General features: G+C 43.9%; 110 protein-coding genes and 2 pseudogenes (1 of these 112 cut by a window edge). 26 read left to right on the top strand and 86 right to left on the bottom strand.

Annotated elements, in window-relative coordinates:
* Positions 1-3,308, bottom strand: partial view of a S8 family serine peptidase gene (locus ACFSVM_RS09115; RefSeq protein WP_379261603.1) — the 5' portion only. It extends 2,104 nt beyond the left edge of the window; 3,308 of the gene's 5,412 nt are visible here — the first part of the coding sequence; it begins with the start codon at positions 3,306-3,308; the stop codon falls past the left edge of the window.
* Positions 3,309-4,115: 807 nt separating this feature from the next.
* Positions 4,116-5,522: an MFS transporter gene (locus tag ACFSVM_RS09110; protein ID WP_379261601.1), complete on the bottom strand. Its 1,407-nt coding sequence runs from the start codon at positions 5,520-5,522 to the stop codon at positions 4,116-4,118.
* Positions 5,523-5,658: 136 nt separating this feature from the next.
* Between ACFSVM_RS09110 and ACFSVM_RS09105 the strand changes: the two genes are divergently transcribed.
* Positions 5,659-6,594: a LysR family transcriptional regulator gene (locus tag ACFSVM_RS09105; RefSeq protein ID WP_379261599.1), complete on the top strand. Its 936-nt coding sequence runs from the start codon at positions 5,659-5,661 to the stop codon at positions 6,592-6,594.
* 64 nt (positions 6,595-6,658) lie between these two features.
* Here the strand turns inward: ACFSVM_RS09105 and ACFSVM_RS09100 are convergent, their stop codons facing one another.
* The 11 genes from ACFSVM_RS09100 to ACFSVM_RS09050 all read right to left on the bottom strand — a co-directional run bounded on the left by ACFSVM_RS09100 (position 6,659) and on the right by ACFSVM_RS09050 (position 17,786).
* The gene (locus ACFSVM_RS09100; protein ID WP_379261597.1) at positions 6,659-7,711 is read right to left on the bottom strand and encodes a glycoside hydrolase family 53 protein; all 1,053 of its coding nucleotides are present in this window, start codon (positions 7,709-7,711) and stop codon (positions 6,659-6,661) included.
* A gap of 136 nt (positions 7,712-7,847) precedes the next feature.
* Positions 7,848-9,020, bottom strand: a complete 1,173-nt coding sequence (locus ACFSVM_RS09095) for an MFS transporter (protein WP_379261595.1) — start codon at positions 9,018-9,020, stop codon at positions 7,848-7,850.
* 79 nt (positions 9,021-9,099) lie between these two features.
* Entirely contained in the window at positions 9,100-9,672 is a 573-nt protein-coding gene (locus tag ACFSVM_RS09090) for a TetR/AcrR family transcriptional regulator (protein WP_379261593.1), read from the bottom strand.
* 171 nt (positions 9,673-9,843) lie between these two features.
* Complete coding sequence (locus ACFSVM_RS09085; protein WP_379261591.1) at positions 9,844-10,326, bottom strand: SRPBCC family protein; 483 nt, start codon at positions 10,324-10,326, stop codon at positions 9,844-9,846.
* Positions 10,327-10,453: 127 nt separating this feature from the next.
* Positions 10,454-11,266 (bottom strand): class I SAM-dependent methyltransferase, encoded by an 813-nt coding sequence (locus ACFSVM_RS09080; protein ID WP_379262951.1) that lies wholly within the window; start codon positions 11,264-11,266, stop codon positions 10,454-10,456.
* A gap of 452 nt (positions 11,267-11,718) precedes the next feature.
* The gene (locus ACFSVM_RS09075; protein ID WP_047911701.1) at positions 11,719-12,096 is read right to left on the bottom strand and encodes a PH domain-containing protein; all 378 of its coding nucleotides are present in this window, start codon (positions 12,094-12,096) and stop codon (positions 11,719-11,721) included.
* A 159-nt stretch (positions 12,097-12,255) separates the two neighbouring features.
* Positions 12,256-13,134, bottom strand: coding sequence for a carbohydrate ABC transporter permease (locus ACFSVM_RS09070; RefSeq protein WP_083655657.1), 879 nt, complete (start codon positions 13,132-13,134; stop codon positions 12,256-12,258).
* A 15-nt stretch (positions 13,135-13,149) separates the two neighbouring features.
* Positions 13,150-14,040, bottom strand: coding sequence for a carbohydrate ABC transporter permease (locus tag ACFSVM_RS09065; RefSeq protein ID WP_379261588.1), 891 nt, complete (start codon positions 14,038-14,040; stop codon positions 13,150-13,152).
* A 55-nt stretch (positions 14,041-14,095) separates the two neighbouring features.
* On the bottom strand, positions 14,096-15,397 hold the full coding sequence (locus ACFSVM_RS09060; RefSeq protein ID WP_379261584.1) for an ABC transporter substrate-binding protein: 1,302 nt from the start codon (positions 15,395-15,397) through the stop codon (positions 14,096-14,098).
* Positions 15,398-15,483: 86 nt separating this feature from the next.
* Positions 15,484-16,362, bottom strand: a complete 879-nt coding sequence (locus ACFSVM_RS09055) for an AraC family transcriptional regulator (RefSeq protein ID WP_090727109.1) — start codon at positions 16,360-16,362, stop codon at positions 15,484-15,486.
* 170 nt (positions 16,363-16,532) lie between these two features.
* On the bottom strand, positions 16,533-17,786 hold the full coding sequence (locus ACFSVM_RS09050; RefSeq protein WP_379261581.1) for a stalk domain-containing protein: 1,254 nt from the start codon (positions 17,784-17,786) through the stop codon (positions 16,533-16,535).
* 208 nt (positions 17,787-17,994) lie between these two features.
* Between ACFSVM_RS09050 and ACFSVM_RS09045 the strand changes: the two genes are divergently transcribed.
* Positions 17,995-18,447 (top strand): MarR family winged helix-turn-helix transcriptional regulator, encoded by a 453-nt coding sequence (locus ACFSVM_RS09045; RefSeq protein ID WP_090727112.1) that lies wholly within the window; start codon positions 17,995-17,997, stop codon positions 18,445-18,447.
* Between the two features lie 27 nt (positions 18,448-18,474).
* Positions 18,475-18,993, top strand: coding sequence for a GNAT family N-acetyltransferase (locus ACFSVM_RS09040; protein WP_379261578.1), 519 nt, complete (start codon positions 18,475-18,477; stop codon positions 18,991-18,993).
* 68 nt (positions 18,994-19,061) lie between these two features.
* On the opposite strand, the gene ACFSVM_RS09035 is transcribed toward ACFSVM_RS09040, so the two are convergent.
* From ACFSVM_RS09035 to ACFSVM_RS09015, 5 genes are all read right to left on the bottom strand, one after another.
* Positions 19,062-19,451 carry a hypothetical protein gene (locus ACFSVM_RS09035; RefSeq protein ID WP_379261576.1) on the bottom strand — a complete coding sequence of 130 codons (390 nt, stop codon included), beginning with the start codon at positions 19,449-19,451 and terminating at the stop codon, positions 19,062-19,064.
* Between the two features lie 106 nt (positions 19,452-19,557).
* A complete protein-coding gene (locus ACFSVM_RS09030; RefSeq protein WP_379261574.1) occupies positions 19,558-20,562 on the bottom strand; it encodes an LLM class flavin-dependent oxidoreductase in 1,005 nt (334 codons plus the stop codon).
* 201 nt (positions 20,563-20,763) lie between these two features.
* On the bottom strand, positions 20,764-20,976 hold the full coding sequence (locus tag ACFSVM_RS09025; RefSeq protein WP_379262949.1) for a glycine betaine ABC transporter substrate-binding protein: 213 nt from the start codon (positions 20,974-20,976) through the stop codon (positions 20,764-20,766).
* Between the two features lie 394 nt (positions 20,977-21,370).
* On the bottom strand, positions 21,371-22,312 hold the full coding sequence (locus tag ACFSVM_RS09020) for a tyrosine-type recombinase/integrase (protein WP_379261572.1): 942 nt from the start codon (positions 22,310-22,312) through the stop codon (positions 21,371-21,373).
* A 231-nt stretch (positions 22,313-22,543) separates the two neighbouring features.
* Entirely contained in the window at positions 22,544-23,113 is a 570-nt protein-coding gene (locus tag ACFSVM_RS09015) for a LysE family transporter (protein ID WP_341180728.1), read from the bottom strand.
* 129 nt (positions 23,114-23,242) lie between these two features.
* Between ACFSVM_RS09015 and ACFSVM_RS09010 the strand changes: the two genes are divergently transcribed.
* A complete protein-coding gene (locus tag ACFSVM_RS09010) occupies positions 23,243-23,797 on the top strand; it encodes a helix-turn-helix domain-containing protein (RefSeq protein ID WP_090727118.1) in 555 nt (184 codons plus the stop codon).
* Between the two features lie 132 nt (positions 23,798-23,929).
* On the opposite strand, the gene ACFSVM_RS09005 is transcribed toward ACFSVM_RS09010, so the two are convergent.
* From ACFSVM_RS09005 to ACFSVM_RS08995, 3 genes are read right to left on the bottom strand one after another with little or no spacing between them, the layout of a single operon-like run.
* Positions 23,930-24,448, bottom strand: a complete 519-nt coding sequence (locus tag ACFSVM_RS09005) for a nucleoside kinase (RefSeq protein WP_379261570.1) — start codon at positions 24,446-24,448, stop codon at positions 23,930-23,932.
* A gap of 31 nt (positions 24,449-24,479) precedes the next feature.
* Complete coding sequence (locus ACFSVM_RS09000) at positions 24,480-24,920, bottom strand: hypothetical protein (RefSeq protein ID WP_090727119.1); 441 nt, start codon at positions 24,918-24,920, stop codon at positions 24,480-24,482.
* Entirely contained in the window at positions 24,920-25,126 is a 207-nt protein-coding gene (locus ACFSVM_RS08995; protein WP_076310740.1) for a helix-turn-helix transcriptional regulator, read from the bottom strand. Before ACFSVM_RS08995 ends, ACFSVM_RS09000 begins: the two co-directional genes overlap by 1 nt.
* Before the next feature lie 192 nt (positions 25,127-25,318).
* Here ACFSVM_RS08995 and ACFSVM_RS08990 point away from each other — a divergent pair, with 192 nt between their 5' ends.
* On the top strand, positions 25,319-26,176 hold the full coding sequence (locus tag ACFSVM_RS08990) for an AAA family ATPase (protein WP_379261567.1): 858 nt from the start codon (positions 25,319-25,321) through the stop codon (positions 26,174-26,176).
* Between the two features lie 69 nt (positions 26,177-26,245).
* Positions 26,246-26,770 carry a hypothetical protein gene (locus ACFSVM_RS08985; RefSeq protein ID WP_379261565.1) on the top strand — a complete coding sequence of 175 codons (525 nt, stop codon included), beginning with the start codon at positions 26,246-26,248 and terminating at the stop codon, positions 26,768-26,770.
* Between the two features lie 143 nt (positions 26,771-26,913).
* On the opposite strand, the gene ACFSVM_RS08980 is transcribed toward ACFSVM_RS08985, so the two are convergent.
* From ACFSVM_RS08980 to ACFSVM_RS08940, 9 genes are all read right to left on the bottom strand, one after another.
* Positions 26,914-27,555, bottom strand: a complete 642-nt coding sequence (locus ACFSVM_RS08980) for a nitroreductase family protein (RefSeq protein WP_090727124.1) — start codon at positions 27,553-27,555, stop codon at positions 26,914-26,916.
* A gap of 200 nt (positions 27,556-27,755) precedes the next feature.
* A complete protein-coding gene (locus tag ACFSVM_RS08975; protein ID WP_090727126.1) occupies positions 27,756-28,646 on the bottom strand; it encodes a TIGR01777 family oxidoreductase in 891 nt (296 codons plus the stop codon).
* Positions 28,647-28,726: 80 nt separating this feature from the next.
* Positions 28,727-29,173, bottom strand: coding sequence for a hypothetical protein (locus ACFSVM_RS08970; RefSeq protein WP_379261562.1), 447 nt, complete (start codon positions 29,171-29,173; stop codon positions 28,727-28,729).
* Positions 29,174-29,355: 182 nt separating this feature from the next.
* On the bottom strand, positions 29,356-30,813 hold the full coding sequence (locus ACFSVM_RS08965) for an extracellular solute-binding protein (RefSeq protein ID WP_379262946.1): 1,458 nt from the start codon (positions 30,811-30,813) through the stop codon (positions 29,356-29,358).
* A 106-nt stretch (positions 30,814-30,919) separates the two neighbouring features.
* The gene (locus tag ACFSVM_RS08960) at positions 30,920-31,795 is read right to left on the bottom strand and encodes a carbohydrate ABC transporter permease (protein WP_379261560.1); all 876 of its coding nucleotides are present in this window, start codon (positions 31,793-31,795) and stop codon (positions 30,920-30,922) included.
* A gap of 22 nt (positions 31,796-31,817) precedes the next feature.
* Positions 31,818-32,744, bottom strand: coding sequence for an ABC transporter permease (locus ACFSVM_RS08955; protein WP_076310750.1), 927 nt, complete (start codon positions 32,742-32,744; stop codon positions 31,818-31,820).
* A gap of 233 nt (positions 32,745-32,977) precedes the next feature.
* Entirely contained in the window at positions 32,978-35,350 is a 2,373-nt protein-coding gene (locus tag ACFSVM_RS08950; RefSeq protein WP_379261558.1) for an AraC family transcriptional regulator, read from the bottom strand.
* A 205-nt stretch (positions 35,351-35,555) separates the two neighbouring features.
* Entirely contained in the window at positions 35,556-36,962 is a 1,407-nt protein-coding gene (locus tag ACFSVM_RS08945; RefSeq protein WP_379261556.1) for an outer membrane protein assembly factor BamB family protein, read from the bottom strand.
* A gap of 49 nt (positions 36,963-37,011) precedes the next feature.
* Positions 37,012-37,725 carry a hypothetical protein gene (locus ACFSVM_RS08940; RefSeq protein ID WP_379261554.1) on the bottom strand — a complete coding sequence of 238 codons (714 nt, stop codon included), beginning with the start codon at positions 37,723-37,725 and terminating at the stop codon, positions 37,012-37,014.
* A 270-nt stretch (positions 37,726-37,995) separates the two neighbouring features.
* Between ACFSVM_RS08940 and ACFSVM_RS08935 the strand changes: the two genes are divergently transcribed.
* The gene (locus ACFSVM_RS08935) at positions 37,996-39,486 is read left to right on the top strand and encodes a glycoside hydrolase family 43 protein (protein ID WP_379261552.1); all 1,491 of its coding nucleotides are present in this window, start codon (positions 37,996-37,998) and stop codon (positions 39,484-39,486) included.
* Between the two features lie 217 nt (positions 39,487-39,703).
* Here ACFSVM_RS08935 and ACFSVM_RS08930 read toward each other — a convergent pair whose 3' ends face one another.
* Genes ACFSVM_RS08930 through ACFSVM_RS08920 form a run of 3 tightly spaced genes read right to left on the bottom strand, consistent with a single transcriptional unit; the run spans position 39,704 to position 41,628 of the window.
* Positions 39,704-40,381 carry a hypothetical protein gene (locus ACFSVM_RS08930; protein WP_379261550.1) on the bottom strand — a complete coding sequence of 226 codons (678 nt, stop codon included), beginning with the start codon at positions 40,379-40,381 and terminating at the stop codon, positions 39,704-39,706.
* Position 40,382: 1 nt separating this feature from the next.
* Positions 40,383-41,252, bottom strand: a complete 870-nt coding sequence (locus ACFSVM_RS08925; RefSeq protein ID WP_379261548.1) for an ATP-binding cassette domain-containing protein — start codon at positions 41,250-41,252, stop codon at positions 40,383-40,385.
* Positions 41,253-41,259: 7 nt separating this feature from the next.
* Entirely contained in the window at positions 41,260-41,628 is a 369-nt protein-coding gene (locus ACFSVM_RS08920; RefSeq protein ID WP_379261546.1) for a GntR family transcriptional regulator, read from the bottom strand.
* Between the two features lie 248 nt (positions 41,629-41,876).
* Between ACFSVM_RS08920 and ACFSVM_RS08915 the strand changes: the two genes are divergently transcribed.
* Complete coding sequence (locus tag ACFSVM_RS08915; RefSeq protein ID WP_379261544.1) at positions 41,877-42,581, top strand: ABC transporter ATP-binding protein; 705 nt, start codon at positions 41,877-41,879, stop codon at positions 42,579-42,581.
* Positions 42,581-44,905: an ABC transporter permease gene (locus tag ACFSVM_RS08910; protein ID WP_379262944.1), complete on the top strand. Its 2,325-nt coding sequence runs from the start codon at positions 42,581-42,583 to the stop codon at positions 44,903-44,905. Before ACFSVM_RS08915 ends, ACFSVM_RS08910 begins: the two co-directional genes overlap by 1 nt.
* A gap of 577 nt (positions 44,906-45,482) precedes the next feature.
* Here the strand turns inward: ACFSVM_RS08910 and ACFSVM_RS08905 are convergent.
* The 5 genes from ACFSVM_RS08905 to ACFSVM_RS08885 form a co-directional block, all read right to left on the bottom strand.
* Entirely contained in the window at positions 45,483-46,199 is a 717-nt protein-coding gene (locus tag ACFSVM_RS08905; RefSeq protein ID WP_076310756.1) for a hypothetical protein, read from the bottom strand.
* Positions 46,196-47,071 (bottom strand): ATP-binding cassette domain-containing protein, encoded by an 876-nt coding sequence (locus ACFSVM_RS08900; RefSeq protein ID WP_379261541.1) that lies wholly within the window; start codon positions 47,069-47,071, stop codon positions 46,196-46,198. The genes ACFSVM_RS08905 and ACFSVM_RS08900 overlap by 4 nt, the downstream gene beginning before the upstream one ends.
* Positions 47,068-47,433 (bottom strand): GntR family transcriptional regulator, encoded by a 366-nt coding sequence (locus tag ACFSVM_RS08895; RefSeq protein ID WP_379261539.1) that lies wholly within the window; start codon positions 47,431-47,433, stop codon positions 47,068-47,070. Before ACFSVM_RS08895 ends, ACFSVM_RS08900 begins: the two co-directional genes overlap by 4 nt.
* 189 nt (positions 47,434-47,622) lie before the next feature.
* Positions 47,623-48,912 (bottom strand): UDP-glucose dehydrogenase family protein, encoded by a 1,290-nt coding sequence (locus tag ACFSVM_RS08890; RefSeq protein ID WP_379261537.1) that lies wholly within the window; start codon positions 48,910-48,912, stop codon positions 47,623-47,625.
* Positions 48,909-49,898, bottom strand: a complete 990-nt coding sequence (locus tag ACFSVM_RS08885; RefSeq protein WP_379261535.1) for a sugar phosphate nucleotidyltransferase — start codon at positions 49,896-49,898, stop codon at positions 48,909-48,911. Before ACFSVM_RS08885 ends, ACFSVM_RS08890 begins: the two co-directional genes overlap by 4 nt.
* A gap of 195 nt (positions 49,899-50,093) precedes the next feature.
* Here ACFSVM_RS08885 and ACFSVM_RS08880 point away from each other — a divergent pair, with 195 nt between their 5' ends.
* Both ACFSVM_RS08880 and ACFSVM_RS08875 read left to right on the top strand, forming a co-directional pair.
* Positions 50,094-51,098: a glycosyltransferase family 4 protein gene (locus tag ACFSVM_RS08880; RefSeq protein WP_379261533.1), complete on the top strand. Its 1,005-nt coding sequence runs from the start codon at positions 50,094-50,096 to the stop codon at positions 51,096-51,098.
* 15 nt (positions 51,099-51,113) lie between these two features.
* Complete coding sequence (locus ACFSVM_RS08875) at positions 51,114-51,866, top strand: glycosyltransferase (RefSeq protein WP_379261531.1); 753 nt, start codon at positions 51,114-51,116, stop codon at positions 51,864-51,866.
* Between the two features lie 104 nt (positions 51,867-51,970).
* Here ACFSVM_RS08875 and ACFSVM_RS08870 read toward each other — a convergent pair whose 3' ends face one another.
* From ACFSVM_RS08870 to ACFSVM_RS08860, 3 genes are all read right to left on the bottom strand, one after another.
* On the bottom strand, positions 51,971-52,471 hold the full coding sequence (locus tag ACFSVM_RS08870) for a PIG-L family deacetylase (protein WP_379261529.1): 501 nt from the start codon (positions 52,469-52,471) through the stop codon (positions 51,971-51,973).
* A gap of 17 nt (positions 52,472-52,488) precedes the next feature.
* A complete protein-coding gene (locus tag ACFSVM_RS08865; protein WP_379261527.1) occupies positions 52,489-53,565 on the bottom strand; it encodes a glycosyltransferase in 1,077 nt (358 codons plus the stop codon).
* Positions 53,566-53,723: 158 nt separating this feature from the next.
* Positions 53,724-54,245 (bottom strand): hypothetical protein, encoded by a 522-nt coding sequence (locus ACFSVM_RS08860; protein ID WP_379261525.1) that lies wholly within the window; start codon positions 54,243-54,245, stop codon positions 53,724-53,726.
* Positions 54,246-54,424: 179 nt separating this feature from the next.
* Between ACFSVM_RS08860 and ACFSVM_RS08855 the strand changes: the two genes are divergently transcribed.
* From ACFSVM_RS08855 to ACFSVM_RS08840, 4 genes are all read left to right on the top strand, one after another.
* Positions 54,425-55,081, top strand: a complete 657-nt coding sequence (locus tag ACFSVM_RS08855; protein WP_379261523.1) for a hypothetical protein — start codon at positions 54,425-54,427, stop codon at positions 55,079-55,081.
* Positions 55,082-55,166: 85 nt separating this feature from the next.
* Entirely contained in the window at positions 55,167-55,478 is a 312-nt protein-coding gene (locus ACFSVM_RS08850) for a hypothetical protein (protein ID WP_379261521.1), read from the top strand.
* An 11-nt stretch (positions 55,479-55,489) separates the two neighbouring features.
* On the top strand, positions 55,490-55,771 hold the full coding sequence (locus ACFSVM_RS08845; RefSeq protein ID WP_379261519.1) for a hypothetical protein: 282 nt from the start codon (positions 55,490-55,492) through the stop codon (positions 55,769-55,771).
* Positions 55,772-55,782: 11 nt separating this feature from the next.
* Positions 55,783-59,445 (top strand): multicopper oxidase domain-containing protein, encoded by a 3,663-nt coding sequence (locus ACFSVM_RS08840; protein WP_379261517.1) that lies wholly within the window; start codon positions 55,783-55,785, stop codon positions 59,443-59,445.
* Between the two features lie 54 nt (positions 59,446-59,499).
* Here the strand turns inward: ACFSVM_RS08840 and ACFSVM_RS08835 are convergent, their stop codons facing one another.
* Positions 59,500-60,141, bottom strand: coding sequence for a hypothetical protein (locus ACFSVM_RS08835; RefSeq protein WP_379261515.1), 642 nt, complete (start codon positions 60,139-60,141; stop codon positions 59,500-59,502).
* A gap of 82 nt (positions 60,142-60,223) precedes the next feature.
* On the opposite strand from ACFSVM_RS08835, the gene ACFSVM_RS08830 reads away from it, so the two are divergent.
* Positions 60,224-60,640, top strand: a complete 417-nt coding sequence (locus ACFSVM_RS08830) for a hypothetical protein (protein ID WP_379261513.1) — start codon at positions 60,224-60,226, stop codon at positions 60,638-60,640.
* A 279-nt stretch (positions 60,641-60,919) separates the two neighbouring features.
* Positions 60,920-61,060 carry a hypothetical protein gene (locus ACFSVM_RS08825; protein WP_379261511.1) on the top strand — a complete coding sequence of 47 codons (141 nt, stop codon included), beginning with the start codon at positions 60,920-60,922 and terminating at the stop codon, positions 61,058-61,060.
* A gap of 202 nt (positions 61,061-61,262) precedes the next feature.
* On the opposite strand, the gene nspC is transcribed toward ACFSVM_RS08825, so the two are convergent.
* The 5 genes from nspC to ACFSVM_RS08800 form a co-directional block, all read right to left on the bottom strand.
* The gene (nspC, locus tag ACFSVM_RS08820) at positions 61,263-62,390 is read right to left on the bottom strand and encodes a carboxynorspermidine decarboxylase (protein WP_379261510.1); all 1,128 of its coding nucleotides are present in this window, start codon (positions 62,388-62,390) and stop codon (positions 61,263-61,265) included.
* Between the two features lies 1 nt (position 62,391).
* A complete protein-coding gene (locus ACFSVM_RS08815) occupies positions 62,392-63,630 on the bottom strand; it encodes a saccharopine dehydrogenase family protein (RefSeq protein ID WP_379261508.1) in 1,239 nt (412 codons plus the stop codon).
* A gap of 638 nt (positions 63,631-64,268) precedes the next feature.
* On the bottom strand, positions 64,269-65,222 hold the full coding sequence (locus ACFSVM_RS08810) for a phage baseplate protein (protein WP_379262942.1): 954 nt from the start codon (positions 65,220-65,222) through the stop codon (positions 64,269-64,271).
* Between the two features lie 233 nt (positions 65,223-65,455).
* Positions 65,456-65,662 (bottom strand): zinc ribbon domain-containing protein, encoded by a 207-nt coding sequence (locus tag ACFSVM_RS08805; RefSeq protein ID WP_379261506.1) that lies wholly within the window; start codon positions 65,660-65,662, stop codon positions 65,456-65,458.
* Positions 65,663-65,704: 42 nt separating this feature from the next.
* On the bottom strand, positions 65,705-66,361 hold the full coding sequence (locus tag ACFSVM_RS08800; protein ID WP_379261504.1) for an SGNH/GDSL hydrolase family protein: 657 nt from the start codon (positions 66,359-66,361) through the stop codon (positions 65,705-65,707).
* 210 nt (positions 66,362-66,571) lie between these two features.
* Between ACFSVM_RS08800 and ACFSVM_RS08795 the strand changes: the two genes are divergently transcribed.
* Positions 66,572-67,153, top strand: coding sequence for a DUF421 domain-containing protein (locus ACFSVM_RS08795; RefSeq protein ID WP_379261502.1), 582 nt, complete (start codon positions 66,572-66,574; stop codon positions 67,151-67,153).
* A gap of 120 nt (positions 67,154-67,273) precedes the next feature.
* Positions 67,274-67,903, top strand: a complete 630-nt coding sequence (locus tag ACFSVM_RS08790) for a YfbR-like 5'-deoxynucleotidase (RefSeq protein ID WP_379261500.1) — start codon at positions 67,274-67,276, stop codon at positions 67,901-67,903.
* 130 nt (positions 67,904-68,033) lie between these two features.
* Here ACFSVM_RS08790 and ACFSVM_RS08785 read toward each other — a convergent pair whose 3' ends face one another.
* From ACFSVM_RS08785 to ACFSVM_RS08745, 9 genes are all read right to left on the bottom strand, one after another.
* Positions 68,034-68,777 (bottom strand): class I SAM-dependent methyltransferase, encoded by a 744-nt coding sequence (locus ACFSVM_RS08785; RefSeq protein ID WP_379261498.1) that lies wholly within the window; start codon positions 68,775-68,777, stop codon positions 68,034-68,036.
* A gap of 202 nt (positions 68,778-68,979) precedes the next feature.
* Entirely contained in the window at positions 68,980-69,381 is a 402-nt protein-coding gene (locus tag ACFSVM_RS08780) for an Rrf2 family transcriptional regulator (protein ID WP_379261496.1), read from the bottom strand.
* A gap of 73 nt (positions 69,382-69,454) precedes the next feature.
* Positions 69,455-70,363, bottom strand: a complete 909-nt coding sequence (locus tag ACFSVM_RS08775; protein WP_379261494.1) for an NAD(P)/FAD-dependent oxidoreductase — start codon at positions 70,361-70,363, stop codon at positions 69,455-69,457.
* 353 nt (positions 70,364-70,716) lie between these two features.
* Entirely contained in the window at positions 70,717-72,366 is a 1,650-nt protein-coding gene (locus ACFSVM_RS08770; protein WP_379261492.1) for a catalase, read from the bottom strand.
* A gap of 201 nt (positions 72,367-72,567) precedes the next feature.
* A complete protein-coding gene (locus ACFSVM_RS08765; RefSeq protein WP_379261490.1) occupies positions 72,568-72,942 on the bottom strand; it encodes an alpha/beta hydrolase in 375 nt (124 codons plus the stop codon).
* A 30-nt stretch (positions 72,943-72,972) separates the two neighbouring features.
* Positions 72,973-74,034 carry an RNA-guided endonuclease InsQ/TnpB family protein gene (locus tag ACFSVM_RS08760; RefSeq protein WP_379261488.1) on the bottom strand — a complete coding sequence of 354 codons (1,062 nt, stop codon included), beginning with the start codon at positions 74,032-74,034 and terminating at the stop codon, positions 72,973-72,975.
* 5 nt (positions 74,035-74,039) lie between these two features.
* Positions 74,040-74,438 carry an IS200/IS605 family transposase gene (gene tnpA, locus ACFSVM_RS08755; RefSeq protein WP_379261486.1) on the bottom strand — a complete coding sequence of 133 codons (399 nt, stop codon included), beginning with the start codon at positions 74,436-74,438 and terminating at the stop codon, positions 74,040-74,042.
* A 170-nt stretch (positions 74,439-74,608) separates the two neighbouring features.
* Positions 74,609-75,145 carry a hypothetical protein gene (locus ACFSVM_RS08750; RefSeq protein WP_379261484.1) on the bottom strand — a complete coding sequence of 179 codons (537 nt, stop codon included), beginning with the start codon at positions 75,143-75,145 and terminating at the stop codon, positions 74,609-74,611.
* A 201-nt stretch (positions 75,146-75,346) separates the two neighbouring features.
* Positions 75,347-76,759: a family 4 glycosyl hydrolase gene (locus tag ACFSVM_RS08745; protein ID WP_379261482.1), complete on the bottom strand. Its 1,413-nt coding sequence runs from the start codon at positions 76,757-76,759 to the stop codon at positions 75,347-75,349.
* 148 nt (positions 76,760-76,907) lie between these two features.
* Between ACFSVM_RS08745 and ACFSVM_RS08740 the strand changes: the two genes are divergently transcribed.
* Entirely contained in the window at positions 76,908-77,741 is an 834-nt protein-coding gene (locus tag ACFSVM_RS08740) for a helix-turn-helix domain-containing protein (protein ID WP_379261481.1), read from the top strand.
* 51 nt (positions 77,742-77,792) lie between these two features.
* On the opposite strand, the gene ACFSVM_RS08735 is transcribed toward ACFSVM_RS08740, so the two are convergent.
* From ACFSVM_RS08735 to ACFSVM_RS08630, 22 genes and pseudogenes are all read right to left on the bottom strand, one after another.
* Positions 77,793-78,425, bottom strand: coding sequence for a spore coat protein (locus tag ACFSVM_RS08735; protein ID WP_090722480.1), 633 nt, complete (start codon positions 78,423-78,425; stop codon positions 77,793-77,795).
* Between the two features lie 411 nt (positions 78,426-78,836).
* Positions 78,837-79,346: a hypothetical protein gene (locus tag ACFSVM_RS08730; protein WP_379261480.1), complete on the bottom strand. Its 510-nt coding sequence runs from the start codon at positions 79,344-79,346 to the stop codon at positions 78,837-78,839.
* A gap of 69 nt (positions 79,347-79,415) precedes the next feature.
* Positions 79,416-79,718: pseudogene (locus ACFSVM_RS08725) on the bottom strand (topology modulation protein); the annotation flags it as partial.
* A gap of 100 nt (positions 79,719-79,818) precedes the next feature.
* Complete coding sequence (locus ACFSVM_RS08720) at positions 79,819-80,298, bottom strand: GNAT family N-acetyltransferase (RefSeq protein WP_379261478.1); 480 nt, start codon at positions 80,296-80,298, stop codon at positions 79,819-79,821.
* 228 nt (positions 80,299-80,526) lie between these two features.
* Positions 80,527-81,717: a staphylopine family metallophore export MFS transporter CntE gene (gene cntE / locus ACFSVM_RS08715; RefSeq protein ID WP_379261475.1), complete on the bottom strand. Its 1,191-nt coding sequence runs from the start codon at positions 81,715-81,717 to the stop codon at positions 80,527-80,529.
* Between the two features lie 49 nt (positions 81,718-81,766).
* Positions 81,767-82,507 carry an ABC transporter ATP-binding protein gene (locus ACFSVM_RS08710; RefSeq protein WP_379261473.1) on the bottom strand — a complete coding sequence of 247 codons (741 nt, stop codon included), beginning with the start codon at positions 82,505-82,507 and terminating at the stop codon, positions 81,767-81,769.
* On the bottom strand, positions 82,485-83,318 hold the full coding sequence (gene cntF, locus ACFSVM_RS08705; protein ID WP_379261471.1) for a staphylopine uptake ABC transporter ATP-binding protein CntF: 834 nt from the start codon (positions 83,316-83,318) through the stop codon (positions 82,485-82,487). Before cntF ends, ACFSVM_RS08710 begins: the two co-directional genes overlap by 23 nt.
* Positions 83,319-84,215, bottom strand: coding sequence for a staphylopine uptake ABC transporter permease subunit CntC (gene cntC, locus ACFSVM_RS08700; RefSeq protein WP_379261469.1), 897 nt, complete (start codon positions 84,213-84,215; stop codon positions 83,319-83,321).
* Positions 84,216-85,148: a nickel/cobalt ABC transporter permease gene (gene opp1B / locus ACFSVM_RS08695; RefSeq protein WP_379261467.1), complete on the bottom strand. Its 933-nt coding sequence runs from the start codon at positions 85,146-85,148 to the stop codon at positions 84,216-84,218.
* A 15-nt stretch (positions 85,149-85,163) separates the two neighbouring features.
* Positions 85,164-86,789: a staphylopine-dependent metal ABC transporter substrate-binding lipoprotein gene (gene cntA, locus ACFSVM_RS08690; protein WP_379261465.1), complete on the bottom strand. Its 1,626-nt coding sequence runs from the start codon at positions 86,787-86,789 to the stop codon at positions 85,164-85,166.
* Positions 86,790-87,016: 227 nt separating this feature from the next.
* On the bottom strand, positions 87,017-88,324 hold the full coding sequence (locus tag ACFSVM_RS08685; RefSeq protein WP_379261463.1) for an opine metallophore biosynthesis dehydrogenase: 1,308 nt from the start codon (positions 88,322-88,324) through the stop codon (positions 87,017-87,019).
* Between the two features lie 16 nt (positions 88,325-88,340).
* Positions 88,341-89,150: an SAM-dependent methyltransferase gene (locus ACFSVM_RS08680; RefSeq protein ID WP_076310786.1), complete on the bottom strand. Its 810-nt coding sequence runs from the start codon at positions 89,148-89,150 to the stop codon at positions 88,341-88,343.
* Positions 89,143-89,949 (bottom strand): diaminopimelate epimerase, encoded by an 807-nt coding sequence (locus ACFSVM_RS08675; protein ID WP_379261461.1) that lies wholly within the window; start codon positions 89,947-89,949, stop codon positions 89,143-89,145. Before ACFSVM_RS08675 ends, ACFSVM_RS08680 begins: the two co-directional genes overlap by 8 nt.
* Before the next feature lie 231 nt (positions 89,950-90,180).
* Entirely contained in the window at positions 90,181-91,068 is an 888-nt protein-coding gene (locus ACFSVM_RS08670) for a YwqG family protein (protein WP_379261459.1), read from the bottom strand.
* Between the two features lie 63 nt (positions 91,069-91,131).
* The gene (locus ACFSVM_RS08665) at positions 91,132-92,316 is read right to left on the bottom strand and encodes an alanyl-tRNA editing protein (protein ID WP_379261457.1); all 1,185 of its coding nucleotides are present in this window, start codon (positions 92,314-92,316) and stop codon (positions 91,132-91,134) included.
* 225 nt (positions 92,317-92,541) lie between these two features.
* Positions 92,542-93,270, bottom strand: coding sequence for an amino acid ABC transporter ATP-binding protein (locus ACFSVM_RS08660; RefSeq protein ID WP_379261455.1), 729 nt, complete (start codon positions 93,268-93,270; stop codon positions 92,542-92,544).
* Complete coding sequence (locus ACFSVM_RS08655; protein WP_379261453.1) at positions 93,263-94,714, bottom strand: amino acid ABC transporter substrate-binding protein/permease; 1,452 nt, start codon at positions 94,712-94,714, stop codon at positions 93,263-93,265. The genes ACFSVM_RS08660 and ACFSVM_RS08655 overlap by 8 nt, the downstream gene beginning before the upstream one ends.
* A gap of 319 nt (positions 94,715-95,033) precedes the next feature.
* Entirely contained in the window at positions 95,034-96,047 is a 1,014-nt protein-coding gene (locus ACFSVM_RS08650) for an NADP-dependent oxidoreductase (protein ID WP_379261451.1), read from the bottom strand.
* A gap of 83 nt (positions 96,048-96,130) precedes the next feature.
* Positions 96,131-96,424, bottom strand: coding sequence for an ArsR/SmtB family transcription factor (locus ACFSVM_RS08645; RefSeq protein ID WP_379261449.1), 294 nt, complete (start codon positions 96,422-96,424; stop codon positions 96,131-96,133).
* A gap of 142 nt (positions 96,425-96,566) precedes the next feature.
* Complete coding sequence (locus ACFSVM_RS08640; RefSeq protein ID WP_379261447.1) at positions 96,567-97,010, bottom strand: hypothetical protein; 444 nt, start codon at positions 97,008-97,010, stop codon at positions 96,567-96,569.
* Positions 97,011-97,182: 172 nt separating this feature from the next.
* Positions 97,183-99,987, bottom strand: a complete 2,805-nt coding sequence (locus tag ACFSVM_RS08635) for a sugar-binding domain-containing protein (RefSeq protein WP_379261445.1) — start codon at positions 99,985-99,987, stop codon at positions 97,183-97,185.
* Between the two features lie 108 nt (positions 99,988-100,095).
* Positions 100,096-100,794, bottom strand: a complete 699-nt coding sequence (locus ACFSVM_RS08630; RefSeq protein WP_379261443.1) for a CPBP family intramembrane glutamic endopeptidase — start codon at positions 100,792-100,794, stop codon at positions 100,096-100,098.
* 85 nt (positions 100,795-100,879) lie between these two features.
* On the opposite strand from ACFSVM_RS08630, the gene ACFSVM_RS08625 reads away from it, so the two are divergent.
* The 3 genes from ACFSVM_RS08625 (at position 100,880) to ACFSVM_RS08615 (ending at position 103,399) form a co-directional block, all read left to right on the top strand.
* A complete protein-coding gene (locus ACFSVM_RS08625; RefSeq protein ID WP_379261441.1) occupies positions 100,880-101,662 on the top strand; it encodes a MerR family transcriptional regulator in 783 nt (260 codons plus the stop codon).
* 215 nt (positions 101,663-101,877) lie between these two features.
* A complete protein-coding gene (locus ACFSVM_RS08620) occupies positions 101,878-102,777 on the top strand; it encodes a 3-hydroxyacyl-CoA dehydrogenase (protein ID WP_076310796.1) in 900 nt (299 codons plus the stop codon).
* A gap of 16 nt (positions 102,778-102,793) precedes the next feature.
* Positions 102,794-103,399 (top strand): TetR/AcrR family transcriptional regulator, encoded by a 606-nt coding sequence (locus ACFSVM_RS08615; RefSeq protein WP_090722496.1) that lies wholly within the window; start codon positions 102,794-102,796, stop codon positions 103,397-103,399.
* A gap of 59 nt (positions 103,400-103,458) precedes the next feature.
* On the opposite strand, the gene ACFSVM_RS08610 is transcribed toward ACFSVM_RS08615, so the two are convergent.
* Positions 103,459-103,980: a PadR family transcriptional regulator gene (locus tag ACFSVM_RS08610; protein ID WP_090722498.1), complete on the bottom strand. Its 522-nt coding sequence runs from the start codon at positions 103,978-103,980 to the stop codon at positions 103,459-103,461.
* A 206-nt stretch (positions 103,981-104,186) separates the two neighbouring features.
* On the opposite strand from ACFSVM_RS08610, the gene ACFSVM_RS08605 reads away from it, so the two are divergent.
* Complete coding sequence (locus ACFSVM_RS08605) at positions 104,187-105,419, top strand: cytochrome P450 (RefSeq protein WP_090722500.1); 1,233 nt, start codon at positions 104,187-104,189, stop codon at positions 105,417-105,419.
* Between the two features lie 126 nt (positions 105,420-105,545).
* Here ACFSVM_RS08605 and ACFSVM_RS08600 read toward each other — a convergent pair.
* Positions 105,546-106,462 (bottom strand): annotated as a pseudogene (locus tag ACFSVM_RS08600) (LysR family transcriptional regulator).
* 147 nt (positions 106,463-106,609) lie between these two features.
* Here ACFSVM_RS08600 and ACFSVM_RS08595 point away from each other — a divergent pair.
* The gene (locus ACFSVM_RS08595; RefSeq protein ID WP_090722502.1) at positions 106,610-107,647 is read left to right on the top strand and encodes an alpha/beta fold hydrolase; all 1,038 of its coding nucleotides are present in this window, start codon (positions 106,610-106,612) and stop codon (positions 107,645-107,647) included.
* Between the two features lie 80 nt (positions 107,648-107,727).
* Here ACFSVM_RS08595 and ACFSVM_RS08590 read toward each other — a convergent pair whose 3' ends face one another.
* The 5 genes from ACFSVM_RS08590 to ACFSVM_RS08570 form a co-directional block, all read right to left on the bottom strand.
* Positions 107,728-108,849 (bottom strand): NAD(P)/FAD-dependent oxidoreductase, encoded by a 1,122-nt coding sequence (locus ACFSVM_RS08590; protein ID WP_090722503.1) that lies wholly within the window; start codon positions 108,847-108,849, stop codon positions 107,728-107,730.
* Between the two features lie 162 nt (positions 108,850-109,011).
* The gene (locus tag ACFSVM_RS08585; protein ID WP_076310803.1) at positions 109,012-109,851 is read right to left on the bottom strand and encodes a formylglycine-generating enzyme family protein; all 840 of its coding nucleotides are present in this window, start codon (positions 109,849-109,851) and stop codon (positions 109,012-109,014) included.
* Positions 109,852-109,955: 104 nt separating this feature from the next.
* Complete coding sequence (locus ACFSVM_RS08580; protein ID WP_047913822.1) at positions 109,956-110,591, bottom strand: glycoside hydrolase family 11 protein; 636 nt, start codon at positions 110,589-110,591, stop codon at positions 109,956-109,958.
* 72 nt (positions 110,592-110,663) lie between these two features.
* Entirely contained in the window at positions 110,664-111,434 is a 771-nt protein-coding gene (locus ACFSVM_RS08575; RefSeq protein ID WP_090723753.1) for an alpha/beta hydrolase, read from the bottom strand.
* Between the two features lie 55 nt (positions 111,435-111,489).
* Complete coding sequence (locus ACFSVM_RS08570; RefSeq protein ID WP_090722505.1) at positions 111,490-112,773, bottom strand: SGNH/GDSL hydrolase family protein; 1,284 nt, start codon at positions 112,771-112,773, stop codon at positions 111,490-111,492.
* Positions 112,774-113,061: 288 nt separating this feature from the next.
* Here ACFSVM_RS08570 and ACFSVM_RS08565 point away from each other — a divergent pair, with 288 nt between their 5' ends.
* Entirely contained in the window at positions 113,062-114,204 is a 1,143-nt protein-coding gene (locus ACFSVM_RS08565; RefSeq protein WP_076310805.1) for a glycosyl hydrolase family 8, read from the top strand.
* Positions 114,205-114,481: 277 nt separating this feature from the next.
* Here ACFSVM_RS08565 and ACFSVM_RS08560 read toward each other — a convergent pair.
* Positions 114,482-115,343: serine hydrolase domain-containing protein (locus tag ACFSVM_RS08560; protein WP_379261435.1), on the bottom strand; the 862-nt coding region annotated here is incomplete at its 5' end.

The raw sequence follows: 115,343 nt of genomic DNA, 5'->3' as shown, positions 1-115,343 counted from the left end.
TGCTTGCTCACAAAGTCCGTCAATACAGGTGCCTTCTGTATTGCTTTGGCTTTATTAGATTCAGTCTTTGTATCACTAGCTGTTGATTCTGGTGCAGAAACAGCCAGCACCCGTACATCATCTAAGTACCATCCGGCTTTTTGTACACTGCTGTCCGTGGTTAATCTGAAGCGTACTTGAATTTCATTTCCTGCATAGCTTGACAGATCAATAAATACAGGTGACCACTGCTTACCTTCTGTTGCATGAGAGTAGTAGCCAATCTCTGTCCAGGTCGTACCGCCATCCGTGGTTACTTCCACGTAGGCATCATCATAGTTTCTTTCGATTTCGTACCAGTGATTGAAGGTCAGTGCAGCCGTATTCTGAGAAGTTAAGTCAATCACAGGCGATACCAGAGAGAAATTTGAGCTTGCCAGATAAGTTCCGTTCAGATCCGTGCCCCAAACATTCGGAGGACTGACCGCGGAAGCTGGACCCGGTGCAGCAGGAGCTCCCCGCTCCCATACATCATTCGTTCCCGCATGTGTCCATCCATTGTCATTATCACCATCAAACGAATCACTGAATAGGGTCTCCGGCACAGCAACATCCACAGCGACTTCATTGGAAGCGTCACTCTCGTTGCCGCTGTAATCTTTTGCTTTGACTACATAATAGAAGGTTGCTTCTCCTTCAATCGTAATACTGTCAACATAGGATGCTTCAGATGTCGTGCCAATCAGCTCATATCCCGTGTCGGATGCCACAGAACGATAAACATGATATTCCTTCAGATCTTCATCAGCAGGAGCACTCCACTCTAGCGATACGTCACCAAGTATTGAAGGTGTTCCTGTCAGATCAGACGGAGCTGCTGGAGCCACTTCATCCGGAAGCTGCAGCGAGAAGTCGTCAATGTACCATCCTTCTCCTTGAACTGATCCATCCGAACTGAGGACAAAGGCCACATATACTTTTTGACCCGCATACGCGGTTAAATCTATATACTGGTTTACCCAATCTTCACTGCTTCCCGTAACCGTAAGCAGCTGTTCAAACTCATAGTCATTCTCTTCTGTCGCTAAGTACACACTTCCGAAATCACTGCCGTCTTCAAGGTCAAACCATTGCTTGAAGGACAACAGAGCACCTTCAGGTGCGTCAGCTAAATTAATGGGCGGTGCAATGAGAGCGGTGTTAGAATTCGGTGCATACGTACCCGACAAATTTGTCGCCATTACATGCTCCCCGGAATAGGCACTTCCAGGTCCGCTTTCAGGAGCTCCCCATACCCAAGGATTGTCAAGATCAGGCAAGAATCCAACATAATCCTGTTCAAAATTTTGGGAATAACCTGGTTCGATTCCTTCCAGTACGTCTACGGAGTGCACTTCCGTCTCATAACCGTTATTGCCATAGTCATTCACACGGATGTAATATTCAAGGCCTGGCTCCTCGATAAGTGCTGCAGGAATAACAGCTCGGTACGTACCATCAAGCGCATCTCCGGAAGTGAGTTCCGCTGGTATGTATACATAGCGGCTCATACCTTCTGTTCTTGCATAAACACTGACTTCAGTAACGGATATATTATCACTGGCTTCAATGGAGAATCCGGCATCCAGTCCGGCATAAACCGATTCCAGAACAGTGTAATCCAGCTCAGGTGCAGTCAGGTCATCACCGTCAATAGTCACTCGACCCGTTACAGAACCAACTCCTTGAAGGACTGAGCCGACCGCATCAAGTGCATTGACGATGCCGTGTCCATATCCGTTGTTAGGTGATTCTGGATAGGTGCTATCCGTTCTTTCTGTGGCAGTTTCTGTCAGAATATCCTCCAGATCATCGACAGTGAGAGAGCTGTTCGCTTGCAATAGCATGGCCGCAATGGCAGTCGTATGGGGCCCTGCCATCGATGTTCCATTCCAGCCCCCTTCATAACTGCCGCCTGGTACCGAGGAGCGAATGTTCACACCCGGAGCAGAGACTTCAGGTTTAATCTCATCATACGGAGAAGGACCCAAGAGGGAGAAGTCAGCCAAATTTCCATTGATGTCCGTTGCACCTGTAGCAAAGGATTCCGGATAGTTCGCCGGGTTGGCAACAGAACCAGGGCCTCCTGGATTCGTCAATGTAGTGTTACCCGCAGAGAATTCGGGGAATATCTGCGCATCACGCCATGCTTGTACGATAGGTCTGAACCATTCATCGATACCTGCTCCTCCACCCCATGAGTTGTTCACTACATCTGGAGCAAGCTCAGGATGAAGATTACCCTCTTCATCTACCGGTGCCAGCAGCCACTGAGCACCATCCAGAATGATGGCATCCGTTGTGCTCGGATTAAAGATTCGGACCGCCATCCATTTCGCGCCGGGTGCTACACCGATCATATTCGTGCCGTCTTCTTCAGCACCTACCATCGTCCCCATCGTATGCGTACCATGACCGTCCGTATCGGCTGGAAGTGAGGCACCGCTATGAGGATCGTACCAGCTTAGCTCTGGATCAACGACATTGCCGCTCGGATCCAAACCACGCCATTTGCTGGCAAGGGCAGGGTGTGTATAATCAACACCTGAGTCCAGATTCGCGACGACAATTCCGGAGCCGTCGATTCCTTGCTCCCACACTTCGGGTGCGTTGACTTGAGCGATGTTCCATTCAATGTTTGCCGGGTCATAATCTGAAGTTTCTATATTCTTGCTCTGATCCGCTGCTGAGGCAGCAGAATCGCTGTCCAGATCACTTGCCTTCGGAGTCGAAGCCTTCTTATCCACCGTAACTTCCTGCAGGAATCGTTCTTCATTCGGAAGAATCTTGTCTATGCCCGGCTGAAGGGCCAGCTCCTCCATCACCTCTTTGGTACTTGTAACCGCCAGCGAATTGACGATGAAATAGCTCTTGTATTCTTTAACTCCGCCAGCTTCCTTCTGTTCATCCAAATATTTTTGGATCGGTATTTGTGTACGCGATGCCGTTTCACGAAGTGTACTAACCACTGAGGTACGAGCTGAGAGCTTTGCAGCTGCAGGGGTTGCTTTTTGAGTGGAAGCCAGATCCATTGCTTTCTGAGAAGCAAGCGCAGTATCCGCTTGTTCCGACATTTTGACCAGATAGGTGACATATTTGTCTTCGTCAAACAGCTTATTTAGCTTAGAGTCTACTTTTGCAGTGATCAGTTCGGGAGCCGCAGTACGCAAATCGATCTTGTCAGAAACTGAGGTCGTCGGTGCAGCCATAGCCGGACTTACAATGGACACTGCCAGGAGGAAAGCCATGCCTAATGAGATCGTTTTTTTCGTCTTTTTCGCTGTGACCAAGTCTAATACACTCCTTTGGGAATAGAGATAGAAACGTGTGAATTTCCTCCAAACAAATACACGACCAATCAAACAACGAGAAATTAGTAATCAGAATTTGATTGGGAGCACCACCTCCTTTAAGGGGTTAATAGAAGTGAATTCATAGACTTAAGCGTCTTCGATGGGAAAAAGAAGATTGATTTGAGTAGATTCAGGGGGCTAATCTATTTTGTATTACTGATAGAGTTTAAAAATTCTTGGAGATTGATGAGATTCTGAGAGTTTGATGAGATGAGAGTTAACATTTTAGAGGAATTGTTAAATGGAAAGCTATTGCTTGTGAAGAGAGTATAAATCATAAAAAAAGACGGTTACAAGCATTTATTTAACATAATTTTACATTTGGTTCTTAATACTTATTTTACATAGGTCAATTAAGTATTAAGACGGATACGTCATATGACATGCATGTCGCATTTTTCGATAAAATTCTCATAAAAGGATAAAGAACCGCATTTATAGCGGTTCTTGAAGGAAAATGCGAATTGGGGCGTTGATATTACTACTTGGATAGAATAATAATGTCAATTTTGTGATAGATGCAGGACCGATTATCCAGCATTTATTTTTCAGTTGTGATTTAGGTTGTTTGGTCTATGAAAAATACATTTTGACGCACAGATCAGCGTGAATCAAAAACAAAATAGTACCATCTATGCTCGTGCAGCATTTCTTTTGTCCTGTTCGCCTGAATTCTTTCTATTTTATTTGTTGTTTATTAACAACTTCATAGGAATAAAATACTAATTGTTTCATTTTGGCGAATTAGTGCGAATGCCTGTTTGCTGTTCGAACTTTCGGAACAGGGTTCCTGTACAAGTAGTGAAAAGCTGCGAGCAGGAGGATATGCATGACAGCGAACACAAAATACATATTGCTGAATACGGATGCTTCCAGGTTTCCATTTAGTCCATTCCACGCAGTCCCCGCTCCTTGATCAAGGAGTATACTGTAGAAGGAAGCGGCGATTGCGCCGGACATAAAATTAAGAGTCGAAACAAGCCCCATCCCTATTCCTATATATTCTGGAGCAAGTGAACGGGACACGCTGTTAATGAGCGAAATTTGAAGACTCATTTGGCTTACAGTACCCACAATGAGGATAGCTGCTATCCAATAATGATGAACCCCTGCCCAAATAGACATCGCCATAAATGTAATGAACAAAAGACATGCCGATATCGAATAGACAAAGTGATTCCCGCGGGCATCGACGACTTTTCCAATTCTTTTTCCAAGCAAGGCAGAACCGATCGCTGCAGGAACCAACATAAATCCGACGATTCCCGAGGAAAGATCATTGACCTGTTGCAGCAGCAGCGGGGTCAGAAATGGGAACGAGAACCCAATCCCCTGTACAAGAACCAGAATAACCAGCCCGATGGCATACCCTTTCGATCGAAACAATTGAAGGGGGATAAATGGGGCTGACGTCAGCCTTGAACGAACAAGAAATAATATAAACAGGACTGACGCTGCTGAAAAATACAGTATGTTCGCTTGAGTTATCGACATCATAAGAAATACAACAAATAAGGCTAGCAGGCTTCCCCCGAAGTAGTCGATCTTATCTTTCTTTAACTCGCCCTTCTCTAAATACTTTAGGTAAAACGGTAAAGTAACCAGTGTAAGGATCGGCACTGCAAACAGCCATCTCCATTCGGCAAAGCTGACAATTGCTGCTGAGATGACAGGTCCTATTGCATTTCCAACCGCAAGTCCTGTAAAGGTAATTCCAAGTGCATACCCTCTTCTCTCCGGACTGAAATATCTGACAGGTATGATGGTACTCATGGCCGGCACTACAGCAGCCCCTGCCGCCTGTACGATTCTGCCCAGTACAACCATAGAGTAAGACTGCGCTGTAAATCCAACCAGCGATCCCAGAGCAAACATGAACAATCCAATCACAACTAAATGCCGCAGATGAACCATGCTTACCAGCTTCCCGTATGTGAGCGTGCCCAGCGCGTAGACGACGAGATACGCGGTGGAGACCCAGCTTACCTGAGCTACGGTTAATGAAAATTCAATGCTGATGTCCGTCAGCGCGATGTTAAACATCGTTACACTCATGACCGACAGCACCATGGTAAATGCTAACACTCGAATTAGTCTATTTGCACGATCGGCTGCATCTTGTTGAGTCGGACTAACCACCTTGTCGTCCATTTCAATTTTTCCTCCCTTACTTCTCTTTTCTCCAGTTTATTCTTGAAGAAGATGGAAGAAAAATATATATTTAGCCATATTCTTATATACTGAAGTATATTAAGCTGTATATAATCGAGAAAAAGGAGTGAAAACGATGGAACTTCTGCAGCTTCACTATTTCCGTACTGTGGCGCAGCTTGAGCATATGACGAAGGCTGCTGAGCAGTTAAGAATTGCTCAGCCTGCGCTCAGCAAAACCATCGCTCGCCTTGAAGAGGATCTGGGTGTTCCTTTGTTTCGAAGGAACGGCAGGCAGATAAGGCTTAATGAATACGGGAGATCATTTCTTCAGCGTGTAGAACTCGTGCTGTCAACACTTGAAGAAGGCAGAAGAGAACTTGAGGACATGGCTGGACTGAACCAAGGAAGGATTGAGATTGCCATTCAAGACCCGGATCGTATAGGAGAGCCTTTGAAATTGTTCAGTAAGAAATATCCAAACGCCAAATTCGGGATCATTCAAGCCACACATCATGAGATGGAGTCTTTATTAAATGAAGATCGGATTGATTATTGCATGTCTTCCCTTCCGATCGCTGCATCGGATATCCAATCTGAATATCTCACGAAAGAAATTATTAATTTGGCACTCCCCCCAAACCATCCATTCTCTGATCGTGACAGGCTGCAGCTGTCTGAAGTGAAACAAGAGCACTTTGTTGGTTACAAGGAAACTCATGCTCTCTACCATATCCAGAATGAATTTTGCCGTAAATCCGGAATATCACCCAATTTTGTATGCCGGGTGGATGAACCCTCCATGCTGCTCAAAATGGTTGAAGCAGGGATCGGAGTCGCCTTCGTATCCTCCTGTATTCGTGACTGGTCTCCCCAAGTGCAGCTAGTCAGCATCGTGGATGAGCATTCCAAAGCATTGTTTCGTTTAACCTGGCATAAGAACCGCTATTTATCGAAAGCGGCTCTAGCTTTCAAGCAATTTTTAATAGACTACTATATGCAGGGTGTGAATTTAAACGAGAAGCTGGAAGATCGATGGCAGAACGAGGAAAAAATCTCTTCGTCAAGATAAATAAAAGAGCTGGACCGTATTAATGACGAATACGAGCCAGCTCTATAAGAACGAATACACACTATTAGTTAATAAATCCTTCCAGTGCAATGGTCGGTTTGCCGTCTGCGTTCCATGCGCCCTTGTTGTAACCCCCATTATAACCTGGGGTCGCTTGCGGTTCCCAATAGAATACACCGAGCCCCTTGCCTCCAGAAATATTACGCACATCATTTTTGATCTTGGTAATGAAGCTCTTGGCTGCCGAAGCCTGATTATAATCCATACCGATCTCGGATATGACAATCTCCTTCCCATACTTCGATATCAACTGATTCGCATTCGTTATGGTCTGATTCACCTTGGTGGTCCAATCAGAGGCCGATGGATATAGAGAAAGTCCGACCACATCAAAATTAGCTCCATTTTGAACAAGACCTCCGATATTCCAGTCGAGCACGGCCTGATCATGTCCGTTCGCCAGGTGCACGATGGTTTTCGTATTCGGACTGATCGACTTCACGGCATTATGCCCGGTGTTCACGAGCCAAGCGTAATTTTTCATGTTCACAGAAGCTTTACCGTCATTCCATAACATGCCGTCATTCGTTTCATTGCCAATTTGAACCCAATCCGGTGTAACCCCTTTGTTCTTCATTGTATTCATTACATAAATGGTATGGGACCATACGGCGTCCATCAGCTGCTGAAAAGTGTAGTTTCGCCATGCGTAAGGCTTATTCTGCTGTCCCGGATCTGCCCAAGAGTCACTGTAGTGCAAGGTCAGCATCACACTCATTCCCAGATTCTTCGCTCTAAGCGCGAGATCTGCTGCTTTCTCTGCATTCATATATCCGTTTGCATAATCACTCATGTTTGGATTCACCCATACACGCAAGCGTACGGAGTTCATCTGATAATCATTTTTCAAAATTTGCAGGATATCACGCTGCACCCCGTTCTTGTCCTTCCACTTGTATCCTGCTGCTTCCATCCCTGCTACCCAGCTGATATCCGCTCCTTTGGCAAAAGCAGGGGCTGCCTCCGCCTTACGATCTCCACCAGACGGGCCGAGCAGCATTAATAACATCGAGAGACTCAAGAATATCAATCCAAATCTGTTTCGGTGCTTTTTCATACAAGACCTCCTATATCCAGTTCACTCTCCTCGGAAAGTGTTATCTGTATTGTAAACGCTGTCATATGGACATCCTAGGATATTTTCCCAACATTTTGGATCTTATTCTAACCTGAGTCAACATTAGAGAGGCAGCTTATTTTGATAGCACTTTCGAATAATAATGATTAAATTTGACTGAATAAATTAAGACATAGATAATGATTAGCGCAGCAAACGAGTTTAGAATAATCAGGGAGTAATTCAAGCTAAAGAATTGATTTAAAATACCGACTCCGATTGGAGGGATAATGAATCCAGAGTAGGCGCACAAATAAAACGCTGAAATGACTCTCGGACGTTCTTCCGGCTTCGGTAATTGACCGGCAAACATTAATGCAACTTGGAACGACCAACCAGCGCCAACTCCTTGAATAAGCATTCCGAGCCAGAGCATTAATAAATTCTCTATCTGTCCAGATAAAACAATGATCCACGGACCGATCGCTAGGAACACAATACCTATGCGCATCCGTTTGACTGGATTTTGTAACCAAGGAAAAAATTGTATAAACGCAGCCACTCCTAAGAGCATAAACACCAGCAACCCTGCTATTGAAAGATCAGAGGAATGAATAACGTTTTTTACGAAAGATGGAATCATAGAGAATACTATTCCACCTAACATGAAGAAAGTAAATGCCGGAAGCGCAATGAACGAAATAAAGTGGGACCGAATACTATCCGGAACTCCCAGTGAAATCTTAGCATTTGTTGATTTTTGTGAATCTTCATGCTTCGGTAACGTTTCTATTAACACCAAGGAACTTAATAGCAATCCGAGCAAAACCCAAAATGGTAACCGAAGCGGCTGTACAAGCACATATTGCAAGATAAGACCGGAAATTGCAGGCCCCATCCCAAATCCAACATTTATGGCTACTCCAGAGAACTTAATTGCAGTACTTTGTTGATCATGAGAGGTTTGTTTTAATAAAAATGCTGTGGCTGTTCCTGTAAAAGCGCCATATGCAATACCTTCCAAAATCCTTGCCGCAAAGAGCATCCAGACGTTTTGGCTTCCTATAAAAAGCAAGGTTGATGCGATAGATAGCCATATACTTATGCGAAGTACCTTCTTTAATCCCCATGAGCTACCCTTAGCTCCCACGATTAGCAAGGTTGGCACCAAGATAACGGCATAAACGGCAAATAATAATGTTAACTCAAGGCTGCTCATATGATAATGGTCTCCATACAAAGGAAATAACGATGAAATATAGGTTGCTCCGCAAGACATCATAAGAATAATCCAAATCATTCTCTTCATAATCACTTCTCCTTTTGTTCGTTTAATATATAAAACTTAATTTGAGAACGTTCGGTCTCAAATGTGTAAAAAAAAATTTTTACTTCAAAATTGACATTGTCATTTCAACGATTTGTTCTAATTTATCTCTGTCGTCGGTTGTCTTGACCATAACTCGAAGACCAACTAATGCATTATTAAAATAATTGGAAAGCCATTCAGCATTCATCTCTTTATTGAGTTCTCCGGAACGTTGACCCGCCCTAATGAGTTCAACTATGAGTTGCTCCGTATCGGCAAATCGTTGGTTGACCCAACTTTTACACTCCAAATCGTGAAGAGCAAGCTCAACTGCGGTATTAACGATCAAACAGCCTTTAGGGTATTCACCTTCTCCACTGGTAATAACATTGTCAAATAACTGCCTTATGGCTCCCACGACAGAAGCGGGCTCTCTATCGAGTTTCTTATCCATCATTAGGCGGGTGTAACGGTTCAATGCCTTGATATATAAAGAATGCTTATCCCCGAAAGTATCGTACAAACTTCTCTTATGTACTCCCATATGGTTGACTAAGTCCACCATGGAAGTTTTCTCATATCCTTGTTCCCAAAATAAACGCATGGCTTTAAGCAATACTGCGTCCTCATCGAATTCCTTGGCTCTTGCCACAATAATATCCCTCCTTGTGTTGGTAATAATAACATATTGAGACCGATCGGTAAAGAATAATTATGTTCTTATAAAATAAAGCTCTTCGAACTCTGTTATTCCCCTGGAAGAACAGGAAAAAAGCCTGCCCTCAAGAAATCTCACGAGGGAAGGCTTTGTACGTTAAGCGAATTATCGAAAAGGCTTGAGTGCCTCCACATATTGCGGATACCAGTGATCCCACTCTTCTTTACTCTCTGTTAATGCTCTTCCATTTAACAAAGTCTCAATAGCATCAAGGCAGACATGCCAGCCTGCCAGATCCTTAGGGGTATGGTCTGTAAGAAAAGTGATCTTTTCTGAGAGTATAAGCGTCGAAGTTTCGTCACTGTCGTCTGCGTGGATTTCAAAACGCACCTTGTCTTCTCCCCACACAAATTCGAGTACCTTGCCCTCTACATAGTCCAATATCGGCATTTCCTCATAAGTCCCATCCTGCATATCAAACAGGATCATTCCCCCGGTTCCGAGTTCTTTCACCTCAAGCTCTGGAAACCACTCTTTCAATCGTTTGTTATCAATGAGCATTGCCCATACCTTATATGCAGGATGATTTAATTCGCGTTTGAATTCTGCGATGTAACCCGATTCATTTCTCTGAATATGAGCGATCATTTGAATGTCCCTCCTTCTTATATACACATCATTATACCGATAATATAAGGTCATTACGAATGATCAAAGCCGTCTATCCAGTCAACTTCCCATAATGAGCTATTGGTTTTGGACTCGATGGTCTAAGCTACCTTCTTCGTCCGATATAGAGTAAGTGTGAGGATATACCAAGCAGCGCCGGGTCTTCTGCAGTTGAGATCATCAGCTCCACATATTTTCGGTAAGCCTCGTCCCCTTGATTTCTCCAATAATCCACCTGTTCAGGTTGCAGCAATGCTCCGATACTGGTAGAGCCAATAAGACTAATCTTCTCAAATCCATGCTCCTGCATAAAAGGTTCGATGCCGGCTGTGTCGAAGTAGTACGCTCCCGTAAAACGCCCTTTATCCTCGTGATTAAATCTGCCGGTTGCCCAAAATTGATCGAGATTATCCATCGTATGATTGGGTTTCCAGTGCGCTGGATTCAGTAATGAGTTCAGCAGCATGCGGGTGCGTGTCTGAAAGGCAACAAACACGACTCCACCTGATCTGGTAACTCGGTACAGCTCCCTCGCGGCTTTGGCTCGATCCGCTTCTTCCTGCAAATGGTACAATGGACCAAGCATCAGGGATGCATCAAAGGCTTCATCTGAAAATAAATGGAGGTCCGCCGCATTCAGCACATGAAGTCCGTCAAATTGTGAATCCAGCTGTAAACGTGCTGCCTGTTCTTCTGCTATTCTCACAAGTCTGGGGGTCAGATCAGACAAGGTGACCCGATAGCCTTGCTTAGCCAGCTCCATGGCATATTTACCTGGACCTGCGCCATTGTCCAGTACATGACCCGACGGTGGAAGATATCGCGTTATATAATGCCAGTTCACTGTAAATTCCAGCGGTTCCCGATCCAGTCTTCCCCATTCATCAAAGGCTTCATAATAATCAATGATCTCTTTCATCATTACTTCCCCCTGCAATGGATATCTAGATAAACTGCCTGTTTGGCACCAAAAAAGCCCGTCGCCTCTAAAGAGGCGACAGGCCATCATTCCTTCGCGGTACCACTCTTCTTTATTCGAATGCGGGTCATGTGCACAAACGCATCCGAATCTTGAACAACCGTATATCGACGGTTAGCCGGTACAGCCTAAATGAAAACTCCAAGATCAGCAAGAGTTCAATTCAGCTATACTGCTCCAGGGTGAGGTGTGCCTCTGCTTGAATCCCTGCCTTGCACCAACCGGCAGCTCTCTAGATCATCAAATGCAGAAGCAGATCCCTTTCATCGCTTTTCGTGTTTTGAATTTCCACTATTATACATATAGAAAAGGTTATTGCCAAGCAAAGAATTTGCAAAAGCTCACGTAAGGTCTCTGATCATTTGTCCGATCTGCCCGCACCATGCTGTCTATTATTTCAAAATATAATGAGAAAGTACGCTCTGCACCTCGTAAATATTTGTGTTTTTATTAAATGTTTTTTGAAGCGGAACGGTAGAACTGGAAATGTAAATCTTAAGTTCAGCTTCCATGTCAAAGTGTCCTGCCGTTTCAATGGAATAATGCGATATGCTCTTATAAGGGATCGAATGGTATTCCACCTTCTTGCCCGTAATCCCTTGTTTATCAACTAGGATTAATCTTTTGTCTGTGAAAATAAACAAGTCTCTTACCAGCTTATACGCCCGCTCAATTTGCTCATTAGGTGCCAGCAGAGCAGCAAATTCCTTCTGAACTTCAGCCAAGTTCACTTGTGAAGCATTTCCTAATAATCCATCTAAAAATCCCATAATGATTCTCCTCCGTTACTATAATAACTCCATTATATTAGAAAGAGCACAAAAGTAGCAGTCAGAAATTAGGAAACGATCAAAAAGGCAACATTCATGCGAGTGCAGTAGAACTCACGTGAACCTTGCCTTTTCAGCTTCATATCAAATTGTCGCTCTCTAACCTTTTACTGCACCCAATGCAACGCTGCCGATGATCTGTTTGGAGAACACGGCGAACACGATAATGATAGGGACAATCGAGATGGCGACACCCAAGTACAGGAGTCCATAATCCATACCGTAATAGCCCTGAACCAGTGCAACGAGCACCGGCAGTGGATATTTATCCAGTGAGAAGAACAATACAAGCGGAGTAAGGAAATTGTTCCATGAGCCAATGAACGTAAATATGCCAAGCGCTGCTACCGCAGGACCAAGAATCGGCAGCACAATCTGGTTAAAGGTTCTGAACTCTCCGCTCCCATCAACCCGTGATGACTCGATAATCTCATCCGGAATGCTGCTCTCGATGAATTGCTTGATGAAAAATACGTTGAAGGCATTGGCTGCCGCCGGCAATATGATGGCTGCATAGCTGTCCAGCATGCCGAGTGTACTGAACAGTCGATACATCCCGATCAGCGCGAGCTGCCCGGGTACCATCATCGTTGCCAGCAGAAATAGGAACAGCCATGTGCGGCCTTTAAATTTATATTTTGCAAATCCAAAAGCCGTCAAGGCACCGATATACAGAGAGAGAATCGTGGAAGCTCCTGCGATAAAGATGCTGTTCCCGAAGCCCCGCCAAATGTTGATCTTGGAAGCCATATTGGCATAATTGTCGGGCAGGAACGAACCCGGAAGAAAGGTGAAGGTTGACGCGATCGTAGCATTGTTATGGGTAGAATAGATCAGCATGAGATAGAACGGGATAATACAAATAATGGCTAGCGCAATTAGAAAAAGATAGATCAATACTTTGCCGGGTGTCAGCCGATTTACCTTTGCTTTTCTCTCATAAGCCATGCTTTGCTCTAATGATTTGGCCGTTTGCATCCTCATTCCCCCCTCTTATGAGCTGCTCTTGCGTTTGGTCATCATGAACGAGGCAACCGACAACAAAATGATGATCACGAACAAGCAGAAGGCAATGGCTGCTCCATAACCAAAGCGCGTGCTCTGGAAAGCAACATTGTACAGATACATAATGCTTGTCATGGCTGCCCGGTCAGGTCCCCCCGTTCCGTTCGTCAGTGTAAAGGGCTGATCAAAGATTTGAATGCCGCCGATGATGGACGTAATGATCTGGAACAAAATAATCGGACGCAGCATAGGAACGATGATGTGAAGGAAGATATGCTTCTTCTCCGCGCCGTCAATTTGGGCCGCTTCCTGCAAGGAAGGGTCGATGCCCTGCAGGCCTGCAAGATAGATCACCATGGAGTAGCCAAAATATTGAAAGAACAAGATCGCCGATACGATCAGCCGCATGAACCAAGGATCGTTCTTCCAATTGATCGGATTCTCAATGAGACCCACCTGGACTAGAAAGTGATTGAGTCCCCCGGACTGCCAATCAAAGATCAAGCTCACCAGCAAACCTAAGGAAGCTGCAGTGACGATGTTCGGAAAGAAATATACGGCCCTAAAAAAATCTCTTCCCTTGAGAAGCTTGTCATTTAGGACAAAAGCCAATACCAGCGACACGGTCAGCTGAGGAACTACCGATATTCCCCATATGAATAACGTATTAAACAGTGTCTTCCAAAAGAGCGGATCCTGCACGACCGCCGCGTAATTGCCAAGGCCGACGAACTCCGGCGTCGTAATTCCGTCCCAGTTGGTGAAACTGATGTATAAGCTGTACAGAATCGGATAAAGTCCAAAGATGAGAAAAATGATGAAAAACGGAGCAATAAAATAATAACCATAGTGGTCTTTGCGTATGGACTTAGCAAACATTCATTGGTCCCCCCCGTCATCGGTTTCCTATTCAGGTTCTTTCGTATTCAGCATTTCACTCCAATCCTTCGAGCTCTGGAAATCTCAATTTGACGTCGCGTTTAATCCTCTTTACCGCTTCCTCCTTCGTTTGAATGTCGTTGTTCAGATACAGCTGAAGGACGTTTTTAAATATATCATTGTTGATCACCGTGTCATATTTCGTTCTTTCATAGACAGGTACGTCTTTTGCTGCTTCTGAGAAGAACTCAAAATGCTTCTGCCCGCCAAGATAATCCGACGTTACTGTCTCTGCCAGCTGATCATTCACGATCATGTTGCTCGTAAAGTAGTCTTGTTCCTGTGCCAGCTGAGACAGAAATTCGTGGTCAAAGTTATAAAACTCAATAAACTTCCAGGCCAGATCCTTCTTGTCACTATTGCTGTACATGGCAATATAGGTTCCACCCGAGCTGAATCCTGTTGGTCCTTTAGCGAGCCCCCACAGGCCAGAAGTGTCCGGAGCATTGGCCTTAAAGGTGTATTGGAGCCCCCAGGTGGCTGCTGGGTAAAACATAACGGTGCCCTTCTGCATGGAGGCAGCGGAGCCTGCACTTCCTTCTTCATATTCCGCAAGCACCTTACGTTCTCTCGCTTCTCTAACAAGGTCCAGAATTTCCAGATACGTATCATCCATGACAAACTTGCCGTCTTGTACCCAAGGTATTCCGTCATAAGAGTTCGAGATCGCGTTCCAGTTCGCCAAAGCATGGACTTGGTTGCCGCTCTCCTGCTGTACCCGTTCGCCAATCTCAAAGATTTTGTCCCATGTGTCAATTTGCTTGCTGACCTCTTCGGGATCATCTGTCCCCAAGTATTCCTTCGCCAGATCCCGCCGGTAATAGATAGCTCCCGGAGTTGCCTGATAACCAATTGCTCTAACATTTCCTTCACTGTCTTTCTCATTGGCCTGGACAAAAGGATACTGCTCAGGAAGCAGTTCGTCCGCATGGTAAGGTGCCTCCGACAGATTTTGCAGGTAAGGCACATCAATCAGCTCTCTAATGTTAGCGTTTTCAATCATAAAGACATCAGGTGCCTTGGAGCTGGTCTGAAGTGCCGACTTCAGCTTGGTGATATAGAAATTGCCCGGAATGTTGACAAAATTAACCTTAATGTCCGGGTACTTCTCCTCGAACTTCTCAATCGCATAGCCGGCTTCATCCGTGAAGCTCCACACCGTGATCTCGTTATCATTAGATTCGGCCAAGGCCTGGAGCTGACAGCCTGACAGCAATACGGCTGAGCATAGAAGTACAAGCAGCGCTAGATGATGGCGTTTAACCTGCGGCTTCCGGTGACGAGAAAATAGATTCATGAGCTCCCTCCTTCAATTAAGGAAACGCTTACATTTTATTCGATTATATTGATTTTGAAGTAGGCTTTCTTCACCGATATTGTTCATCATCCTTCATATTTTGCGTTGTTTGTTTTATGCTTCTTTCGAAAATCGGACGGGGTGCAGTTATTATATTTTTTGAACAGGCGGTTAAATGAGTTAATATTGTTAAATCCGTGGCTAACCGCAATATCAAGAATGGAATCCTCACTGAACAGCAGCGCCCATTCCGACTTGATAATTCGAAAATGATTCAAATACTCCATCAGCGTGATGCCCTTAATGTCCTTGAACAGCTTGCAGACGTAAAATTTACTAAATTTAATATGATCAGCGACCTGATCCAGCTTGATATTCTCAGCGTAATGCTCCTCCAGATATTCACATACCCCCTCAATAAACTCAAACTTCTTCGAGGTTGTAATTTGCCAGTTAAGCGCATCGGAATCCTCACTAGGATCGATTGTGCGCAGGAGCTGTACAATAAAGTCATACAGCCTTGCAATCATGGCCCATTTATAACCTGCCTGTCGGTTGCTCTCTTCCGCTGAGAGCGCACTGAGGTATTCCCCTAATGCTCTTTCTTTACATGTCGAAGCAGGAATAACGGTTGTTTTATTAAATAACTGCTTCATACCAAGCCAATCTGTGTCTTCTATAAAGCTGCTCGTAAACAGCTCCATCCGAAACAATATAATGGTTAAATTCTGTGTTCCCGGCAAAAAACAATGTACATCCCCAGGCTTGATCACCAGCACATCGCCTTTTTGAAGCTCATAAATACTGCTGTTCACGCCAATACGCCCATAGTTCCCTTTGACAAATACCATCTCAACCTCTTCATGCCAATGTGCTGCATAGTTAAATTGATCACCCGTATGAATAACCCTGATAGGAAAACCTTCTGTCATATGACCTGTTTCAAGAAATGTCGGTACGCCCATTCTCTCCACCCTTTCCTATTCGTTTTTATCACACTACCTTATTATAGTTATGCTCCCCCGGTTCGTACCAGCAAAAATATAAATAAGCCGCTGTCTTCAATATAAATGAAAGCAGCGGCTTATGCAGAAGTCAGCATGAATTGGAGATCATAAATGAGGTTTTATTGCAATCAGTCAAGCACAATGGTCTTGTTCATTTCAGCCCAGGTAGCAGGACCTATTATTCCAAGACGCCATAGAGCAATGCCTTTCAGATCATATCGCTTCGCAAGACCAATCTTTGTATTAATGCTAGCTGCAGTTTCGCTGCCACGGGATATCCCCAGAATAAGCTTATCCTTGTCAACCTGCTTCAGTGCCAGCTGTATGGCTTCATCCACCTTTGCCACGGGCTCAGGACTTTTTTCATCTCCATAGGCATACGCCATGATGACAAGATCATCCGCAAGATTTGAGAGCGTCTTATAGTCATAGCCTTGATACACGCTGTTCAGTGCATGCACAATGACGGTCAGCTTCATGTCTTGCTGCTTGGCTCTTAAAGACAGCTCTTTGACAAATGCATTATAATCGCTCTTTACCTTGGATTTATCACCAGTCATCCCGAGTCCTTCGAGGTCCAGTGCAATGCCTTTGAAGCCTTTTTCTGTTGCTGCCTCCATTATGCTGTCTATCGTTTGACTTCGCAGTTCCTTGTCTTCGAGGTTCTTCGTCAGCTCCAGCATGCCATCTACGGAATATACCATGAGAAAGGGAGTTGTTCCTTCCGATGCAGCATCATTAATAATCGATTCACCAGTAATCTCTCCTGATGGAGCTGGCCATCTGTACTCATCCCCTGTTAACGTAAAATTACCTTCTCGATCAATACGGCTCCAGCCAAACGCGGCAGCGTCAAAATGATGGAGATAGGAAATTTCATCAAAGGAACGCAGAGCATAATAGCCAAGCGTGTACATCTCTTCTCTAGGCGATGTAATGGATACCGTCTTGGACGCTTGGTTCCAGCCTACGCCCGCACCAAACTGCTGACTGAAGAAGCTAAGTGGAATCATCGTTGTATTGCTGATTGTCCTCGGGGCTAACGTTAATGAGACGTTTTGTCCGTTTACTTTTGCTGTCTTGCTGCCGAGAGTGAGTTCAACTGTCTTTTTAATGCCATCCGACAGCTTGGAAGCCGTTATTTTCTTTGCCTTCTGGTTCCATACCACGTTGATCCCAAGCGCTTCGGATATGGCTCTGAAAGGGACCATCGTTGTTCCGCTAATGACGACCGGCTCTACTGGAAAAGGCAAAGGATAATTGTCCAGCATAATCTTCACTTGATTGGTGCTCGCCGCTTGTGCAAACGGAGCTGCAGCTCCACCTGCTGCTGAACCTAATACAATGGCGCAGCTGAGCAGTAATTTTCCCCATTGCTTCATTTCTCGCTCGTCTCCCATTCTGAGTCATTATAGTAAAAGCTGTATCTATCAACGCTGCATATTTTACTATAATAATAGAAGAAATAGGTTAATTTTCTTTAATCTGATAACATATCTCTTCATATTTGTTGCATTTACAACAATTATGAAGTAAGTTTATTATGTGGTTTTTGTTGTATATGCAACAATAAGTTTAAGGAGTTGAGTTATGACGGAGATTCTTCGTGAAATTGGAATGATAGCAAGAGCATTAGATTCTATAAGTAATATCGAGTTCAAAGAATACGATCTGACTAAAGGCCAATATCTGTATCTAGTGCGAATTTGTGAAAAACCCGGAATTATTCAAGAAAAGTTGGCTGAAATGATTAAAGTAGATCGAACTACAGCAGCTCGTGCTGTAAAAAAACTCGAAATGAGTGGCTTTATTGAAAAAAAAGAGGACAAGCATAATAAAAAAATAAAGAAACTCTTTCCTACAGAAAAAGGAATGACTACTTATCCTTTTATTAAGGAAGAGAACGATTATTCTGAACGTGTTGCTTTAGAAGGGTTCTCAGACATAGAAACAGAAAACATGCTTCACTTTCTCAAAAGAATAAGATCAAATATCGAAAAAGATTGGGAATATGTAAAAAGAGGAAAAAAAAGAATTTATTAAAAATACATTGGGATGTGACATATTCATATGGTTGTTAACATAAAAAAATGCACTCGTGAAGATGTGCTCCTGCTCCAAGAAATAAGTATTGAAACATTTAATGACACATTCAGAAATCAAAACTCACCAGAAAATATGAATTCCTATCTGGCAAAAGCATTTCATTCCAAACAGTTGGAAAAAGAACTGTCCAATATTTCATCTGATTTCTATTTTGTTTATTTCAATAATGTAACCGCTGGGTATTTAAAGATTAATATCAATGATGCCCAATCTGAACTAATGGGTGATGAATCACTTGAAATAGAAAGAATATATATCAGGAACAAATTTCAAAAACATGGCCTTGGCAAGCAACTGTTAAATAGAGCTATTGAAATAGCATTAGAGCGTAACAAAACAAAAATTTGGTTAGGTGTTTGGGAGAAGAATGAGCCAGCCATCGCATTTTATAAGAAAATGGGATTTGTCCAAACCGGATCACATTCTTTTTTGATGGGCGATGAAGAGCAAATTGACCTTATAATGTCTAGAGCCCTTTCATAAGCAGCTCAAGCGACATTCTAAAAATAAGAAAAAGCCAACCTTGTTTAAGGCTGGCTTGAATTTACATATTACAGGTACAAGACGTCTACGTAAGCTTGATCCTCTTGACCTTTGGGAGTATACCCTTCTTTTATTAACGTACGAATCGTTGTTTCCTTGAGCACCCAGACTAAATATTTATTCAATATCGCCCATAGGAGAATGCCCAGCAGGAAAAATGGAATGAGCGAAACGGACATAATTATGGAGAAAAAGAGCAGCATGATCTGCGCAAAGATAAAGTACAAAATAATGAGGCTTGGGGCCAGCATTTTACTTGCCCTCACCTGACGATATACTTTAAACAGCTTGAAGGATGCTGTCCAATTCAGCTTGCCCTTTGCTTTGACAGGCACTTCAGCCGGTGTATCTCCCTTTAGCATGTAGAGTAGTGATTTTTGGTCTTTCTTCTTGTTCAACGAATGTATCCACCTTTTTGATATAAGATCTGATATTGTATGCTAGTGTTTCGCTACCACTTCTACAATACCACATCCGAATTCAATATTGAAATATGCTCAGGATCTAGAGATCTCTCACAGCCTCATGCAATATACGAAAGGATTCCTTGCGCTTATCCAAATCGTAGATAAAGGACAATGCCATCAGCTCATCGAACAGATACTGTTCCTGCAGCTCGGTTACTTTTCTCTGTATAGTTTGCTTAGAGCCTATGATATGAGCCTGTTTAATGGAGTCCACTAGTTCCTTGTCAAGCAGAGACAGCTCGGCTTCATTCCAGGCTTCCGGACTGTCCATTCGCAGCACTCTCCCTTTTCTTAAATAGAAGGTAAACTGTATGGAAGTCTTTGCAAGCTCTTCTGCTTCTTCATCCGTATCTGCCGCGATCACCCGAATCGCCGCCAGCCCGTAAGGATCATGAAGACCCTCATGAGGTACAAAACTCCTTCTATATTCACGGAAAGCGGAATAGAGCTGCTCCTCCTGCCCTGGTGAGAAATAAGCAAAGGCGTACCGAAGACCCATAGATGCGGCAAGCTGCGCACTGGAGGTACTCGTTCCGAGAAGCCACAGATCAGGAGTGAACTGAGTGCGTGGCGTGGTCATTAATCCTCTTAACGGATGGGACGCAGGGAGTACTCTTCCTAGATATTCTTGCAGCTGACGCAGCTGATCTGTAAAGGTATCCGGGTCTCGAAGCTTCAGGTCCTGTAACGCCTTGGTCGAATTGGGTAAACCTCCAGGGGATCTGCCTACCCCCAAATCCACTCGATTGGGCGCAAGCGCAGATAGTACTTTGAAATTCTCAGCGACCTTGTACGGACTATAATTTTGCAGCATGACACCGCCCGAACCTATCCGCATATTTGACGTCATCGCAGCGATATAACCGAGAAGCACTTCTGGCGAAGAACCGCCCATCGCATCAGTACTATGGTGCTCAGCTACCCAATACCGTGTATATCCAAGTTGATCAGCAAACTTTGCCAGCTGGGCCGTTTCGTTAAAAGCCAATTCAGGAGTGCCCTTCACCTTCAGCGGTGTTTGATCCAGTATACTGACGCGCATTGTACACTCCTCCTTCTGTCTTGCATGATGATTTTAAGATGCTGAGTTAAGTTAATTGCACCTTCTAAGTATTATAAAAGATTTTGACGGATGCTCCTAATTCAGAAATTTAGTTTACATAATGTTTAATATGTAGAGTATAATTATAGATCTTGGCAAAAAAGATCCGCCATATAGGCGAATCCCCTTTTAAAATTCATTTTAACTTTCAATTATACCTTTCTCGATCAGAAAATCACGAGCCACATCATCTTCAAGCAGGGCATCTATATTTACTTGTGCATTATGGTCCTGCATTTCCTGCTCCGTCAGGAAACCTTCCAGCTCATTGGCAATCCACTCCAGCTCAGGATACTGTTCAAGTGTTTTGAGGCGACATTTGTTTACATAATATTTATTACGAAAATCGAAAATATCCGTTATACTTTTTTTCTAAATCGCATCTCTAGTTGATCTAGTTTACATTCATTGATAGTTTATATAAAAACAGACATATTCTCTCGTTATGAGTGAACATGTCTGTCTTTGTCTTGTTCCAGTTGCATTTTTTGATGAATAAAATGGGCCGTTCGATCGTACATTTCTCGTCTCCCACTGCCACGATCACATCATCATCTCTTATTTCAACATAAGGGCCAGGCGAGATCGAATCTGCCTTAATTGTAATTTCCTCAGGCCGGTAAGAAATTCCCCGTTTACAATCCTTTTAAAGCAATCGGCTATGAATTAAATAAAAATGTTATCGTCTGAATTAAATTGAATATTGATTCACTTATTAGTTTACATAATATTTATTACGGAAATTGAATTATCTACTGTTACCAGCATCACTATAATCAGGAACGACAATATCCAGCATAGCCATCGCCTGCTCCTTCTCCCGATTCGTAACGTGAGTGTATACGGTTGTCGTCTGAATCGACGAATGACCCAGCAATTCCTGCACTGTACGCAAATCAGCGCCTTTACGAAGCATCATCGTAGCAAAGGAATGCCTGAGCTTATGACTCGAATAGGATACGTGCTGTGCAGGAGGTACATCTTTCTGAAAACGCTCAAACGCTTCAGAAGCAATGAGCTGTATCGTACGTATGGACAGCCTTCTCCCCTGCTGGGATACGAACAAAGCATCCTCCTTCGACTTCCGAGGTGAAATCCTTTTATAGATCACATCCTTCAGCACTTCACCAACAGCATCGGGTACAGGAAGCAGCCTCCACTTACGGCCTTTGCCGAATACACTCAGCGTTTTTCTCTCGGCGTTGTAATCACCTAAATTGAGCAAATGAACCTCACCTACACGAAGTCCCATATAGCCCATGAGCAAAAAGATCGCCATATTCCGTTCCCGGTATTTCCCCTCTACTGATGCCATGAAACGTGATAGATGCTGTTCATCCATAAAAACAGGAACTCTATTCTTCTCTGTCTTGGATTTCTTAATTCCAGCCGTCGGATTAACCGTAAGGAGCTCCAGCTCAATTAGAGCTTTGAAAAAGCAATTCACGGCTGCATGCTTCCGATTCCTAGTCGCATCACTAATACCACGGTCACGTGCCTTGGATAAGAAGGACAGCACCTGAAGCCGTTTTACCCGATCAATCGGTTTTCCTTCCAGCGTCTCTAAAAATTCAGATACATCACTCTTGTAAGATTTCACGGTATAACCTGTGTAGCCCGCATCCTTCAACCAGATGTCAAAGGCCTCGAGCTCCTCCGCATAAGTATCCTGTATGTAATCTGTCATCATGCTCGTCTTCACCACTTTCTAAGCTGCTATTAAACTGACCAAGTGATCGAGTGCAGATATAAAAATAGATTAAATCAAAAACTGCGTATAATTTATATTATACGCAGTTTTTTTGTGGAAAGAAAGCGGAATTAAACGCTAAAAGCTGTATCATATCCTCATCTGACACAGCTTTTTTGAATGGCTATGTTCCTCGTTGGATTGAATTATCAGTGTCTCATCGGTACCTTATTATACATGTATTGAAAATGCGGCATAAATAAGCAACAATCCCATAAGTACGTTAAATGGCCTCTCGTTCTTGGCAAGAAAACGTTGAAACAAAGATCCAAACATAGCCCAGCTGGAAGTTGACAGGAAAGAAATAAAAGCCAAAAAGATTGAAAACAAAATAAGGCTTAAGCTCGAATTATAGTGAGGAAGGATGTAAGTAGATACCGCTGTCAGGCCGTACAAAATCCCTTTCGGATTCATAAACTGCAACAACACGCCTGTTAAGAAAGTGTACGGCTTCGTCTCCTCTTCCTTTTTTTGTGGCTTGCTCCTCATTATGCCGATCGCCAAATAGATCATGTACATACTACCTATAATCGCCAACGCGAATTCGATCTTGGGTATAAATCGGAACAAGAGAAGATTAAAACAACTGCAGAACAGCATTACTACAAAAAATCCGGTCATTACGCCGCAACTAAAAGGCAGTGTCTTTTTATAACCGTATCGTGACGCATTCGACATTGAGAGGATATTGTTTGGCCCTGGAGTAAAAGAGCCTACGAATACATAAATCAAAAAAGACATGACAAGCATATGTTTTTCACCCCTATGTATGTTATAATTATACAAAATGTGCGTTTTAACGTACACGATTACGCTTTATATTGTACAGTATAGACGTTATAAAGTACAACAGACGAAAGGAGAATTTTTTTGAATATTAATTCTGTGCTTGCCAAAAATTTGAAGAGTTTGCGGAATCAGAGAAAGCTTAGTCTCGATAAAGTCTCTGATCTAACAGGGGTCAGCAAGACGATGTTAGGCCAAATTGAACGCGGCGAGTCCAGCCCAACGATACAAACGGTATGGAAAATAGCGAACGGATTAAAAATTTCATTTACCTCGTTAATTAACGAGCCTGCCGAAGATACGGTGATCGTGTCCAAAAACGAAACGAAAGCGATCTATGACGATAATGAAAAGTTTAGAGTATACCCTTATTTCCCTTTTGAAGACGGCAGGCGTTTTGAGGTTTATTCGCTTGAGATCGATAAAAGTGGCTATTTGAGTGCTGAGCCTCATGAGGAAGGAACGGAGGAATTCATCACCGTATTCGATGGTCAGTTAACGGTTCGGTTTAACGGGGAGGAATATACATTGAACGTTGGAGACTCCATCCGGTTTCGTGCCGATCGCGAGCATGTGTACCACAATTCAGGACCCGAAATCACCCGTGCCAGCATGATTATTTATTATTCGAATTCTTGAGAGGATGCAGGTAACAATCGCTAATGAGATCGGCTATCAAAATATTTTCTTGGACAATAAGAAAACAGCTGGCTCCTTAACCAGCTGCATCTAAGTTCTGTAGGAAAGAGATCTCTTGTTTTGTCATTTTCCTCAATCAGGACATTCATTACCTCTAGTGTACTGATGAACCCATTCTTTTATTTGAAGGGCAACTTGAGTGACATCCGTCTCCGTAGTATCAATTGTAGGCATGGGTGGATTATAAGCCTCGCCAGCAATTTCAAGCAATCGAGCTGCAAAGTTAAGATGGTTCTGAATCTCTTCCTCTGGCCAATTTCTCTCACGAAGGCGTTTTTCCCGTGTTACATCATGACAATGTAGGTTCAGATAATACACATGCTTAAAGAACGAAAAGTCTGCACATTTCTCAATATCCCAAGGCATCATGGTTCCGCATATAATCGTCATACGTCCACTCTCCGCGATATTTCGGGCAACTCTCAGCCAAATATTTCGGATCTTCTCCCAATCGTGCCCAACAAAATCAACAGGATGATCAGGATCAAAAATATCAAATTCAGGCATTATTCTCCGCAGATCCTGAATTACATAGGATTTCCCGGAACCGCTTGCACCCGTTACGATAAATAAAGGTAATTTACTCTCCATTGATTCAACCTCGATTCATCTTATTAAGCTGTTAGATCTTCTTTGCAAAATAGATCCACAATGCAAAAAACACGATCAAAACAAAAAATAAAGCAGCCATTAAGGTATAGAATATCATTGTGTTGAAGAAACCGGCGATGACAGAGGCCATCCCAAGACCTACAAGAATGATGACCATACTGAGTGAGCTGGCACTCTGAAGAATCACTGCATTCCGCTCGTCCTTCTCTTCGATATACAGCTTCTTCAGCTCTGCTTCATTCTTGATGGCTTTAATATACCTGGCTAGAAAAAACACAATGCACAATTCAACACCGATAAATGCCCCCGTGTGAAATCCTTTTATAAAACTAGGTAAATCAGGCAGACCACCTCGATAAAACACAAGTCCCGCATAGATCAATAACATAGCAGCAGCTACCACCGACAGTGCGTTCTTTCGAGTTCTTATTTGAACCTTGTACTTCTCCATTACATTTCCTCCACTTCGCTGAAATCAAACACTTCTTCAATGGTAAGTCCAAAATATTGAGCAATTTTGTAGGCAAGAACGAGGGAAGCCGTATATTTTCCCGTTTCAATGGAGGTAATGGTTTGCCGGGTCACCCCTACAATGAGCCCTAGTTCCTCCTGCGACAACTTATGTTGCTTACGCAGTTCAGCAATTCTCGTCTTCAATCGACCACTTCCTTGCAATGTTTACTTTGCAAATTTAGCATAGTTTACTTTGCATTTAATGTCAAGCATACTTTGCATCTTATCTGGTAATTATATTTAATCCATCCTTCTCATTTACTAAATGAGATCGCATCTAGACATTTTTCTCGGGAACAAGTAGTTTAGTATAGATACTATGTAAGGAGGAGAAGGATGATTTATTTACATACTTTTTCATTTCCGAATGATGACATGGAATTTGACTTTTTCATGAATATAAAGAGAACGTGCTATGACTCATTTTATCCCTTCAAAATCCTGTCCAAAAATGGCTTACAGGTCATTGATTTTGAGCCGGTCACGATCTTATATGGCGGGAATGGTTCAGGTAAATCCACTGCATTAAACGTAATCGCAGAGAAAACGGGAATCCAACGTGATTCAATCTATAACAAATCGAATTTCTATCCTGATTATGTGCGTATGTGCGAGATGCATACCAGAGATGACATCCCAGATAATAGCAGGATTATTACTAGTGATGATGTATTTGACTTCATGTTGAATATCCGAAATCTTAACGAGGGGATTGATCATAAGCGGGAAGAATTGTTCGATGAATATTTGGATGCGAAATATTCGCAATTTCAGATGAGGTCGATGGAAGATTACGAGCAGTTAAAGAAAATGAATACAGCGAGAAGTAAAACACAGTCCCGGTATGTGCGAAGCACTTTGATGGATAATGTAAGGGAATATTCTAATGGGGAAAGTGCCTTCCGCTATTTCACTGAAAAAATCGGAGAAAATGGACTCTATATTCTGGATGAGCCAGAGAACAGTCTCTCTCCACAACGTCAGCTGGATTTGTTGAAATTTATTGAAGATTCTGCCCGTTTTTTTGGCTGCCAGTTTATTATCTCTACACATTCCCCCTTCCTGCTATCCATGAAAGGAGCAAAGATATATAACCTTGATGAGAATCCTGTGAAGGTAAGACACTGGACCGAATTAGATCATGTTCGCACATACTACGAATTCTTCAAAAAGAATGAGAATGCCTTCAATTAACCAGATAGATGGAACAATCCTCCACTCCCCTGCGTCAGTTGTTATATGACAACCCTTTGGAGGTCGAAAATGCGAGTATCTATAACTGGTCTCACTTTATTATTCATCCTCATGCTGCTGTCTGCTTGCTCTTCCAACGTCGATTACACACCGGATGAGATCGTTAAGACGGAGAAATCGGTTACCGCAATCAAAAGAATTGATGATTATCAGATAAGACTGAAAACAAATTTAGTGAATGAACAAACGGCTCAATTGCTGCGATTTCAAGCTGGTCTCCGATATGTGGGCAGCGAATCTAAGATAGAGATCATACATGGCTTTGATATACACCGAATTGATCTGCAAATAGACGACCAATCTATTCTTCCACCGAGTTCCTCTGAGAGTATTGCTATACCTACCCTGTTGACTAAAAATGAGTGGCTTGAGGAGAACATGGAATTGTCAATGAATGAAGATCAGTTTGAGCGGATGATCAAATCAGACGGGGATATCGTTCTGTATTCCTATTATTTTGAGGATGGCAGAACCAAGGTGGAGAACATGACCCGAGCGCTTAGCATTAAAATGTCCGACATTTTTCAAAAATGAACTAATGATGATTAGCGATAGCTTGACACACCTCTACAAGAGAACCCGGATCTATGGAATTCATACAGCAGAAAAAACAGCAGCGACAATTAGTCACTGCTGTTATGAACTGGCGTTTACCCTCACCCGGGATAAAGCAACTATTATTCTTGAGTTAACGCATTCCAATAAGTTACCCGATCGAGAGCCATACGAGATTTTGGCAAACCAGGCTTCGCTGCTTTACCTATGGATATGAGCATGACGGGAACTAGATGAGAAGGTATCTTAAACTCTTCAATAAGACGCTCATGTGAGAAACCACCCATAGGTACACTGTCATAACCTCTTGCCTTTGCAGCCAGCATCAGCTGCATGGACACCAGACCTCCGTCAATCTCAGCTGTACTCCGAGCTGTTTCTTCTGACATCGTACGGTAATATTCTAACATTCTTGGTACGTAAGCATCCCGAGCTTCCTGAGGCATGCCCAGCTCTACAGAACGATCATAGATCTCATCTGCCCGTTTATATGCTTCTTTGTCTCCTAGTACAATAATTGTCGCTGCGGAATCCACGACTTGTTGCTGGTTATTTGCGATCGGCTTGAGTGTCTCTTTGACTGCCGGATCGTTAACCACAATAAAGCGCCATGGCTGTAAGTTGGACGAAGAAGGTGCAAGCACGGCATCTTCAAGAATGGCTTTCAGTTCTTCCTCTGAAATCGTAACACTCGGATCGTAGCTGCGAATAGATTGACGTTCACGAATCAAATTAAAGAAATTGGCTTGTATATCCTGGGTCATTTTGTAATGCCTCCCTAATATCTGTAATTATTATAATTACGAATTGAAACGAAAATAATATAATGCAAAATTTAATTTTTGTCAACTTATTTTCAACCTATATCGTGTCTATATCTCATTGATAAGTATAGACTTCAGTGAATCGGGCACGATGACCATACGTGTTATTAACCGGCTTTAATTCGATCACATATGCTAAATTATTTGATGTTCAGTACCGCCTTCAAGGTCGATTGTATCGTCGGATATTTAAATTCAAAGCCTTCTTCCAATAACCGTTCTGGTACAACCCACCTGCTCTTCAGTATCAATTCTGTCTCCGTTCGAATAACAATAGCCCCCATCTCCAGCATCCACTTGGGGGTTGGAATCCCTACAGGGACACGCATTGTCTTCCTCATCTCGTGCATTAATTCACGATTAGTCACCGGATACGGAGCCGATGCATTAAATACACCTTCGAGATCTTCGCGGCTCTGTATATACTGCACTATGCGGAACAGATCCTCGATATGGATGAAGCTGAATTTCTGATTGCCTGGCCCCTGCTTGCCCCCTAGCCCAAATCGCGTCAAATAAATATAAGGTGTCAATACGCCTCCGCCCGGTCCGAGAACAATAGCAATACGTAAAGCAGCCTGCCTTGTATGAGGCAGAACATAGCTAAAGAAGGCTTCTTCCCATGCCTTAGCCACCTCCACAGAAAATCCCGTACCTAACTCACCTGATTGTTCCGTCATCGGTTTGTCCTCAGCGTGACGGTAGATCGTTGCCGTGCTTGCGTTAATCCACAGAGCCGGGGGCTTGCGGCAATGGAGTACCGCCTCTCCAAGAATCCGAGTTGTGCGCGTACGCGACTCCATGATCTCCTTCTTGTTCGATGCATTGTATCTGCAGTTTACCGACTTACCGGCCAGATTAATTAACAGATCTGCACCATCCAGTGCCTGAACGATTCCGGCATGATCTTGCCAAGAAATATGACCTTGCTGTCTAGAGATGATGAACACATAATATCCCAGCTGCTCGAAACCATGTTGGAAATATTGGCCGATAAAGCCAGTCCCTCCTGCAAGAACGACCTTCTTCATACGCTCACCTATTTTCTCATTGATAAGATCTCTATTGGATTGGTTCATTCGTTCATAGTTCAAGCGCTATTCTTACATCATCATTGATTAAGAGTCACTAACCCCCATTTGTCCAGTGCAACAAAGATTGCATAGAACAGGAGCAACAGCACGGGCTGGGCTGCAATAAATAACATCGTCGGATTTAGCAGCTTGTTGAAGCGGAAGACATACTTTTCTACAATTATAAAGACGACGGTTAGGATCACTGCTACCCCGATACCAATCAGAAGCATTCCTGCTCCTGGTCCAGGCACCGTTTGACTTATGTCAGGCAAGTATTTCATAACGAGCTCGAACCCTGCCGCTCCTCCTGCGAATAGTAGAATCAAACCGATAATATACCGAAGCCTTGATACATATTGCTTAGATAACGTAATCAGCCTGGATACGACGAATGCGTTTCCCATTACAAAGACTATAAAAAAGATGGAGAATGCGATCGTATCCACATTCACTTCCGAAGTATATAATTCCATTATTTTCATCTGCCGTCATTCCTCTTGATGTCATTTATTTGGTTGCCTATCTATTATAAACGCGCTTTAATTGAAAAAGTATCGTTATCGTTATAAATAGGCACCCTGACTTGTTATTGAACTGCACGCTGGAAACAAAAAACGAGAAGAGATTGCTGACCTTCGCAATCCCTTCTCGCTCGTTAATTCTCTTATTTTGCATCATACGATGCTTGGAATTCCTCAATAACCTGTGAACCGCCTGCTTTTAGCCATTTATCGACTTCTGCCTGCCAGCCGGCTTCGTCAATCTGTCCCATAATGTATTTCGTTTGGGCGTCACTGATCAACAGATCAAGCTCATTGCCTCTTTCCATATAGGTTGCGGATGTTAGAGTCAGACTGATGTTTGGTACCACATATTTGGCGTTCTCCTTCGCCATCGCGGTCCCTTTTTCACCTTGAGGCGTATCCTTCAGCGGCTTCACATGATAGCCCTCGATATTGAGCAGATTGTCGCGATATGGCTTCACTTGCTGCTGGAACAGGGCAAAATCAATAAATTCCGTCCGGCCATCCTCCGTTTCCTTATAATGCACATCCTTGACGCCTCTCATCAGCAGGGTCGAAGACGGTTCATCCAGCAGGGCATTCATAAATTCAAGCACTCGCTTCAGCTCTTCCTCAGACTTCACCGCCTGCTTCGGAATGGCCAAGAATCCATTATGCCCTGGCTCACCAGCAAGTCTTATACCTTCGGGTCCTGTCCAGGCCGCATTATCCACGACATAGCTTGGGTCGGTTGCAGTAAGCCGCTCATACTGACTTTTCAGGGCTTGGGCGACCGCATTTCCAAGACCGGCACGACCTGAATCGAACAGCTTTCCTGTTTCCGTACCGTCCATCACCGCAAAATCCTGATTGATCAAGCCTTCCGCATACATCCGTCTGAACATATCAAGCACATCCACATACGGTGTGGTCATGAACTCGGGTGTAATTTTACCATCGACAAGCCCCCATTTATTTACTCCCCCGATACTAACCGCAAGACGTGTCGTTACTGCGGAATGTCCCGTATTGTAGCCTTTGTCGAGCACAAATCCGTAGGTATCATTCTTACCGTTGCCGTCCGGGTCCTTCTGTACCATCGCTTTCTGCAGCTCATACCACTCATCCAGATTGTCCGGCAGCTCCATGCCCAACGTCTCGAGCCAATCGCTGCGGTAGTTATAAGAAGCACGTCCCATATCACGGAATAGCGGAATGCCGTATATTTTCCCTTCAACAGAGATGTTGTTGTAGTGATTCGGATCCTGCGCCTTCAGATTTGGATAATCGTCAATATAAGGTCCCAGCTCCCAAAATAGTCCGGATTGCAGTGCGCTAATTACAATGGGTACGTAATTCAGCTTCATGATCATCGGCATCTCATTTGAAGCAATCATGACACTGACCTTCTCATCATAGGCAGAGGACGGAACCCACTGAATACTTAGGTCTGTATTCGTATATTCCTCAATTGCCTTCTCTACATCACCGCTCTCCGGAATTTCCCCAACCTGAACAATCGCCATACTAATGGGAAACGGACTGTCTCCATCAACAGCTGCACGGCCATCATCGGAAGTGCCGCATCCTGCAAGTAATAAGGTGGTGGACAGCGACATTACACATGCACCCGAAAGTAAGCGCTTAACTTTTTTCAAAAGTAACATCCCCTTATCTATTCATTTTAAGTTACATATTCATTGAGGCGACTCAGCGCATATCATCTCAGCCTTTAACTGAACCGAGCATAACGCCTTTCACAAAATGCTTCTGTAGAAACGGATAAACGAGCAGAATAGGCATGGTGGCGAACACAACGACTGCCATGCGAATCGTAAGCGGCTGAATATCCAGATCCTCGAATGCGGTAGAATCGCCGACACTGCTCTGAGCTAGGATGACGATCTCACGCAAGTACACCTGAATGGGCCACTTGGTATTATCGTTGATATACAGGACCGCACTGAAAAAAGTATTCCAATGATCTACAGCATAGAATAGCGCAAATGTAGCAATGGCAGGACCCGAGAGCGGCAATACAATCCGAAAGAATACACCGATATCGGTACATCCGTCGATCTTAGAACAGTCCTCCAGCTCGCTCGGAATCTGCTGAAAGAAATTTTTGAGTACGATCAGGTTAAATGCGCTGATGACACTTGGAATGATGAGCGACCATAAGGAGTTGGTTAGATGCAGGTTCTGTACAACAAAGTAAGTCGGAATCATTCCTCCGCTGAACAGCATCGTGAACAACACGCCGAGCATAATATATCTACGTCCTTGAAGCCGAGGTCTGGAGAGCGGGTAAGCCATCAGACAAGTGAACACGAGATTAAACAGCGTACCGACAATCGTGACATAGATCGTAACACTTAAACTGCGAATCAGCGTATTGGTTGAGAAAATATACTGGTACGCAGACAGCGACCACTCCTTCGGAAAAAGAATGAGTCCACCCTTAGCCACTTCCTGCGGCGCTGTAAACGAGACAGCAATGACATAGATGAAGGGCAGCACGGTCGCCAGAGCAGCCAATGTAAGCAAGATATAGTTAAGTACATCAAAAATCCGACTCGCCGCGGTTTTATCCTGAACCATATGAGAACCCCACCTCCCTCCTTTAATAAACGCCTTCTTCGCCAAACCTCTTGGCTAACCAATTGGCGGAGACCACCAGCACAAGAGCCACCACGGACTTAAACATACCCACAGCTGCGCTATAGCTGTACTGACCCTGGAGAAGCCCTTTGGTATAGACGAATGTATCGAACACTTCGCCGACATCCCGGTTTGTTGGAGCCAGCATGAGGAAGATCTGTTCAAATCCGGTATCCAAAAAGCTGCCAAGCCGAAGGATCAACAGAATAAGGATGGTGCTCCGAATCGCGGGCAGTGTAATATGCCATATCTGACGCCATCTCCCTGCTCCATCCATCCGTGCGGCCTCATATAGCTGCATATCGACGCCCGTTAGTGCCGCAAGGAAGATAATCGTTCCCCAGCCCACTTCCTTCCATATTTGCTGAGAGACAATAACCGTTCTGAACCATTCTGCATCGAGCAGGAAGGCAATTTTTTGTCCCGTCAACTGATAGATGAGCTCATTAAGAATTCCGTTCTCGGTTGTCAGCAAAATATAGCATATCCCCACTACAACGACCCACGATACAAAGTGTGGAATATAAATGAGAGTTTGTATAAATCGTTTAAAGCCTTCCCTCCGGATCTCATTCAGCATCAAAGCAAGAATGATCGGTGCCGGAAAAAAGAAAACCAAATTGTAAAAAGCGAGTAGAAACGTGTTCCGGAACAAGATAAGAAACTGCGGATCACTGAACAATCGTTCGAAATGCTTCACTCCTACCCATGGACTGCCGAAAAATCCAAGATGCGGCTTGAAATCCTGAAAGGCCATGATTAGACCATACATCGGCACGTATTTAAATATAAGAAAATACAGGATGCCGGGTATAAGCATGACATACAGCCATTTATCTCGTAGTAGACCTGCTATGGACAATGATCCCTCTTTTCGCATTCTCATCATGACCGCATCCGGCTTGGCATCCGCTAATTCTGACCGGTACTTGATGATCTTCCTCCCCCTTCTGCATTAGATTAGGGATAATTATGCAGATCAACGGGATGACAGGAAATGATCATTTCATAACCTTCCATTCATTTGTTGCAGAGCACGACCAATTAGCGCACAATAACTCCCCCATAACCTTCAGTATGCAGGATATAAGGTATAGCCAATGCGGACCTAAAAGCTCATCGCTAACGTTCTGGTTCTAGCTTGGGCTCTCGCTCCCGCTTCAGTTCCAGTTCCGGCTCCGCCTTCGTTCGCACTGTGCTTCGTTCATACTGCTCCCGATATTGCCCTGGCGTCATTCCTGCCCATTTTCGAAAGGTTCGTATGAAGGCACTCGTATTGGCATACTTCAGCTTACGTCCGATATCGGACACGAGCAGACTCGTATTCTCCAGCAGCAGCTTTGCCTGGCTCATCCGATAGGAAGTTAAATATTCACTGAACGGCATGCCGACATCTTTCTTGAATACTCTGCTCAGATAAAAAGGGTGGTAGTTCAATTCAGCAGCGCACGATTCCAGCGTGATGTCCTGATCAAATCTGGAATGAATCATTTCCAGCATACGGCTCGCAATTCTTACCTGCTGCTCCTCCGCCTGCTGTTCCATGGCATGAATTATAGGTATGAACAGCTGCTGTTCGAACCAATATCGGATATCTTCCTTTGTATTCAGCTTGGTCAGCTTAGATAGGAGCTTCTCTCCGCTTAGCGTTCCGCCCAGATGTAATTCCAGCTCTTGTGTCTGCGCTGTTTCGATAATTCGCATGGCCAATTTAATGAGCAGGATATTGAGCTCCGGTTGAAAGGCCCGATTTTCCGTAATTTCGTTCAGGTAGAGCTCCATTGCCAGCGAGAGCTGATCCTGCTCTCTTTTCCTCAGTGAATACAGAATATGTTCTTCAATCTCCCGCAGCTTGGCATATGGAGTTCTGCCGTCTGGATGATCTGCTCGCTGTGGCGTGTAACGTATGATGCAGCCTGCATCCGGCACCATCCGCTGCCTTAGGGCAGAGGCGGATTCCATATAAGCTTCAGGAGCAGCAGACAAGTCCTGGAAGGACCGGCTGAGACCAATACTGATTTGCAGCTGCAAATAGCTTTCGATCTGGTCTTTCAATTGCACCGCCGTTTGGTAGAATAGATCATTCCCCTGCGCATTCTCAGCACTATTGGGCGGTTCAATTAGCAGCGTGACTTGAGCATGGTCGAGTATAACCGGAGCAAATCTGGAAGCTGGACTGATTAATTCTGCTACCATATTGTTTATGGCATACAGCAGCAGCTCCAAATTATGCTCGTCATATTTGCTTAGATGGAAGGTATCAATCTGTATCTTCATCACCGATAAGGCTTGCCAAGACTTAGGGAAACCGCATCTGGAGGAACGCTTCACAAATTCATCCGCCTGTATTCGATTAGATAACAGCATCAGCATCAGTGATTCGCTCATGTGCTCCGTATGCGTAGACAGCTGTGCTTGAAGCTCTGTTCTTGAGGAAGATAGCCTGCGAATGCTTTGTTCTATATAGTGGAGTTCATTCAAACCAGCAGACTGAGCATTCTGATCGGGCCCGATATCCGTTTGACGAGAGTATTCGACCAAGCGATGAATGGGCTTGTACATGCGCCGGCTCCAAATGTAAGCGGTAACAAAAATGACGACTAAAACGACGCCACTGACCATGGCTGTAATCCACGCGATATGCTGCGTTTGCTTGGTCATGGCCTCAACAGAGGTGACAGATACATGAGTCCATCCGTACGAAGCCGAATGAAGATAGGTTACGTTATATTGACCGCCGTCCACTTTGGTCCGAAATGAATGGGCTGCTGTTTGCTTTTTCATTCCTGTATTTTTTAGACTGCTGAGCACTTCCGTATTGACCGCTGAATCCAGCTCATTTTGCCAGGAGTCCGGGATGGAGCCAAGGATTAGCCTTCCTTCGGCATCGATAATATATGGTGATCCCAGCTCTGATGCCCTCGATAAACGTTCTGCCATATGCTTCTTAGGCATCTTCACGACGATAAGCCCTTTTGGACCCGTACGCATAGGAAACAGGGGGATTTTTTGGACCCAAGTTGTGTAGATTTCGCTGCTCGATGTATCCATGAACAGACTGCTGGCATGGGAAGCATAATTCATAATTAAGTCTCTATCCTTGAATTGATCCAGGCTCTGAAAGCGATCCAGTCCTGTAACTGTACCATTCCCGAGATGGATAAAATAAGCCTCCGAGGTCATGACCGGGGACTGCAAATTGGACAAAGCTGAAGACATCTCTCGAATTTCCTGAAAATGAGCTGGTGTCCATTTCTCTTGTAACGCTTGCTTCATAAGAGGTGAGCTCGCCAGCTGTAGTGTAGAGCGCTCCAGTCCTTTCAGCATGTCGTCAATCTGCTGTTCATTGCGCCGAAGCAGCTGTGTGTTGCTGGCTAATACCTTCTGTTCAACATCACCAGCAGCAATGTAATAAGATAAGAAGCCCATTGTCAGGACCGGAATCAGTCCTAGGAACAAGCTGAAACGCAGCAGATGCATCATATAAGTAGGCATAATCTTGGCTCCTCCCTTTAGATCATAATAAATTCACCCTATATATGGCTGCCTCCTGGGAATTCACAGCCAGCAGATGAGCAATATATTCCATAAATTGGTGTGAAAACCTCTTGTGACGCAGCAAATGATCTGATTTTTGAACTAAAAAAGCACCACCGCATAAGCGGTAGTGCCAAATTCATACTATAATCTGTAACTTACATTATCGCATTGATGCGGGCACCTTTACTCCCATCAGCCTGCCTTCTGCCTGTAAAATAATCATTCCGTTTGTCTTGAGGGTCGCCTCATGCAGATCAGCTCCTGTTTTGACTCGGAAGACGGGTTTAGATGTCATCATATGAATACCGAGCAGGGTTCCGTTACGCTGTGCCATATAGATTTCATTCCCGTACACATCAATATGAGCCACAGGCGCGTCCCCATACCATCCAACCCTCTGACCGTTCGCCAGCTTAACGCCGACTAAATTCCCTGTAGCATCCTTGAATAGGAGTCGTTCCTGCACAACTCCGAGCATGTCCAAGCTGTCTCCATCAGGACGCTGCAAGCTGCGGAGCGGGCCCTCTCCAGCCTTGTAGCTGTTAAAATTGTATACTGCGACTTTATCGCCTTGCTCAATGTACAGCTTGTCCCCCGCAAGGTAGGCATCTCCCGAATGGTAACTATACGGTGGTTCACCAGCCAGCTTCCACATGTACTCCCGGCTTCCCTTCTTCACACCGGTCTTCAGGTTAAACGCATTTACGATGACCTTGCGATCGGGCAGAGACTGATAATCCGTCAGCATCGGTGAAAAGTAGTCTATCGAATACACGATTCCGTCTTGAATCTTGAGAGCATCACCTTGACCAAAATCTTCCCACAGCTCTTTTCCCGTCTTCTTGTCGTATGCATTTAGTTGAATGGATGTGAGTGCTCCTTGAACGAAGAAGGTTCTAAGCACCACGCCATCCGCTTCTTCGAGATAAGCAGTGCCATTTCCTTCGGCCTTCTCTTCATCCGCCTTCCACTTGAGCTTGCCTGATGATTTATCAAATGCAAAGGTGGTACTGCCATTGATCGCATATAATGTATCTGAAGTGGAGATCAACGCTTCCGTCCTTTCCCATGCATCAACATAGGTGGATGACTGTGCCTGCCATTTTAATTTACCCGTCTTTGCATGGAGAGCATAAGGCTTCTTATCCGTTGTCATCCCATATACGATCCCTTGATCATACGTGATGAGTCGATTCAAATTTCTTCCGTTACCGTAACTCCATAGCCGTTTACCATTTTGCGCGTCAACTGCGATCAACTTATTGCCGGAAAATGCAAACACTTTACCCTCTTCAGCGATACCCTGAACTCCTGTGCCCTGACTCTGCTCCAGATCGTTATCAACTTGTATTGTCCAGATTGGTTTTAATTCAGGGACTTTAATTGTAGAACCGGAATACCAGGTACGTACAGAAACATCTGCCTTTTCTGCACTGATGTAAGAAGTTGGCAGGATATTTGCGCCATGAATAGTCAGTACGCCGGCGGTTATAAATGCAATAACTTTCCTGATTCGCTTCTCCTTATATTTATGAGTCTTGTTTTTTTTCATATAGCTAATCATCATTTGCCCTCCCTAAATCGTGCATTATCGTGACTAGACTTCATTCGCCCTATTATGGAGCAGAGGAAGCCGTTGTTCCCAGATCGAAGATGCCGCTGTCATTCGGATCATCTATCATCTTGCTAGCAATCTGTTCTCCGGATTCATCATAGCCCTTAATCTCATACGGCATGTCTGCTGACGAAGGGAGAAACACGAACCATAGGCGCTCATCAGGCCCCACCTCTATTTGCTTCGCCTCATTACTACCGTCCTTCATTGTTTCAACCGTGATTCTGACGATAGAGGGATCAAATACGTATCCAAATAACATGGGAAAAGGAGTGGAAACGCCCTTCAATTCAGGTAAACTCATATAATGGACAGCAGAGGGTTCATCAGAAGCTTCATGATTTGAGAACCCCCCTCCCCATACCCATTTCCATCCGATCCGGGTATTCCGGACATATTCGACCTGTAAATTTTCGCTACCTTGTCTCGTGCTTGTCTTGAATAGCAGCACCCCTTTGTCCACAGGTTCTTGATGTATCACATACGGAGATGAGCTGCCTCCTCTAAATTGTTCAACTGCCTCTTCCGGTGTCTTACCGATAGGAATTTCCAATATCCCCTCAGTCATACCGACCGCCTCTGACAGACGGCGATCAGCGATGCTGCCCGGTCTTTCAATAATAAATATGGCTGCATAAAAGATGGCTGCAGAGAGTAGAATGACGGCGAGAATTGTGAACATCATCATACGGTTTCGTTTCGTTTGCTGTGTCATCCTGATCTCCACCTTGAGCTTATATTTTCTGATGTTGCTGTAACGACGGAGGATTCCCCGTATTCACAATTCTATATCTCAAACCCAAATCCTTCCAACAATCTCTACTAAAAGAAGCAGATGATCGAAGTTCTATAAAAATTAGATTGTTTTCGCAAGTTAGTCCATTGCCCGAATAAACCCATGGATGATATAATGAACTCGGTTTACTAAAACGGTTTCGTTAACGCTTTCTAAATCCACTATATTTATACATACTTGAGGTGACTTATGAAATATAACAACCCGATTATCAAAGGCTTCTACCCTGACCCGAGTGTCTGTAAAGTAAATGATACCTACTATCTTGTTACCAGTTCGTTTCAGTTTTTCCCTGGTGTTCCGCTCTTTGAGAGTAAGGACCTGATTAATTGGAAGCAGATCGGACATGTACTAACAAGAAAAAGCCAAGTCATGCTGGATCAGGTGAACAGCTCAGGCGGTGTTTTTGCCCCTACCATACGTCATAACAATGGACGCTTCTATATGACCACCACAAACGATACGACCCATCAGAATTTTTACGTCTGGACAGATGATATTTATGGAGAGTGGTCTGATCCGATCTACATTGACCAAGGCGGTATCGACCCAGATCTGTACTTTGAAGACGGCAAAGCCTACTTCATGAGCAATGGAAGCGACGACGACGGTACAGGTGTCATTCTTCAATGTGAGATTGATATCGAGACGGGCCGCAAATTATCTCCTAGCCTCCCTATTTGGAAAGGTACAGGAGGGCGTTTTCTTGAAAGCCCGCATATGTACAAAATAAATGACTGGTATTATTTATTAGCTGCTGAAGGCGGAACGGAATTTGGTCATATGGAGACCTATGCCCGCTCTTCTTCACTTCACGGCCCTTTTGAACCCTACGCGCATAATCCGGTTCTAACAAACCGTAATTTGGGTGGTTATGAAGTTCAGGCCGTCGGCCATGGTGACTTGGTTCAAGATCAGGAGGGAAGCTGGTGGCTCTTCCACCTGGGCTTCCGCCAGATTGGCAAATGGATTCCTTACCACCACTTAGGACGCGAAGTCTTCCTGACGCCGGTTACTTTTGGTGAGGATGGATGGTTTACAGCAGGTCATAACGGTACGACACTAACAAGTTTTGAGACCAACCGCATCCCAGAGCAAGTTGTTCAGAATGAGAAGAAAGAGTATACCTTCGAGAATACAGAATGGGGCTTGGATTGGTGCTATCTTCGTCACCCTCATTTCGAGAATTATGAACTGGGGACGGATAAACTGACGCTCAAAGGGACTGAAGTCACATTAGATCAAGCCGCATCTCCAACCTTTATAGGTATACGACAAAGAGATTTTAATGCAACTATTTCTTGTGATGTTGCCCTTACAAGCGGTGAAGCAGGAATCACTCTATATATGGATGAGAACCATCGTTACGATCTGGCAATCCGTCAAAGTGAACAAGGCTATGAGGTCATTGAGCGTCTTAACATTGGGGATATCAAATCGATCCAAACGACGATACCTTTGCAAGACAGCAATCATGCTACACTTCTTATTCAAGCTCTTCCAGAGCGTTACAGCTTCTTCCTTCAGCAAGGAGATCAACAAATCCCGCTCGGAACAGCGCAGACCAAATACCTATCCTCAGAGGTCGCTGGAGGATTTACGGGTGTAGTCATTGGATTATATGCTTGTGGTAAAGATGCATCTGCTGAGTTCACGAAATTCAGTTGTAAATATGAATAAAGATAAAAAGATGATGGGATAATTCGCTCTAAATCGAAGAAAAGTGGCCTAATTAACAGTATTACCAGCTCACAATAATTGTCAAAACCCATATCTAAAGATCTCTGTATGATCTAGATATGGGTTATTTTTATTTACATATGTATTAATTGTAGATTGTTGTTGTCACGTGAATTCTGGATGTTAGTATATTTGAATTCATTGATTCTGTACGGTATCAGTGCACCCTTCCCCTGGTAAAAAGCCAGCCCCCGGTTACGAAAACCAAGAAAAGCACAAGATTAAAGCCGACGCCAGCCAGCAGCGAGTCGTTGAACAACAAGGCTTTGAAAAAAGAAACAACATGAACACGGAGCGAAGGAATTGCCGTTCCCGTCGGGATGGCTACAATGATCAGAGCCCACAACAGCCAACCGACAATATGGTAATAACTAGTGACCAGCATGCTAATCAGCGCCATCGCCATCAAATAAAAAAAGGTTTGATACAGGAAAGAACCTGCCACGCCAAATTCGTTCCAATGGAAAGCTTTAATAAGATTAACGGTATTCTTGTAAAATACATTCTCTTCAAGCAGAGGCCATACTGAATTGAATAAAGCGATGAGAACAGCCCAAACGACATTAACGAATTGAAGCCCCAAAAAATATTGTTTCCGACTTGCACCTAAATGTACGATGCGTTTGTAATAACTTAGCGGAAGTACGACGGCAATAAGGAGTAAAATGAGAAGCAGTAGATTGCCATCCGCAAGCGCTCTGCTATGTTCGTTGTCCGTGAAGATACCAACAATATATTCCGTTAACCTGCCAAGCAGAATGAAAATAACGACCAGCCAAATGTAAATTCTCAATTGCATATAGCTTGCCTTTAGATGAACTGCCAATGCACCCAATTTAGTGACCTCCCTCGATTAAATACGAGAAAAACCTTTGAAGTGTCAAACTTTCAATCGTTATGTCTTGTTGGCGCGCCATCCGCATGTCACCATCGTTTAACCTATCAAAAATGGCGGCTTGTATCCCGTGGCCATAAGATTCTGTATGTAATACTCTTTTCCCTTCTGTAAATGAACCTACGGCAATCGAATTTCCGCGAATCAAATAAGCACTCATACGTATCCGATGTATCTCGTCATGAAGCAGGAGTGAGCCCTCATCAATGATATACACTCGCTCAGCAACGGGGGCAATCTCATCAATCAAATGTGTAGAAAGCAGAATGGTACGGGGATGATTGGCATAATCCATGAGCAGCTCCTTGTAGAACCTTTCTCGCATCAAAACATCAAGTCCCAGCACCGGCTCGTCGAATAAAGTAATCGCCGCCCGGCTGGACAGACCAATGATATTTCCTACGAGCGACTCCGCGCCTCTTGAGAGCTGTTTAACTTTTTGGTTTGGATCAAGCCGAAACGTCTCGAGCAGCTTATGAGCTAACACCCAGTCCCATTTAGGATGAAAATTCGCAGCTAGCTGCAAAACCTCGATCACCCTTGCTCCTCCGAATAGCTTGTGCTTCTCTCGAACAAAACAGAAATCTACCGGAGATTCTCCTCTCCCAAGCTTTGTCCCTCTTACCTTAACGGTACCATAGTTCGCACAGATACCGCCTGCGATAATATTAAGCAAGGTTGTTTTGCCAGCGCCGTTCTGCCCGAGCAATCCGTATATTACATTTTCCTCCAATTGCAGATCTAAGTCCCGTAATGCGTAGTTTCGACCGTATTTATTGGTTAAATTGCTACAGGTCAATGCTATGCTCACGCATCGTTCATTCCTTTCTCCACTGTTTGATCATGTTAATGAGTTCTTCGCTTGTCACCCCTAGCTTGTCGGCTTCATTCATAAGATCTGACAACAGTTCCTTATATAAACGCTCTCTTCGTTTAGACTGAATCCGCTGTTTCGCATCAGCCGCGACATACATGCCTAGCCCTCTTCTTTTGTAAAGAATACCCTCATTTACGAGCAGACCGAATCCCTTCACCACAGTCGCCGGATTGACCTGAAACAGCTGAGAAAACTGAGCCACGGACAAAATTTGCTCGTCCACGCGGTACGTTCCATTCAAGATATCGTCTTCGATTATGTCTGCTACCTGTTGAAAAATCGGTTGTTTGTCATCAAATGTGACGTTCATAGCCTCACCATTCAGCGTATTAGTATGTTATTCGTCTAGCATACTCTAATGGATGCAAACACACTTGTCAATAAATAATTACCCGAAGTGAAGTACATGTTTAAGTGCAAATAAACCAGTTATTGACAATCTAACAACCACGAATTATAGTATGCTACATAAGTGACATACCGACATACAAAAGTATATATTTACAGGTCGGATCCGTTCCTTTGTGTGAAAAAAATATAACGTGGGAGTTGGATACTATGGGAGTGTTTATCGAATTCAAGAATGTGAAGAAAGAATACACTATAGGCGAAGTGCCGATCAAGGCACTGAATGGTGTAGACTTTTCCATCAACAAGGGAGAATTCGTCGTTGTTCTCGGCGAAAGCGGTGCTGGCAAAAGCACCATTCTGAATATACTTGGCGGCATGGATACAGCAACCTCAGGTCAAGTGTTGGTTGGTGATCAAAATATCTCAAGCTTTAACGAGAAAAAGCTAACAGAATATCGCGCTGAAAAGGTAGGATTTGTGTTTCAATTCTATAACTTAATTCCCAATCTAAACGCTCTTGAGAATGTTGAATTTGCTTCTGAAGTATGCAAAAACCATCTGGATGCGAAAGAGATTTTGCAAAAAGTCGGTTTAAAGAATCACTTAAGAAATTTCCCCTCTCAGCTCTCTGGAGGTGAACAACAAAGGGTGGCTATCGCCCGAGCAGTCGCGAAGAACCCTGCGCTTTTACTCTGTGATGAGCCTACTGGTGCGCTGGATTACGTAACGGGCAAGTCGGTATTGAAGCTTCTTCAAGATTTAAATAGGGAAACGAATAAAAGCGTTGTATTGGTCACGCACAACTCCGCGATCGCGCCTATGGCAGATAAGATCATTAAAGTGAAGAGCGGAAAGATCGAAAGTATAACGATCAATGAACAGATACAAAGCGTGGAAGGGATTGAATGGTGATGAAATTAATCAACAAATTGTTTAGGGATATTCTACAATCATTCGGTCAATTTCTAGCCTTTGTATTAGTGATCGCTGTAGGCGCTTTTTTCTATACAGGGCTGACTACATTAAGCGATAATCTTAGCACTTATTCAACGACCTACTTCCAAGACCATAATTTAAGTGACCTGAATGTCCATTACAATCAAATATCCAAGCAGGACATTATGGCAATAAGTGCAATTGAAGGGATACACAAAATTGAAGGACGGTATACCACTGATGCCACACAAGCTTTTGAAGATACACGTGCAGCTGTGAAGATTCATTCGATACCGACAGACAATACAATCAACACACCTGCAATAATTGAGGGTATCATTCCTTCGGACATAAACGAAATCTTGCTGGACTCCCATTACGCCAAGGAGCATCGCTACCAAGTCGGAGATCAATTCATCTTAAACGTGAACGGCAAGAGTGTTGTATTCACTATCAGCGGATTAGGCGAAAATGTAGAATACGCCAAAAAGAACGAAACCCAAGACCATAAAACCAACGGGTTCGCCTATATAGCTGAATCAGGAATTCCTCGCATCGCGGGCAGTCTATACTTTAATGAGGTCTTGATTCAAGCAGAAGAGGGGTATGATGTTGATCAGCTAGGTCAAACCATTAAAACACAATTCAGCGAGCTGTCCTATGTGAGCCAAATTAGTAAAGAGCGGACATTCAGTTATTTGAAGCTGCAGCAGACGATTTATAATAATAAATTGATGAGCAAGGTTATCCCCTTGGTACTCTTTATCATTGAGGCAATCATCCTCTTTCTCACCCTGTCGCGAATCATAGATTCGCAAAGAAACCAAGTAGGTATTATGAAGGCGTTAGGAATTAAGAACAGAACCATCATACTTCATTACATGGGATACCCGGTGCTTGTAGGCATCATAGGTTCATTTATTGGCTCTATAATTGCCGGCAGTGTATTTATTCCACTGATTGAGGCTTCAAATGCCAGATCCTACTCACTGCCCGGTATTACCTTCACCCTATCCCCTTATTCGGCGATTCCTCCTATTCTGTTCTCCAGTGCATTTGGCATCCTGTCCTGTTACCTTAGTGGGATAGGCATATTGAGAGAGCGTGCAGCTCAGGCCATGCGGCCTAAACCGCCAAAGAAGATTAAGAAGCTGTTTATCGAACGATATCCAGAGATCTGGAGTCGTATTTCCTACAGCTATAAGCTGATATTAAGAAATATACTCTTAAACAAGCATAAAGCGTTAGCGAGCTCCATTGGTGTTGTCGTAAGCACCGTATTATTGATTACTGCTTTTGCAACTCATGCCTCCTTGATAAGGGTAGCTAACCAGATCGAAGAGGTAAATACTTATGATTTAAAAGTGGACTATGCAAAAGAAGTATCCGCTGATATACTGCAGCTGCCTTCCGGCATCATAAACAGTTATCCTTTATCTACATTTCCTGTGAAATTCATGAATGGTGATAATAATGAAAACGCCACGCTTATTGTTACGGAGAAGCAGAACAATCTCATTCAATTCTTTGATGAATATGACAATAGACTCGTTCTGGAGGATAACGGCATCTTAGTCCCCAGATCATATGCGGACCATTATCAGATTACTGAAGGAGATACCATTCAAATTCAATTTACAGATCCGGATTTGTCCATAAAAACAGTCGATATGAAGGTAGCGCAAATCTCCAATCAGTATTCGAATCCTTCTTTCTATTGTTCGACAGTGTATCTCGAGAGCTTTGGCATCGATTACCAACCAACCTCGCTTCTAGTGAAGGCAAGCAGCGCTGTAGACCTTTCTAACATCCGTCATTTCTTCGAACAAGCCAAGTATGTAGAAAGAATTGAGGATAAGCATGATTTGAAAGAGACCGCTCAGTATATTCTGCAGCAAAATAGCTTTGTCTTTATCATGTTTATCATTAGTGCTGTCGTTCTTTCCTTTGGGGCCAACTATTCGATCTCCTCCATCAACATTTATGAACGTAACCGCGAGCTGGCCACATTGAAGGTATTAGGCTATTCCAAGCACAAAATAAACCGGTTAATCTTTTTTGAGAATATTATACTTACTGCCTTTGCGATTCTAATCGCATTACCAATCAGCGGCTATATGTATGAGCTAGTTGTCAAGGCGCTTTCAAGTACCCATCAACAAATCCCGGATCAATTAAATTTAATGGTCATATTGGTATCTGTTATTCTAGCATTCTTACTCACCATTCTCTCTAACTTACTACTTCGAAGAAAAGTGTCCCAAATCAATATGATTGAATCCTTAAAAAGTGTAGAATAACTCTGGAGTGGAGGATTTCGAGGGGACTACATATCCGAGTCCCCCTTAAATGCTTCACTCTCTTGGAGTCCCCTTCTGCTGTCAAGGTATGTATGCAAACTATCAAAAATAAGCAGCAATAGTTCACACAATAGCTTCCAAATGATCATACAAACAAAGAAAAAAAAGATTCCCCCGATCATTCCAATTACGTAATTTGGGGCTTCTACACTCGAATACGTGTGAAATCCAGTTGACTTCGTAACCGTAGTTGGAAATAAGACGGATAGGGCCTTTCCGAAAATATAAGAGTAATACAGTGAGATAACTAGTCCGGCATAGAACACTAATGAAATCAGATATTTATAATCGGTATCTCCTAGAGCAAACCAATTGATCATTTTATTTTTACTCATATATAACTCCTTAATATATTCAAATTATACACACAATGAATAAGCCTTCTCATAATGACAAGCTCCTTAACATGTAACATTCTACCATAAATGTAGACGATATGAATTATACATCGAACTTGACTACACGCAAAAAAAGCAGCCGTTTATCCGACTGCCTCACTCTTCTTTCACTATTATCTTTATTCTCGATTCGCTTTTGGCTGTAAGGAAGCATTTCGCATCATAGGATACGTAGCAAACAATGCGATCAAGCCAATAATTCCAGCCACAGTAAACCCGCTCATCACCTTAACATTTAAGTTTGATATCCAATCGAATGGTGCATCCAGCGCTCCTGAATAATACAGGAACATCCCGGCAATCCCCATAATCATCGCACCAATTAACGTCCATTTCATACCCAGTCGATACATAATACTGTAAATAAAGAATGCACCGCTGAACAGGACCAAGCTAGACATAAGATCAATCCACAAGTAAGGCAGAAATTGATATTCACTTGAATATAGTATTCCTGGATGTAAAATCCTTACCGAGCTGATCCCCTGATCATACAGTGTCCAAATAACCCCCTGTAGTACATTCAAGATCAATACATATACGAATACAGCAATAAGTCCGACTCCATAGAAGCTTCTGAGGATTTGAGTGCGCGTGCTACCGAGACTAACACCAATGGGCAGAAGACTCTTAAATCCCATAATACCGTAGAACGGAATGAAGAAAAAATAGGCTGGTGCAGCAATGGTACTAAGCGTCTCGCTTAAATCAAAGGAGATTCCAACTAGAATCCAAGCCACTGTTAGCGGAAGCGTGACGTATAGTAATAGAAGCTTTCCCATAAACCATGCAGCATCCTCATACAACAAACGAAATGTTCCTTGGGCACTGTTCATCGCATACCCTCCTTCACTCTCTCCGTTATATTCAGCAAATAGTCCTGCAACTGTGCTTTCTCCAAGGTAACACCGCTTAACTTGGCTCTCTCTTTCCACTCACTTGATAATGGCGCGTCAATCATAACCTTCTTCAGAGAACCCATAATATTCTCTTCGTAGACTCTCTGACTGCCTACCAGCTCATTTACTTTGTCGATCTCACCGGTTAACCAGATCCCTCTTTCTCTGACACTGTCCATCGATTCGTGCATCAGTGGCTTACCGTCATGAACCACAACAATCGATTCCAATAAAGGCTGCAATTCCTCAATCTGATGGGTCGATATGAGAATTAGACGAGGATACGCGTCATAGCTTGCCAGCATCAGCTTATAGAACTCCTTCCGCATACCTGCATCCAATCCATTCGTTGGTTCATCCAAAATAGTAACGTCTGCCTGGCTGGCCAGGCCAATTACGACCTGGAGAGCGGTTTTCATACCAGTAGACAGCTTCTTTGTCTTTTTCTTCTGATGTAATCTAAATGTCTCAAGCAGTTGTTCGGCCAAGTTCTGATTCCAGTTCGGATTGAAATATCGATAGAATCTCAGAGCATCACTGACCGTCCAAATATCACTAAAGGGATGATCTTCCTGCATGTAGCACAAATGCTTCTGTGCTTTCTCATTATTGTAAGGCTGGTGTCCCATGATTTTGATTGTTCCTTCTGCTGGCTTCTGATGTCCTGCAAGCAGCTTCATCAACGTCGTCTTGCCTGCACCATTTCGTCCCCATAGTCCTGTTATGATTGGATCATATTCGTCGTAAGAAAAGCTCTTGATCACTGGAGTTTCATCGTAAGCATATGAAACATTACTTAATGAGATCATTCTTTCTCCTCCTTAATCCATTCAATGACCTGCTCCACATTCATGCCGATTCGCCTTGCTTCTTCCAGAAGCGGCCGAATATAATCTTCTCGAAAATGCATTTGTTTGTCCCGCAATGCCCGATCTCTCGCCCCTTCTTGTACATACATTCCGATCCCTCTCTGTTTGTATAGAATGTCCGCATCAACCAAGGCTTGCAGCCCCTTACGGGCTGTGGCGCGGTTGATGTTGTAGAACCGGGACAGCTCATTCTCAGAAGGAACTCGCTCCCCTTCCTTCAATAGACCAGATACAATATCATCTATGATCATTTGGGCAATTTGTTGGAAAATGGGTTGGGATTCATCCAACAAACCTTTCAAAAACAGTCCTCCTTTCTTGCCATTACACTTTATCTGTTGATTGGTTGGCTACTTGTATAACCAACTATACTATACAATATTTGGATTGTAAATGGAGAACAGCGGAAAAAGAACCGCCTTTTACATAAAAGGCGGCTCTTGCTCCTAAGCTTTTACACTCCTATTTATTGCCATTATCATTCGCGAGTGTTACTTATACCCAATACCTTGATAATGATATCCTAATGATTTCATCAATTGTGCATCAAGCATATTTCGTCCATCAAAAATATTAGGCTGCTTCATATGCGAGTGCAGCATCATCCAATCAATGCTTGTAAATATCGGCCATTCTGTACATATGAACACGGCATCTGCATCGTTAAAGACTTCCTCCGGTGTAAGAGCAATATGAACCTTATCATATTTCGATTCAGCAGGCAGCTTGGCAATCGGATCAAACAAATGGATTGCAGCATGATGATCCATCAATTGCTGAATTAACCGCAGAGAAGGTGCTTCCCGAATGTCATCTGTATCTGGTTTAAACGCCAAGCCCAGTACTGCCACCTTTTTGCCCGATAAGTCTCCAAGCTGCGCTTTAGCTTTGTCCAGTAAATATAAATATTGTGTTTCATTTACGTTCATTACCTGTTTCAGTATCTGCAGCTCCATGCCTTCTTCTTCTGCCTTATGAACCAATGCCGCTACATCTTTTGGAAAACACGAACCACCATAGCCGATCCCGGCCTGTAAGAACCTCGCTCCAATTCTTGTATCGTACCCCATTCCTTCAGCGACATCCTTGATATTAACGTCCAGCTTGTCACTTAATCTAGAGAGCTCATTCATAAAGGAAATTTTCGTAGCGAGGAACGCATTTGAAGCATATTTTATAAGTTCAGCAGTTCGGGGAGTTGTTTCGATGGTTTCACATTTCATTGAAGAATACAGCGTTCGCAGCTGCTTCGCTGCTGCATCATTTGTCGTACCAAGTACAATTCGATCGGGATTTAAGGAATCTTCTAATGCCATCCCTTCGCGTAGGAACTCAGGATTGGAAGCAACATCAAACGGATACACGTTTTGAGTCTCACGGATCCACTCCGTAACTTTTTCCTGTGTTCCAACAGGAACCGTACTCTTGTTCACAACCAGTTTATAGCCGTTCATATGTTGACCGATATCTTGAGCAACCTGCTTCACATAAGTCAAATCCGCACTTCCATCTGCCCGAGAAGGAGTACCTACACATATAAAAATAACATCGTTATTCTCTATAGCTTCCTTCTTGTCAGAAGTAAAGTTGATATTTCCAAGTTGATTATGCTTTTGCAGAAGCTCTGTCAATCCAGGTTCATGGAAATATAGAATTCCTTGCTTCAATTGATTGAGTTTACGGCTGTCCGTATCCAATCCCGTAACCTTCCAGCCCATTTCTGCAAATACCAAGGCTGTCGTCGTACCAACATACCCTGTGCCAATAACAAGTATCTTCACTCCACTCCTCCTCCCTCTTCTTCCGTTCCGACCAATGCAGAGCCGGATCCAATTATCATTTTCGAAATGGGGTGAGAAAGTTTATTCAGATGAACATGGCTAAGAAGAATGCTGTCTTCAATTACACAGTCCTTAACAGTAGATCCCTCTCCGATAGAGACATAAGGTCCAATGACAGCATTTTCGATGATACTGCCATGATCAATCGAAACAGGTGGATGGATTTTCGTATTTTTTAGAACAACGGAAGGATGAATATAATTTTCATATGGCATTTCTTGTAGCATTTTTCGATTGGCTCCGATCCATCGATCCATTGTTCCGACATCAATATTAGAAACCTCTGCTTTATAGAAGGACACCGGATAGTCATTTTGAATCAACCACTGAATCGCATCCGTAATTTCATATTCACCTCTGGCCGAAGGCTTGATTATTTCAGATGCTTTGAAAATAGATGAAGAGAATACATACGCTCCGAGCACAGCTAGATTGGATTTAGGGTTCTTTGGTTTCTCCTCGAGCGTCATGATCTTCTCACCGACCACCTCAGCAATGCCATAATCCTGCGGGTTCTCTACTTCTGCTAATAACAGTGCAGCGTCGTTACCCTGCAGTTCGACTTGCTCTTTTAATTTTGATAACGAAATGGAGATTAGATTGTCTCCAAGCAGCAAAATGAAGGGATCCTGACCAATGAAATCCTTTGCCTGCAGCAATGCGTTCGCAATTCCCTCCGGCTTCTGCTGGTAAATATACGTAATGCTGATATTCCAGTGACTAATTTTTTGTAAACTCTCTTTGATAATAGACTCCTGAGAAGGATGAATCACGATTCCGATTTCAGATATATTTTGCTCTGTTAATTTATCGATGCACCCATGCAGCAATGGGACATTTGCTACGGGAATCAAGGTTTTCGGATAAGATATCGTGAACGGATACAATCGCGAGCCTTTTCCTGCACATAATATTAATCCCTTCAATATGATTTCTCTCCTCTCTATTACTTTCTCCTTATACTCTATGTAAATTCAGTAGATTTGGATTGGATGTCTATCTACTAACTGCACGAGATATTCGCATAAAAAGTCCTTGCAAGGGGCCCATTCCATCCCTAATTTATCCGCATAAGATAGTCAAAAGAAAATTTAGAGTTATTTGAGGAGGTATTCCATACTTTGAAAATCGTTCAAGTATCAACAAATTCCCTGCCCGTCCCACCGGAAGATTACGGCGGTACACAGCGAGATATTCATTACCTTACAGAAGAGTTAGTTCGAAGGGGCCATGAAGTCATTCTGTTTGCCAAAAAAGGATCGAAGTGCCGTGCAACAAAAACATTCGAATATCCTACGGACGATAAGGATGAACAATTGGATTTTATAATCAAAAACATGCCGTCCGATGTGGACATTATCCACGATCATTACGGAATTGTAGCCAGAGCCAACCCCCCGATCCCCACCATTCGAAATTCTCATTCGAAGAAAGCCAAAGGAACGCAGATCCCCGTATTCGTCAGCAAAAAGATACGTGACAAAAACAAAAAAGGATACTTCGTGCATAACGGGATACGTGTCAGCGACTACCCTTATAAGCAGAAGAAAAAGGGTTATCTGCTTTTTCTGGGAAGAATCATGAGCGAAAAAGGCGTTCACCTAGCTGTAGAAGTTGCACAAAAAACCGGAAAAGAGCTTATTATTGCTGGAACCTTTAACAATAAACCTAAGTACGAGACTTATTTCAATGAGAAGATCAAGCCTCACTTAAATGACAAAATCAGATATGTAGGACCTGTAGGCGGCACAGAGAAGATGAAGTTGTTATCCGAGGCGAGCTGTGTACTGTTCACATCTACTTGGAATGAACCCTTTGGTCTGGTTCTTATCGAAGCTTTGGCCTGCGGCACTCCAGTACTCGGTTTTAAAGCAGGAGCGGTTCCTGAGGTGTTGAAAGGCTTGCCGCAGTTATTATGTAATGATGTAAATGAAATGTCCCGTAAAGTCCGTGCTAGAAAATTCCCTACTCCAAGAACGTGTCGTCTGTATGTTATTAAGCGTTACTCAGATAAAGTAATGGCGACTAATTTCTTAAAGCTGTACAGAAAAGTTCTAATAAATAAGGAGTACAAAATAAAGAAGGACTCGACATGGAATACGAGAAGGAACAGTCTGGATAAATGAGTTGAGTAACTGAATATGGCTTCCATCATTGCATGTACGATGAGACCTGAGTGTATGGACAACATTTTCTCGAATTATGAACGGCAGGAATGGCCGAACAAGGAAATGATTATTATCCTGAATAACAGCAAAATGAGTCTTAAGAAATGGAGAAAGAAAGCCAAAAAATATAAAAATGTGAGAGTCTACAAACTCCCTGACAAATACACATTGGGTAAATGCCTTAACTGGGCTATTGCGCGGGCCAAGGGTACATTTATAGCCAAATTTGATGATGACGACTATTATGGCGCCCACTATATGAAAGAATCACTGCTTGCCCTGAAGGCCAAAAAAGCACCGATCGTTGGAAAGCATTCCACTTATTTATATTTTGAAGAGAAAAAAGCGCTCATGGTATATCGTCCAGGGAAAGAAAATGTAGAAGGGTCAAGGATTAAAGGCGGGACTCTATTCTTTCGTAAAAAGGTCTGGAAAGAGATTAAATTTCCAGAGAATACGATTGGGGGTTCTGATGCCAAATGGTTGAAGGCATGCTATGAAAAAGGTTATAGAGTTTACTGTGTTTCCAAAGAAAATTATGTTTGTATCCGCAGAAAGGATATCCAAACCCACACCCAAAAGAAAGAGACCGAAGATTATATGAAACAATGTGAATTGATTGCCTATACCGAAGATTTCATACAGCCTACAACCGTTTATTTCTCGGATGACGGCACCAGGCTTAAGACGAACAGTATGAAACCAAGTCCAAGATTAATGTGGTAATAAATTTATTTAGTATCAGATTGTGAACGTATCGGGCTGCATATCATTCGTCATTTGATAAGCAGCCTCGGTACATAGTGGAGCCAATAAATGATACGCATTTGTTATCGATGCTTACGAACACTTTCATATTCAATATATTTTTTCAACCAGCCAATGTCCTGACTCTTATATCGTTTTAACAGTTTATATTTCTGCTTTAATACCTCTTTATCGAGTTTTTGTTCAGAACGCTTGAAAATATATAGCTTCTCCTGTGCAATGTCTTTTACTATTTCATGCAGAGCTTGATGCTGTGTGTGGCCGTATTCCCCCTTTTTGTTATGCGTAACGATCCTATTGATTTGGGGATTGGCTTTAATCACTTTTTCGATGTCTTTCTTTAGTGCTTTGCGGTCAAAATCGCCTCCCCATTTATCCCTGTAGTTCCACATTTCAAACTCAGCTCCGATATCTTTCATCACTTGTTTGAACTCCCTGGAGCGGACTTGATGTTTACCGTTTGTCACACATATCACTTTCCAGCCTCTTTCCGCGAGCAGAGCAGCCCCTCCGAATATGATCTCATCATCCGGATGGGCGACAATCATAAGCTTATCTATCATTTCTCCCCCTCCAGTGATTACATTACAGAGCTGTACAAAGTCATCAGTTTATCGACAATCGCGGATATATTAAACTTGGCAATCACAAACTCACGTCCTGCTTCTCCCAATTGAGCTGATGATTTACTTGAGCGCAGCGCACTTGCAATTAGATGCTCGATTCTCCTACTGTGCACGGTTTGTTTAGCTCTGTGATCTCCAAAATAATATTTCCAAGCTTCTTTGAAGTTTTCTGGTCTTAAAATGCCAAAGATCCCCTTGCTGCCAATGGCGATGACCGGACGCTTGCATGACATGGCTTCCAGGGCTACGCGGCCCGTACCGACAACCACATCACTTATAGAAAATAAGGAGGCTGTATCAAGACGTTCTCCGAGAACATGGATTCGCTGACTATGCTTTCTTGCTGCCTGTTTCCTGACTTCACTAAGATCCGGACCTCCGCCAACGACAACAACATGTACATCATCCCTTGTATCCATGTATCGCTGCGCCGCGCGAAGAAACAATTTACAGATATCCCCTTTTTCGTCTTCTAATCGGCTCACATATAACAGCACTTTTGATTTCTGTGGAATATTTAGTTTATTAAGCAGCTTCTTGTTTTTTTGGTATGTGAATTGGGTGGTATTTATCCCGTTCGGTATAACGATGGAGGATATGTTTTTCTCTTCCAGCCACTTTTTCACAGGCAGACTGACACTAATCACAGCGCTGCGCTCATCACATCTCTTCATTATGCTAAGAATCAAAGAACGTGGATAATAGGTTCCATGAATAGTAAAGACAAAGGGGATATTTAGCTTCTTGCTGAGACGGCTGCCAAGTACGCCTGTCGTTTCATGGTGAGCATTGATCATATTAATCTTATGTTTCCTGATCCAGCTCTCGAATCTCGACTGGTTTCTCATATTGGTATAGGTAGGACAGCCGATCGATTGGAATTTAGATAGTAAACTTCCCTTTTTGCCTGCGACAAAGACGGTAAGATTTCGCTTTAACATTTCTTCAACGACAGCGGAGACGTAGGTTTCAGTTCCACCTACCTCAAATTTGTCAATAATCATAAGCAAACGAATAGATTGCTTTTCCATACTCCCCCCCCTCCCCATTCCATGTAAGAATCTCAAACTCTATCCTACATACTATGGAGTAAATAGATTATAGGTCACGGAAAATCGTCTAATTATGTATACTATTCATTTTTTCCACATCAAAAAAAGAGCCCTCATTTGCTGAAGGCTCCTCGATTCTACTCTTCATAATCGTCTGTTTCGTCACCATAGTACTCACCATCGAAATCGAAATCGTCATCATGATGATGTACATGTTTTATGCGTCTTTTACCTTTCGGCCAATCGATCTTGTGGATGCTGTCTTGAAGAATGGTAACGACTTTGCCGTCTGCTTTTTGAATATCTACATAATTCGTTCCGATTTGGCACAGGGTACCCCGGATTTTTTCTATTTTCTCACCGGATACAACCTCAATGATAACCGGTTTCCCCTCATTTCGCAGCAGCTCGAAGTTTAGATTTGTATTGAGCCCTGCTAAACGAAGCTGAATCAGCGGTTTAACTCCCTTTACAATTTCAAAGCAGCGATCACGATCGAATCTTTGTTTAGACACCGGTTTATGACAGGCACAATCCTCAGGATGGTTGATGACCTTTAGACCGCATCCTTTTCTAACCAATACCTTGGATTTTTTCTTGAATTTATATTTTCTCGGAACCGACACTTGTTTCTTTACCAAAACAGCACTATGACTCATTATGTTTAATTACCCTCCACTTCAAAATCATATTTGTCGTATGTATATGCCTACCTGGAGTGTTGTGACTTAGACGAATGCCCAATTAGGATAATTTCTCCAAACTGGGCGATTGACCAAACGCCGAAGGCTAACACCCATATAATGTTCTAAAACATTTTACAGGAGGCACATCTTTCGTGAAAAAGAGATTCGGTATTAGTTCACCAACCACGTCCTTACCCGAAGCACAATTTATTGAGCTGCGGGCATGCATAGAAGAAGCAAATCATATATTACGTTCTCTGGGGAATCCTCCCCAGCCTGAGAACCCAAGACAGTTACAGCTGAAGCTCGATTCATTAATGGGTGATCACGTGAGTCTCAAGCTTGCGTTCCGAGGCAAATTCAAGACCCTTAATGGTATTCTTGTTCAGGCAGGTCGAAATTACGTACAGCTGCGGGAGCAGCGTATTCAGACATTTGTATTGTATGAAGATCTGATATCCGTAACGGCAAATAAGAATGCCTCCGCATTTCCTCATCATGAGGCCGAAAACCCTTATTTCAATGAAGAATTAAACTGTGAGCTATTGTACCATTTCTCCGAGACCGTGTCCGGAAGCGTAAAACTGCTAAATCGTTTTTTTGGAATCCCCCTAAGCATTGCATTGCTGCAGCAAGTCGGTAAAAAAGTCCACATCACACAGGATGCACCTGCTGAGGTAGTTTCTGGCGTTCTGTTCAACACGACGGACAACGCAGTCATTGTCCAAACAGCCAGTACAGAAAATAGTAAATCGTTTGAGACGATTCCATTTGATAATATCGAGCTGATTCGTGTAATGAATTCTTAGCATGAATTCCCTCCTTGGCAACATATATATAAAATCGATAAGTCCAATTATCGCTGTCATTACTTATGCCAAGGAGGGGAAATATTTGAATCCACATCATACAGCTAGCGATTACTCCAGCCTCGATGAAGTTAATGCTATCTTTGAGGAATTACTGGGTCAGGAAATCATCATTGTGCTGGATGCCACACAGCGCAACATATTGGGCCAGACATTCAGGCCCATCTTCACGGGAATTCTTGAAGAAGTTAGAGGCGGTTCCATTCAACTGAATCCAGCAATTATTAAAATGCCGAATGCACCTAATTTTGTCTTCCCTACACCGCTAAGCTTTCCAATTGAGAACATCGCTGTCTTTGCTCCATTCGATTTGGATACAAGACTTACGCTTTCTTAAGGAGGAGAACAATGCTGCAATCTTCTGGCCTAAATATTAGCCTTCTAAGACAGGAGGCTCTTGTTGAAGAGTTCAACCAAGCTGTCGGAAATCGTATCCTGGTCTTAACTGAATCCTATCCCTTTTTCTTTGTCGGAGAGATAGTGGAAGTAAGAGCAGATACCGTATATATACTTGTTGATCTCTCAAATATACCGGAATTCGATAATGTCAATTTGCGTACGCAAATTAATAATATCCAGGTGTACTTTATCGAGACCCCAGATAATCCTATTCCCGAAATTCGGTTATAAGGAGGCGGACTGTGAAGAGAAGATTTCATATTGTTGCAATTTCCGTACGGATCGTCATAAATGACTTTGGGGACCACGACCCTAACGGAAAGATGTACGTTTTGAAAGAGAACGAAGACAAAGTACGGAAGCTCATCGCTAAAAACCCCTTTACAACCGTTGATTTAGTTCAGCCTCTCGTTATTCGTGCGAACGCCGGAGATGAGATTGAAGTTCTGTTTGAGAACAAGCTAGATTTTCCAGCTTCTTTACACATACAAGACGTAGAATATAACGTTATGACCTCGGACGGAGCTGCTGTAGGCTTCAATGACAATACTACAGTGGATCCAGGGGACACGATTCTCTACACCTGGCGTACCCTCCATGAGGGAATCAGTTATTTTACTGACTTGGGAAATACGCTATCAAGTGAGCTTGGTACACAGGTACATGGGCTATTTGGCGCGCTGATTGTACAGCCTAGAGGATCTACATGGACGGATCCAGTGACAGGAAAGCCGATATCTTCAGGTGTTTATGCCGATATACATAATCCTTTCCTGCCCTCTTTCCGTGAATATGCCTGGATTTTTCACGATGAAATGGAAGTGGATGATCTGACAGGGGATGCACCCTTTAGTCCCCATACCTTCCAACCGGAGGCTACACACACTATAAATTATCGGGCAGAGCCGATGCGAAACAGACTACGCCTTATTATGGAGGGTGTTGTGTCTCCAGAAACCGAAGGTGAAGAAGTACATCATGATTCATGGATGTTCGGTGATCCGGCTACTCCTATATTAAGAGCTTATGTCGGAGATCCCGTTAAAATCAGGCTTCTGCACGGCGGAGTTAAGGAAACGCATGTGTTTCACTACCATGTTCATCAATGGCTGTTCGAAACAACGGATTTAGATTCCGAAATTAAAGATTCTCAGGCCATTTCCCCTCAGGCATCTTATACTGTCTCACCGCTGTATGGAGCAGGCAGCCTGCAGGGTGCCTTCGGAGATATTATTATTCACTGTCACTTATATCCTCACTTTGATGAAGGCATGTGGGGAATGCAGCGTATTTTTAATACCCTCCAGGATGGAACTGGGAAGTATCCAAATGGAAAACCAATCGCTGCCCTAAAGCCGCTTCCTGATCGGCCGGCTCCTCCGAAGCCAACCAAAGACAGACCAGGATTTCCAAATTTCATTCCAGGGATTATCGGCAAAAAAGCACCGCGTCCTCCACTCGGTATCGTCGGCGGAAGACCGTCAACGCCGCTTGAAATCAATCAATTTGCGCCTAATGCTGTACCAGGTGCCGTGTTTGTCAATCCATGTGATCCGGCAGTAAATCCTGAACGCGAATTCCACATTCTCGCCATTCAGCTTCCTATTGTATATAACAATCAAGGCTGGAATGACCCTGAAGGCCGTATATTTATACTGGCTGAGGATGAAGAAGCGATATGTTCAGGACAAAAACAACCTGAGCCGCTCACCATTCGGGCTAATGCAGGGGACTGCATAAGACTGAAATTCACCAACAAGTTACCGGAAGTGCTTGGAGGAAATGCATTTCAGCTTGTGAATCGTACGTATGAAGCCGGCCTGCATGTACACTTCGTCAAGTTCGACCCGCTGGTTTCAGATGGCGCAAACGTAGGCTGGAATTATGATTCCGGTATCCTTCCAGGTCAGACCATCGAGTACCAATGGTTTGCGGACGTTGAGCTGAAAGGGACCTTCTTCCACGATCATTTATTTGCTAATGCGCATCAGCTGCACGGTGTATTTGCAGGAATTAATGTTCAGCCACGCGGATCTAAATTTCTATCTTCGGTTACGGGAGAAGTCATTAATTCTGGTACACAGGCGACGATTGTGAACCCGTTCATTCCCGACTTCCGGGAGTTTACGCTGCTTGTGCATGATTTCGCCTTACTGTTTGACAAGGATGGGAACCCGCTCAATCAGCCCCCATTCCCGAGCTCACATGATGATCCCGGCGTCATGGCAATTAATTATAGAAATGAACCACTTCAGTTCCGTCTAACAGACCCGGATATGGATCCTGCCTATGTGTTCAGCTCTTGGGTTCATGGTGATCCAGTTACACCAATGCTGAACACGTATAATGGTGACCCGGTTCGTATCAGGTTGATCCAAGGCGCCCATGAAGAATCTCATGCTTTTAATCTACATCGGCAGCGCTGGAGAAGAGAACGCGGGGATCTGGATTCAGATCTTGTCGATCAGCAGCATATCGGAATATCGGAATCTTTTACTTTTGAATTTGCTATTGAGGGAACAGGCGATTTCGACATGCTATACCATTTCGGTTCCATAGAGGATATTTGGCTCGGTAACTGGGGTATTCTGCGAACATTCGAAGAGCGAGTTCCTCACCTTATTCCGCTGCCGGATCGCAAAAAACCTAGAAAAAGAACGAAACCACTCCCTAAATGTAATGGAAAAAGACCGCCTAAGCCTGAGGGCATAGATCAACCGGCTCCTCCTGGCACTCCAGTGAGACATTACGATGTCGTTGCACTTCAAACACCCGTCATCTATAACCGGTTCGGAGATCTGGATCCCTTCAGTGTGATTTTTGCATTGAAAGAGAACGTTAAGGATATTTTAAATGGCCGAATTAACCCAGAACCTTTAATTATTAGAGGCAATGTGGGCGAAATTGTCGAGGTTACGCTCTTTAATGATTTAGCAGATTTAAAATTTCCGCCGGATGATCAGCTCTATCCTGATTTGCCTGTAAATGTCCTGCATCGACCGTCTAAACGGATATCTTTGCATACTCAGATGCTAATTTATGATGTTCGTTTCTCAGATGGTGCCACCGTTGGGTTTAATCCGGATCAGACGATTGCTCCAGGTGAGCAGATCACGTACCGCTGGTATATCGATCAGCAAATCGGTGCCGTAGGTCTTGTCGATATGGCGGACATCAGAAATCACAGACATCACGGAGCCTTTGGTATGCTCGTCACAGAGCCAAGAGGTACCACATACCTTGACCCTGTCACAAGAGAGCCCGTTAACACGGGAAGTCAGGTCATTATCAGCAACGGTGGTCAAGAAACAAGAGAATTCTGTTTAATCATGCATGATGGCGTAAGGCTCTACAATAAAAATGGTAAGCTTATTATAGATCCGGAGCCCGTTATTCCGATCGAACCAGCAGCTGAAGAAGAAATCGAGGATTTCGAGGATCAAGGCTCCAGAGGATTTAATTACCGTGCTGAGCGGTTTAGAAACCGACTTTTAGACAATCCTGATATTTCGCTTGTCTTCAGCTCAAAAGTTCACGGTGATCCCGCTACCCCATTGTTTCTTGCGTATGTCGGTGATCCAGTCGTTATTCGCATAATCTTTCCAGCAGATCGTGCAAGAGCACATACTTTTGTCGTTCATGGTCATCAATGGCTGCGTAGCGACGATGATCTTAATTCACAGATGGTATCCTTTCAAGGACAGCTCAGCGTAGGACACACGGATGATTTTCCCTTGCTGTATGGCGCAGGTGGTCAACTTGAGATCGCAGGCGACTTCCTATACCGTTCCGGTAATATCAGATGGGATATTGAGCTTGGTGTTTGGGGGATCATTCGAGTTCTTGACGAGCTGACGCCTAAATTAGCACCATTAAATAATTTACTTCCACCGGATCAAATGTAAATGAAGAAGACACCTCTATCTTATGGGGTGTCTTCCAATGTAATAAAGCAATATTTAGAAAAATCGCTGTTTCTCTATGCAGTAGACTTCGTTCCACTTCGCTGAGCCCTTTACTCCACGTTCGATCCATTCGATTCCATTTGAGCTTGCATGCATAAATCTTCCGTTTACCCTTCCGTTCTTCGTCTCAATAATTACTTTATTTTTCATTAAAATTTGTAGATGTCCGATTAGCGTTTGATCAAAAAATTGCTGTTTAAGAAACTCCTTTTGACTAACGGTCTTGCCGAACTTGAGTAGTAGCTTGTGTTTTAAATCATCGTCCAACGCCATTTGCTGATGCTGGTGATGAGGTATATTCACTTGTTCGTAGGGGAGATCTGCTGAAACGATAGAGTGAAATGGGACCCAGTACTTGGTTAGAAGTGTGGTTAAGATAACGAAATCCCTTCCTACTGCTTCAGTCTTAGCAACGGACTCTTTTATTCCTGTGCTAGAGTTCCTTCTCACTCTTACGGTTTGATTTTTGTGAGATTTGAAAAATTGAGAAAGCATGATTTCATTACGTCGCTTCGGATTTACATCTCCGATAATCTGTACGTTTTGGTGATGAATGTATTCCTGGAGCACCTTTAATTCATGTAACGGTAATGGGCTTGCAGGAGATGTATACTTGGATGAATCTTGAGGAATCACTTCACAGTCACCTCCATTTGGGAATGGTATAACCATTTTATGTACAGTATATGAGCTTTATTCAAATAGAGGAGGGATTCAGATGGATGTTGTTGTGTTCGTACTGGTGAATGTCATGTTAGGAGTTGGAATAACGATTGGATTTGTCTACTTGAGGAAGCTAAGAAACCTGATTGGCTATCATTTAGGCATGAATATTTCAATGACAATCAGCACTGTCAGCGCGCTATCTCTGGGTGCCCTATGGGGATTTCAATTTCCACAGTATTCAGGCTGGGTTACCATCTTGGCAACGATTGCTGCAATGCTGATAGGACTCATCTTTGGCACACTTGTTGATTATCAAACGATCGTCACAGGGATGACTAGCGGAATGATGGCAGGCCTTATGGGCCCCATGATTGTATTACACAGTAATACTCCGGTTCCTCTCCTGCTCTTCTGCCTGTTCCTGTTCTTCTTCTCTATTATCATGTTGTGCAGTTCTGTGAAAGTCTAGTGAAAGTGTACAATTCTATAAAAAGTAGATGATAGTTTAATCATAGCATTACAACGACGCATAAAATGCAAATATGATACAGGATGGGAGGTGCGATTGATGACTAAATATGACAATTATGTTCAAGAAACTTCCTACGATAATGGTTCTTCCAAAACCCTCGGTATCGTTCTCGTTTTGTTTATTTTGCTTGTCATCATTGTAAAAGCTTTTAAATGGTCTTAATTTGAAAATGAAGTGTGAATCCTTCTGTTAACTCAAGGGAGGAGGTGAAAAAAAATGAACGAAATGACTAGAGCATTTCTTAAGAGAAAAAAAGTAAAGGTTGTCGTTTTGAAACCAGGTGAAAAAGCACTTGTCGTATGTAAACATGGTCGTCACAACAAGCAGCATAACAAGCATAGAAGATTCTACTCTTAATTAAATTGACTATTCCTCAATAATTTCAGGATCTATCTGGATTCTCTTCTCAGTAATCTCACTCCCTGTCCTACTCATTAGCATACAGCGGGATAGCTCCTGAATTTTTAATAACAGAAACAAAATCAAAGCACTAACCTCACAATTAAATGTGGTTAGTGCTTTTAGTTTAGTTGATGATTTATTTAAATATATAAGTGAATTAAGCAAGTCTCATTTTGAAATCCTGATAGCCGAACTCGCGAACGACCTCACAATCACCGTCTTTACGTTTCACCGCAATGGCTGGCAATGGCATACCGTTAAAGGTATTCGTCTTGACCATGGAATAGATCGCCATATCTCCAAATACCAGTCGGTCTCCGCTCTTCAGCGGCTGATCGAAAGAGTAATCACCAATCACATCACCCGACAAGCAGGTTTGCCCGCCAAGTCGATAGGTATATGGCTTCTCTCCCGGTTCACCAGAACCGAATAGAGGCGGACGATAAGGCATTTCGAGTACATCTGGCATATGACAAGTTGCCGATGTATCCAGAATTGCGATATCCATCCCATTCTTGTGAAGATCTAGCACAGAAGTCACCAAGTAACCTGCATTGAGGGCTACAGCTTCTCCCGGCTCCAGATATACCTTAAGACCGTACTTGTCCTGCATTCTCTTAATGCATGCTTCAAGTCTTGGGATATCATAATCTTCTCTCGTAATATGATGTCCACCGCCAAAATTGATCCATTCCATCTGAGGCAGCCATTGTCCAAACTTCTCTTCCACTGCATTCAGCGTCGTCTCTAAATCATCAGAGTTCTGCTGGCATAGCGTATGGAAGTGCAAACCCGAGACACCTTCAAGCAGCTCTGCGCGAAAATCCTCGTGCTTCGCACCGAATCTCGAACCTGGAGAACATGGATCATAGATTTCATGACCTTCCTGTGTGGAGCATTCCGGATTAATACGAAGTCCAACTTGTCGGCCGACCTTTAGCGCTCTATCCTTGAATTTCTCCAGCTGTGAGAAGGAGTTAAAAATAATATGATCGCAGATCGAAATAATCTCATCAATCTCATCCTCACGGTAGGCTGGGGCAAATACATGGTTCTGTTTGCCCATTTCCTCATAGCCTAAACGTGCTTCAAACAAACCGCTCGCTGTAGCACCACACAAATATTTTCCGATCAGGGGATACATTGCAGTCATGGAAAATGCTTTTTGTGCAAGTATAATTTCAGCTCCTGTACGCTGCATAACACCATTCAGGATCTTCAGATTGTTCTCGATGAGCTCCTCATCGACTACAAAACAGGGTGTAGGTAGTTCCTCGAACTTCATCTTAGCGAACAGACTCCGATTTTTTTGCTTCTTCCGGCAATTGGTCTACAAGCACCGGATTGAAGTCTTCTACCCACGGAAGTCCCCATTTGTTCAACTCTTCCATGAATGGATCTGGATTGAATTCCTCTACATTGTATACGCCTGGTTTATTCCATTTACCAGTCATCACCATCGCTGCTCCGATCATCGCAGGCACACCCGTAGTGTAAGAAATCGCCTGGGAGCCTACTTCTTTGTAGCATTCTTGGTGATCACAGATGTTGTAGACATAGTAAGTCTTGTCTTGGCCATCTTTTTTCCCTTTGAAGATACAGCCAATGTTTGTTTTACCTACTGTACGTGGTCCAAGAGAAGCTGGGTCTGGCAGTACTGCCTTCAGGAATTGCAATGGAATGATCTGCTTGCCTTCGAATTCGATCGGCTCGATGGAAGTCATGCCTACATTTTCAAGTGCTTTCAGATGTGTAAGGTAGCTTTGTCCAAATGTCATGAAGAAACGAATACGCTTCAGGCCAGGAATGTTCTTCGCCAAGGACTCAAGCTCTTCATGGTACAGAAGGTACATATCCTTCTCACCCACTTCAGCAAAGTCATATACACGTTTGATTTCCATAGGTTTTGTTTCAATCCACTCGCCATTTTCCCAGTATCTGCCGTTAGCCGAAACTTCACGAATGTTGATCTCAGGGTTGAAGTTTGTTGCGAACGGATAGCCGTGGTCACCGCCGTTGCAATCCAGAATGTCGATATATTCAATTTCATCAAAGTAATGCTTGAGTGCATAAGCGGAGAATACTCCCGTTACACCTGGGTCAAAGCCGCTTCCGAGCAGTGCAGTAATTCCTGCTTGCTCAAAGCGCTCCTTGTATTCCCATTGCCATTTGTATTCAAATTTCGCCGTATCTTCCGGCTCGTAGTTCGCCGTATCCATGTAATGTGTCTTCGTTGCAAGACATGCATCCATAATCGTCAGGTCTTGATATGGCAAAGCCAGGTTCATTACGATATCCGGTTTAACTTCGTTAATTAGAGCAATGAGTTCATCTACGTTGTTCGCATCGACTTGAGCTGTCGTAATTTTCGTTTTTCCGCCATCCAATTTTGCTTTCAGCTCATCACATTTCGATTTGGTACGGCTCGCAATGCAAATCTCTTCGAATACTTCACTGTTCTGAACACATTTGTGTGCTGCTACTGATGCTACGCCGCCGGCGCCAATAATTAGTGCTTTTCCCATTCTCATATCTCCTAACAAATTAAATTTTCAAGCCGTATTTAGTACAACCAAACCAGCTGAATGTATGCCACTTGCGAAATTTGCAAGAAAAGTATGTTACTCATAGCTTCTCAAAACAAAAAAGCAAGTGTAAAAATCGCATAATTGCGCATCACACTTGCTTACGATATATCGTAAATATTAAATAAGCATAATTACTCCATAACCATCTGGGATGGTCACATGAACATGAGAAGGCTCATTCATATTTATGAGTATATCAATAATGGATCAGAGTCTGTCAGCAAATAATTACTTTTTCCACTCTTATTGACCGTTTCACAAGTTGATGTGCAGTGCACAGGTTGTAAAGTAACCAACTTATAAAATTTGAGCTTTTAACTCAATCAATAAGGCAACGAAAGTTGCCGATCGGCATTTGACCCGGCTGTCCGTGTGGCCTTAACGTCCTACCTTTATCGTAGGAGTGGTCAAAATTATCTGCTGGAAAGATCCGTTACGATAATTAGCTTTCCATTTCACGCAAGGACTACAATAACAGATGTGATAAACTTATTCAAGAGTTTTCTAGAAAAAAAACAAAATGATTTTATATTGCGCTGATTACCTAATAATCCTTCATATCTAAATCTCGGAGATTAGTTAAACACGGAATCGGGAACAAAATATACTTTTTGTGTATTTGTCTTGTTAACCGGATCGGGAACGATCGTAAAATAGACATTGCCGTTCTTCGTCTGAACCCCTTCAATCTCGTGGTTGCCTACATTTGTAATGTTCACGAGTGTTTTAAAGGTACCTGAGCTCGAAATCATCGCAATTTGAGGCGTATCTCCCTCAGCTCCACCCGATGTGTAAATCTCTGTACTGCCCAGCATATCTGCTCCCTGAAAAGAACCATTCGGCCGGATAATGCCGCTTCCCGATTGAGTAAAGCTGCTGACACACGCACTCACTGCTGCGGCGCTGTCCATCCGTACCTGCTCATTGCTGTCTAGAAGCTGGTTCAGTTTAGCCGTGTCATAAATCGACCATGTCACGGTACCTTCAGCGGTCTGGACTCGGAAGAACGTATGTGTACTGTTGCCGCCTCCATCAACACGGTAAGTGTCTCCTAATCTAGAGCCGGTTTTATTCGCATAATTCATGTAAGTAAACCGGCGCAGATCCGTATAATCCACCGTGGTTCCTGCGGCATACTTAAGTCTTGCGACTTGCAGTGACCAGTAGTAAGACGTGGAGGCATCTGCTTTTGAGCTGAAATAGAAGTAATTCTCCCCATTGTACGTATACATGTCCAGCGTTTGACAATGGCCGGTGTTCGTTACCGTCATTTCGTCCACATAATTCGCGTCTGTGCCATCGATAAGCAGTCTTGACAGATAGCAAGTGCCCTGTGAACGCTGGGTTACATATAGATACTTGTCAGCAATATAAGCTTTTTGTACAACGACGTTATGCTTCAGTCCCTTAAGATTGTACGCCAGCTGAGCTGATGCATTAACTGTCTTCTGTGGTGATGCAGCCTGTGCTGGCAATATGGTCATACTGAACATGATGCAGGCAAGAACCAGAGATACCCATAATTTCATACTTCCCTTCGGCTTATTTAACATGTGCGACTTGAACATAGTACACCTCCATTTAATGTGAGGATAGCTCGTCCAGCAGCATGCTCGTCCAGCAGCATGTATGAGAATATCAGACATAGAAGTTATGGATCAGCTATCCAGTTAACACTATGTTCTGCTTATGTTTTCCGAATTCCTGTTTTATGTAAATTATGGGTTTAACTTCCTGTCAACTGCATGATAGCTTGAATTCCTTAACCGAAGAAAAAGTCCAGAATGTTAGAGCCCTGCGAGGCTTTCTTGTTGTAAAATTCGGAATATCCGCAATTGTTGCAGAACACGACGATAAATTGATTGTTTTGAATATCAAACATCTTTGACAATCCTGTTCCCGTCATGGCTACTTCTTTACTGTCCGCGTCTCTACTTCCACATTTAATACAGCCTTTATTATTGTTCATGTTCATACAGCCTCCTAATTTTAAAATTTAGATCTGTCATTGTTACTCAATTGCATACTCGCTCTGCTGAACGACCTTTAGCCATTCATTTGCAATAAGCTGGTGTCCCGCAGTTGTCGGATGAATACCATCCCACACCCAATATGCTGTATCTGCTCGGTTCGCTGCTTGATTGAAGGTATCCTGCAAAGGTACGAAAAGGGTATTGTAATCTTCTGTTAATTGCCGGACGATCCTACGGTACTCGCCTATTATTGAGCTCCACTCGCTCCAATCTTTTTCCGTTGCTTCTGAATGCATTACAAACGGCTCACATAATACAATCCCTGTATCTGGCAATACTTCGCATGTCTCGTCCAGCAGCTGTCGATAGATTCGCTCATACCGGTCTGTAGCCCCCCGAGCACTGCCTGTAATGATACTGTGAGCGTCATTCACACCTACTAGCAGGCTAATCAGATCCGGCTGTAAGCTGATTGCATCCTCATTCCATCTGGCATAAACGTCAGATACGCGATTACCGCTGACCCCTCTATTCATAAAATACGGCTTAGACTCTGCATACTGTGTACCAAGCTGTGCAGCTATAATATATACATATCCATGTCCCAGTATGTGGTTCGGATCGAGGTTCCGCCCCCAGTTACCGTCGGTTATCGAATCGCCTTGAAACAAAATTCTTCTTCGCTTGTTCTCCATCCTATTCACTCCGCTCCGCCTCAAGATGTAATACGCTTTCCATTGTCCTCTTCATTGTACATAAAGGTCCTTTATCCTGCCTAGCCTGTATATTGCTGTGAGCCCATGCTTAGAGTCGCTCACATGGAAGTGCGGATTCACGTCAGTTGAATAAACTAGCAGGAATAACAAATAATATGGATTGCATCTATGACGAAAGCGGGTGTTTGTATGGAATGGATATGGAAATCTCTCCTCTTAGTTATTGCCGGCGTGGTATTACTTCGTGTTGCAGGAAGAAAGTCGATCTCTCAAATGAGCGTAGCAACCACGGTAGTAATGATCTCTATTGGGACAACGATCGTCCAACCCATAGCTAATGAGCACTTGGGGAAAGCGATTGGCTCAGCCAGCTTCTTCATTCTGTCATTGCTGCTCCTTGAATACCTCCAGTATAGATTCAACTGGGTGGAAGAACTATTGTCAGGGAAAGCGAAGCTGGTCATTGAGAACGGACAATTAAGAACGGATAATTTACGAACCATGCGGATGACTGTCGATCAGCTGGAGGTAAGGCTTAGACAGAACGGGATCTCTCATCTATCTGATGTGAAAAACGCAACGATTGAATCTAATGGACATATCGGATATGAACTGATGCCGTATGCTAAACCGATTACAATGGCGGATATCGAGAAGCTGATGAATAATCTTAATCCGACAACTCAGGAGCAGCCACAAGGGGATGAGACACTTTTTGATGAAGTCAAACAAAATGGTCATCGCTCAGCGGTTGATCCAAAGCTTCAGTAAATTATTGAAGCCCTTATTCGTTAACATGAATCGAGTTCCTGCTTAATCCTGCGATGACATATCGGTGTTACAGTTGGGTTGTACGCACACACATTGATAACACAAAGGATGATTAGACATATGGGAATTCACACTTACTTTCGTTCATTGAACGATCTTGAGCGCATCATACGCACACCTGGCAAGTTTAAATTTGAAGAGCACAGCGTGTCTGCGCATTCCTGGAAGGTAGTGCAATATGCCAAGACCTTGGCTGACATCGAGGAGCAGCATGGAGTCCCGGTAGATTGGAAAAAGCTATACGAGATTACAAGCAGCCATGACTATGGCGAGATATTTATCGGTGATATTAAGACACCTGTCAAGCACTACTCTCTTGAGCTCCGCGCCATGCTGCAGCAGGTAGAAGAAGGCATGGTACAGCACTTTATCGAGGAAAATATTCCGGAGGAATTTAAGTCAATCTTCCGCAGACAGCTTCGTGAAGGAAAGGACAATTCCGTAGAAGGACTTATTCTAGAGGTGGCAGACAAGCTGGATCAGGTATATGAAGCGTTCGTGGAATTGCAAAGAGGTAACACAGAGAAGGAATTTGTTGCAATGTATCGCAATGCCATTGTGAAGATTAAGAACATCAACCTGCACTGTGTTCGTTATTTTCTGGAGCAGATCCTCCCTGATATTATCGACGAATGCATGACCTCCCCTTATGATATTAAACAGATTACGAAGGAAGCCCTCGCGCAATGAAACCACACACTATCAATTAAACACCTCGTAAGCTTGCTTTCATGCACAAAAAAAGCCGCGAAATCGCGACTTTTCAAATACCTTTAAACTCAATATAATCGAATATGCAAAATTCTAATATATTGATTCCCTATTGCTTGATGGCTGCAATCCGCAGTCTGCTGATATCGATCATCCAATGACCATCCTTGTATAGCTCAGACCTCACTCGTTCTTCCACAGCATCATATATGAGCGCTTGGTGTTCAGCAGTAACCCCCCGGAATAGATAAGAGGAGAAGTTATCCATCCAGTTCCGAATCCCCATTCCCCCTTTCAGCGGAGATTTACGGTCCATATGCTGCGCAAAAATGACCTTGAAGCCCATTTGCTCCAGGAGACTGGAATATTCACCGATCGTAGGATGATACCAAGGGTTTCTTCCCTCCCACTCGTATCCATACTGTTCCAGCTCTGCTCTGATTGCAGTCAGTATAATAGCGGTATTACCGCTTGCCGCGAATTCCGCCACGAATCTGCCGCCATTCCGAAGGGCAGACCCGATGGAGCTGACGACTGTAGGTGCATCCTTGATCCAGTGCAGCACGGCATTCGAAAATACAGCATCATATGGAATTTCAGTTTTATAATACCGAGCATCTTCAACCGATAGCTGCAGTTCAGGATAATTTAGCTTAGCCTTCGCTATGATTTCCTCTGAGGCATCAATGCCTGTTGGAATCGCGCTGGCAGCCGCAATCTTGGCCGTTAAATTCCCATTTCCGCAGCCTACGTCCAGTATTCGCTCTCCGGCTGCAGGCTGTAGCAAGGAGATCAGATCGTTGTTCTGGGGTCCAGAATGATTAGCCTGGTTCGCAGAAGCTTCAATATTCATTGACTCATCTCCTCTTATTGAAAGTGTTTATAGATATATAATATCTCTAATATGACGTTAGTGCATCCATCTTATGCAGCAAAGGTAGAAAGCTCGGTAGGAACTGTCTACCATGTCAGCATGTGAAATGTGCAATGTGCAATGTGCAATCTTCATTCACCATGCGTTTCTTATTTTCGCAACGTAGGAATGAGTCCTTCCTTTAACTTTTTGCCTGAAGGTTCTTTGCAAGACTGGATATGGTCTGACTTCTCAAATGGTCTTCCATTCTTCCCTCTGCTTCCAGCACAACCTGCTGAATCAAGCACTCTGATCCATGGTTTAGATTACATTCGAACAAGGAGGTCGTTCCTTCTATAGCATGTATGATATCAAGGAAGGAGATCTCCTCCCAGCCGCGTCTCAAGCTATATCCCCCATTCGCACCGGAGACCGATTCAATCATCCCTGCCTTGACCAGCTTCGTCAAAATCTTGGACAAATACGTAGGAGATACCTTCTGCCGCTCAGCCAGCTGCTGTACACCAACAGGTTTATCCGGGGTAGCCGCTGCTAGAAACAGCATCGTATGCAAAGCGTAATTTGTTGCCTTAGAGTATTTCATATTGCTAATCATCGCCTCAATAAAAGATTTAATGAGTCCATAATACCTTTTATTTCAAGACAGCGTCAAGAAATCACCATGACTGTTCCCAAGCTTCTGTGAGCAGTTCCGAATTAATGCCTGCAGCAGCCATGGAACCCATTGAAGCAGCCATGATCAGCTGATACATCTGAGTTGCTGAATCTCCCGCACTATACACTCCGGGCACACTTGTCTTCCCGAATTTATCTACAACGACCGTTCCATCCTCGGCTGATTCACAGCCTAGAAGCTGAGGAAGGTCAGAGCCAATGCCGAGCTCTGGAGCAAAGAAAATCCCGGTACAAGGAATCATCGTGCCATCCTCCAAACGGACACCCTTAACCATTCCGTTGATTGAGTCAATCACAGAGATAGGTGTATCAAATACTGGAATGTGATGCTTATTCAGTTCTTCTCTGTCCTGAGATGTCAGCTTGTCATCTCCATTCGTACAGATCGTGAAATCTCGAGTCCAGCCGGATAAGGTCTTCGCCATATGCAATGCCTTGTCATGGCTGACAATAACGACCAGCTTCTGATCTCTAAGCTCCCAGCCATCACAGTAAGGACAGACAAAGGCACTCTTCCCATATACCTCTACCAAACCTTCGATTGGAAGCCTGATATCTCTCTTCCCAACTGCAAGCAGCAGCTTTTTAGCATGATACGCTAACCCTTTATCCGTGGTAATTGTAAAATCCCCATCCGCTCCACTCGCAGACACGGCTGTATCCGTGGTGAAAGATACGCTTGGATACGCCTCGATCTGCTCCTTGGCCACACGCCGGAACTCATGCGGGGTAATTCCATCCCGAGTGAGAAATCCATGGGAGTGACGAGTGACTCTGTTCCGAGCCTCCTCTGCATCAATAACCATGACCTTCTTTCTTGCCCGGCCTAACACAAGTGCAGCATTCAAGCCCGCAGGGCCGCCGCCAACAATAATGCAATCATAAGTCATAGATCTAAATCCCCTCTCTAAATATAAGATATTATAGATATTTTATATCTATAATTAGTGCAAAAAAATGGTCGTAGAGATGCTTACTAACTCACTCGATGCTTTTAGAATAAAGATCATGCACATTCTTGGTTTTCCACAAACTTAGTTATCATAGATATGATGTGTCTATAATAACTCTAATTATACGTTTTTACAAGTGTGATTTTTCACCTTAAGGTTAGACAGATGTTTTCAAGCGACTCACAAATCCACATAAAAACGCCACCTCCACTTGATTCTTCAAGAAGAAATGGCGTCTCTATTTAGCTTAATCCTTCTGACGATCTGTCAACGGAATATTCCATTACAGATTAATAAGGATCTGCCTCATGGCTCTTCTTCACCGCATCCTTGGTTGCTTGGTTTGCTGCTAGTGAGCCTTGTCCATATTTCGAAGAGCCTGATTCACGGCCAGGAAGCTTGCCTTCCTGCTCCATCTCACGCAGCTCTTTGACTTTCTTCTCAATGCCTTCTCTTACACGTCGGCCATAATCCTCATCTGCCTGGGTAAAATGCTCGACCATCGCCGTTTGAATTCTTGGGTCACATACCGCAAGTGCTTCAGACAGGTTCTTGATCAATTCATCACGTTCCCAGTCCTCAAAGCTTCGATACGTCTCCCCTGCCTGACCGTAGTTGTTAGGACGATCAATCGGCTCGCTCATCGCTGCAGCATTATACGTCGGACGGTGCTGAGGATGACCTTCTCTGCTCGCTTCCTGATACCCGCCGATCATGGACGGTTCATAGTTGATATGCGGGTTAGCTCCGGATTCCTTCGGATCACGGATATCCATCTGTCCGCGATGCTGATTCGTGCGAACCTCTGTTTTTGGTGCATTTACCGGAAGCTTAAGATAATTCGCGCCTACACGATATCGCTGAGTATCGGAGTAGGAGAAGGTACGGCCTTGCAGCATTTTATCATCGGAGAAATCCATGCCGTCTACCAGCACACCCGTACCGAATGCGGCTTGTTCAATCTCCGCGTGAAAGTCTACCGGATTACGATCCAGTACCATACGGCCCACCGGAAGCCACGGGAATTTATCTTCTGGCCACAGCTTCGTATCATCCAGCGGATCAAAGTCCAGCTCTGGATGATAGTCATCCTCCATGATCTGTACGAACAGCTCCCATTCTGGGTAATCGCCTCGTTCGATGGCTTCATACAAGTCCTGAGTCGCATGACCGACGTTCTTCGCCTGAATCGAATCGGCTTCCTCCTGGGTCAGGTTGCGAATCCCTTGTTTCGGCTCCCAGTGATATTTTACAAGCACGGCCTCGCCTTTATCGTTGACCCATTTATAAGTATTAACCCCTGAGCCTTGCATATGGCGATATGTAGCCGGTATGCCCCATGGAGAGAACAGGAATGTGATCATATGCGTCGCTTCAGGCGAGCGCGATACAAAGTCAAACATCCGCTGAGGATGAGAGACGTTAGAAGCAGGGTCCGCCTTAAAAGCGTGAATCATATCAGGGAATTTCATGGCATCCCGGATAAAGAAGATCTTAAGGTTGTTACCTACGAGATCCCAGTTGCCGTCTTCCGTATACATTTTGACTGCAAATCCGCGGGGATCGCGGGCTGTCTCTGGAGAATCCTTCGCTCCTGCGACCGTGGAGAATCGAACCATCAGCGGGGTCTTCTTACCCGCGCCGGAGAATACTTTGGCCCGAGTATACTTCTCTACCGGCTCATCTCCTACTTTTCCGTACGTTTCGAAATATCCAAATGCTCCGGTTCCTCTAGCATGCACGACACGCTCAGGTACCTCTTCCCGGTCAAAATGAGAAATTTTTTCGATAAAATGATAGTTTTCAAGTGTGGCTGGCCCACGATTACCGATAGTACGAATGTTCTGATTATCCCTTACTGGATGACCTTGCCGCGTCGTCAGTGTCTCGCGCTGTACATCTTGCTCGCTTGATGCATTCTTGTCCTTGTTCTCTGCCAAAATGAAAACCTCCTTCAAAAATTTGTACTTTTTGCGGCTTGCAATGGAATATTTCTTCCATCTTAGAACTTCTTCAAAAAAGACCTATATCCTTCACGATGAACGTCAAAATGGCCTCATTAATGTTTAAACTTAGTGGATTTTCATAAATCATGAAATGAATTAAGTTAGGATGAATCTTTCGTGAAGCAAAGATTAAGGTTATGAGGCTGAATGTTCAGCTTCCAAAGACGCCAGGAAGTGCTGAATTTCTATTGTCGTGTCATTATAAGGCTTGTTCTCATGCCATCCATAATTAAAGAATCCATGTCCCATGCCATCATAGGTTAGAAACGTAATGTGGTTGCCTGCTTGATTCATTTGCTCGACAAAGGTTTGATTCTGCTCGTAGAGTTCATCCGAGGTTCCACACATCCAGAGGGTAGGCGGCAGACATTTCTTAATATGATGAATAGGAGACAAATCCGTCGCAGTCTCTATTGACACTCCCACAGCTAAAGCGATGGGATTCTTGAGTGATGAAACCGAAGTCCGTTTCCGGTATCGGAGTATGACCTCAAGATGAGGCTGTGCCATCAGCCCTCCTAAGACAGTGCGTATAGCATCTTAGGCTGATTGGCTGTTACCGCCAATCACAGGTGCGTGAATAATATTGATTGCACCCACTCTATCTCGATGGGTTTTATAACCACATGAACAAGCATATTTTCTATCCTTTACTTTGTTTTTTGAATCGCAAGTAGGGCATTTCTGTGATGTATACGCTGGGTCCACATACTCTACTTTAATTCCTACCATATTTGCCTTATATTCAATGAATTGAGCCAAGCGATAAAATGACCATGTATGCAAATTCTTCTCGTTTTTACGACTTGTTCTTGTCGTCTTCCTTATATTAGTCAGTTGCTCTAATCGAATAATAGACACTTGGTTATCTACCGCAAAATTAACGATTTCCCTACTAATTTTATGGTCTTTATCTTTCATCCACCGTTGTTCTTTATCATGCAACTTGCGAAGGGCACTAAGTTTTTTCTTTTCTCCTAAGCACTTTCTTGTTTTGCGGAACTTTCGTTTCATAAATTTATTTTCTCTTCCGTTTCCAAAGAACCTTGTCTTACCTTCATTAGTTACAGCAACGGCCGGTACTTTTAATCCTAAGTCAATACCCATCAATTGTTCTTTTGTTGGCTTTTGAGACGGGGTTGGTACTTCCAGGGAGATTTGTGCGAACCATTTCCCTGATTTCTCCACGACGCGCATTAGCCCTAATTTGGCTGCTTGGAGAATTTTTTTGTCTCTTTCTGTTATTAGGGCGGGGAAGATGGTTTTCTTTGCTTTTCCGTTGACCATTATCGGAAAAGCAAGTGAAGATTGATCTAGGCTATAGTTTTGGTTATTTATACAGTAGGTTGGCTTCTTCAGAACGGGGCGTTTTTTTCTTTTCTTTGTTATTCTAAATACGCTTTTAGCGTCACGAATAACTTGATTCAGCACAGCTGAGGGGAGAGCAGCTTCAATATTCTTTGTTGTGACTTTAGGGAACGAACCTTCTATCTCGGCTCGTTCAGTTAAAGTATTAACAGTACGAATATATTCTTTACTCAGTTCCTTTAAACCGGATATGTCTTTCGGAAAAAAACGAATTTTTACTGTGATGGGTTGCATGCAAATCACCCCCTTGTTTTTTGTTCTTCTACATATCGTTTGATTGTTTCACTCGAAACATTACCTGCTGTACTTACAAAGTATGAACGTGTCCAAAGCGAAGGTAAATGCGACAAGTGCTTATGTTCCTCTCTTAATATTTTTGAAGTTGTTCCTTTGATTCTAGCCATAATGTCAGATGGACTTCGTGTGGGAAGTGCATTCAAAAAAAGATGCGCATGATCTTTATCTGTTTCGATGGCGATAATTTGTATGTCCAACTGAGCACAAACATCTTTAACAATTGATTTAAATCTTTCTTCTACTTTTGAATTGAGAAATATATTTCTTCGATAACGAGGACAAAAAACAAAGTGATAATTAATTAACGATACGGTAGTGTGGGTTCTTCTATAATCATTCATATATTCATTGTATCAGTTACTGATATAAACTGAAACATTATTTTTGTTAATATTGGAACATTTAACGTCTGAAAAGATACACCTGCTCCAAACTCGCTCTCATCCCACCCCTAAAGGAGTGGGCTTTCTCGCTCGCTAACTATATCTAAGAAATCGAATGATAGAAACAATTAACTAGTGATGAAAGCTGCTTTATACTTGATCAGATACTTATTTTCAAGCTTTAAATTGTTTAATAACATAGTCCAATATTCCCTTAACTCACGGTAACTCATTGTATGTAGCTCATCGTTGTTCAGTTTATCCTTAAGAAAATTCATGTCTGCTAACCAAGTTTCCATTAGTATTAGTGCTTCTTTGTCGGAACCATTTTCGCTCTCTAATAATCTGCTTAACTCTGTAGTTCCGTAAAGTCCAAATAAAGTGCCTAGCTCTCTATACCGTTCGTCTTCTGGTTCTACAGTCTCCAGCGTATGAGTTGATAGTTCCAAGCTCCAATGAATAGCAGTCACATATTCTGCTTTCTCTTTTAGAGACAAATCTTTATATTTCCTTTGGAGAATATCACCAAATCGATACGCATATTCAACCCCTTTCTGAACCTTCTCAAACTGTGCTTGTTCTTTGTCTCTTAGCTGTTGGAAGAAATAAATATTAACGAATACGGACAAGATGAATGCGATGATGAGCAGATGCTTCGCCTTCAATTTTGCTATCCTGACCCTCTCCTTATTGAAACAGTGCTAATCCATATCAAAGAAGATTGACTGTATCATCATGCTATCTTCCATAAAATGACTTCGTATCCTTTTGAAGTCTATCATAATAACAAACGGAACTAAATGGTTAATGACATAAAAAAAGCCGCTGTGTGCAGCGGCTGATTATCATTATATTCAAGAACGAGATTAGACATAACTCTTTGTATACCAATGCTCGGGAATAATATCTTTTTCAAGCTCAAGCAGCTCTTCAATGATACGGTCAGCGTCTGCAATCGAATGCACCAGAGGATCTGTCAGCATCGCTCTTCTAAGCTTCTCCCGGCTGCCTTCAATGACCGCTTCGGCAGTTAGTTCATGAGTGTCCAGGACAAGCTCTTGCATTCCTCGGATTCCTCTCGGCATCTCACCTACAGGCAGCGGCTTGACCCCATTCATGTCAACTTCACATAGCAGCTCCAGAAAAGCATCATCGTTCATATTAGTCACTGCACCCTGGTTGAGAGTATTTATGTAGAACGGCTTGCCTAATCCCCCAACCATATTTTCTATAATGTCAGTTGCATGGTCGGGACCAAATGAAGTCATATATTGTTCTATCGGTATTTGTCCGCTAATAAATTGGTCTACCTGCTCCCACATTTCCTCGTGGCGCTTGTAGCGGTCTTCTGTCTCCCAAATGGATAGCGGCGGTATCGCATCCTTCGTTTTACCAAGTCCCTGGTAGTAAGAAACATATTCCTTTGTATGCGCAGTACAAGTTGGAACATATCCAAAAATATCGTACAATTCGTAGCTTATTGCGTCATTAAACAGTGCCTTAGCACCGGTATCTCCACCCACGGTTTCTGTCTCCGCCGAACGCTTCAGTGATTCAGCAATATCAGGGAGTACATTGCGTCCTTCATACTCTGCCTTAAGCAGCCAAGTGAAGTGATTTACACCTGCGATCTGCAGATCGAACTTGCTGTCGATTTCTGCTGTATACTCGGTTTTGTTGTTAATAATCCCTGCTCTCTCCGCATATATGATCTTCTTGTGAGGCATATGATGGGAATCACATAGAGCAAAGCTCTTGAGGCTTGGCGCGTACCTATTTAACGCGATTCCATGTACTGTAGAAGGATTAATGTAATTGATCACCCATGCGTCTGGACAGAGCTCTTCAATGTCCTTAGCACATTCCATAATGACAGGCAGCTCACGCATCGCCCGAAATATACCGCCCGGTCCAATGGTATCTCCTGAACACATTCGAATCCCATATTTCTCGGAGATGGCGCAATCGATGCCCCGATACTTTACGGTATCCTCTGCGAAGCTCAGTACGACAAAGTCTGCATCCTTCAGCACGTGCCTCCGGTCTGTGGAGCCCTCAATCTTCAGATCTACCTTATTCGCTTCTACAACCATCTTGGCGAGCTGTACCAGCTTGTTCAAGCGCTCTTCATTCGTATCCACCAAGGCAAGCGTCCCTGTGTTCAGATGCTCGGAATGCACCATTTGCCAGATGGACTGTCGTCCAAAAAACAAGCTTCCTGCGCCGAGCACAACGACTTTCGGTTTTTGAATACTCATGATATCATCTCCTCCATTCATTAATTACATTTTAGAATTTAGTATGAGATATCTGAATGCCTCAGAGTATGCTAATCATGTCATTTAGTACGATAATGAAACACGATTAGGTTCTTATGGTATATTGAATAGACGAAGGATATGTCGAATGGTATGGGAGAATGTGAATATGAATAACTTCAGTATTTTCAGAGATTTATCAGAGCATATCGTGCTGCGAATTAATTCATGCAGAGAAGTTCATCATTTGAGTGGTTGGATCGAGACGAAGCAGCATCATGATTACGACTTATGGTACGTCCAAGAAGGGCAGATTGAGATTCGAACAAACGATTCCGTTCATTTGGCCTCAGCCGGAGATTTAGTTCTCTTTAATCCAAAGGTTGCTTACACCGCTTCGAATCTTGGCAACGATTGCAGGTTTCTCTATACCCATTTTGACTTTGGATTAGGGGATCAGCATCGGATCTTAGACCAGTTTCTGCTGGCAGGTGTCATGGTAAGCTCCCTTGTCCCAGAGGAAATCAGCCTGTTCTTGAAAGCCTATAAGGAACATCAGCTTGGCTCCTCCATGTCAGGAATTCATTTAAAAGGCTGCCTTACGATCTTAGTCGCTAAGATCCTGGAATGTTATGAGCAAGGAGAATATGTAGGCCAATTCGCAAACCCTGCTCCCGAACGCAAAAGAATCACGAGTCTGCAATCCCTTCAGCCTGTGCTTGATCATATTCAAGAACAATTACATATGCCGCTCCGTGCGCGGGAACTTGCTGTAATGGCAGGTATGTCGGAGAAATATTTTATTTCCTACTTCAAACAAGCTTTGGGGATTACTCCGGGGCTATATATCTATCAGCTAAAAATGAATCGTGCCCGCGAGCTGCTGTACAGCAAGCAGTATACCATCCAGCAAATCGCTGGCTTACTCGGATATCCAGATCCGTATAGTTTCTCGAAAGCATTTAAGAAGTATTACAACGTTCCACCTTCCAAGTTTGATTGAGGCATACATAGCAAAAAGCACCGATTCAGCTAAGAATCGATGCTTCCCTTTTTAATGGAATGAAGTTGTTCCGCCCATGGGTGGTTGGATTTGCGATGGAGCGTATCCATTTTGCATTTGTGTCATATCCTGCTGTGTAAGCTGTGGTACTTGGTAGTAGCCATGCTTATTTTGATACAGCGAAATTTCATATGCCATCTCGATACAGTTCGGAACCGAGTCTGCCAGCACACGGCGCACTACCGGATTGGTTGATTCTAATGCAGCCATCGTTTTTGCTGTTGCACCAGATTTAACCGAATGCAGCATGCTGCAGGAAATGACCTCATCATTAATCTCAGCTGCAGATTGAATCGGCTTGTTCGGTTGAGTGGGCTGAAATCCGTAAGTAAAATCATTTCCTTGATGCATTTTGTAGCTCTGGGTCGGTATCGATGGATCTTGTCCTGTTTTAAAGCACTCTAACGTCGTGTTGTACTCATCCGTCATAAATTGTTTCTGACGCTGTATGATATCTTTCAGCTCTGGATCCTGAACATGCTGGCTCATAATGGTGTACGTGTTCAGGGTAGTTACAGCCCCTGCCAGTACCTCATGTACATCAAACATTTCATGTCCACCATGGTTCATTTGCGGTGATACTGCACCAGTTTGCATATTTTGGTGGTTCGGTTGGAATTGCATTTACGTAATCCTCCTCATATTGGCCGAGTATATCTCGTGATTTTTCGGATCGAAGCATTGTTCAAACCAAGGATATTATGAAGTCGTTTGGTCCAAAATATTCAGGAGATAGAAAACATCTTATTTGGAGGAATACATGGTGGGATACATATTCGGGATCTTGTACTTTCTTTTTTGGTTTTTTGTTTTTACATTGAAAGGGATCTGGCTTTAATTTTTAGTTGTAGTGATAAAAATCCTACAGTTATATGTGTCGATTTCGAATGTCACTTCATTAAATTATTTCCCCGACAATCCTCACGCCTCTCTCTGTTTAAGCATATACAGAACCATCATCCAAGTTTGATTTCTTCAAAAAGAAATTTAAAAAAGAGAAAGAATGAATGTCGGATAAAATGACCTTTCTTTATTTTATTTTTCCCCTGTCACAGTCGCCTCCTTTAAACACACCCACTGATTGATTTCATCGTACCCACTCACCCTTGCCATAACCCGATACCCTGGATACATCCATTCCTCTGGAGTAAGAGACTCTAGCAGAGCCGTATCTACTAAGCCAACCGCATCCTGCGCTAATAAGTTAATCAAAGTGCCTTGAGGAAAGAAAGCTTCAATATACCCTTTAACACTTGCTCCAACAGGAAATTTGCTTTTGGTCTGATTCCATTGCTCAGCTGAAGAAACAAGCTTCTGGTTCCACAGCCTATTAAACTCGTCTTGATTGATTTCTTCGTAGTAAGGCTCCTTCGGATCAAGCGGATGCTCTGCTAACATAAAATGATGTTGTTCATGCTTACGATTCGATGTGATTATACTGCCATCGTCATGGATTACAATCTGTCTATAAGCTATTCCTTGCTCATTTATTTCGAAATACCAAGTCCCCATACCCGGTTCTTGAACGTCTTGTAAATATCTCAACTCACATCACTCCTTAACTGCCTATAAGCTGCCATGATAACTGTAAGATGCTATTTGATGCTCTCTAAAAATGATTCGCTTGAATGCACGATATACACAAATGACTCTATGAATGTCCAAGAAAATGATGGTATCGGCAGCATGAAGTCTGATATCCATTGTTCCACTGTAGTTTCCATCGATAATCCACGCTTCTTTTTCCACTAGATCAAGCTGAACGTCTTTTTGTTCATCCTTAGAAGCGGGAACCCAGTTGGGTTTCCAAAAAAGAGCATCCAGATGATATACGGTTATCCCTAACCTTTCACCTAATTGCCTCGCCAGCGTGGATTTACCTGACCCACCTGAACCGATAAGCACCACCTTTCTCATAAATCTCACCTCCCACCGGTAATAAAGATAAATTTGAAAATTTAACCTCTAATTGAACACAGGCCTGAACATGATCTAAGTACGAGCCGAAATGATCATTTTACCTCAACGATTTAATCATCTTATAATTTGTTAACTTCACTCCCCTAATCTCAACCGTTTGTTCTTTCACAACTATATAGCCTTGACGTTCGAAAAATGGCTTGGCTGTAATGCTTGCTTCTGTATCTATTTCCGGAAGGTTGAACTTCATCGCCTCTTCTTCCAATCTACTAACTAACGACCCTGCGACCCCCATGCCCTGATAATCTTTGTGGACAAACAGTCGATCCAAGTACCCATCATGCCTCAAATCTGAAAATCCAACGATTTTATCTCCGATTTTGGCAACAAAGGTTGTATTTCGGCTCAGCGATTCTTTCCAAGCCCCCATTTTGGAATCCTTTTCATCTCTGGGCGCCCAAGCATTTACCTGCTCCTCAGTGTAATCTTTCGAATTCACCGCATGAACGGTTTCATAAAATAAATTAACGATTTCCTCCAAGTCCGTTTCCTTAAATGACACGATCTCAAACTTCATTTGCAGCCCCTCCTTCTATATAAAGTATTCTGTCACTCCCAGCCCATTGTACGTTTTCACTTTATAGTTTCCTACTGCCAATGCAATAAGTTCCATGCTAAATGCAGCCCAACTTTTAGGATAAGATTTTATCAGTAAAGCCTGCATAAAAACAAGTGGGTATCAGCTAGCTTGCACATTCGTCTCTATAAAAAAAAAGCCGCCGTATGGCGACTTCTTCGTCTCTAGCTATGCAGTTCGTAACCTTTTTATCGATGCAAAAACAATCAAAGCGGCTCCCAAACCAGCACATATCATATACATGAGAGAATAAGAGGACACATCAGCAACAGGTCCCATCACCACTCCGCCAAGCGAAACGCCGAGATCGGCAGTGGCAATAAACAGTCCGACCAGCATGTTCCGATGCGCTTCAGGCAAGACAAAGGTCAGATAGGTCGTAAGCGTTGGATATAGAATGGCTTGGGCAATTCCGATGAATAACGCACTGATATAGAACAATACTGCACCTATGGTTACCGACAGACTCACGAACAATGCAGCTAACGTCAGCAGCAGTAGGGTACCGGCAATAAACATCGGATGCCACTTCCCGTCGGACGGAATCTTCTTTCTCAGCACGAGACGGGAGACGACCACCGTAGCCGCTTGAATCATGAGAAATACGGCAGCATTGCCATATGTAATTTGATCTGAATAGAGCGGAATAAATGTGGCGAAGGACCCGAATACAACGGAAGCGACCAGCATCAGGACACTACATTTAAATAAATGTGGATTAGTAAATAAATGATGAAATGAACCAAGCATCCGAGTCCTTGGCTCCATGACCTGATCCTTTACTTGCGGCTTCGCCGAAGTGGTATCCTTCGTCATTCGAGCCGTATACCCGACAATTCCCGTAAGCAAGGCAATCGATATCATCACCGCTCCAAAGTAACGGTCATCGCCTGTCTCCCACAGCATGAGTGCAAACAGGGGTCCTACGATCCCGGGTATATAAGAGAACAAGGAGTATAGTGAGATCCCTTGGGAACGCTCCTTTTCCGGGAGTGCGTCGATAATACCAATCTGCAGTGCCATGGAGAAAAAGGCCGTCGATACGCCCTGCAGGATGCGAGCAATGACATATGCATTAAAATCAGTCACGGCATACAGGATCAGCGCGATCCCATTCGTAACCAATATCACTCGAAGAATCCGGATGGGACCATACCTCGCAATCATCGAGCCGGCCCATGGACGGAAAAACATCGTCGTAAACAAGTACGCCCCCATAACCAGCCCAATCGTCGTGTTACTGGCGCCACGCTCGTCCCCCTGCAGCGGTATAATAACATTAAGTATGGCATTGGCACTGAAGTATAGAAGTACCAGAATATATAGTCGAAGAAAAGGCCAAGACAGTGCACCCTTCATGTTCTGATTGTTCCTCCTTGCTTATAAACTGCAGCATCTATGGAATGATCTATAGGGTAATCATTGATCTTAATAACGTTCTGGCGTACGGAGTCTCTACTTCCTTCAATTGATCCACCGTTACCATTTCCTCAACCTGCCCATCCTTGAAGATGATCACTCGGTCGCATAGGTAGGCTGCTGCTTGGATGTCATGGGTGATGAATACATAGCTCATATCATAGATGGACTTTAGCTGCTTCAGAAGCTCCAGGATCTGAACCTGAATCGATACATCCAATGAGCTGATGGCTTCATCCAATACGATGCATTTGGGAAATGTAGATAACGCTCTTGCAATACATACCCTCTGAGCCTGTCCGCCTGACAGCTCATGGGGATACATTTTTCGATAGGAAGCATTTAGCCCGACTTGTGTTAGCAGCAGATCAATGAGTACATTCTCATCCTGAATATCCGTACCTCTTAATGGTTCTCTAATGGCCTCTTCCACTGTGAAAAAAGGGTTGATCGATGAAGTGTAATCCTGAAATACCGCACTTATACTGCCGGCTCTTACTCTCCTGTCCAGCACATTTTGACCATTCCATGTCACAGTTCCGTTATCAGGCTTCTCGATTCCTAAAATTAACCGTCCCAATGTGGACTTCCCGCTTCCACTCTCACCAATAATACCGAGGCATTCTCCATCCGCACAGTCGAAGCTTACCTTCTTTAAGATCTGCTGCTTTTTCCCGGAGAATAATCCGCCTTTTTTGTATGATTTCTCAACTCGATCCACCTTCAGCAATGGTGTTCGCCCCCATCAATCTTTTAAAATGATTGCTAAGTGTCATTCTGCTGGACACCAAGTATTTCGTATAATCATGCTCAGGTCCATAGAAGATCTTCTGAACAGAACCGCGCTCTACCACCCTGCCATCCTTCATGACCATAACCTCGTCGGCCAGCTTCTTCACGGCAGCCAGATCATGTGAGATAAACAGCATAGAACAGCCGAGCTGTGCTCTTAGTCTCGCAAATTGCTCCAGAACTTCATATTGCGCTATACTGTCAAGCGCGGTCGTAGGTTCGTCCGCAATAATCAGATCCGGCTCAAGAACCAGGGCGAGCGCAATCATCACACGCTGCAGCATACCGCCTGACAGCTGATGTGGATACTTATTCATCACGTCGATTGGATTTTTGAGCATCACTTGCTCCATCGCTGCGGACATGCGTCTGACGATTTCTTTTTTGTTCCAGCCGTAATGCTCTGACAGCGTCTCTTGCAGATGAACCCCGATTACACTGGAAGGATCAAATGCGCTCATTCCATTTTGCAGAATCATGCACAGCTCTTTCCCTCTTTTTTTTCTCATTTCCTTCTCTGCTATTTTGTTCAGGTGTTCGCCTTTAAATATAATCGTCCCTTCTTGCCCGAGCCAGCCCTTATTCAGCCGCATGATCGATCTGCAGGTGAGCGTCTTACCGCTGCCACTCTCGCCTACGATCGCAAGACAGCTGCTGTTTCTAAGTTGAAAGGAAACATCGTGTACAATTTTTTGTCCAGTTTGGGTGTTCCAAATATTCAATCCTTCCACTTCAAGAACATTTCCCATCTATCTCACCGCCTCTTCACCTTTATATTTCATGAAGATATTTCTGCGAGCTCTTCTCTCTTTGAATTTCATGCCTGCGAGCTTGGGATCCATGGCTTTCTGAAGCGCATCCGACAAGAAATTGAAGCTCGTGACGACTAGTATGATGGCGATACCCGGGGCGAGCATCAGCTCGGGTCTCGTAAACATCACTTCTCTTGCTTCGTTCAGCATCATGCCCCATTCCGGACTCGGCGCTTGAATACCGAGACCCAAGAAGGAGAAGCCGGAAATTTGCAGAATCATCGAGCCTAGTGAGCTGCTCGCAAGCACGGCAATATCCGATAGAGTCAGAGGCAGCAGGTGCTTGAATATGATGCGAGTACTGCTCGTTCCAGCGGCTTTGGAGAACTGGATATAATTCGACTCCGTATATTGCATAACAGCCGTTCGGATCATTCTTGCAAACCATGCCCACTTCATCACGATAAACGCAATGAGGATGTTCGTAAGCCCTACGCCGAATACTCCAATAATCGCCAGAGTCATCACGTATCCGGGGAATGAGAGCACGATATCACATAACCTCATGATAAGAGCGTCTACTTTTCCTCTAAAATAACCGGCCAGGAAGCCCATCGCACCACCAAAAATCAAAGATACAGCGAGTGCGGCGATCACCCATAGCACACTCGGACGAATCCCATATATTAAGCGGGACAGAATACATCTTCCGAGATGATCATTTCCTAAGAAGTATTCCCATGATGGTGTATTGTAACGCAGCGTCATATTTACCTTGAGCGGATCATGTGGAGCAAACCACGGGGCGAAAATGCCGAGCACGATCGTTGAAACCAAAATAATAAGGCTTGTGACAGCCAGCTTGTCTCTTCTCAAATTTCTCCAGACTCTCATTTATAGATCATTCCTTAGCTTTGGATTGAGCATGGCATTGACAATGTCAGCGATCGTATTGAACAGGACAAAGGATACTGCCAGTATAAGCACAAAGGCTTGAATAACTGGAAAATCCCGGCTGAGAATCGACTTCACGCTGAGTGAGCCGAGTCCTGGCCATGCGAATACATTCTCTATAACGACGGTACTGCCGAGAATGACAGGGACTGCCAAACAAAATATGGAAACAGCGACCTGGAGTGAATTTCTCAGCAAATGCATAATCACCTTTCGCTCCTTGATGCCGCTGGCACGTGCATACAGTACATAATCCTCGTGAAGATTGTTCAGCATGGAGCTGCGGACATTTCGGAAATAGATGCCGGCATAGCTTACCGAGATCACAAGCACAGGCAGAATATAATGCTGATAGCTGCCCATCCCGCTGGTAGGCAAGAGATCCAGTTTAACCGAGAAGTAAAATATGAGAAGCGCGGCCAGCCAGTAAGGCGGCAGCGAAGTCAGAATGAATGAGAATCCTCTGATGGATTGGTCGAGCAGCTTCCCTTCATGAAGTGCACATATGATACCAAGCACGATCGACAGGATGATGATGGCCACAGAAGAGACAAGTGTAAGCTTCAATGTATTCATAAAGGCAGGGCCGATTAAGGCGCTGACAGGTTGTCCATCCACAAAAGAGTGACCAAAATCCAGCTGGATCACGTTCGTTAACCAATGGAAGAATTGAATGAACAGCGGCTGATCCATACCAAGCTCTTGTTCGGTCTGAAGGATCAGCTCTTCTGTAATGACAGGTACGCCTTGTGCCTGCAGGACGGCCTCAGCCGGTCCTACAGGAGACAAGTTAACGAATATAAATGTGACAAAAGAAATGATGAGCAGAAGCGGTACAGAAATTAGCAAACGTTTAACAACATAGCTTCCCACTTGCGTTCTCCTTCCTTACTCGAAATGCATCTGATCGAAAGGCAGCTCAAACTGCGATTGTTTAAAGGAAATTCCGGTTAAATCGGACGGAGCGACGACGGTCACACTACCATTAGAAATCGGTATGAATACCGCTTCATCATGGACGACGGTCAGGATATCCGCGTACAATGATTTGCGTGCTTCCTCGTCGGTTGTAATCATGACCTCGTTGATTTTTGAATAGAGCTCATCGGCTTGTGCAAGGCCTTGTGTTGTATATAAGTACGATGCATCGGAAGTAAAGGCTGAAACGGTGCTCTGCGGATCATAAGCAAGGCCCCAGGTTTGATTAAATAGCAGCTCATAATCACCCGATCCTCTTCGGCTCGCAACGGAAGTCGATTCTTCACCTATAATCTCCAGCTGAATACCGATCTCCGCCAGCGTGCTCTGTATGAATTCAGCCTGCATTTTCTGTGTGGAAGAATTCACATCATAATGCAGACTTATGGACAGCGGTTTTCCGTTCTTCGTTCTCACTCCGCTGTCATCCAGCTTCCAGCCTTCGCCGTCCAAAATTTCATTAGCCTTGGCCAGATCATAGCCGCGTTCCTTCAGCCCCACGTCCGCATATTCCACATTGGAGGAGAACAAGGTGCTGGCAGGTGACTCAGTCCCATTGAAAATATCTCTGGCAATGGTCTCCCGATCAATGGCGTACCAGATTGCTTCCCGCACAGCCGTTTCGCTTGCCGGACTTTCTTTTTTGCTGCTGTTAGCTACGATCATCTTCGTATTAACCGGTTCACTGCGTACCAGCTGATAGTCACCGGTATCCACTAATTGATTCATCGCTTCAACATCCATGCTGTCAGCTCCCCGGTCATCCGTGAAGGCGAAGTTGACTTCTCCCTTAAGCATGGCAAGGTAAGTCGTCTCTCCTGCCGGCAGCACTTTCGAGGTAATTTTCTTAACCCTAGGCACCTCTCCCCAGTACTCTTCATTGGCTGTGAATACGGCATACTCTTCCTTCTTGTGCTCACTTAGAGCATAGGGACCTGTGCCATGATAGCCGGATACCCCTTCCTTGGTCTCTCCATTGATAAAATCCTTCGGGGAAATGAAGACAAAAGGTCTGGTCATGGATAATTCGATCAGAGCCGGATAATACGGCTCACTAAGCACAAATTCAACCGTAAATTCATCAATTACATTGCAGCTAACGAGCTGTGTCGACAGCTTGATCCAGGAATGCTTCTCCGCATTTCTCTGAACAGCTTCTATGTTAAGCTTGACTGCCTCTGCATTAAATGGCTCCCCGTCATGAAACGTAACGTCTTCCCTTAGATGAAAAGTATACGTTTTGCCATCTTCGGAAATATCCCATGATTCAGCAAGCAGTGGCTTGATGCCGTCCTTTGTGTTCTCAACGAGTGATTCATATACCATTCCCTGTGCAGGCATGGAACCCGTGTACAGGTGAGGATTCATATCGCCGATGTCCTTGGCCGAAGCGTAGATGAGCTCCTGAGCAGGAGTATTGCCGCTGACGGTGTCTGAATTCGTGTCCCCGCCCGATGAGGATTGTGACGAACATCCGGATAGGACGATCACCGCTAATAAAAATATGCATATGGATTTGAAAGGTTTGGTGAACAAGCTTGATCTCTCCCTTTTTCTCTTTTTATATTGATCATGTCTATGAAATATGCGTAAATTTTACGATTAAACAAGAACAGAAAATGGCCATATAACCACCAGTATACATCGAATTCAGAATCGAATCCTTCCGTGCCATTCAAGTGAAATTGTTCAGTACACGAAGCATGCTTAAGGACGATACTACAGCATTTTTTTAAAGAGCTACAATATTGCCTATTGCTATTCTATGAACTTAGGCTTACTGCACTTAAAGAGCTGCAAATTTGCTTCAGATCCTCTGCGAAGGTTTGTACTTCAAAAGCATTGGACAATATTCTTTCCGGGTGCTGTAGGGCAATCTCTTGAATCATGTTCTCATACCTCTCAACAAACCTGTCAATGGTGGGAGAAGCGTTGTTTGTATGCCTGGCTATTCCCTGAATGATTTTGAGGCGATAGTAGTCCTCCTTCGGCATTCTCGGAATATCCCATTCCCCTTGTTTATTGATGAATGTCTTTCTGATGGGAACAGCGGAGAAATCGAAGTATTTGCCATCCTTATCCGGATTGGAGAAGGGATCAATGAGCAGACAGGTGTACCTGATATACAGCAAATATTGCTGATGGATGTCATCCAGCTCAAGAAAATGCTCAATATCCTCGCGGGCCAGACTCTCTGATCTAATCGGGTAATTGTCATCAATCATAAACTTAAGCAGATTAAGCGGTTCCACCTGGAGAGAGGACAATATATTCATGATCTCTTTCCATTGGGACAGCATCTCTTGAATCAAAGTGGATGTAATAGGCCCTTCAGGAAACAGCTTATATACGTAAGCCGGTATATCCGATTCCCCAAAGATTCGATGTAATGAAAAATCATTCATGAATAATGGAGGGTGTACATACAAGGATATATTTCTGCTCTCCGCGGCGATTGGCGATTCCATTCGCTTAAGCTGGACGCCAGACCTCGTAAAATGCTCGCATAAACTGCTCACACGATCAGAAGCAGGAATCGTAGATCCGACATACAGTTTTTTCTTTACTGCCGTAGTCAGTACTTGATTAGACGGATTTGTATCTGCCCAGCGAGTGTCCCCCAGATAGGTAGAGAAGCTGATAATCTCAGCGGCTGACTTCATGCCTGCCATAATGCTCTGAACCAGGCTGCCTGACCCCAGTGTCGGTGACATGAGCAGGATGCAGCTTACATGTCGAAGGAGCTCCGCGTCCAGCCTCTGAAGCACTTGTCCATAAGCATCGGTCGTCACGGTTAGTACAATCGTATCCCACATACCTGTTACTGCTTCATAGCTCTGGAACAACTCATCAACCTTAATCTCACCTTCCATCGCTTGATGCAGTTCATTTTGAACATCGGCCCGAACGAATTGATGATTACTGCTTAAGGCATTATAAAAATGCTCTGATCGCGCAGAGATCCTGCCTGCAATTCCGATGCGGCTGTTCCACTGCTTCTTCATAAATACGGCCATTTGAATCGATACCGGACCTGTACCGCAGATTAGAACTCGATTAAAATCGCTCATACAACCTCCCTAACTCCTAAGAGTTGTTCTTCTTATACAGAGCAATATCAAATACCTGATCGTGGCGCAGTACGTGCTCCTCAAGTCTCCACTTTAACGTGTCCACTTCCTGGAGAGGGAAGTTAAACAAGGACTTCAGTCCATTGCCATACCTCATCGCCACCACCACTTGATCACTCGTCAGTGCATGCAATCGATCCATGATATTGAATTTGTCTTCTACCGTAGAACTGAAGATGATATGGGTAAATTCGTTTATCCCTTCAAGCTTCTCTGGCGGTGTCTGTGTAAGACAGATATCATACTCCGGACCAAGAACGTTGAGGACAGAACGACCTAAATGAATCGCTTCAGCATCAATATCTACGCCTACCACCCGCGCACCTGTTCTCTTGGCAATGAGCAGAGGCGTCATCGGGAACGAACCGGAACCAACTAATAACACCTTGGAATCGGATGACACTTGAAAACTTCCAAATTCCTGCTCGATGCAGGATTCAATATTTTTGAAATAATCAGATTGATCCGAAGAGCCGCTAAGCAGCTTCAGTGCCCGGTATTTCTCCATGATTGCGACACAAAAGGCCGATTCTCTTCTAAGGCTCCATACCAGCTCAGCCCCCAATTCTTCGGACGCCAGCTCATCCCATAAATTTCGGTTTGCCTGGTTTGTAATGAATGCCGCATATTCATCGGTCAATAACTCCAGGTCATGTGAATGGTGAGTCGTCGAATTATATTGGTGAGACATTGCTTCAAACCGTTTCAGGAATGCTTCCAAGCTGTGGGTAAAATCGTGTGAATCGATTGTAATCGTCCTAGCCATCGATATAAGCTCTCCCTTCAGCCACGATTTCGACATTTCCCTTAATAGCAACGCTCGTCAATCCATTGTTATATGTAGCATGAACCTTTATAAGTCCGCCGGGCTGAATGACTTCTATATCGACATTTGTATTGTTTCTCCATGCCAGATAAGCTCCTATGGATGCTGTACCCGAGCCACAGCCTCTTTCCCATATCATGCTGCCAAGCTTGGGAACATGAATGAGCGGTGTCATCCTATAATTTTCTGGTTCATACAACAGAATGCCTATAAGCTTATGATGACCAGCCAGTCCCATGAGTTGTGCTGTCATTTGAGCCGAATTTCGAATACTTTCGGAGATCTCGTCTATTTCCATAATGAGATGGATCGAATCGCCGTAGCGTACTAAGAAGCATGGATAATCCTGTCCTCCGATATGTATCGTCTTTGGTTCAATATGATGAGGGATTGGCATATTCAATTCACAGGTATACAGATCTCCGTTTCTCATAACCAAGCAATCTATTAATTGTTCAGTTCCGGAGGACTCCAGGATGATCCTTCCTTCCTCACTGAATCCGATACCCTTCTTGGATACGATATAGGCGGCCAGAGACATGCATGCATTTCCGCAAAATTCACCTCCAGCCATATGTAAATATGCCGCAGCACTGCCTGTCGGCTGTTCAATGAATCCTACCTGCTCTGCGTGAATGCTATCATAGGACATAATCTGAGTGGCAATGGACTCATAGTTCCGATCCCCATGATCCGTTTGAACAAGTACGGTCATATTCTGTGTCGGATTACATTTCACAAATTCGATCTCCTGCCGCATCCGCACTTCCCTCTCTTTAATTGTAAAAATTACGATTAATTCCGGGCTGAGTTGATTATATGATTAACACTAAATACTGTCAATTCTTTTTTGTCCAAGTCAACCTTGTTCAGGAATTAGAAAACAAAAAGAGCCGCTCCATCACGGCCCTTTCCCTCATATCATTTTCTTACCTATACAAATTCCCTCGTCCAGCAATCTCCGATTGCTTCAGCTGGAATATAGAGAACAATACGTTCGATCAAACCGGCCAGCGAGTAAATCTTCCTTGCGAATAAAGAATTGTAATACTCCCGCGTCCCACCACAGAAATCCGATATCATCATCAGAATCGATCTCCAGCAGCATAAGTGTATCCTGAATTTCTTGCATCGCTGCCGCCTCTCCGCCTGCAAGCTTCCCGGAGATCTTCTTCAACGCTTCTTCTGTACTGTATTTGTACTGCTCTCCGGTCAACAGCATTAAGGCTGCTTCATATTCTGCATCATCATGCTGTCCCTCTGGATAACCAAATATTTGAACAACATCTTCACGAAGTCTGTCTCTAATCGCGAAACTCAGGTCCTCATACTCTTCATAATCATGTTCCTCGTCCTCTATCACATCATAATCCACGTATGCATAATTTGGAGGCTCTAGTGAAGATCTGGCTTCCAGCTGATAGCCAGTAAACTTGCCTTCCAAAGTGGTTATATTGGGAGATTTACGTCTTGCCGCCCCATCTAGTTCATCCCTCTGCACAAATAATACTTGGTGTTCAATGTTGAAGGCAGGCTCATCAATACCTACAAAAAAATAGAGCATGCCACTAGATGGCAGCAAGGATGATTCATCATACTTATGTATCTCATCCAAATTCAGCTGGGCAAGAAATGTCATAGGCGTACCACTGCTTGCCTGAGGCCAGACAATAGATGACGGCAGATCAGGATCTCCGCCAACTCTTGACACACAAGGATGAGTATAATCCTCTTTCTTCGACTTCTTCAACCTTACCCCTTGCCGTGTATGTTCAATTACATATTCAGCCGCATGAGTGAAATCATACTCTTTGATCAAATGTTCCAGCTTTTGTCGAGCACCTTGTTGAAGACTCATATTTCCTCCTCCTTAGTACATTCTTGTTAACTTAATATATGGGAAGTAGAATGTGGTACAGCCTCAGAGCTCTTTCTGATCTATTAGATATTGAGATGTAAATTCAAAAAATGCAGCAGCATCTTCCCAGCTATCAAAGCCCGCCTGAGCCATTACATCGCTGCCTCCGCCTTTCCCCTTAAAGTCAGCCAAATGCTCCTTAAAAAACTTCCCGCAAGACGGAGCAGCTTCTTTACTCTGAGAGAGGATCACTTTATTCTCGGTAGCTGTGGCAAGCAGTACCGGTTTGTTCGTAATTGAGGTTAATTTATTTGCTAACCCTTGTAGATCCTTAAGTGTCTTGTCCTCGAAGGTATGACCGATCAAAATCTCAGTGGCATCGCTAATCATTTGATGCGCAAGATACTCATCATTTTGAGCTTTAAGTTTAGCTATCTCCGTTTGCAGCTGTTTATGTTCTTTCTCCCAATTCATTAGCCGCTCGATAAGCTCTTCCTTACCCGCTTTGAATCGGTAGGATAACGTGCTGATGATCTGCCCATACAAGTTGAATTCCTTCAGAGCTCGATAGCCGGCTGTAAAATAAATTCGTGTATTCCCTTTCTGCTTCTCTGTCTTGAGCAGCTTGATTATTCCGATCTCACCGGTCGAGGATACATGGGTGCCTCCGCAGGCATTGTATTCTACATCCTTCATCTCCACGATGCGGATGTTTTCCTTTACTGTAGGCTGCTTGACCAGTTTGATTCCAGAAGCTTCTTCTTCGGTCACCCAATAGCTAAGAATTGGATGATTCAAATAGATATGGCGGTTCGCTTCCTGCTCAATTGTATTTATTTGGTCTCTGCCCAGCTCAGCTGTTTCTACATCAATTGTGCAGTAATCGGCTCCCAGATGGAAGCTGAGTGTCGGACATTTATAGAGCTCAAGGCATATAGCGGACAGCAAATGCTGTGCGCTGTGCTGCTGCATATGATCGAACCGGACGTCCCAATCAATCCTGCAGCTAACCTCACTCGATTCAGGCAAGGATTCAACCTTATGTACAATCTGATCTCCATCGGCAGTAACATCCAGTACCGCAATCCCGTGAATCGTCCCGATGTCACAAGGCTGGCCTCCCCCATGAGGATAAAAGGCCGTTTCTTCGAGCTGAATGTAACAGCTGTCGTCTTGCTGCCATGCATCTATAATCCGGGTCTCCCATTGGGTCGTATAAGCGGAATCGTAGTAAAGCTTTTTTGTCATAATGGATAGTCCTTTCTGCTGTCGGTGGTATGTTCCTCAGACATGTTATACTTCGGCAGCTGTGAACAGTTTACACCGTCCAAGCATGCTTGTTTTATTATACACGGCTTCCTCTTCTTAAGGAATTCGTCGACCAGGTTATACGATGACAATATAAAAAAACCTCCGAGTTCCTGCGGCACTGCCGCCAAGCCTCGAAGGTTCTTATTATAATTTAATGATGAATTAGAGCACTTTCTGCAGGAAGCTGATGGTACGCTCATGCTTCGGTTTACCGAATACTTCCTCCGGTGTACCCTCTTCAATAATATAACCGCCATCCATGAAGATGACCCGGTCCGCAACCTCACGTGCGAATCCCATCTCATGCGTCACGATCATCATCGTCATGCCTTCACGCGCAAGGTCCTTCATAACGCCAAGTACTTCACCCACCATCTCAGGGTCAAGCGCCGAAGTCGGTTCATCAAACAGCATGACATCCGGGTTCATCGCGAGTGCACGGGCAATCGCTACCCGCTGCTTCTGACCACCCGATAATTCGGATGGATAAGCACCCGCTTTTTCGGATAGACCGACACGCTGCAGTAAGCGCGTAGCCGTCTCACGTGCTTGCTGCTCATTCATTTTACCGAGCTCCATCGGAGCAAACATGATGTTCTTCAATACATTAAAATGCGGAAACAGATTAAAATGCTGGAACACCATTCCGATGTTTTCTCGAGCTTTGTTTATGTCTGTTTTGGGATCACTAAGATCCTGATCATCCACAATAACATGTCCAGCCGTAATTTCTTCGAGCTTATTGATGCAGCGTAAGAGCGTACTTTTTCCTGATCCGGAAGGACCAATGACGCACACCACTTCACCCTCGTTGACAGACATATCAATGTTCTTAAGTACTTCATTTGAGCCATAGCTTTTCTTCAAGCCTTCAACACGAACTTTACCCACGACTACGTTTCACCTCCAGCGAGCTAGCAATTTTAGTTAGAATAGTGATGACAATCAGATACATGATGGCAACCATCAGCCAGATATCAAAGGATGCGAACGTTCTCGCGATAATAATCTTACCGGATTGAGTCAGCTCGACCAGTCCGATCGCGGATAGGATCGACGTATCCTTGAGTGTAATAACCAGCTGGTTAATAAATGAAGGAATCATCACACGGATCGCCTGTGGAATGACAATCTTCATCATTGATGTGCGATAAGGCAGTCCAAGTGAGCGCGCCGCTTCCATCTGACCTTGATCAATGGATTGAATCCCGCCGCGGATAATTTCTGTTACATAAGCACCTGCATTCAAGCTGAGTGTCAGAATGGCAGCCAGGTACAGCGGCATCGTAAAGCCAAATGCCTGTGGAATACCAAAGTAAATAAAGAATGCGAGTACGATAAGCGGTATACCACGGAATAAATCAACGAACACAGTTGCGATGAAGCGCAGGACTTTGTTTTGTCCAACCTTCATAAGCCCGAAGATCAAACCAAGAATAAAGGCAAAGAACAAGGATACAATTGTATAAATCAGTGTTTGTCCAAGCCCCTTCAATAGCGGTGGAATCGACTGTAACATCAGTTCGCCGCGACTTAAGGTTGGAGCAGGTACCCCTTCGCCTTCACCTAAATACTTCTCTAGGATCTGATCATACTCTCCGCTCGCTTTAAGGTTTGTGAGTCCAGCGTTAAACTTTTGCAGCAGCTCTTGATTCTGCCCTTTGCTAACCGCAAACCCGTAGGAACCGCCTTCTTCCTTATCCGTTACGATCTTCAGTCCGTTGTTTTGAGTTACCCCGTAAGCCAGAACCGGATAGTCTTCAAAAGTAGCAACTGAATTGCCGGTCTTCACATCATCATACATTTGTGAGGAATCATCAAAAGGTACAATGGTGAATCCGTACTGTTCCGAAATAGACTCAGCGAAGCTGTATCCTTCTGTACCCGTCTTGACGGCTACTTTATGCCCTTTCAGGTCCTCATAGCTCTGAATGGTATCGTTATTAGCACCGACACCCATAACAACCCCGGATTCAAAATAAGACTCTGAAAAATCAAATTTCTGTTTTCTTTCGTCTGTAATACTCATACCGGCAATAACGCCGTCGACTTGATTCGACTCCAGCGCTTGAACTGCCGCATTAAACCCTAGCGGTTTAATTTCGTACTGAAAATTCTGATCCTTCGCAATTGCATCTAACAGATCTATGTCGATACCGACAAAATCACCGTTGATATCTTGAAATTCAAACGGTGCGAATGTTATGTCTGTTCCAATTACATAGGTTTTTCCGGAATTCGACTGTGCTGAAGCACCTCCCGCCCATCCGGACAAGCCGGTTACTAGAAGCAGCACCAGCGACAGAATAAAAAATGAGACCTTTGTTGTTTTCATATGTCCTCCTCTTACGGTCTTCTTTTTCATAGTTACACCTGATTTACGGAAGGAGCTCGTACTCCTTTTTAACAGACGTATCGATTATTATACATTTTTATTTGCCGCATGAAAATAATCATTCGATGAATTTTTGTACAGTTATTATTCGTCTCTCTTGAGTATTCGATACAATTCAACAGAACGAGGATTTCATTATCCAGCCAGTATTTCTGCTAACAACGCGTGATATTTCCACTTAAGTCATTCAAACATCACATAAATAGCCATCTCCACAGATTTTTTACAATCGTAAAGATGACTAGATTTTTCAATCATATTATTCTGTTGATTCAACTTTGACGAGCATTTTACCAATGTTTGTGCCTTGGAATAGCTCGAGGAATGCTTCGGGAACACGATCAAAGCCTTCAAGAATCGTTTCTTCATATCGAAGCTTGCCTTCCGCTAACCATTGTCCCAGCATCTTCGCGCCTTCCGGTAAGCGGTCTGCGTAATCGCCAAGCACAAAGCCTTTAATCATAGAGCGGGTCTTGATCAATTTCGTTAGAATCCGAGGACCAACATCACTGCCCTCTTCTTGATTATAAGATGAGATTGCGCCGCACAGCGGGATACGCGCATAATCATTTAATTGGGTCATAACCGCATCGGAGATGTCTCCTCCCACATTGTCGAAATAAATATCAACACCGTTAGGGCAGGCTTTTTCTAGCGCTTCCTTCATATTAGGAGTCGTCTTGTAGTTGATAGCTGCGTCGAATCCAAGCTCCTTGGTAAGCCAATCTGTCTTCTCATCAGACCCTGCAATACCTACCACATGCGCGCCCTGGATTTTGGCGATTTGTCCGACAATGGAGCCAACCGCGCCGGCCGCACCAGAGACGACAACCGTTTCCCCTGCCTTGGGACGGCCGATGTCCATAAGTCCAAAATAAGCAGTTAGTCCGGTCATACCGATTACACTTAGGTATGCGGATAGTGGCGCGATGTTCTCGTCAACCTGCTGCAGCTTGTCCGCATCAGCTACGTTATACAGCTGCCATCCAAGCATACCTAATACTTTGTCACCTTTACTGAATTGATCAGATCGAGATTCGATCACCTCTCCAACTACGCCACCGGTAATTACTTCACCAAGCGGATAAGGAGGTACATAGGATTTAGAATCATTCATCCGTCCGCGCATGTAAGGGTCTACGGACAAATAAATCGATTTAACCAACACTTGACCTTCTTCTGGTTCTTGGATCGGTGCTTCTTCAAATTTGAAAGTATCTTCGGTTGGCAAGCCTTGAGGTCTTGAATGGAGTAAGATCTTTCGGTTCATCATAATGGATATCACTCATTTCTTAAGTATTGTAAAGTTCTAAAACTTTCAAACTATAAATCCAAAATAAAGGTTTCTCTTCAGCCTTATAGGCTATCCAAGAAACCGGGTACTGCTGTATTAAACATATCCTTTACTAAATGAATCTTCTTATTCTGTCCTTCTCTCACGACATGAATCAGCTCAGCATCATTCATAATTTTCAGATGATAAGTGACATTAGACTTGTCCATACCCAGCGTCCTTCCAATCTCTCCGCAGCTATTGAGTTGTGGACTTTGCATCAGGTAACGGACAATCTCGATGCGCTTCTTCTCAGATAAAGCCTTGAAGATTCGCGCTCTCTTCTCATCATCTATCGTTAATGGTTTGATAGTCATACAACTATCTTACTCATTAAATAATATTTTTGTCAAAAAAACGAATTTAGCATCATAAGAAATGATGGGTGCTGAACAAATAAGCACTTATAATTGACTCAGAATTGGCAGTATATATTGTTAATCTTATTTTTCCGTGTCCTCAGCCCACCACTGCAGTCCAAGCAAATGAACGAGCACCTAAAGCTGCATCCCGGGTTGTTGAAACAGCGATGATATATTGTATTTGACCAGCTAGGACATCTTGCACGGGAGGAAAATCTACGGCAGTAATGCCAATCATTACATAACGTATCTCGTTCATATCTCCTGTTCCTGGATTGACAGTTGTAAATATGAGCGTCCCGTTTCGGTAAATTCGAAACGTAACATCCGATGTATAAGGTCCATTAGGTCCAGGCGCTGCCAGTCTCAAGTAAGCGTTTAACATTACCCTTACATTACCGGCTTCTTGGGGTGAGACGGACGTAGTCTGTAATCCGATATTGCCAAATACATATTCCCCCATTGAGGAAGTTAAAGCTAAACCAGGCACATCGACAGTACTATCCTGTGCAATTCTCATGTCTACCAATCGGCTACTCATCAACTCATCACCTCTATTTTGATATATTAATAGATTATTCATGTTTGAGAGATTAGGAGTCAGACACATGAGCATTTAATGCACACAACAAAGATAAAAAGCAATAAAGCCGCTGAGGCGGCTTTATTCCTTTGCACGATATCAATGAATTGTTCTTAAAAAACAGTGAATCTTAGAGCAGTTTCTCAAGCTCATCATAGTGTAATTCAATTTCCGGCCTATAGTTATCACTTTTCACGTAATGCAGGATGCTAAGCAAGAATTGCTTTCCTTCCGGTGTATGTGCGATCTTCTTATCATCAAAGGTACCCACGAATACTCGGCCCTTGGATACACGAGCCTCAAATAATAAGCCCAGCTTATGATTACGCTCGAAATTGTCAATGGTTTGAACGATGGGCTCAAGCTTAGATTCAGTCTCATCTAATATGATGGAGCGGGAATTCATAACGATATTCCACCATGGATAGGTAGAATAAGTCTCGCTTAGGAAATGTTCGAACACCGGATGCTTGTTATCGATATATAGTCCCATCGTTCCAACAGGTGTCGGCTTATTCATGCTTTCTGATATGGATCGAAACATTGGATAACACCAGAAGTCCGTGCAATAGGTACCTTCAATGGAATGAGTCAATGACGCCGGGTCTGGAAGCAGCAATATATCTTCTCCGTGCTCCAGCAGCTCTTTTGCCTGATCATTAAGCTCCCGGAACAAGTGAATCCCTGTCCAGTCGAGCTCTGTGTGCTCGGGGTAAACCCAAAGATCATAATTCTTATAAATATCAGTTTCCTCGATAGTCAGCTTGAGTTCGACCTGTGTCATTACTTCAACCTCTGGCAATTGGATCAGAATCGTACCTATCTGTATATGATTAGAATCTGGACTTGCGGGTACAATTAATTCTCCTTCCGCTAGAGACGTTCCCTTGCTTAACATTTCCCACTTCAGCACTTTACTATCAATGGATTCCGTCCGATAATAACTTAGCTCGATAGCAGCTTCGAAAGACTCTCCGGCTTCATAATTGTATCGTTCAAATCGAGCCAGCAGGACGGCATCCGAACAGAATGTTCTCCACTCTTCTGGCGTGATCAGTCCTTTGGAATCCATGAATGCATCCAGCATTCCAACTAGCGCGGTTCCTTGCCCACTGAAATCCTGCAGGTCCAGCAGCTGGAAACCAGCAAGCCGTCTTGTCCGAAATGCAGCTTCCAGCTCTTCCTTATAACATGCTGCAGCTAGTTTTCCAGAGTTCTCGAAGTATGCCTCGGCGAGATGTCCTAATCCCTTCGCTTCAAGTCGATCACGGAACACTTCGAAATTTCTCGCTTTTAGTGACCCGGTATATTTCTCAATTTCCTTAAAATTCGGGTAGGTCGCATATTGCCCAATTTCATGAGAGATAACGGGAATATGAGGAATTAACTGCTCCTCCGCTGTCTCTGCCTGCACAGTACGCATCTCAGTTCCATATTGAATCTGGATAGACTGCGTATCCGCTGAAAGCTCTTCGATTTCTGTCTTAGCAGAAGGGACAATCTGCTCATCATAATCCTTCATCGTGCCTGGTAGATCGGTTTGCACATGTCCAAGTGGTGCATCACACATCGCATAGGAGCCTCGGAACAGACGATCCTTCGAGAAGCGAACTCCACAGTAGAAGTCGTCTTCCTCCAGAATGACAGGTACAAATTGAAAATTATTCGACCCTTCTGTATACAAATGCCGCGAATCGTAGTCTTTATACTGCTTCAAGATCTCATTTAATCTATCTTTACTCCCCCATAGCTCATTACCGAGCGACATCATCACAAATGAAGGATGATTACCAAACTCACGAAGCATGGCGTAGCCTTCACTTATTAGATAATCCTGTTCTGCCTGATTATGCTGTTCATGCGTCTCATCTGTAATGGTTCCCCAGAACGGAAGCTCCGGCTCCATATAAATCCCTAACATATCTGCTGCAATAAATGCAGCTTCCGGCGGACAGCAGGTATGAAAGCGATAATGATTAATACCATAAGATTTTGAAATCTTCATGATTCTGAGCCATTCTTCCACATCGGTTGGAGCGTATCCAGTAAGTGGAAAAATTAAACCGTCATGTTTGCCGCGTAAAAATGTGTTCTTCCCGTTGATCGCAAACTTATCTCCAGCTGCTGTGAATTCACGAAGTCCAACGAAGACATGATGAGAATCCAGCACTTCACCGCTAACCGCTTTCAATTCAATCTTCAGCTCATACAAATTAGGCTCGAGATCACTCCACAGCAGAGCATCATTACCCATATCATAAGTAACCGATATGTTATTCGAGCTTAATTGAATCGTTTGCTCTCTGACCGTATGCCTAACATCTGTATTGGAACTGCTTGCCGAGATATGGAGCTTAGCTGCATCCCAGCTGCCTATAAGACGGGCTGTCAGCGTAACCGACTTATTCACCGGATCGGTATAAGCTTGAATGTTCTCTATATAATGATGACTGTAGAACTGCAGCTCTACTCGACCCGTGATTCCATTCCAATTGGTCTGTGTATCCTCGGAAGTCATATGTCCTCCTTTGGTCGGGTAATTCGTATTGTCTACACGGATCGTAATGGTATGCTTCCCTTCGGTTAGGGTTCCCGTAAGATCGTGCACATGTGGAGTGTTTAGGCTGTTCTGTGTCCCGAGCTCTTCTCCATCGACCCAAACTGTAGTGACACGTGTACGCTCCAAAAATAGAAAGCAAGGCTTATCTTGAAGGTTCTCCGGAATTTCGACCTCTTTAGCAAACCAAGCATAACCTTCAAAAGCATATTCATCGGTTAAGGCCCCGATCTTGACCTCTGTATTCTTCTTCCCTTTCTGGGCATGGGATGTCGTATTCGGCAGTGTGATGCTATCTGCAAATGGCAGCTGTAGACCCTGCTTCTGCTCATCCAGCTGCAGATTCCAGACCCCTTCTAAATTCATTCTGTGCAGCATTATGCTTCATTCCCCTCTCCAACACTTCAATTCCTATGTAATACTTGCAATTCTATCATGATAACGCTTCAATTTAACACCTTAAATATTCTTGAATTGCAATTCAAGTCAGAGCGCTGTTAGAATTACAGCCAGTCCATTAAACCCTCCATGTACAATCATCCTTGGTACGATCGACCCCGTTTTCTCATAGCACCATGCACAAATCACTCCGGATACAAAATTGACAGGCAAGGTGTTATATGTAGGAATGTGAACGATAGTAAAGATAATGGAGCTTAGAATTAATCCGGCTCCAACTCCCCATTTAACCCGGAACCACTTATATAAAAATCCGCGGTAAAAAATCTCTTCATACACAGGTGATACAATCGCTGCAGAGACAAATCCGATCAGTATTGTGAGCAGGCTTATATTTTGCTGAAGACTTTCTGTTTTGCTATTCTCTGTACCTATTCCCCATAGTTCCATCAGGATCAATATGAGAATGCTGGATGCAATTAATGCGATGAACCAGATTACGATAAATCCCCAATATGATTTAGAAAAAGCTTGTAAACCATTGTCTGTCCACCTTAACTCATGAGGCTTAAGCGCAATGAAATACACGCCTGCTATAAAAATGATGGCCATGATCAAGCCGGTTAAGGTACCCGAATATAAGCTGTTTTGAAACCATTCATGCAGAAAGTCTTGCAGTAAATACTCAATGGTGACTGGAACAATAACCAAGACAAGCAGCAGTAATAATCCGAGCTCCTTAAATGACCACTCCATAGATGCAAAGATTTGTTTCTTCAAATTCATTCCCCCTAGAACTCATTGTGTGATAAATTCAGGTTAAATGGTGACGTTACGTAACCTGCAAGCTTTTTTTAGGAGGAGTTACATAATGGATTTTCTAACTACGGGTATGGTATCTAAAAAGCTGAATGTTTCGCTAAGAACCCTTCGTTATTATGATCAGATTGAGCTGGTGCAGCCTTCATTCAAAGACAAAAACGGTAAGCGTCATTACACGCCAGATAACTTGTTGCTGCTTGAAAAAATATTACTGCTTAAGTCTGCCTCTATGTCACTCGAAGATATCAAAAAACTAATTAATCAGCTGTCTATTGAAAAAACGCTACGTGTTCACAAGAACCACCTTGAATATGAATTAACTCGGCTAGAGCACTCACTTCTTCACACAAATACGCTGATTAACATGACGAAGCTCCAGACTGAAATAAAATGGGATCTGCTGCTGCCTCTGCTGTCAAATGATAACGAAGCTGAAGAACGAAAAAAAAGAAAGAAAAAGGTCATGGAAGAGTGGTTCACAGAGGATGAGCAAACCGTACTTACTAATCAATTACCAAAAATGGAGAACGACCCTGTTCAATTAACGAAATGGATTAATTTGATTAAACGAATTGAAATTTGTCTGGAGGAAAATAAGTCACCAAGTTCACGGGACGCTCAAATCATCGCTGAGGATACACTTCTACTATCGAATGAAATGTTCCAAGGGAATACAGAGCTTGCGGATAAGTTCTGGGAGGCAAGACGATCTGAGGCAGCTTCATCAGATCTTAATCTGTACCCGATCAAAGAGGAAATTGTTATTTTCATGGAGCAGGCCATTATTTATTTTGAAATAAACAATAATCTGGAATCTTACGTCCATACATAAAGAGCCGCCATACTATAATTGCGAAGTCCGGGGTAAATTATAATTACCTTTGGACTTTTTTTATTTGTTTTTCCAGTAAGATACATCACAATAATGCGCTAAAATGTTGACAAATTGTGAACAGACGAGTAGTTTAAGGGTAAACCATTATTTGAACTTTTGTTCAAAACAAATGTTCAAATAATATATAACTCAACTTAGAGGGAGAGATTCAGATGAACTACACAAATATTACAGTAGCAGGCAGCGGTGTCTTGGGAAGTCAAATCGCTTACCAGACCGCATTCTATGGATTTCAAGTAACCGTTTATGATATCAATGATGAAGCGTTGGATAAAGCGAAGGATCGGATCTCGAAGCTTAAAGCGCGGTATCAGGAGGATATGGGTGCAACTCAGCAGGAGGTAGATGCTGCTTACGAGCGCATGTCCTTCAACTCTGACCTCCGTGCAGCCGTTTCAAGCGCGGATCTGGTTATTGAAGCCATTCCAGAGATTGTGCCGATTAAGACGGATTTCTACAAGAAGCTCGGAGAAGTCGCACCCGCACATACCATTTTTGCATCCAATTCTTCTACTCTGCTGCCAAGTCAGTTTGCAGAAGCTACGGGGCGTCCAGCTCAATTTCTTGCCCTCCACTTCGCTAATGAGATCTGGAAGAACAACACAGCGGAGATAATGAAGCATCCAGGTACCGATGAGAAGGTGTTCGAGGACGTAATTGCGTTTGCTCGCGCCATTGGTATGGTGGCCCTTCCACTGCACAAGGAGCAGCCTGGCTATATTCTCAACTCCCTGCTTGTTCCATTGTTAGATGCAGCTGAGCTTCTTTTGGTTAAAGAGATTGCCGATCCGGAAACGATTGACAAAACCTGGATGGTCGGTACAGGCGCACCGAAGGGACCTTTTGCGATTCTTGACGTGGTTGGTCTAACTACAGCCTATAACATCGTTCTTGCGAAAGCGAAGGCTACAGGGAATCCGAATTTGGAGAAAGTTGCAGAGCTGCTAAAGACCGATTATATTGATAAGGGCAAGCTTGGCGTTGCAACGGGAGAAGGCTTCTACAAGTATCCTAATCCCAGCTATGAGCATCCTGATTTCCTTAACAGCTAAAGGAGTATATTGACCTATGAGCCCTGCGAAGGACGACCAGGAAAAAAACAAACATGTAAAAGATCAAATACTGAAAGCAGCCAAGAAGCTGTTCTCATCACAAGGATATGAAGCGACAACGGTCAGGCAAATCTGTGAAGAAGCAAGGGTTTCGCTGGCCCTTGTGTCTTATCATTTTGGCGGTAAGGAGAAGGTGTTCTTCGCCTTATTTGATCCCATTAGGGAGACGACTCAGAATCATCAGTACGACTTATCGAAGCCGTTAGCTGCTCTGATTGATTTTTGCAGATCCTTTGTCTTATTCAGGTACGATGAGCACGAGCTGATCACCATTCTTCAGCAGGAGCTCTTCCTCAAGAGTCCGAGACTGGATCTGATGACGGATGTATTCCTCCCCTCCTGGGACGAGCTTCGAGCGATTCTTACGGCTGGCAAGGAGCGAGGGGTAATTGAATACGAGTCACTAGAGATGACCATCAATTTTGTCATGGGAACTTTAATCTTCTCGTTAAGCAATCCGTTCCTTAATCCAATAGAGAAGAATTACTCCCCAGAGGAAGCAGCAGAACAAGCCATTGGTTATATTCTCAATGGTATTCGAAATAATAAAGGCACGCAGTAACTGCGTGCCTTTTGCTGATATTCCAGATTCATTTGCCACAGATGATATGAAGGTTTACACTACTCTGCTTCTCTAACCACTTTCTCCATTAATTTATGGATCCAGTCCTGCTCAGCCTTTAGCTTAAATATAGATAGACGAAGCACTTCTTCGCGGTAACAATCAATATTATGCGGCTCCAGTCTTTCCTCCAAATCAGATAAGAGCTGTTCAAGATCCTTCATCCGCATAGTTAAAATACGCAGCCGGTTATCTGGTGAAATATATCGAAATAGAGACACTCGGATCAAGAATTCCGAATGATGCTTCGCATCTCTCTCTGTAAATACATTGACCAGCTCCGTTATTCGTCTCCTCCCATTCTCCGTAATTTCGTATATATACTGAGTTGGCCCCCCGCTATGCTCATTCATTCTCTTCGTGACCAAGCCTTCCTCCGTAAACTTTCTCAAAGCAGGATACAGCATGTTGTTGTTCACATCCGTCAAATATCCTAGATCCTTCTGGATTTCCTTCTTAATTTCGTAACCATGTTTAGGAGATTCTTCGATCTGGATGAGTATAAGCAGCTCAATGTACATAATGTAAACCCCTTATATGGTGTAGTATCTTAGTTCACTAAGGTATTGTAAGCTTACCAAATTCCTTACTTCATCTTCAATCTATATTCGACAAAAAAACGTTCATCGGGCTGATGGTCATGGGTCCTTCGAATGTGTCTGCGCATTTTTATATATGTTAAACTAACATAGTTATATGTTATTCAAACAGAGTGGAGGGATTCATCGTGAACAATGAAATTATATCCTTGGAGGAAATCACCGAATTCAAGTCGTCGTCAGAGGAATTCAGCCCATATGCCTGGTATAAGGATAAGCTGCAGAACGATCCTGTCAGCTATAACGAGGCAACCAACACGTGGAATGTATTCCGATATAACGATGTTAAACGTGTACTGAGCGATTATGAGCATTTCTCTAACGTCAGAATGCGTACGACCATCAGTGTCGGCGCCGATGTCGATGAAGGTAAGCACGCCGGAAAATTCAACCTGATGACAGACCCTCCCGAACACCGAAAGAGCCGCTCCCTCCTGGCTGCTGCCTTTACCCCTCGCAGCTTGAAGCTATGGGAGCCTCGAATCCAGGAAATCGTAAGCGAGCTGATTGACTCCATGGAGGACAAGCCCGTCATTGACATTGTCGACGACTTTGCCAGTGCCCTGCCTACCATTGTTATTGCTGATCTGTTAGGCGTCCCTACCAAAGACCGAATGTTATTTCAGCAATGGGTATATGACTTGTTCCTTCCTATGCCCAAGGAGAACCAAGAAACGGTAAATGAGCGTAAACGCAAAGCCGCTGTTGAATACTATTCCTATCTCTACCCTTATATTGTCCAAAAAAGATCCAATCTGTCGGATGATATCATATCGGATTTGATCCGGGCAGAAGTGGACGGAGACCAGTTATCCGATGATGATATTGTCAGAACGACGATGTTTATTCTTGGTGCAGGCATAGAAACAACTAGCCATTTGCTGGCCAATACGTTCTATTCCTTCTTATATGACAATAATGAAATCTATGCAGAAGTCCGGGATCAGCGGGAACTGCTTCCAAATACGGTGGAGGAAATGCTGCGGTACCGATTCAACATTGCGAAGATGGACCGCACGGTCAAAGCCGATAATAATCTTCTTGGTGTTGACCTGAAGAAAGGAGACGTCGTGGTTGCCTGGATGAGTGCAGCGAATATGGATGGCGAAGTATTCGAAGATCCGTTTACTTTAAATATTCATAGACCGAATAACAAGCAGCACTTAACCTTCGGCAACGGACCTCACTTCTGTCTTGGAGCACCGCTCGCTAGACTGGAGGCCATTACAGGAATCAGCATGTTTATGGATAAGTTCGCCCGAATCGAGCCGGTCCCTGGCTTTAACCTGGAAGAGAACCTGACGCCATCGGCCGCAGGTAAAATGCTCTCCTCACTGCCGGTACGTGTATACAGAAAATAACCGTTTTCGTGTCTGTTTATATTAAACAGGAGAACTGCCTAATTTGCAGTTCTCCTGTTTTTAAGTTGGTGTCATAAACCATAGCCGGATTCCCTGTTCCCACTCCACGCTGTACAATTGGTGAATTTACGAGGTAATCGCTGAATTCCCCTCTTCAACAGCTATCACTTCCCTCGCTGTTTCTATAAAAGATAATATGACGGGGGACATCCACTTGTCTTTATGCCATACCATATGCGTATATACGTGCAAGTCAGGGATTTGCCATGGAAGTGCAATGAGCTCACCTCGTTCTACCTCGGCTCCCACTGTTATTTCGGGAAGAAAGGCGATGCCGATCCGAGCCATTGCACATTGTTTAATCGCTTCCGCATTTTGAAACTCCAAATAGGTAATATCATCAATTCCCTTTTTCTCAAACGAGCATCAAACATAGTACGATAGGTACAACCTTTTTCATTGACCAGGAACACTTCTCCGTGAAAATCTTCTAGCTGTAGTACATTTCGTTCTGCCAGTGGATGGTCTGGAGCAACGAAAAAGCGAAACGTCTCTTCTAACAGCGGTTCCACTGTAAGCCCCGTCGATAGAATGCCTTCATCCAGCATAAAAACGACATCCGCAGTTCCCTCAAAGAGCGTTTGCTTAAGTTCCTGATTAGGCACAGAGCGGAAAATAAGCCGAACTCCCGGATACCGCGAACGAAATTGCTGAAATACAGTGGGAAGACGATAGGCACACAGAACCTCGTTGGCACTGATCGTCAGGGTCCCGCTTATTAAATGATCGTTTTCATGAACGGCACTCCGAGCTTCATCCAATTGATCTAAAATACTTTGAACATGAGTTAGGAATCACTTACCCGCTGAAGTGAGCACGAGTTGTTTGCCCAATCGGTCAAATAGACGGACGCCAAGCTCCTCCTCCAATGCTTTGATCTGCATCGTAACGTTGGAAGGGACATAATTCAGAGCCTCTGCAGCTCGACTGAAATTCAAAGTTGAAGCAACCGTGCGAAACGTATTCAATTGACGCAATTCCATCCTGCAGCCTCCATTTTAACTTTCAATATTATTGAACATTGCTGTGAATTCTGTTCACTTTTATTGAGAGTAGCATAGCTCTATACTAACAACAACAAATGCATTTGTAATTTATATAGGGTTCAAGTTGAAGGGAGCAGTAAAACAATGGATTACGAGGTTTTTGATCTCGGTGACGTTACTTTGCAATCAGGAGTGACATTACCGAACGCATTTCTTGCTTATAAGACGTATGGAGTATTGAACGATAAGAAGGATAATGTGATCGTCTATCCAACAGCGTTTGGCGACCAGCATGTTCAGAATGAATGGTTAATTGGAAACGGCATGGCACTGGATCCACAGAAATATTTTATTATTATTCCAAATCTGCTTGGAAACGGACTGTCTTCGTCTCCGAGCAACACAGCTCCGCCTTTCGACCGGGGACATTTTCCACAAGTTACGCTCTATGACAACGTGAATTTCCAACATCGGCTGGTCACTGAAAAATTCGGCATTGAAAAGATAGCACTCGTGGTTGGATGGTCGATGGGCGGTATCCAATCATTTCAATGGGCGGCAAGTTACCCCGACATGGTGGAACGAATTGCACCTTTCTGTGGAGCTGCAAAGACTTGGCCGCAAGCGTATGTGGTCCTTGACGGGATGAAGGCTGCACTTATGGCTGCTATTGACTTCGATTCAAGTAAAGTAAACCTATTGACCTCTGCACATATGCGCAGCGTTGGCCGAGTTTATGCGGGATGGGGGCTATCCCAAACCTATTACAGAGAAGGACTTTATCGTGATATGGGATTTGACGCACTAGAGGATTTTGTGGCTGGCGTTTGGGATGACAGCTTTATGAAGATGGATCCGCACAATGTCCTTGCCATGCTATGGACAGGCCAAAATGCAGATATAAGTGCTAATCCGGTCTATAAAGGAGATTTTGATAAGGCATTACAGAACATAAAAGCACAAGCCTGCATTATGCCAGGGAGTACGGATCTATTTTGTACTTCAGACGAAAATGAATACGAGGCTAAGCTTATACCAAATGCTGTGCTTCATCCAATTGAATCGATCTGGGGCCACTTTGCCGGTCGCGGAATCAACAGTGTCGATAGCAAATTTATTGATGACAATCTAAGACACTTGTTGTCGCTTCATCCGAACAGATCAATAACTGAAAGAAATTAAAGTGAAGTAAAGTAAAGTAAAGAAAAGCCTGCTTCCCCTCCCTATAGTTTGGAGAAATGTAGGCTTCTCTTCGTCTAGTTCTATTCCATCGCTTTACGAACATCATAATCCTCTAGGTCGATGTCCAGCTCCATTCCAAGTGCCAGCTTGGCGAGCTGATTCCCGATATAGGGTCCCATCGTAAGTCCAGAGGCACCAAGACCGTTTGCCGTGATAAGACCATGCCAGCCAGGAACAGTTCCGATTACAGGGAGAAATCCAGGCGTAAATGGACGAAATCCTACTCTAACCTCCTGAAAAGTACTGTTCTCCAAGCCGGGAGCGAGCTCCAGCCCTTTGTCCAGAATTTCCTGCATCCCTCCAGCTGTCACCCTGATATCATAGCCTTCGATATCGTTCTCATGTGTCGCACCGATGACTATTTTTTGCTCATCAAAAGACAGCAGATATTGATCCGTTGGCGGCATAACGACAGGCCAATTGCCCGTGTCTTGATATTCAGGAACCTGTAGGTGCATAATCTGTGCTTTCTGGTAGGTCACTTTAAAATGAATGCCCAAGGGTGCAAACAAGGCGTTGGCCCATGCTCCAGCACACACGATGACTTCATCCGCAGAGTAACGTTCTTGACCCACTGATACTCCCGTCACCCGGTTTGATTCATACTTCATAGCGGCATCTCCATTAATAAGCTTGGCCCCGTTACGCTCCGCCGACCGAAGAAGCGCATCACGCAGTGCCCGTCCATCTACTCTTGCTCCTCCGCTAACATACACAGCGTGGTACCCTTCTGCTAGCAGTGGGAAGAGCCGATGGGTCTCATCCGTACTTTTCTGCATAATTTCACCGATCTCAGGTGCGTCCAGCTTCCGCTTCTGTGCCCGCTCCTCCATTTTACCAATCTTGTCCGGATCGTGATGAATACTAAGGGCACCGACTCCGGCATAACCTGTTTCTGTCTCGCCCTCTTTCTCCAAGCTGTTGATTAAATCAGGGTAATAACGCGCTCCGCCCTTTGCGAGCTGGTACCAGGCCCGATTACGCCTCTGTGATAACCAAGGGCATATAATTCCTGCTGCAGCATCGGTGGCCTGACCTTCATCCTTACGATCTATAACCAAGACCTCTGCACCAAGCTTCGCTAGATGGTAAGCGGTTGATGCACCCAGTATTCCTGCTCCTATGACGATGACTTTCTTCATACTTACATTCCTTTCTTATACCAATAACTCCATTATAACGAATACTGCACAATACTATAAACACAAAAAGAAGCAGTTCATCATCGACTGCTTCTTCGTGAATACTAGTTACCTCCATTACTGATATTGTCTACACGTATCCTTCGGTTGTGAAGGAGCCGATCACTTTCCTCGAACCACTCGGAAGCCCTGATCCGGACCAAAACCATTCGCATCAAATTTTCCGGGAAAGGAGATCTCATTATTGTTAACGCCGCCGATCCAACCGCCGCCCTTTACCACACGCCAAGTATTCTCCGGGCTTTCGGGGTGACTGTACCAGTCCCAGCACCATTCTCGCACATTACCGGACATATCATAAATCCCTAACTCATTGGCTTTCAGGGATCCAGCTTTCTTCGTTTGATTTCGATTGTTCTCGATGGCCGGCCAGCTCCAATCACCGGTTAATATGTTATCCCCTGCATTTATCCAGTACCATGCCACTTCATCTGGGTTATTGCTTCCACTATAGGCATAATTCTGACTTTTCTGGCCTCCACTTGCAGCGTATTCCCACTCAGCCTCAGTCGGCAGGCGATAACCATTAGCATCTTCGTTTATGGTAATCGTCCATTTCAAATGATCGTTCTCATTCTTATTCTTCGTATCAATAGTACTCTTATCGATGTTATAGTAAGGTTTCAAATTCTCCTTAAGACTTCGCTGATTGCAGTATTCCACGGCATCGTACCAGCTTACCGTTTCAACCGGCAGATCATCTCCTTTGAAGCCGGACGGATTCTCTCCCATAATCTCCATCCATTCCTTCTGAGTTACTTCATATTTTCCAATATAAAAATCGGAAATCGTTATGTCTGAATCACTAAAAGTAGACTTGCTGCTCTTAAACGTTCCACCTTCTACGTATACTAAATCATCGCTTACATCAGATTCATTCGTTGAACAAGCGCTCAAGCCAGCGGCTGCCATAATACATAAGCACAGGATCAGCTTTCTCATTCCATAATCTCCTTTAAGCCCTACGTTGAGAGCAAGACAGGTCCAGGGACCTGTCTTGCTCTATGAATATCAATATTACAAGTGCTTCACTTCATTTGATCTCGTTACCAGACTGTCACGTTAGAGCTACCGCTGCTCTGATATCCCTCAGTAGCCATAACCTGATAGGACCAGCTATTGCCTAAGTGCATACCTTTGCTCGCCCATGCATTAACATGATTACTGAATGTGATCGTGGAATTTACACCAATAGGCCGCTTGGTTTGTCTTACGCTCCAGTACTGAGGGAAGGTTTGAGTACCGTCAATAGAAGGTGCATTGTATCTCATAGTTGTATAGATGTCATACGTGCCGCCATCACTGTTCACTGTGCCTTTGTATGTTCCAGTAGGACGGTAGGTTCCCCAGTTGTCTACTACGTAGTACTCGATTAGTGAATTTCTGGTCCAACCATAAAAGGTCAAATATCCGTTACCGGAAGGAGCAAATACGCCGGCATTGTAGTTAACTACCCGATTAGGCGTACCGTATGTCCAGCCTTTACCCACAACGAAATTGCCGGTATTCTGCCAGTTTACACTGTAGTTTCCACCAGAGCCATTCACGGCATTAACGGTTCCTCCACCATCTGTCCAATTCTGCCAGTAATCCGTCGCAGCACTTGAAGTTGCGGCAAATACTCCAAAACTCATAGAAGCGGCAAGAACAACCGTCAACAATTTTTTACTGAATTTGAACATGGTAAACTACCTCCTGATATTTTAATAGATTGGTTTGTAGCCCAGTAATACCGTGATCTTCCTACTGTCTGGTTATTTGAACAAGTGTTGTGAGAATAGATACAAATCGTTCTTCCACACGGGCCAGTCATGGCCTCCGCTCTCTTCATACCAAATGTGTGTCACACCTTGCTGCTCCAAGTATTGATGTAAGTCAATACTAATCTGTATAAGATTGTCTTGATATCCGCAAGACAACCATAGCAAGTTTAGCAGCGATGATGCTTCCGCTGGATTAGGTACGAGAAGACTCGGCGTCTTGGTGTTCGGAGCTGGGGAAAAGGCACCTACCCAAGCGAAAAGGTCCAGGTGGCTGAGTCCAATATTCAGAGACTGACCTCCGCCCATAGACAATCCGGCAATCGCCCGGTTATTCCTATCTGTGCTTGTGGAATAGTTCGACTCAATGTAGGGTATAAGGTCATCAATAAGGTCAAGCTCAAATCGTTCAAACGCGCTTATCTTCTCAGGTTCAAATAGATCCCCTTCGGCAAGGTCATTAGGCATAGCACGGCCGTTCGGAAGGACAACAATCATGGGTGCAAGAAGATTGTCATTGTATAGATTATCTAAAATAATCTGCGGAGCTCCATGGTTGTACCACTCCCCTTCATCTCCGCCAATTCCGTGCAACAGGTATAGGACAGGGTATGTGAGATCCGTGGTATAGCCTGGTGGTGTATACACCATCGCTTTACGTACATTGCCGACCGTTGTGGAGTTATACTGGGCTGTCTCGATCACTCCGCGTGGTATATTATCGCGGTATTGGTCAAAACCCGCCGGTGCTGATGAAGTTAACATGTACAATAAACTCCCTTCACGCCTTTCATGATCCCATTGGCTGAATGCATGTCCCTTAATCGACATATCCAAAACCGAGTATAGTGAACAGTCTATCCTCATGCCCCTCCATCATTTCAATTTCAATCGTATGCTCTTTCGCCTGATTCTCATCGAACAGGAGCATGGCATGGCAATGTGTCCAGTTCACTTGGTGTGGATCCGCTTTTTTGACGTATTTGCCATCCACCTTGATATTAGCAGTTCCGAATTGCTCGCTGCCGGAGTCTTTGAAGATCAGAATAAGTCGTTTGCATCGCAGACACAGCTTAAAGCAGCTTTGGCTCATTGTCTTGTCGGGAACGTGCATCCAGTTATTCGGGAAAAGTGGCGTTCTGTATTCATGATCATCCATCTCGCTCATCTGCAGATCCGTATCGATGTGCCGAAACCTGCCTGTGTCGATTCGGGCGAGTTGATTCCCGTTCTTTCGATCTAACAGTTTTACATTGACATAATCGTTCCCGATAAGTGGTGTCTTTCTGAGGTCCGGCTCTTCTTGATCCGGTTCGGATAGATCCGTCACTTGGAACAGATAAGCCAGTGCATCGGCCATGATCCGATGTCCCGCATTGGTAGGATGGTAGATATCATGAAAATATTGCTGTTTAGATATGATGTTGCCCTCCGTCTTTGTCTTTCCGAATTGCTCTACAAGAGCATCTTTCATGCTCACCATAGGCAGATTATAATACCAGCCTATCGGAGCAAGTCGGTCCTGAAGGTTCCAATCATTCTGAAAAACACTGAACATCAGAATTACCGCAGGGTGATGACCATTAGCAAGCGCTTTCAAAATCAAGCTTTCGTAACAGTTACCCCGAGTCTCATCGTCCGCATCGTTTACGGCAAATTCAATGATCACGATATCCGGCTGAATCGTACCATCTCGGAGCACATCCCGCTCATAACGTACGACACCAAGTTCTGAAGGCGTTCCACCAACACCCGCTTTAACTAGCTGAATTGAATTTCCATCTGAAGGAGCGAACATCAGCTTAAATCGTTCATAAGAGCGATAGGCATAACTTTGGAGATGAATGGGTGAAGCACCAGCTCCTTGAGTAATGGATCCACCGATGTAAGCAATAACGACAGGAACGCCTTGTCTGGCCTTTTCGATGGCTCGTTTTAATCTGACATTGTTACCCTTGTTCAGCAGAGATCGGGCAATCAGTTCCAGATATGCCGGAGAATCGTAATCAATGTCCGTCTTGAAAGAGGATTCATCCACTCCCACAGGATCGCGCGGTGCAGTTAACTCTAGGTTTTCATCTACATCTCCTGTATTGCCAAGCATGTTACATCACCACCATCCTTTCAGCTAGAGTTTACACTCCAAGTACAACACATCGAAGGAAAACCTGTACTTAACGGCAGTCTTATGGCTCCTTCTCTCCGAGTGTATCGCCTACATCCTTTATCAACAACCTGACAGAATATAGGACTTGTTCAAATTTATCATCTCAATTCAAATAAGAAAATATTGGAAATAAAACATCTGTGATTTTTTATGTAAACGCTTTAATTTATACACTTTAAGCATGATATAATTTCATAAACAATCTTTACAAAAAGGAGATCAACAATGAATACGTTAAGTCAGGGCGCTTACAATACAGGTGCATACACCAACTTATTTCAAAAACTAGGTTATGACGAACATGAGATTATCGCTAAACTGGAGAAGACATGGAACGATTTGTTCTATGGAGATGAGAACACAAGAATCTATTATCCGATGGATGAGGACAAGGGTTACATGCTTGACACTGGCAATCATGATGTTCGTTCTGAGGGAATGTCCTATGGTATGATGATGGCTGTACAGATGGACAAGAAAGAAGAATTCGATCGACTCTGGAATTATTCCCACACGTTTATGCAGCATACTGAGGGTCGCTACAAGGATTATTTTGCGTGGCATTGCAAGCCTGACGGAACCCGTCTGTCACAAGGTCCTGCACCTGACGGTGAGGAGTTTTTTGCTATGGCCCTGATATTTGCCTCGAACCGCTGGGGTGATGGCGCCGCACCGTATGATTACAAGGTACAAGCCCGAAAAATCCTTAAAGCATGCGTACATCAAGGTGAAGATGGCGAAGGCGATCCAATGTGGGATCCTCATAACCGGCTGATCAAGTTTGTACCGGAATCGTCATTCTCTGATCCCTCCTATCATCTTCCTCACTTTTATGAACTGTTTGCTATTTATGCGAATGAAGGAGATCGAGCCTTCTGGAAAGAAGCAGCAGCGGCAAGCCGAGCTTACCTGCATACAGCCTGTCATCCGGTAACTGGACTTTCTCCTGAATATGCGAACTATGACGGTTCTCCGGCTCCGATTCAACCACACGGTGATTTTAGACATTTCTATAGTGATGCATATCGGGTTGCAGCGAATATTGCTTTGGACTGGGAATGGTTTCGCAAGGATCCCTGGCAGATTGAACAATCCAATCGGATTCAGTCCTTCTTCAGTGACATTGATGTTTCTGATTACCGTAGATACACGATTGAGGGTGAGCCCTTCGACGAACCATCCTTGCATCCAATAGGTCTGCTTGCTACCAATGCCATGGCATCACTGGCTGCGGACGGCCCCCATGCTGACCAGTTTGTCCGCCAATTTTGGAACACGCCTCTCCGTCAAGGCGAGCGTCGCTATTATGACAATTGTCTATATTTCTTTAGTCTGCTGGCATTAAGCGGCAGATATCGTATCTACTAATAACCAGCTTAACGTTCTACTCCTACTCAAGCGAAAGAGGACTTCACTGAACGTCGATTCAGAGAAGTCCTTTTATGCGTCAAACGGGAACAAACTGTCCGATTAAAATAAAGTATTAGACTGGACCTAAGAAGATGCAACAGCGACAGCCAAGGATGAAAAAATAAGTCCTAGATTGTTGTTGTTTCTTTAAAACTAACGTTTCGGTTCATGCTTCGCCAAGGGGCTGTCGTTTGGTGTGGGTTGATGGCGAGCGAACCCGCGCGCGGGCTCGGCGTCAGTCTTCGATTGCCTGGTAGACCGTTGTCCAGAAGTCGTGCATAACCCGTGACGAATCCCCAGTGGACATCCCAACCTGGGTAAGCAGAATTCCGATAAGCTGTTTGTCCGGGTCAGCGTAGGTGGAGGTGCCGGCTCCGCCGTCCCAGCCGAACTGGCCGATAGATGCGTAGTCACCACGATAAGTACGCACCGCCATCCCGAAGCCCCAACCGCCGTGCTGCCCGGTGCCGTACGCCAAATGGACGATATTACGGGCCCAAGCTTCTCGGGCGGCTAGTTGCTCGGAAGTTAGGCGATTGGTGGTCATCAGTTCGACGGCGGACCGGGACAGGATCCGCTCAGTCCCGTGCATTCCGTGATTCAGCAGCATCCGGAAGTAGGCGTGATAGTCGTCGACGGTTGAGTCCAGTCCGCCACCGCCTGACTGAAATGCTGGAGGTTGGTTGTGCCGTCCGCTAACGGCCTCATCCCACACGTGTAATTCCCCGGTCTGTGGGTCGGGGGCGTAGAGAGGCGGCAGCCGATCGATCTTGTCGGCGGGCACGTGGAAACCAGTGTCCTTCATTCCCAGCGGTTCAAAGATGCGTTCTCGCAGGAACGCCTCGAACGACTTGCCACTGACCCTGGAGACGAGCACACCAAGCACGTCGTCGCTGATGTTGTATAACCACCGCTCTCCGGGCTGGTACATCAGCGGGAGAGTGCCTAGGCGGCGCATCCACTCATCCGGATTTGGTGCCGCCAGTTCTGCCTGAGCGTAGAGCCCTTGCTCAAAAATCTTTTGCATCATCGGTGAGCCCGGCGCTGTCATATCCACTCCGAGCCCGAACGTAGAGGTCAACAAGTCCCGAACGGTG

This window comes from Paenibacillus shunpengii (genome assembly GCF_042684905.1).
Lineage (GTDB): Bacteria > Bacillota > Bacilli > Paenibacillales > Paenibacillaceae > Paenibacillus > Paenibacillus shunpengii.
Note: the sequence above shows the minus strand (reverse complement) of the source record. Positions and strands in the feature narration are given on the sequence as shown.

Coding starts and splice junctions, on each gene's coding strand:
- ACFSVM_RS09050 (WP_379261581.1), bottom strand. CDS start 17,786: ATGAAGCAATGGGGAAAATTACTGCTCAGCTGCGCCATTGTATTAGGT.
- cntC (WP_379261469.1), bottom strand. CDS start 84,215: ATGAGAGTCTGGAGAAATTTGAGAAGAGACAAGCTGGCTGTCACAAGC.
- ACFSVM_RS08585 (WP_076310803.1), bottom strand. CDS start 109,851: ATGAGAAAGCTGATCCTGTGCTTATGTATTATGGCAGCCGCTGGCTTG.
- ACFSVM_RS09065 (WP_379261588.1), bottom strand. CDS start 14,040: ATGTTTGCTAAGTCCATACGCAAAGACCACTATGGTTATTATTTTATT.
- ACFSVM_RS08980 (WP_090727124.1), bottom strand. CDS start 27,555: ATGACCCAGGATATACAAGCCAATTTCTTTAATTTGATTCGTGAACGT.
- ACFSVM_RS09095 (WP_379261595.1), bottom strand. CDS start 9,020: ATGAAGAGAATGATTTGGATTATTCTTATGATGTCTTGCGGAGCAACC.
- ACFSVM_RS09110 (WP_379261601.1), bottom strand. CDS start 5,522: ATGGACGACAAGGTGGTTAGTCCGACTCAACAAGATGCAGCCGATCGT.
- ACFSVM_RS08825 (WP_379261511.1), top strand. CDS start 60,920: ATGAACGAAATGACTAGAGCATTTCTTAAGAGAAAAAAAGTAAAGGTT.
- tnpA (WP_379261486.1), bottom strand. CDS start 74,438: ATGAATGATTATAGAAGAACCCACACTACCGTATCGTTAATTAATTAT.
- ACFSVM_RS09000 (WP_090727119.1), bottom strand. CDS start 24,920: ATGGAGAAGTACAAGGTTCAAATAAGAACTCGAAAGAACGCACTGTCG.
- ACFSVM_RS08670 (WP_379261459.1), bottom strand. CDS start 91,068: ATGAGTCTTCAACAAGGTGCTCGACAAAAGCTGGAACATTTGATCAAA.
- ACFSVM_RS08915 (WP_379261544.1), top strand. CDS start 41,877: ATGGGAGTGTTTATCGAATTCAAGAATGTGAAGAAAGAATACACTATA.
- ACFSVM_RS09080 (WP_379262951.1), bottom strand. CDS start 11,266: ATGAAAGAGATCATTGATTATTATGAAGCCTTTGATGAATGGGGAAGA.
- ACFSVM_RS08960 (WP_379261560.1), bottom strand. CDS start 31,795: ATGGTTCAGGATAAAACCGCGGCGAGTCGGATTTTTGATGTACTTAAC.
- ACFSVM_RS08875 (WP_379261531.1), top strand. CDS start 51,114: ATGGCTTCCATCATTGCATGTACGATGAGACCTGAGTGTATGGACAAC.
- ACFSVM_RS08940 (WP_379261554.1), bottom strand. CDS start 37,725: ATGACACAGCAAACGAAACGAAACCGTATGATGATGTTCACAATTCTC.
- ACFSVM_RS08680 (WP_076310786.1), bottom strand. CDS start 89,150: ATGGCTAGGACGATTACAATCGATTCACACGATTTTACCCACAGCTTG.
- ACFSVM_RS09005 (WP_379261570.1), bottom strand. CDS start 24,448: ATGGAGAGTAAATTACCTTTATTTATCGTAACGGGTGCAAGCGGTTCC.
- ACFSVM_RS08800 (WP_379261504.1), bottom strand. CDS start 66,361: ATGGAGAACAAGCGAAGAAGAATTTTGTTTCAAGGCGATTCGATAACC.
- ACFSVM_RS09100 (WP_379261597.1), bottom strand. CDS start 7,711: ATGAAAAAGCACCGAAACAGATTTGGATTGATATTCTTGAGTCTCTCG.
- ACFSVM_RS08720 (WP_379261478.1), bottom strand. CDS start 80,298: ATGAAGTTTGAGATCGTGTCATTTAAGGAAACGGACTTGGAGGAAATC.
- ACFSVM_RS08920 (WP_379261546.1), bottom strand. CDS start 41,628: ATGAACGTCACATTTGATGACAAACAACCGATTTTTCAACAGGTAGCA.
- ACFSVM_RS08955 (WP_076310750.1), bottom strand. CDS start 32,744: ATGATGAGAATGCGAAAAGAGGGATCATTGTCCATAGCAGGTCTACTA.
- ACFSVM_RS09045 (WP_090727112.1), top strand. CDS start 17,995: ATGACGGAGATTCTTCGTGAAATTGGAATGATAGCAAGAGCATTAGAT.
- ACFSVM_RS08630 (WP_379261443.1), bottom strand. CDS start 100,794: ATGAATTTGAAGAAACAAATCTTTGCATCTATGGAGTGGTCATTTAAG.
- ACFSVM_RS09015 (WP_341180728.1), bottom strand. CDS start 23,113: ATGTCTTTTTTGATTTATGTATTCGTAGGCTCTTTTACTCCAGGGCCA.
- ACFSVM_RS08900 (WP_379261541.1), bottom strand. CDS start 47,071: ATGATCTCATTAAGTAATGTTTCATATGCTTACGATGAAACTCCAGTG.
- ACFSVM_RS08565 (WP_076310805.1), top strand. CDS start 113,062: ATGAATACGTTAAGTCAGGGCGCTTACAATACAGGTGCATACACCAAC.
- ACFSVM_RS08615 (WP_090722496.1), top strand. CDS start 102,794: ATGAGCCCTGCGAAGGACGACCAGGAAAAAAACAAACATGTAAAAGAT.
- ACFSVM_RS08865 (WP_379261527.1), bottom strand. CDS start 53,565: ATGGAAAAGCAATCTATTCGTTTGCTTATGATTATTGACAAATTTGAG.
- ACFSVM_RS08785 (WP_379261498.1), bottom strand. CDS start 68,777: ATGAATATTGAAGCTTCTGCGAACCAGGCTAATCATTCTGGACCCCAG.
- ACFSVM_RS08845 (WP_379261519.1), top strand. CDS start 55,490: ATGCTGCAATCTTCTGGCCTAAATATTAGCCTTCTAAGACAGGAGGCT.
- ACFSVM_RS09030 (WP_379261574.1), bottom strand. CDS start 20,562: ATGCGCGTCAGTATACTGGATCAAACACCGCTGAAGGTGAAGGGCACT.
- ACFSVM_RS08655 (WP_379261453.1), bottom strand. CDS start 94,714: ATGAAAACAACAAAGGTCTCATTTTTTATTCTGTCGCTGGTGCTGCTT.
- cntF (WP_379261471.1), bottom strand. CDS start 83,318: ATGGGAAATGTTCTTGAAGTGGAAGGATTGAATATTTGGAACACCCAA.
- ACFSVM_RS09020 (WP_379261572.1), bottom strand. CDS start 22,312: ATGATGACAGATTACATACAGGATACTTATGCGGAGGAGCTCGAGGCC.
- cntE (WP_379261475.1), bottom strand. CDS start 81,717: ATGAAGGGTGCACTGTCTTGGCCTTTTCTTCGACTATATATTCTGGTA.
- ACFSVM_RS08965 (WP_379262946.1), bottom strand. CDS start 30,813: ATGTCGCTGTCCACCACCTTATTACTTGCAGGATGCGGCACTTCCGAT.
- ACFSVM_RS08815 (WP_379261508.1), bottom strand. CDS start 63,630: ATGGGAAAAGCACTAATTATTGGCGCCGGCGGCGTAGCATCAGTAGCA.
- ACFSVM_RS08610 (WP_090722498.1), bottom strand. CDS start 103,980: ATGTACATTGAGCTGCTTATACTCATCCAGATCGAAGAATCTCCTAAA.
- ACFSVM_RS08640 (WP_379261447.1), bottom strand. CDS start 97,010: ATGAGTAGCCGATTGGTAGACATGAGAATTGCACAGGATAGTACTGTC.
- ACFSVM_RS08760 (WP_379261488.1), bottom strand. CDS start 74,034: ATGCAACCCATCACAGTAAAAATTCGTTTTTTTCCGAAAGACATATCC.
- ACFSVM_RS08745 (WP_379261482.1), bottom strand. CDS start 76,759: ATGAATGGAGGAGATGATATCATGAGTATTCAAAAACCGAAAGTCGTT.
- ACFSVM_RS08780 (WP_379261496.1), bottom strand. CDS start 69,381: ATGAAATACTCTAAGGCAACAAATTACGCTTTGCATACGATGCTGTTT.
- nspC (WP_379261510.1), bottom strand. CDS start 62,390: ATGAAGTTCGAGGAACTACCTACACCCTGTTTTGTAGTCGATGAGGAG.
- ACFSVM_RS08775 (WP_379261494.1), bottom strand. CDS start 70,363: ATGACTTATGATTGCATTATTGTTGGCGGCGGCCCTGCGGGCTTGAAT.
- ACFSVM_RS08985 (WP_379261565.1), top strand. CDS start 26,246: ATGCGAGTATCTATAACTGGTCTCACTTTATTATTCATCCTCATGCTG.
- ACFSVM_RS08945 (WP_379261556.1), bottom strand. CDS start 36,962: ATGATGATTAGCTATATGAAAAAAAACAAGACTCATAAATATAAGGAG.
- ACFSVM_RS08765 (WP_379261490.1), bottom strand. CDS start 72,942: ATGGCACAGCCTCATCTTGAGGTCATACTCCGATACCGGAAACGGACT.
- ACFSVM_RS08580 (WP_047913822.1), bottom strand. CDS start 110,591: ATGTTCAAATTCAGTAAAAAATTGTTGACGGTTGTTCTTGCCGCTTCT.
- ACFSVM_RS08830 (WP_379261513.1), top strand. CDS start 60,224: ATGGATGTTGTTGTGTTCGTACTGGTGAATGTCATGTTAGGAGTTGGA.
- ACFSVM_RS08860 (WP_379261525.1), bottom strand. CDS start 54,245: ATGAGTCATAGTGCTGTTTTGGTAAAGAAACAAGTGTCGGTTCCGAGA.
- ACFSVM_RS09060 (WP_379261584.1), bottom strand. CDS start 15,397: ATGAATCTATTTTCTCGTCACCGGAAGCCGCAGGTTAAACGCCATCAT.
- ACFSVM_RS09040 (WP_379261578.1), top strand. CDS start 18,475: ATGGTTGTTAACATAAAAAAATGCACTCGTGAAGATGTGCTCCTGCTC.
- ACFSVM_RS08635 (WP_379261445.1), bottom strand. CDS start 99,987: ATGCTGCACAGAATGAATTTAGAAGGGGTCTGGAATCTGCAGCTGGAT.
- ACFSVM_RS08970 (WP_379261562.1), bottom strand. CDS start 29,173: ATGAAAATAATGGAATTATATACTTCGGAAGTGAATGTGGATACGATC.
- ACFSVM_RS08620 (WP_076310796.1), top strand. CDS start 101,878: ATGAACTACACAAATATTACAGTAGCAGGCAGCGGTGTCTTGGGAAGT.
- ACFSVM_RS08795 (WP_379261502.1), top strand. CDS start 66,572: ATGGAATGGATATGGAAATCTCTCCTCTTAGTTATTGCCGGCGTGGTA.
- ACFSVM_RS08935 (WP_379261552.1), top strand. CDS start 37,996: ATGAAATATAACAACCCGATTATCAAAGGCTTCTACCCTGACCCGAGT.
- ACFSVM_RS08790 (WP_379261500.1), top strand. CDS start 67,274: ATGGGAATTCACACTTACTTTCGTTCATTGAACGATCTTGAGCGCATC.
- ACFSVM_RS08810 (WP_379262942.1), bottom strand. CDS start 65,222: ATGAAATTATGGGTATCTCTGGTTCTTGCCTGCATCATGTTCAGTATG.
- ACFSVM_RS08625 (WP_379261441.1), top strand. CDS start 100,880: ATGGATTTTCTAACTACGGGTATGGTATCTAAAAAGCTGAATGTTTCG.
- ACFSVM_RS08590 (WP_090722503.1), bottom strand. CDS start 108,849: ATGAAGAAAGTCATCGTCATAGGAGCAGGAATACTGGGTGCATCAACC.
- ACFSVM_RS08870 (WP_379261529.1), bottom strand. CDS start 52,471: ATGATAGATAAGCTTATGATTGTCGCCCATCCGGATGATGAGATCATA.
- ACFSVM_RS08570 (WP_090722505.1), bottom strand. CDS start 112,773: ATGCTTGGCAATACAGGAGATGTAGATGAAAACCTAGAGTTAACTGCA.
- ACFSVM_RS08595 (WP_090722502.1), top strand. CDS start 106,610: ATGGATTACGAGGTTTTTGATCTCGGTGACGTTACTTTGCAATCAGGA.
- ACFSVM_RS08905 (WP_076310756.1), bottom strand. CDS start 46,199: ATGAACAGTGCCCAAGGAACATTTCGTTTGTTGTATGAGGATGCTGCA.
- ACFSVM_RS08805 (WP_379261506.1), bottom strand. CDS start 65,662: ATGAACAATAATAAAGGCTGTATTAAATGTGGAAGTAGAGACGCGGAC.
- ACFSVM_RS08740 (WP_379261481.1), top strand. CDS start 76,908: ATGAATAACTTCAGTATTTTCAGAGATTTATCAGAGCATATCGTGCTG.
- ACFSVM_RS09075 (WP_047911701.1), bottom strand. CDS start 12,096: ATGGGATTTTTAGATGGATTATTAGGAAATGCTTCACAAGTGAACTTG.
- ACFSVM_RS08685 (WP_379261463.1), bottom strand. CDS start 88,324: ATGAGCGATTTTAATCGAGTTCTAATCTGCGGTACAGGTCCGGTATCG.
- ACFSVM_RS09070 (WP_083655657.1), bottom strand. CDS start 13,134: ATGCAAACGGCCAAATCATTAGAGCAAAGCATGGCTTATGAGAGAAAA.
- ACFSVM_RS08910 (WP_379262944.1), top strand. CDS start 42,581: ATGAAATTAATCAACAAATTGTTTAGGGATATTCTACAATCATTCGGT.
- ACFSVM_RS08665 (WP_379261457.1), bottom strand. CDS start 92,316: ATGACAAAAAAGCTTTACTACGATTCCGCTTATACGACCCAATGGGAG.
- ACFSVM_RS09085 (WP_379261591.1), bottom strand. CDS start 10,326: ATGATCGCTCATATTCAGAGAAATGAATCGGGTTACATCGCAGAATTC.
- ACFSVM_RS09055 (WP_090727109.1), bottom strand. CDS start 16,362: ATGGGCGTACCGACATTTCTTGAAACAGGTCATATGACAGAAGGTTTT.
- ACFSVM_RS08950 (WP_379261558.1), bottom strand. CDS start 35,350: ATGCCTACTTATATGATGCATCTGCTGCGTTTCAGCTTGTTCCTAGGA.
- ACFSVM_RS08645 (WP_379261449.1), bottom strand. CDS start 96,424: ATGACTATCAAACCATTAACGATAGATGATGAGAAGAGAGCGCGAATC.
- ACFSVM_RS09105 (WP_379261599.1), top strand. CDS start 5,659: ATGGAACTTCTGCAGCTTCACTATTTCCGTACTGTGGCGCAGCTTGAG.
- ACFSVM_RS08575 (WP_090723753.1), bottom strand. CDS start 111,434: ATGTTAACTTCATCAGCACCGGCGGGTTTTGACCAATACCGCGATAAT.
- ACFSVM_RS08735 (WP_090722480.1), bottom strand. CDS start 78,425: ATGCAATTCCAACCGAACCACCAAAATATGCAAACTGGTGCAGTATCA.
- ACFSVM_RS08975 (WP_090727126.1), bottom strand. CDS start 28,646: ATGAAGAAGGTCGTTCTTGCAGGAGGGACTGGCTTTATCGGCCAATAT.
- ACFSVM_RS08650 (WP_379261451.1), bottom strand. CDS start 96,047: ATGATGAACCGAAAGATCTTACTCCATTCAAGACCTCAAGGCTTGCCA.
- ACFSVM_RS08990 (WP_379261567.1), top strand. CDS start 25,319: ATGATTTATTTACATACTTTTTCATTTCCGAATGATGACATGGAATTT.